At 49.7% G+C, this 115,343-nt stretch carries 98 protein-coding genes, 4 tRNA genes and 1 pseudogene (2 of these 103 running past the window's edge); 36 read left to right on the top strand and 67 right to left on the bottom strand.

From position 1 onward, the window contains the following. The 3 genes from ACLO87_RS04555 to ACLO87_RS04545 all read right to left on the bottom strand — a co-directional run. On the bottom strand, positions 1 to 173 hold the 5' portion of the coding sequence (locus ACLO87_RS04555) for a branched-chain amino acid ABC transporter ATP-binding protein/permease (RefSeq protein ID WP_430222898.1). It extends 1,678 nt beyond the left edge of the window; 173 of the gene's 1,851 nt are visible here — the first part of the coding sequence; its start codon is at positions 171 to 173; its stop codon lies beyond the left edge, outside the window. A gap of 5 nt (positions 174 to 178) precedes the next feature. Continuing rightward, complete coding sequence (locus tag ACLO87_RS04550; protein WP_135864463.1) at positions 179 to 1,216, bottom strand: branched-chain amino acid ABC transporter permease; 1,038 nt, start codon at positions 1,214 to 1,216, stop codon at positions 179 to 181. A 104-nt stretch (positions 1,217 to 1,320) separates the two neighbouring features. Next, the gene (locus ACLO87_RS04545; protein ID WP_135864465.1) at positions 1,321 to 2,487 is read right to left on the bottom strand and encodes an ABC transporter substrate-binding protein; all 1,167 of its coding nucleotides are present in this window, start codon (positions 2,485 to 2,487) and stop codon (positions 1,321 to 1,323) included. Between the two features lie 177 nt (positions 2,488 to 2,664). On the opposite strand from ACLO87_RS04545, the gene msrB reads away from it, so the two are divergent. The 4 genes from msrB to ACLO87_RS04525 are packed head-to-tail and all read left to right on the top strand — an operon-like array spanning position 2,665 to position 4,700. Next, positions 2,665 to 3,069: a peptide-methionine (R)-S-oxide reductase MsrB gene (msrB, locus tag ACLO87_RS04540; protein ID WP_135864467.1), complete on the top strand. Its 405-nt coding sequence runs from the start codon at positions 2,665 to 2,667 to the stop codon at positions 3,067 to 3,069. Further along, positions 3,066 to 3,626 (top strand): septation protein A, encoded by a 561-nt coding sequence (locus ACLO87_RS04535; protein WP_135864469.1) that lies wholly within the window; start codon positions 3,066 to 3,068, stop codon positions 3,624 to 3,626. The genes msrB and ACLO87_RS04535 overlap by 4 nt, the downstream gene beginning before the upstream one ends. Before the next feature lie 18 nt (positions 3,627 to 3,644). Beyond that, complete coding sequence (locus ACLO87_RS04530) at positions 3,645 to 3,911, top strand: BolA family protein (protein ID WP_135864471.1); 267 nt, start codon at positions 3,645 to 3,647, stop codon at positions 3,909 to 3,911. A gap of 12 nt (positions 3,912 to 3,923) precedes the next feature. Further along, positions 3,924 to 4,700: a peptidylprolyl isomerase gene (locus ACLO87_RS04525; RefSeq protein ID WP_430222897.1), complete on the top strand. Its 777-nt coding sequence runs from the start codon at positions 3,924 to 3,926 to the stop codon at positions 4,698 to 4,700. Positions 4,701 to 4,764: 64 nt separating this feature from the next. Here ACLO87_RS04525 and ligA read toward each other — a convergent pair whose 3' ends face one another. The 3 genes from ligA to smc are packed head-to-tail and all read right to left on the bottom strand — an operon-like array spanning position 4,765 to position 11,437. Continuing rightward, complete coding sequence (ligA, locus tag ACLO87_RS04520) at positions 4,765 to 6,855, bottom strand: NAD-dependent DNA ligase LigA (RefSeq protein WP_430222896.1); 2,091 nt, start codon at positions 6,853 to 6,855, stop codon at positions 4,765 to 4,767. After that, on the bottom strand, positions 6,852 to 7,880 hold the full coding sequence (locus ACLO87_RS04515) for a cell division protein ZipA C-terminal FtsZ-binding domain-containing protein (protein ID WP_135864477.1): 1,029 nt from the start codon (positions 7,878 to 7,880) through the stop codon (positions 6,852 to 6,854). The genes ligA and ACLO87_RS04515 overlap by 4 nt, the downstream gene beginning before the upstream one ends. Positions 7,881 to 7,918: 38 nt before the next feature. After that, entirely contained in the window at positions 7,919 to 11,437 is a 3,519-nt protein-coding gene (smc, locus tag ACLO87_RS04510) for a chromosome segregation protein SMC (protein WP_430222895.1), read from the bottom strand. 262 nt (positions 11,438 to 11,699) lie between these two features. Between smc and lplT the strand changes: the two genes are divergently transcribed. After that, positions 11,700 to 13,019 carry a lysophospholipid transporter LplT gene (gene lplT / locus ACLO87_RS04505; RefSeq protein ID WP_430222894.1) on the top strand — a complete coding sequence of 440 codons (1,320 nt, stop codon included), beginning with the start codon at positions 11,700 to 11,702 and terminating at the stop codon, positions 13,017 to 13,019. A 15-nt stretch (positions 13,020 to 13,034) separates the two neighbouring features. Here the strand turns inward: lplT and ACLO87_RS04500 are convergent, their stop codons facing one another. Genes ACLO87_RS04500 through tsaB form a run of 3 tightly spaced genes read right to left on the bottom strand, consistent with a single transcriptional unit; the run spans position 13,035 to position 15,234 of the window. Beyond that, positions 13,035 to 13,973, bottom strand: a complete 939-nt coding sequence (locus ACLO87_RS04500; RefSeq protein ID WP_430222893.1) for a uracil-DNA glycosylase — start codon at positions 13,971 to 13,973, stop codon at positions 13,035 to 13,037. Between the two features lie 2 nt (positions 13,974 to 13,975). Beyond that, positions 13,976 to 14,437 (bottom strand): ribosomal protein S18-alanine N-acetyltransferase, encoded by a 462-nt coding sequence (rimI, locus tag ACLO87_RS04495; protein WP_168246894.1) that lies wholly within the window; start codon positions 14,435 to 14,437, stop codon positions 13,976 to 13,978. A 20-nt stretch (positions 14,438 to 14,457) separates the two neighbouring features. Further along, on the bottom strand, positions 14,458 to 15,234 hold the full coding sequence (gene tsaB, locus ACLO87_RS04490) for a tRNA (adenosine(37)-N6)-threonylcarbamoyltransferase complex dimerization subunit type 1 TsaB (protein ID WP_135866065.1): 777 nt from the start codon (positions 15,232 to 15,234) through the stop codon (positions 14,458 to 14,460). A gap of 222 nt (positions 15,235 to 15,456) precedes the next feature. Between tsaB and ompR the strand changes: the two genes are divergently transcribed. Then, positions 15,457 to 16,194: an osmolarity response regulator transcription factor OmpR gene (gene ompR / locus ACLO87_RS04485; RefSeq protein WP_135861444.1), complete on the top strand. Its 738-nt coding sequence runs from the start codon at positions 15,457 to 15,459 to the stop codon at positions 16,192 to 16,194. Between the two features lie 14 nt (positions 16,195 to 16,208). After that, entirely contained in the window at positions 16,209 to 17,600 is a 1,392-nt protein-coding gene (locus tag ACLO87_RS04480) for a sensor histidine kinase (protein ID WP_430222891.1), read from the top strand. A gap of 3 nt (positions 17,601 to 17,603) precedes the next feature. Here ACLO87_RS04480 and ispF read toward each other — a convergent pair whose 3' ends face one another. Continuing rightward, a complete protein-coding gene (gene ispF, locus ACLO87_RS04475) occupies positions 17,604 to 18,083 on the bottom strand; it encodes a 2-C-methyl-D-erythritol 2,4-cyclodiphosphate synthase (RefSeq protein ID WP_135861445.1) in 480 nt (159 codons plus the stop codon). A 3-nt stretch (positions 18,084 to 18,086) separates the two neighbouring features. Then, positions 18,087 to 18,803: a 2-C-methyl-D-erythritol 4-phosphate cytidylyltransferase gene (gene ispD / locus ACLO87_RS04470; protein ID WP_135861446.1), complete on the bottom strand. Its 717-nt coding sequence runs from the start codon at positions 18,801 to 18,803 to the stop codon at positions 18,087 to 18,089. Positions 18,804 to 18,816: 13 nt separating this feature from the next. On the opposite strand from ispD, the gene mfd reads away from it, so the two are divergent. Together mfd and ACLO87_RS04460 are read left to right on the top strand one after the other, a co-directional pair. Next, positions 18,817 to 22,290 carry a transcription-repair coupling factor gene (mfd, locus tag ACLO87_RS04465; protein ID WP_430222889.1) on the top strand — a complete coding sequence of 1,158 codons (3,474 nt, stop codon included), beginning with the start codon at positions 18,817 to 18,819 and terminating at the stop codon, positions 22,288 to 22,290. 318 nt (positions 22,291 to 22,608) lie between these two features. After that, positions 22,609 to 23,460, top strand: a complete 852-nt coding sequence (locus ACLO87_RS04460) for a DMT family transporter (RefSeq protein WP_430222887.1) — start codon at positions 22,609 to 22,611, stop codon at positions 23,458 to 23,460. Between the two features lie 68 nt (positions 23,461 to 23,528). Here ACLO87_RS04460 and serB read toward each other — a convergent pair whose 3' ends face one another. From serB to rpsO, 26 genes are all read right to left on the bottom strand, one after another. Beyond that, entirely contained in the window at positions 23,529 to 24,380 is an 852-nt protein-coding gene (serB, locus tag ACLO87_RS04455) for a phosphoserine phosphatase SerB (protein ID WP_135861448.1), read from the bottom strand. Positions 24,381 to 24,482: 102 nt separating this feature from the next. Next, positions 24,483 to 25,034 carry a DUF2818 family protein gene (locus ACLO87_RS04450; RefSeq protein WP_135861449.1) on the bottom strand — a complete coding sequence of 184 codons (552 nt, stop codon included), beginning with the start codon at positions 25,032 to 25,034 and terminating at the stop codon, positions 24,483 to 24,485. 10 nt (positions 25,035 to 25,044) lie between these two features. After that, positions 25,045 to 26,535 (bottom strand): NADH-quinone oxidoreductase subunit NuoN, encoded by a 1,491-nt coding sequence (gene nuoN, locus ACLO87_RS04445; RefSeq protein ID WP_430223721.1) that lies wholly within the window; start codon positions 26,533 to 26,535, stop codon positions 25,045 to 25,047. 9 nt (positions 26,536 to 26,544) lie between these two features. After that, complete coding sequence (locus ACLO87_RS04440) at positions 26,545 to 28,032, bottom strand: NADH-quinone oxidoreductase subunit M (RefSeq protein WP_168246776.1); 1,488 nt, start codon at positions 28,030 to 28,032, stop codon at positions 26,545 to 26,547. Between the two features lie 11 nt (positions 28,033 to 28,043). Continuing rightward, positions 28,044 to 30,050, bottom strand: coding sequence for an NADH-quinone oxidoreductase subunit L (nuoL, locus tag ACLO87_RS04435; RefSeq protein WP_135861452.1), 2,007 nt, complete (start codon positions 30,048 to 30,050; stop codon positions 28,044 to 28,046). A 16-nt stretch (positions 30,051 to 30,066) separates the two neighbouring features. Beyond that, positions 30,067 to 30,375 (bottom strand): NADH-quinone oxidoreductase subunit NuoK, encoded by a 309-nt coding sequence (nuoK, locus tag ACLO87_RS04430; protein WP_135861484.1) that lies wholly within the window; start codon positions 30,373 to 30,375, stop codon positions 30,067 to 30,069. Further along, entirely contained in the window at positions 30,375 to 31,010 is a 636-nt protein-coding gene (locus ACLO87_RS04425) for an NADH-quinone oxidoreductase subunit J (RefSeq protein ID WP_135861453.1), read from the bottom strand. Before ACLO87_RS04425 ends, nuoK begins: the two co-directional genes overlap by 1 nt. A gap of 18 nt (positions 31,011 to 31,028) precedes the next feature. Next, positions 31,029 to 31,517, bottom strand: coding sequence for an NADH-quinone oxidoreductase subunit NuoI (gene nuoI / locus ACLO87_RS04420; RefSeq protein ID WP_135861454.1), 489 nt, complete (start codon positions 31,515 to 31,517; stop codon positions 31,029 to 31,031). Between the two features lie 20 nt (positions 31,518 to 31,537). Continuing rightward, positions 31,538 to 32,611 (bottom strand): NADH-quinone oxidoreductase subunit NuoH, encoded by a 1,074-nt coding sequence (nuoH, locus tag ACLO87_RS04415; protein ID WP_135861455.1) that lies wholly within the window; start codon positions 32,609 to 32,611, stop codon positions 31,538 to 31,540. Continuing rightward, positions 32,612 to 34,942, bottom strand: a complete 2,331-nt coding sequence (gene nuoG / locus ACLO87_RS04410) for an NADH-quinone oxidoreductase subunit NuoG (protein WP_430222886.1) — start codon at positions 34,940 to 34,942, stop codon at positions 32,612 to 32,614. Positions 34,943 to 34,957: 15 nt separating this feature from the next. Then, positions 34,958 to 36,322, bottom strand: coding sequence for an NADH-quinone oxidoreductase subunit NuoF (gene nuoF, locus ACLO87_RS04405; protein WP_135861457.1), 1,365 nt, complete (start codon positions 36,320 to 36,322; stop codon positions 34,958 to 34,960). Next, on the bottom strand, positions 36,319 to 36,813 hold the full coding sequence (gene nuoE / locus ACLO87_RS04400; protein ID WP_135861485.1) for an NADH-quinone oxidoreductase subunit NuoE: 495 nt from the start codon (positions 36,811 to 36,813) through the stop codon (positions 36,319 to 36,321). The genes nuoF and nuoE overlap by 4 nt, the downstream gene beginning before the upstream one ends. A gap of 30 nt (positions 36,814 to 36,843) precedes the next feature. Then, positions 36,844 to 38,097, bottom strand: a complete 1,254-nt coding sequence (locus tag ACLO87_RS04395) for an NADH-quinone oxidoreductase subunit D (RefSeq protein ID WP_135861458.1) — start codon at positions 38,095 to 38,097, stop codon at positions 36,844 to 36,846. A 5-nt stretch (positions 38,098 to 38,102) separates the two neighbouring features. Next, positions 38,103 to 38,714 (bottom strand): NADH-quinone oxidoreductase subunit C, encoded by a 612-nt coding sequence (locus tag ACLO87_RS04390; protein ID WP_430222885.1) that lies wholly within the window; start codon positions 38,712 to 38,714, stop codon positions 38,103 to 38,105. 33 nt (positions 38,715 to 38,747) lie between these two features. Beyond that, a complete protein-coding gene (locus ACLO87_RS04385) occupies positions 38,748 to 39,224 on the bottom strand; it encodes a NuoB/complex I 20 kDa subunit family protein (protein ID WP_135861460.1) in 477 nt (158 codons plus the stop codon). 50 nt (positions 39,225 to 39,274) lie between these two features. Continuing rightward, positions 39,275 to 39,634 carry an NADH-quinone oxidoreductase subunit A gene (locus tag ACLO87_RS04380; RefSeq protein ID WP_135861461.1) on the bottom strand — a complete coding sequence of 120 codons (360 nt, stop codon included), beginning with the start codon at positions 39,632 to 39,634 and terminating at the stop codon, positions 39,275 to 39,277. A 356-nt stretch (positions 39,635 to 39,990) separates the two neighbouring features. Further along, entirely contained in the window at positions 39,991 to 40,137 is a 147-nt protein-coding gene (locus tag ACLO87_RS04375; RefSeq protein ID WP_430222884.1) for a hypothetical protein, read from the bottom strand. Between the two features lie 198 nt (positions 40,138 to 40,335). After that, complete coding sequence (locus ACLO87_RS04370; protein ID WP_430222883.1) at positions 40,336 to 41,457, bottom strand: porin; 1,122 nt, start codon at positions 41,455 to 41,457, stop codon at positions 40,336 to 40,338. A gap of 456 nt (positions 41,458 to 41,913) precedes the next feature. Then, a tRNA-Leu gene (locus ACLO87_RS04365) sits at positions 41,914 to 41,998 on the bottom strand. Between the two features lie 132 nt (positions 41,999 to 42,130). Beyond that, on the bottom strand, positions 42,131 to 42,622 hold the full coding sequence (secG, locus tag ACLO87_RS04360) for a preprotein translocase subunit SecG (protein ID WP_430222882.1): 492 nt from the start codon (positions 42,620 to 42,622) through the stop codon (positions 42,131 to 42,133). A gap of 16 nt (positions 42,623 to 42,638) precedes the next feature. After that, positions 42,639 to 43,382: a triose-phosphate isomerase gene (tpiA, locus tag ACLO87_RS04355; RefSeq protein ID WP_430222881.1), complete on the bottom strand. Its 744-nt coding sequence runs from the start codon at positions 43,380 to 43,382 to the stop codon at positions 42,639 to 42,641. Between the two features lie 136 nt (positions 43,383 to 43,518). Further along, positions 43,519 to 44,493, bottom strand: a complete 975-nt coding sequence (locus ACLO87_RS04350) for an NAD(P)H-quinone oxidoreductase (RefSeq protein ID WP_430222880.1) — start codon at positions 44,491 to 44,493, stop codon at positions 43,519 to 43,521. Positions 44,494 to 44,591: 98 nt separating this feature from the next. Continuing rightward, positions 44,592 to 44,678, bottom strand: a tRNA-Leu gene (locus tag ACLO87_RS04345). 14 nt (positions 44,679 to 44,692) lie between these two features. Continuing rightward, a tRNA-Ser gene (locus ACLO87_RS04340) sits at positions 44,693 to 44,782 on the bottom strand. A 215-nt stretch (positions 44,783 to 44,997) separates the two neighbouring features. Then, on the bottom strand, positions 44,998 to 47,157 hold the full coding sequence (pnp, locus tag ACLO87_RS04335; RefSeq protein WP_135861466.1) for a polyribonucleotide nucleotidyltransferase: 2,160 nt from the start codon (positions 47,155 to 47,157) through the stop codon (positions 44,998 to 45,000). A gap of 92 nt (positions 47,158 to 47,249) precedes the next feature. Beyond that, positions 47,250 to 47,516, bottom strand: a complete 267-nt coding sequence (gene rpsO, locus ACLO87_RS04330) for a 30S ribosomal protein S15 (protein ID WP_135861467.1) — start codon at positions 47,514 to 47,516, stop codon at positions 47,250 to 47,252. Between the two features lie 173 nt (positions 47,517 to 47,689). Here rpsO and ACLO87_RS04325 point away from each other — a divergent pair, with 173 nt between their 5' ends. Beyond that, positions 47,690 to 48,199, top strand: a complete 510-nt coding sequence (locus ACLO87_RS04325; protein WP_430222879.1) for a hypothetical protein — start codon at positions 47,690 to 47,692, stop codon at positions 48,197 to 48,199. Here ACLO87_RS04325 and pssA read toward each other — a convergent pair. From pssA to ilvB, 4 genes are all read right to left on the bottom strand, one after another. Next, positions 48,196 to 48,960: a CDP-diacylglycerol--serine O-phosphatidyltransferase gene (gene pssA / locus ACLO87_RS04320; RefSeq protein WP_135861469.1), complete on the bottom strand. Its 765-nt coding sequence runs from the start codon at positions 48,958 to 48,960 to the stop codon at positions 48,196 to 48,198. The genes ACLO87_RS04325 and pssA overlap by 4 nt on opposite strands. A 152-nt stretch (positions 48,961 to 49,112) precedes the next feature. Beyond that, positions 49,113 to 50,129, bottom strand: a complete 1,017-nt coding sequence (gene ilvC / locus ACLO87_RS04315) for a ketol-acid reductoisomerase (RefSeq protein ID WP_135861470.1) — start codon at positions 50,127 to 50,129, stop codon at positions 49,113 to 49,115. 50 nt (positions 50,130 to 50,179) lie between these two features. After that, positions 50,180 to 50,671, bottom strand: a complete 492-nt coding sequence (ilvN, locus tag ACLO87_RS04310) for an acetolactate synthase small subunit (protein ID WP_135861471.1) — start codon at positions 50,669 to 50,671, stop codon at positions 50,180 to 50,182. Then, positions 50,668 to 52,404, bottom strand: a complete 1,737-nt coding sequence (gene ilvB, locus ACLO87_RS04305) for a biosynthetic-type acetolactate synthase large subunit (protein ID WP_135861472.1) — start codon at positions 52,402 to 52,404, stop codon at positions 50,668 to 50,670. The genes ilvN and ilvB overlap by 4 nt, the downstream gene beginning before the upstream one ends. A 421-nt stretch (positions 52,405 to 52,825) precedes the next feature. On the opposite strand from ilvB, the gene ACLO87_RS04300 reads away from it, so the two are divergent. Next, positions 52,826 to 55,090 carry an FUSC family protein gene (locus ACLO87_RS04300; RefSeq protein WP_430222878.1) on the top strand — a complete coding sequence of 755 codons (2,265 nt, stop codon included), beginning with the start codon at positions 52,826 to 52,828 and terminating at the stop codon, positions 55,088 to 55,090. On the opposite strand, the gene ACLO87_RS04295 is transcribed toward ACLO87_RS04300, so the two are convergent. From ACLO87_RS04295 to ACLO87_RS04275, 5 genes are all read right to left on the bottom strand, one after another. Then, positions 55,085 to 55,810: an ABC transporter ATP-binding protein gene (locus ACLO87_RS04295; RefSeq protein WP_135861474.1), complete on the bottom strand. Its 726-nt coding sequence runs from the start codon at positions 55,808 to 55,810 to the stop codon at positions 55,085 to 55,087. The genes ACLO87_RS04300 and ACLO87_RS04295 overlap by 6 nt on opposite strands. Before the next feature lie 2 nt (positions 55,811 to 55,812). After that, positions 55,813 to 56,529 (bottom strand): ABC transporter ATP-binding protein, encoded by a 717-nt coding sequence (locus tag ACLO87_RS04290; RefSeq protein ID WP_430222877.1) that lies wholly within the window; start codon positions 56,527 to 56,529, stop codon positions 55,813 to 55,815. Beyond that, on the bottom strand, positions 56,507 to 57,460 hold the full coding sequence (locus tag ACLO87_RS04285) for a branched-chain amino acid ABC transporter permease (protein ID WP_430222876.1): 954 nt from the start codon (positions 57,458 to 57,460) through the stop codon (positions 56,507 to 56,509). Before ACLO87_RS04285 ends, ACLO87_RS04290 begins: the two co-directional genes overlap by 23 nt. Then, positions 57,457 to 58,341, bottom strand: a complete 885-nt coding sequence (locus tag ACLO87_RS04280; RefSeq protein WP_430222875.1) for a branched-chain amino acid ABC transporter permease — start codon at positions 58,339 to 58,341, stop codon at positions 57,457 to 57,459. Before ACLO87_RS04280 ends, ACLO87_RS04285 begins: the two co-directional genes overlap by 4 nt. A gap of 85 nt (positions 58,342 to 58,426) precedes the next feature. Beyond that, positions 58,427 to 59,629, bottom strand: coding sequence for an ABC transporter substrate-binding protein (locus ACLO87_RS04275; RefSeq protein WP_430222874.1), 1,203 nt, complete (start codon positions 59,627 to 59,629; stop codon positions 58,427 to 58,429). A 177-nt stretch (positions 59,630 to 59,806) separates the two neighbouring features. Between ACLO87_RS04275 and ACLO87_RS04270 the strand changes: the two genes are divergently transcribed. Further along, positions 59,807 to 61,222 (top strand): amidase, encoded by a 1,416-nt coding sequence (locus ACLO87_RS04270; protein ID WP_430222873.1) that lies wholly within the window; start codon positions 59,807 to 59,809, stop codon positions 61,220 to 61,222. 47 nt (positions 61,223 to 61,269) lie between these two features. On the opposite strand, the gene yaaA is transcribed toward ACLO87_RS04270, so the two are convergent. Next, positions 61,270 to 62,049, bottom strand: coding sequence for a peroxide stress protein YaaA (yaaA, locus tag ACLO87_RS04265; RefSeq protein WP_430222872.1), 780 nt, complete (start codon positions 62,047 to 62,049; stop codon positions 61,270 to 61,272). Positions 62,050 to 62,068: 19 nt separating this feature from the next. Continuing rightward, complete coding sequence (locus ACLO87_RS04260) at positions 62,069 to 62,851, bottom strand: 3-hydroxybutyrate dehydrogenase (protein WP_135861481.1); 783 nt, start codon at positions 62,849 to 62,851, stop codon at positions 62,069 to 62,071. 278 nt (positions 62,852 to 63,129) lie between these two features. On the opposite strand from ACLO87_RS04260, the gene ACLO87_RS04255 reads away from it, so the two are divergent. Beyond that, positions 63,130 to 63,219: transfer RNA gene (locus ACLO87_RS04255), tRNA-Ser, on the top strand. A gap of 778 nt (positions 63,220 to 63,997) precedes the next feature. Continuing rightward, positions 63,998 to 65,098 carry a phosphoethanolamine transferase gene (locus ACLO87_RS04250; RefSeq protein ID WP_430222871.1) on the top strand — a complete coding sequence of 367 codons (1,101 nt, stop codon included), beginning with the start codon at positions 63,998 to 64,000 and terminating at the stop codon, positions 65,096 to 65,098. A 20-nt stretch (positions 65,099 to 65,118) separates the two neighbouring features. Here ACLO87_RS04250 and ACLO87_RS04245 read toward each other — a convergent pair whose 3' ends face one another. Then, positions 65,119 to 65,748, bottom strand: a complete 630-nt coding sequence (locus ACLO87_RS04245; RefSeq protein WP_430222870.1) for a LysE family translocator — start codon at positions 65,746 to 65,748, stop codon at positions 65,119 to 65,121. 265 nt (positions 65,749 to 66,013) lie between these two features. Here ACLO87_RS04245 and ACLO87_RS04240 point away from each other — a divergent pair, with 265 nt between their 5' ends. Together ACLO87_RS04240 and ACLO87_RS04235 are read left to right on the top strand one after the other, a co-directional pair. Next, entirely contained in the window at positions 66,014 to 67,261 is a 1,248-nt protein-coding gene (locus ACLO87_RS04240) for an NAD(P)/FAD-dependent oxidoreductase (RefSeq protein ID WP_430222869.1), read from the top strand. Between the two features lie 165 nt (positions 67,262 to 67,426). Beyond that, positions 67,427 to 67,771 carry a hypothetical protein gene (locus tag ACLO87_RS04235; protein WP_135863408.1) on the top strand — a complete coding sequence of 115 codons (345 nt, stop codon included), beginning with the start codon at positions 67,427 to 67,429 and terminating at the stop codon, positions 67,769 to 67,771. A 124-nt stretch (positions 67,772 to 67,895) separates the two neighbouring features. On the opposite strand, the gene serS is transcribed toward ACLO87_RS04235, so the two are convergent. Genes serS through ACLO87_RS04215 form a run of 4 tightly spaced genes read right to left on the bottom strand, consistent with a single transcriptional unit; the run spans position 67,896 to position 73,647 of the window. Beyond that, positions 67,896 to 69,227, bottom strand: a complete 1,332-nt coding sequence (gene serS / locus ACLO87_RS04230; protein ID WP_135863407.1) for a serine--tRNA ligase — start codon at positions 69,225 to 69,227, stop codon at positions 67,896 to 67,898. Positions 69,228 to 69,275: 48 nt separating this feature from the next. Continuing rightward, entirely contained in the window at positions 69,276 to 70,628 is a 1,353-nt protein-coding gene (locus ACLO87_RS04225) for a replication-associated recombination protein A (protein ID WP_135863406.1), read from the bottom strand. Between the two features lie 12 nt (positions 70,629 to 70,640). Then, complete coding sequence (lolA, locus tag ACLO87_RS04220) at positions 70,641 to 71,264, bottom strand: outer membrane lipoprotein chaperone LolA (RefSeq protein WP_430222868.1); 624 nt, start codon at positions 71,262 to 71,264, stop codon at positions 70,641 to 70,643. After that, positions 71,254 to 73,647: a DNA translocase FtsK gene (locus ACLO87_RS04215; protein ID WP_135863402.1), complete on the bottom strand. Its 2,394-nt coding sequence runs from the start codon at positions 73,645 to 73,647 to the stop codon at positions 71,254 to 71,256. The genes lolA and ACLO87_RS04215 overlap by 11 nt, the downstream gene beginning before the upstream one ends. A 46-nt stretch (positions 73,648 to 73,693) precedes the next feature. Between ACLO87_RS04215 and trxB the strand changes: the two genes are divergently transcribed. Continuing rightward, on the top strand, positions 73,694 to 74,653 hold the full coding sequence (trxB, locus tag ACLO87_RS04210; protein ID WP_430220529.1) for a thioredoxin-disulfide reductase: 960 nt from the start codon (positions 73,694 to 73,696) through the stop codon (positions 74,651 to 74,653). Next, on the top strand, positions 74,640 to 75,362 hold the full coding sequence (locus tag ACLO87_RS04205) for a Smr/MutS family protein (RefSeq protein ID WP_430222867.1): 723 nt from the start codon (positions 74,640 to 74,642) through the stop codon (positions 75,360 to 75,362). The genes trxB and ACLO87_RS04205 overlap by 14 nt, the downstream gene beginning before the upstream one ends. A 204-nt stretch (positions 75,363 to 75,566) precedes the next feature. Here the strand turns inward: ACLO87_RS04205 and ACLO87_RS04200 are convergent, their stop codons facing one another. Continuing rightward, a complete protein-coding gene (locus tag ACLO87_RS04200) occupies positions 75,567 to 75,854 on the bottom strand; it encodes a hypothetical protein (RefSeq protein ID WP_135863397.1) in 288 nt (95 codons plus the stop codon). Between the two features lie 232 nt (positions 75,855 to 76,086). On the opposite strand from ACLO87_RS04200, the gene ACLO87_RS04195 reads away from it, so the two are divergent. The 3 genes from ACLO87_RS04195 (at position 76,087) to ACLO87_RS04185 (ending at position 78,841) form a co-directional block, all read left to right on the top strand. After that, positions 76,087 to 76,398: a DUF485 domain-containing protein gene (locus ACLO87_RS04195; RefSeq protein WP_135863395.1), complete on the top strand. Its 312-nt coding sequence runs from the start codon at positions 76,087 to 76,089 to the stop codon at positions 76,396 to 76,398. Further along, complete coding sequence (locus ACLO87_RS04190) at positions 76,395 to 78,059, top strand: cation acetate symporter (protein ID WP_135863393.1); 1,665 nt, start codon at positions 76,395 to 76,397, stop codon at positions 78,057 to 78,059. The genes ACLO87_RS04195 and ACLO87_RS04190 overlap by 4 nt, the downstream gene beginning before the upstream one ends. 122 nt (positions 78,060 to 78,181) lie before the next feature. Next, positions 78,182 to 78,841: a response regulator transcription factor gene (locus ACLO87_RS04185; RefSeq protein ID WP_135863391.1), complete on the top strand. Its 660-nt coding sequence runs from the start codon at positions 78,182 to 78,184 to the stop codon at positions 78,839 to 78,841. Positions 78,842 to 78,879: 38 nt separating this feature from the next. Here the strand turns inward: ACLO87_RS04185 and ACLO87_RS04180 are convergent, their stop codons facing one another. After that, entirely contained in the window at positions 78,880 to 82,311 is a 3,432-nt protein-coding gene (locus ACLO87_RS04180) for a PAS domain-containing hybrid sensor histidine kinase/response regulator (RefSeq protein ID WP_430222866.1), read from the bottom strand. A gap of 87 nt (positions 82,312 to 82,398) precedes the next feature. Here ACLO87_RS04180 and ACLO87_RS04175 point away from each other — a divergent pair, with 87 nt between their 5' ends. From ACLO87_RS04175 to ACLO87_RS04160, 4 genes are all read left to right on the top strand, one after another. After that, the gene (locus ACLO87_RS04175; protein WP_430222865.1) at positions 82,399 to 84,318 is read left to right on the top strand and encodes a DUF294 nucleotidyltransferase-like domain-containing protein; all 1,920 of its coding nucleotides are present in this window, start codon (positions 82,399 to 82,401) and stop codon (positions 84,316 to 84,318) included. 170 nt (positions 84,319 to 84,488) lie between these two features. Continuing rightward, on the top strand, positions 84,489 to 86,195 hold the full coding sequence (locus tag ACLO87_RS04170) for a sulfate adenylyltransferase (RefSeq protein WP_135863385.1): 1,707 nt from the start codon (positions 84,489 to 84,491) through the stop codon (positions 86,193 to 86,195). Between the two features lie 196 nt (positions 86,196 to 86,391). Further along, positions 86,392 to 86,751, top strand: coding sequence for a DUF805 domain-containing protein (locus ACLO87_RS04165; RefSeq protein WP_135864019.1), 360 nt, complete (start codon positions 86,392 to 86,394; stop codon positions 86,749 to 86,751). Between the two features lie 44 nt (positions 86,752 to 86,795). Next, positions 86,796 to 88,328 (top strand): NAD(P)/FAD-dependent oxidoreductase, encoded by a 1,533-nt coding sequence (locus ACLO87_RS04160; RefSeq protein ID WP_430222864.1) that lies wholly within the window; start codon positions 86,796 to 86,798, stop codon positions 88,326 to 88,328. Between the two features lie 88 nt (positions 88,329 to 88,416). On the opposite strand, the gene icd is transcribed toward ACLO87_RS04160, so the two are convergent. From icd to ACLO87_RS04130, 6 genes are all read right to left on the bottom strand, one after another. Beyond that, a complete protein-coding gene (gene icd, locus ACLO87_RS04155) occupies positions 88,417 to 89,673 on the bottom strand; it encodes an NADP-dependent isocitrate dehydrogenase (protein ID WP_135864022.1) in 1,257 nt (418 codons plus the stop codon). Between the two features lie 149 nt (positions 89,674 to 89,822). Then, positions 89,823 to 90,467 carry a dethiobiotin synthase gene (gene bioD / locus ACLO87_RS04150; protein WP_135864023.1) on the bottom strand — a complete coding sequence of 215 codons (645 nt, stop codon included), beginning with the start codon at positions 90,465 to 90,467 and terminating at the stop codon, positions 89,823 to 89,825. Further along, positions 90,460 to 91,221: a malonyl-ACP O-methyltransferase BioC gene (gene bioC, locus ACLO87_RS04145; protein WP_430222863.1), complete on the bottom strand. Its 762-nt coding sequence runs from the start codon at positions 91,219 to 91,221 to the stop codon at positions 90,460 to 90,462. The genes bioD and bioC overlap by 8 nt, the downstream gene beginning before the upstream one ends. Then, complete coding sequence (locus ACLO87_RS04140; RefSeq protein ID WP_430222862.1) at positions 91,221 to 92,372, bottom strand: 8-amino-7-oxononanoate synthase; 1,152 nt, start codon at positions 92,370 to 92,372, stop codon at positions 91,221 to 91,223. Before ACLO87_RS04140 ends, bioC begins: the two co-directional genes overlap by 1 nt. Beyond that, positions 92,369 to 93,652, bottom strand: coding sequence for an adenosylmethionine--8-amino-7-oxononanoate transaminase (gene bioA / locus ACLO87_RS04135; protein WP_430222861.1), 1,284 nt, complete (start codon positions 93,650 to 93,652; stop codon positions 92,369 to 92,371). Before bioA ends, ACLO87_RS04140 begins: the two co-directional genes overlap by 4 nt. An 18-nt stretch (positions 93,653 to 93,670) precedes the next feature. After that, positions 93,671 to 94,366 (bottom strand): alpha/beta fold hydrolase, encoded by a 696-nt coding sequence (locus ACLO87_RS04130; protein WP_430222859.1) that lies wholly within the window; start codon positions 94,364 to 94,366, stop codon positions 93,671 to 93,673. 46 nt (positions 94,367 to 94,412) lie between these two features. Between ACLO87_RS04130 and ACLO87_RS04125 the strand changes: the two genes are divergently transcribed. The 4 genes and pseudogenes from ACLO87_RS04125 to ACLO87_RS04110 form a co-directional block, all read left to right on the top strand. After that, positions 94,413 to 94,838: a DUF1841 family protein gene (locus ACLO87_RS04125; RefSeq protein ID WP_135864031.1), complete on the top strand. Its 426-nt coding sequence runs from the start codon at positions 94,413 to 94,415 to the stop codon at positions 94,836 to 94,838. Positions 94,839 to 94,856: 18 nt separating this feature from the next. Further along, entirely contained in the window at positions 94,857 to 95,720 is an 864-nt protein-coding gene (locus ACLO87_RS04120) for an AAA family ATPase (protein WP_430222858.1), read from the top strand. Between the two features lie 28 nt (positions 95,721 to 95,748). Beyond that, positions 95,749 to 96,930 carry a vWA domain-containing protein gene (locus ACLO87_RS04115; protein WP_430222857.1) on the top strand — a complete coding sequence of 394 codons (1,182 nt, stop codon included), beginning with the start codon at positions 95,749 to 95,751 and terminating at the stop codon, positions 96,928 to 96,930. A 181-nt stretch (positions 96,931 to 97,111) separates the two neighbouring features. Then, positions 97,112 to 99,865 (top strand): annotated as a pseudogene (locus tag ACLO87_RS04110) (M16 family metallopeptidase); the annotation flags it as partial. 640 nt (positions 99,866 to 100,505) lie between these two features. Here ACLO87_RS04110 and ACLO87_RS04105 read toward each other — a convergent pair. Then, positions 100,506 to 101,708: an MFS transporter gene (locus ACLO87_RS04105; RefSeq protein ID WP_430222856.1), complete on the bottom strand. Its 1,203-nt coding sequence runs from the start codon at positions 101,706 to 101,708 to the stop codon at positions 100,506 to 100,508. Between the two features lie 387 nt (positions 101,709 to 102,095). On the opposite strand from ACLO87_RS04105, the gene mgtA reads away from it, so the two are divergent. The 5 genes from mgtA (at position 102,096) to ACLO87_RS04080 (ending at position 107,644) form a co-directional block, all read left to right on the top strand. After that, positions 102,096 to 104,786: a magnesium-translocating P-type ATPase gene (mgtA, locus tag ACLO87_RS04100; RefSeq protein ID WP_430222855.1), complete on the top strand. Its 2,691-nt coding sequence runs from the start codon at positions 102,096 to 102,098 to the stop codon at positions 104,784 to 104,786. 146 nt (positions 104,787 to 104,932) lie between these two features. Further along, positions 104,933 to 105,166 carry a hypothetical protein gene (locus ACLO87_RS04095; RefSeq protein WP_135865145.1) on the top strand — a complete coding sequence of 78 codons (234 nt, stop codon included), beginning with the start codon at positions 104,933 to 104,935 and terminating at the stop codon, positions 105,164 to 105,166. Positions 105,167 to 105,212: 46 nt separating this feature from the next. Then, positions 105,213 to 105,917 (top strand): MgtC/SapB family protein, encoded by a 705-nt coding sequence (locus tag ACLO87_RS04090; protein WP_135865143.1) that lies wholly within the window; start codon positions 105,213 to 105,215, stop codon positions 105,915 to 105,917. A 30-nt stretch (positions 105,918 to 105,947) separates the two neighbouring features. Further along, the gene (locus tag ACLO87_RS04085; RefSeq protein ID WP_135865141.1) at positions 105,948 to 107,012 is read left to right on the top strand and encodes a sensor histidine kinase; all 1,065 of its coding nucleotides are present in this window, start codon (positions 105,948 to 105,950) and stop codon (positions 107,010 to 107,012) included. Then, positions 107,009 to 107,644, top strand: a complete 636-nt coding sequence (locus tag ACLO87_RS04080; protein WP_430222854.1) for a response regulator transcription factor — start codon at positions 107,009 to 107,011, stop codon at positions 107,642 to 107,644. Before ACLO87_RS04085 ends, ACLO87_RS04080 begins: the two co-directional genes overlap by 4 nt. Positions 107,645 to 107,790: 146 nt before the next feature. Here ACLO87_RS04080 and dnaJ read toward each other — a convergent pair whose 3' ends face one another. The 5 genes from dnaJ to hrcA all read right to left on the bottom strand — a co-directional run bounded on the left by dnaJ (position 107,791) and on the right by hrcA (position 113,841). Next, positions 107,791 to 108,924, bottom strand: coding sequence for a molecular chaperone DnaJ (gene dnaJ, locus ACLO87_RS04075; RefSeq protein ID WP_135865139.1), 1,134 nt, complete (start codon positions 108,922 to 108,924; stop codon positions 107,791 to 107,793). Positions 108,925 to 109,024: 100 nt separating this feature from the next. Continuing rightward, positions 109,025 to 110,947, bottom strand: coding sequence for a molecular chaperone DnaK (gene dnaK, locus ACLO87_RS04070; protein WP_135865138.1), 1,923 nt, complete (start codon positions 110,945 to 110,947; stop codon positions 109,025 to 109,027). A 117-nt stretch (positions 110,948 to 111,064) separates the two neighbouring features. After that, positions 111,065 to 111,628 carry a nucleotide exchange factor GrpE gene (gene grpE, locus ACLO87_RS04065; RefSeq protein WP_135865137.1) on the bottom strand — a complete coding sequence of 188 codons (564 nt, stop codon included), beginning with the start codon at positions 111,626 to 111,628 and terminating at the stop codon, positions 111,065 to 111,067. A 93-nt stretch (positions 111,629 to 111,721) separates the two neighbouring features. Further along, the gene (hemH, locus tag ACLO87_RS04060; RefSeq protein WP_430222853.1) at positions 111,722 to 112,777 is read right to left on the bottom strand and encodes a ferrochelatase; all 1,056 of its coding nucleotides are present in this window, start codon (positions 112,775 to 112,777) and stop codon (positions 111,722 to 111,724) included. 50 nt (positions 112,778 to 112,827) lie between these two features. Continuing rightward, complete coding sequence (gene hrcA, locus ACLO87_RS04055) at positions 112,828 to 113,841, bottom strand: heat-inducible transcriptional repressor HrcA (protein WP_430223720.1); 1,014 nt, start codon at positions 113,839 to 113,841, stop codon at positions 112,828 to 112,830. A gap of 135 nt (positions 113,842 to 113,976) precedes the next feature. Here hrcA and ACLO87_RS04050 point away from each other — a divergent pair, with 135 nt between their 5' ends. Together ACLO87_RS04050 and recN are read left to right on the top strand one after the other, a co-directional pair. Then, positions 113,977 to 114,876 (top strand): NAD kinase, encoded by a 900-nt coding sequence (locus ACLO87_RS04050; protein ID WP_135865637.1) that lies wholly within the window; start codon positions 113,977 to 113,979, stop codon positions 114,874 to 114,876. A 9-nt stretch (positions 114,877 to 114,885) separates the two neighbouring features. Then, positions 114,886 to 115,343, top strand: the start of a protein-coding gene (gene recN / locus ACLO87_RS04045) for a DNA repair protein RecN (protein ID WP_430222852.1). 1,192 nt of this gene lie beyond the right edge of the window; only the first 458 of its 1,650 coding nucleotides appear in the window; the start codon lies at positions 114,886 to 114,888; its stop codon lies beyond the right edge, outside the window.

Below are 115,343 nucleotides of genomic sequence, written 5' to 3'. Positions count from 1 at the left end.
GCTTGCCCAAATGAGGTCAACCCGCCCACACCAGTCAACAACAACAGACCCAATACAACCAAACTGCTTAGGCCTATGTAATTCATTTGCGTGACCCAGAATGGTGGCACAGCCCCTATCAACGGGAACACGGCCAACAACAGCACCACGACAGCTAATAACACTCTATTCATGATGCTTAATCCTCATCCTCTACACCACGCGAACTAAAGGAACGCCACAACAGCACAGGGATAATCAGGGTGAACACGATCACTTCCTTATAGGCACTGGCCCAGAAAGAGGCGAACGCTTCCAGCACACCAACGAAAATCGCACCTATGGCTGTCAGAGGATAGCTTCCCAAGCCCCCAACAATAGCGGCCACAAAGCCTTTTAGACCGATCAAGAAACCAGTGTCGTAATAAATGGTGGTCACTGGTGCAATCAACATGCCCGAGAACGCACCAATGGCTGCAGCCAAACCAAAACTCAAGCGGCCAGCCATGATGGTACTAATACCCACCAAGCGAGCACCACGACGGTTTACTGCGGTTGCACGCAGTGCACGGCCATACAGAGTACGACCGAAGAAAATCCATAGCCCAGTAATCAGTACTGCGCATGACAACAATACGAAGATGGTTTGTGCTGACCAGCTCATATCACCCAGCATCACTTGGCCTTCCAAAAACGCCGGAGTACGCCACCCTTCTGCACCAAAGAACACCAGACCCAGCCCGGTTAACGCAAAGTGCACGGCTACCGATGTAATCAGCAGCACCAATACGCTGGACTCGGACAAACGCTGATACACCAAACGGTGCAGCATAGGCCCTAAAGGCACCACAATGGCCAAGGAATACAACACAGACAACCACAACGGAATAGTGCCACCCACTATATAAGGGCTCACCAAATACAGCGCAACAGGTAGTACCAATGTCCACGCTATAGTGCGCCAAAAACCTTCAAAGGTTTTATTGCGTATTGCACTAAACAGTTCTAGCAAAAACACCAGCACGCCGGCTATCAATAGCAGCTTCAGTGTGCCAGGCTCCCGCCCATTAATAATGAAGGCCAACGTTAAGGCCCCATAGGTGACGAACTCGCCCTGTGGGATAAAAATAACGCGGGTTACGGTAAAGACCAGAACCAACGCCAACCCCAACAATGCGTAAATCGCACCGTTAAGCAGCCCGTCCTGCAATAAAATCAGAACTATCGTGCTGTCCATAGCCTTACACCATTAGTACAGGAATTTTCAATCATAACTACACCAAAACGGCAGGAGCATACGCCCCTGCCGTTAGTTCAGAAGCCTACAAATCTGTATTGTTATTACAGATCAGGCTGGTAAGTCCATTTGCCATCAACCACTTTCACCATGACGCGAGCACGCTCATCCAAACCTGAGTGGTCTGTTTCTGTCATGTTGAAAACACCTTGAGAGGCGGACAAGTCTGTAACCGCTTCGATTGCATCACGCAACGCTTGGCGGAACTCTACTGTACCGGGCTTAGCACCGCTTTCCAGCGCAACAGGAATAGCAGCTACTACCAATTGCCCTGCATCCCACATGTGACCACCAAAGGTGTTTGTGGTGCCTGCACCATATTTACCTTCGTAAACGGTCTGGTAGGCTTTAGCAGAAACTTTTGCTGGGTGATCATCAGGCAACTGGTCCACTACTAATAGCGGGCCACTTGGCAAAATGATGCCTTCACAGTCACGGCCACATACGCGCAATACGTCGTTGTTAGCAGAACCGTGGGTGTGATAAATCTGGCCAGCAAAGCCACGGTTTTTCAACTCACGCTGAGGCAACGCTACGGGAGTACCAGCAGCACCAATCAGCACAGCATCAGGTTTGCTTGCCAGCAGTTTCAGGATTTGACCTGTCACACTGGTGTCATTGCGGTTGTAACGCTCAGCCGATACTACTGAAATGCCTTTGGCCTCAGCTGCTTTACGCATTACATCTAACCAACCATCACCGTACGCATCGTTAAAGCCAATAAAGCCCAAGGTTTTAACACCTTGTTTTTCCATGGTGGCAGCCAAACCTTCGGCCATCAACAAGTCGTTTTGCGGGGTTTTAAATACCCATTTACGAGCACCTTCCATGGGTTCAATGATGCTGGCGTTAGCGGCCACACTGATCATCGGCACTTGGTTTTCTGCTACCACGTCAATCATGGCCAACGAACCTGGTGTGGCTGAGGTACCCAGCACCACATCCACGTTGTCTTCCGTTACCAATTTACGGGTATTACGTACTGCCTGCGTAGTGTCAGTGGCATCATCCAGCACCACGTACACAACTTTTTCACCTGCTACTTCAGTAGGCAACAAGCTCACGGTATCGCGCTCAGGAATACCCAGCGATGCTGCTGGACCTGTAGAAGATACAGTAACGCCTACCTTAACTTGAGCCGAAGCAGCCAAAGGAAATGCTAGGGCAATCGCCCCTGCCACCATTGCACGACGCAATACTCTATACGACATCTCAGCCCCCTTTGCGTGACTAAATTAGACGGAATTGTTATATAAAAAACGGTTGATTATATCGTGATCATTACAATTTATCCCCTAGTAAATACCATGCAAGCTTATACGACACTACAATTACGCATACACTATGCGCTATAGTTTTGGCCGCTAGTCTCCCACAAGGTATTCGATGTGAACAAAATACGTAAAACGCCAGAGCAATGGCGTGCTCAACTTTCTCCAGAAGCTTATTATGTGACGCGCGAACACGGCACAGAGCGCCCTTATAGTGGTCAGTACTGGAGTACTACCACGCCGGGAATTTATCGCTGCGTTGGTTGTCATACTCCTTTGTTTGCTTCCGACACAAAATTTGATGCTGGCTGCGGTTGGCCTAGTTACTTTGACGCCATTAATCCCGAGAACGTACGTGAAGAAGCCGATTATTCACACGGCATGGTACGTACCGAGATTCTTTGCAATGTTTGCGATGCGCATTTGGGACACGTATTCCCAGATGGCCCTCCCCCCACTGGTCTACGCTACTGCATCAATTCGGTTGCTTTGACTTTTGAGCCCGAGTCCGACTTATCATGAAAAAACTCCTGTTTGACCTGTTTCCCCTGATTCTGTTTTTCATCGCATTTCGAATGTTCGATTTGTATGTGGCAACAGGTGTAACCATGGCCGCCGTCGCGGTGCAAATTATTTGGCTGAAAATTCGTCAACGCACGATTGAAGCCATGCACTGGATTAATCTGGCGATCATCATGGTTTTTGGCGGCGCAACTTTATTGTTTCAAAATGATGCCTTCATCAAATGGAAACCTACTGTACTGTATTGGATTTTCGCTGGCGTACTATTGGGTAGCCGTTTGATCTTACAGCGCAACCTGATGCAAAAACTGATGGGCGCACAAGTCTCACTCCCTACCGCGATCTGGGACAAACTCAATTACAGTTGGGTGCTCTTTTTTATTGCATCCGGTGCATTGAATCTTTACATTGCTTTTTCAGGCCAATTTACTGAAGAGCAGTGGGTAAGTTTTAAAGCCTTTGGGCTATTAGGTTTGTTGGTGGTTTTTGCTATTGGCCAATCCATTTGGTTGTCCAAACATATCAAAACGCCAGCAGCCAACGATGACCACGTTTAACAGGGCCATTTGATCGTTATGAACGTTACTGAACGCATAGAAGAACTTACCCGCCGTCTGGCTGATCTTGAAGCCACGCATCTGGAAGTCATTGACGAGTCTCACCTGCACGCCGGGCATGCAGGCGCTAAGGGCGGTGCTTCGCACTTTAGACTGATCATAAGTTCACCAAAATTTACGGGGCTAACTACACTCGCGCGCCACCGCCTTGTGTATGATCGAGTTACTGATTTAATGCCTCATCCTATTCATGCGCTATCCATACAGGCTAGCACTAACTCTTAACAAAGGATTCACATGAAACGATTTGCCGCAATTATGTTGACCTGCGCAATGGCTGTACCTGTATATGCGCAAAACGCAGCAACCGTTAATGGCAAGCCCATTCCACAAAAATCCGTGGACGACTTCATTGCCCTGTTAATTGAGCAAGGTGCCCAAGACAGTCCAGAGCTGCGTGAGCAAGTGAAGCAGGAAATTATTGGTCGCACCATTATGGCTCAAGCAGCTGAAGCGGCTGGCATCGCTAATCAACCTGCTGTTGTGCAAGAAATGGAATTGGCTAAACAAGGCATCATGATTCGTGCCTTGATGTCTGACTACCTGAAGAAAAACCCTGTCACTGACGCTCAGGTTGCAGCAGAATACGAAGTTTTGAAAAAACAAGAAGCTGGCAAACAAGAGTATCGTGTACGCCATATCTTGTTAGAAAGCGAAGATCAAGCAAAAACAGTATTGGCCGACTTGAAAGCCAAAAAAACCAACTTTGCTGATGCCGCTAAACAGTACTCCAAAGACCCAGGCTCTGCTAGCCGTGGTGGCGATTTGGGTTGGGCTGCATCGTCCAGCTACGTAGCTCCATTTGCTAACGCTGTAGATAGCCAGAAAAAAGGCGAATTGAGCGCCGCACCAGTGCAATCCGATTTCGGTTGGCACATTCTGGTGGTGGAAGACAGCCGCCCTATCACATTCCCTGAGCTGAACGACGTGAAAGATCAGATCGCGGAAATGATGCGCCAAACCAAACTGGAAGAGTTCCAACAGTCTTTGCTGAAAGACGCCAAAGTTGAGTAATGCTTTCACGTTATGGATATAAAAAAAGCTGGCCTAGGCCAGCTTTTTTTATGGGCTAACTCTTTTACTGCATACCCAGTAAGGCTTTAAGGCCGTCCTCATCCAATACCGCTACGCCTAGTTCTTCTGCTTTACGCAATTTGCTACCAGCCTCTTCACCAGCAACCACATACGCCGTCTTGGAGGAAACGGACCCACTCACTTTGCCACCCGCACCTAAGATATGGCGAGTCGCCTCGTCTCGTGTCCACGTAGGCATCGTGCCTGTCAGCACAAAGGTTTGACCACTTAAACTTTGTGAACGCTGCCTACCTTCTGTAGGAGCCTCTGGCAACCGCACACTAACCCCCGCATCCAACAAGCTTTGTACAGCTTCTCGGTTGTGTGGTTCAGAGAAGAAGTGAGCAATGGATGCAGCCACCACCGGCCCTACCGCTGACACCTCTAATAGCTCTTCTTCCGAGGCTGCCATAATGCGATCCAAGGACCCAAAATGCTTAGCCAAGTCACGGGCCGTTGTCTCACCCACATGTCGAATCCCCAAGGCATACAGCAAACGCTCTAGCTCAGGATTTCTAGCCGCATCCACAGCCTTAATAACGTTCGCTGCTGACTTCTGCCCCATGCGCGGCAACAGCAGTAACTCTTCTAGCTTTAAGGTGTACAGATCCGCTAGGGTTTTCACACGCTCGCTGTCTACTAACTGTTCGATGAGCTTCTCACCAATGCCATCCATGTCTAGCGCTTTACGCGATACCGCATGGGCAATGGTTTGCTTACGTTGAGCCGCACACACCAAACCGCCAGTACAACGGGCAATGGCTTCGTCTTCTACACGCTCAATGGCCGAGCCACACACGGGGCACTCATTGGGCATCACAAAAGCTGTAGTGCCTATAGGACGCAATTCAATCAGTGAGCGCACAATTTCAGGAATCACATCACCCGCACGTCGGATGACCACATGATCGCCCACTCGTACATCTTTACGACGGATTTCATCTTCGTTATGCAGTGTGGCATTCGTCACCGTCACACCGCCCACAAAGATAGGCTTCAGACGCGCTACAGGCGTAATCGCCCCCGTACGCCCTACTTGCACATCAATACCCAAAACTTCGGTTTGAGCCTCTTCAGCAGGGAATTTATGCGCGATAGCAAAACGCGGAGCTCTGGCCACAAAACCAAGCACGCGCTGCTGATCCAAGTAGTTAACCTTGTACACCACCCCATCGATATCAAAGGGTAAGTGCGCACGTTGCTCGCCAGTTTGCTGGTAATAGGCCAACAAACCTTTTACCCCTTTTACCACTTCGTGATTACGGTTAACGGGCAAGCCCAATTGGCGCAACCACTGCAGCATTTCTGCTTGTGTGGCATAAGGTTCCGCAAACTCGTGCTGTAGCTGTGACAACAAATCTTGTTGTGGACTAGGAGTTTGCACACTGATTTCGCCCCAACCATACGCATAAAAACGCAAACGTCGTTGAGCTGTAATACGAGGGTCTAACTGACGCAAACTACCTGCAGCCGCGTTTCTAGGGTTCACAAAAACCTTATCGCGCTTACGCAGTTGCTCTTGATTCAGGACCTCAAAATCTTCCTTGTTCATCAGTACTTCACCGCGCACTTCCAGCACAGCAGGCCAACTGCCTTCTTTGCCCAATAAGCGTAATGGTACGGACTGTATAGTACGTATATTGCTGCTGATGTCTTCACCTGTGGCTCCGTCACCGCGTGTAGAGGCTTGTACCAATACACCGTCTTCGTAACGTAGGCTCACCGCCAAACCATCAAATTTATATTCGGCGTTATATTCCACCTGCTCACCAGGGCGCAGCAACCCAGCCGATTGCAAGGTGTCGCTGACACGCTTATCAAAAGCGGTCAGCTCGTCTTCATCAAACGCATTCGCCAGGGACAGCATGGGCACAGCATGTCTAACGGTAGCAAAACCATTAGCAGGTGCCGCTCCTACGCGCTGTGAGGGAGAGTCTGGTGAAATCCATTCTGGGTGTGCTGCTTCAATCGCCTGCAACTCACGCATTAATACGTCGTAGTCTGCATCGGTCACACTTGGCGCATCCAGCACGTAATATCTATAGTTGTGCTGGTTAATTTCCTGCCTTAACTTCTCAAGACGCTGCTTAGTCACGCAAAAACCCTCGCTGTACGCGACTCACCCGCCACAAACCCTGCTTCTTCCAATTGCTGATACATGGTGTAAAGCTGTTCATCAATCTGTTGATCACTCTGTTCTGAAAAAACTCTACCTTGCTCATCCAGCAATTGGCCACCCAAACGGGCTGCCAAATCACGCCCAACGCTTGCCATACGGCTAAAGGCTTGGGTGTCCATGGGGCTATTTGGCACATCCAGTACCAAATCCAGCCGCTCCACGCTTGCAGACTGCACATCTTCTACGGCTTGACCATCAAACAAAACGGTAAAACGGGGAATGCCCGAATCCGCCAGCCACGCCATTTGTCGGCCATAGCTCAAAAACCCAGCCTCACCTAAGGTATTCAATACTCGCTGTACATTGACAGGGCCTTCTAAGCGCACCACCAAGCTCACCACCGCATCTAACCCTGCACACAACTCATCTAATTGCTGTGCTTGCTGTACCACTAGATGTTGTTCAGGCCCTTCCAAACTGGCATCAAAGTGCTGTGCTACGTTTTGTGCTGCAGACCACAAGTTAGACCATTCAATATCACTCAACGGCCCGGTACGGTTCGCCAACAAAATCGCCAACTGCATGGAAACATACTGCTCGGACTCAGCCAAACGGGTGTGATGATTACCCTCTTCGGTGATAGCAAAAAAACGAATGGGCTTACTAAGGTTACGCAAACAGCTTTGCAAGACTTGCGATAATTCGCCGCCTTGCACAGGATGATTAAAGCTAATGTCGATGACAGCTTCGCAGGTAGGATCCACTTCATCTATTTGCACATCGTCTTGAGAACTTTTCAGACTATCTGCAATGCGCACAGTAGGTTCTTTACGCACTGGAGCCGTGCCACCCAATTGCCCCATCAGCGGATCACTTTCAGCTTCTGGCAACTTGGATTGCATCTGGCGACGGACGCGCTGGTCTTGCCACCAGTTAAACACCAGTACAAGAAGAATAATGAGAACACCAGCCGAAATCAGTCCAATTTGTAAATCACTCATCACGCTATCCGTATCCGAAAAATTCGTTAACCTGCCCGTTACGCTTCAGCCATCTGAATCGCAGACTCCACGTCTACGGCCACGATACGTGAAACACCCTGCTCTTGCATGGTAACCCCAACCAACTGCTTTGCCATATGCATGGCTATTTTATTGTGAGAAATAAATAAAAACTGCGTTTGGTCACTCATGCTGCTCACCAAACGCGCATAACGTTCAGTATTCGCATCATCCAATGGCGCATCCACCTCGTCTAGTAAGCAGAACGGTGCCGGATTCAACTTAAATAACGCAAACACCAACGCTGTTGCCGTTAACGCTTTCTCACCACCAGACAATAAGTGAATCGTGCTATTACGTTTACCTGGCGGTTGAGCCATCACCATCACACCAGCGTCCAGCACTTCATCGCCCGTCATGATGAGCTTGGCTTCCCCACCACCAAACAATCTAGGGAATAGCTCACCAAAGTGTCCGTTCACTACATTAAAGGTGCCAAGTAGCAGCTCTCGAATTTCTTTATCAATTTTACGGATGGCATTTTCCAGCGTCTCAATCGCTTGTGTCAAATCCTCATGCTGTCCATCCAGATAGGTTTTACGTTCCTTTGCAGTTGCTAGTTCTTCTAGGGCCGCCAAGTTCACCGCACCTAACGCATCTATCTGTCTAGAAACTCGCTGCACCTCAGACTGTAACCAGCCCAAACGATGCCATTGCTCAGGCTTTTCTTGCAGCAATTCACGCAGTGCCTGCCTATCTACCTTCCGCTCGTCCAGCATTTCGGTGAACTGCTCCACCGATAATCTAGCTGCTTGCTCTTGCAACTGCAGCTCAGTCACTTTTTGACGTAATGGCTCTACCACCTGCTCTAATCTGGCACGCTCGGACTCTGCCGTTTTCAAGCTACTTGCCACATGCTCTAAACGGGTACGAGCCACCAATAAATGCTCTTCTCTTTCGGCACGCAACATCAATGCCTCTTGCAGGCTTTCTTGTGCGGCGTCCACATCCATCACGGTTAGTTCGCCCTGCAAGCCAGAGAGCTCTGCCGCCGCACGTTCCAATTGCTCCTTAGCCAAACGCTGGGTACGAGACAACTCTTCATAGCGTGCTTGTAGTAGGCGCTCTTGGTGACGAATCTCTTGGCTTTGATGTTCTCTATCACGCCACTGCTGACGAATCTCCTGCAGCTCAGTGCTGACTCGTTCCAACAGTTCTTCTTGATCTTCTAACTGCTCTTGCAACACTTCACGTTGTGCTTGCAGCTCTTCGGCCTGTAGTTCGGAATCCTCCAAACTCGCCATTAACTCTTCTTCAGACTGCCCTAGCTCTAGCAGCTCTTGCGACAAGCGTTGTAGCCTATCGCTACTTTGCTCAGCCTCTTGGCGCAATCTGGCATGCTCTAACTGTACGGTGTGCAAACGTTCGGTAAGTTCACCCACGCGTAAACGCAAACTAGGTAGCTGTTGCGAAACCTGCTGCCAGCCCTGATGGGCTTTCTGCTCGCTTTCTTTGTATTGCTCTAAATCTAACTGGCTTGCTCGCAGTTGCTTTTGCAGATTCACAATCTCTTGCTGACGCGCCAAAATCCCGGCTTGCGCATCGTCTGGTGCATAAAAGCGCACAGAGTATTGATCTAGCAAATGCCCTTCTGGGCATACCAACACCTGACCTTGCGCTAGATTCGCAACCTTATCCCACGCTTGCTCTAAGCTATCGCACACCACTATATGGCCCAGCCATGCCTGCAATAACTGCTGCAATGCGGGGTTAGGCAAACGTAGTTTCGCCAATAGACTGTTGGTGGGTGCTGCTCCTGTTGGTGCTAGGGCTGGCAAGCTGTAAAACTCTACTCTGGCAGGTGGTTCTGAGCTCAGTACCGATTTCAGTGCTTTCAGATCAGCCACTGAAACAGCACCTACGCGATCGCGCAGCACAGCCTCTACTGCCGTTTCCCAACCCGGCTCTATACCTAGTTGCTGCCATAGGCGACTGCCACTAGCCAAACCATGCTTTTCTAACCACGGCTCTAATTTATCTTGGCGTTGCACATCTTCTTGCAGTTGCACCAAAGCATTTAGTCTCGCCTCTAGGCGTGCATGTTCTGCTTGATGTTGCTGCAGTGTTTGCTGTGCCTGAGTACGTGCGGCTTCATGGCGAGGCAATACACTTTCTTGCTCTTGCAACGCTTGCTGCGCACTGGCCAACTGCTGGGATTGCAACTGCTTTTCACCGTCCAAGCGCTGCAATGCATGATCGTCAGGCCCTTGATGGTCTGAACGTTCTTTTTCCAAACGTTCTTTGCGCAGCAAGAGCTGTTGGCGTTGACGTTGCATATCCTGCGCAGCTTGCGCTCGCACCGCCTGACTTTGCTCTATACGCGCTAGCTGCTGGCGCAAGCCATCACGCTTTGCCGATAACTCTTGTAGTTGCGCTTCGCGTTCAGGCAATAACCCCTGTGCATGCTCAGTAGCGGCCTCGGCTTCTGCCACACGTATAGCGGCCTCTTCCTGCTGGGCAGCAAGTTCTTCCAACTCAGCAGCGCAGTATTCTTGCTGTTCTTGCCACTCTTGTTGTTGCGCCCCCAACTGCGAGCGTCGGCTTTGCATACGGTTACGCGTGTCTTGCACGTGACGTATTTCGGCCTCTAGACTGCTAACCCGTGTGCCTGCTTCATACACAGCCGCTTGCGCTTTGTGTACCGCGTCGCCCTCATCAAAATGCGACTGACGCAAAGTCTCCAGTTGCGCCTCTAAAGAGCGCAATCCACCTATGGCTGCCTCTACTTCGGTTTGGGCTTGCTCTATCGCTACGCTTTTCTTTTGCTGATCATCTTTGGCACTGCTTTCACGCTGCAACCATAATAAGTGCTGCTTAAGCTCACCTTCCTCTTGTAGCGACTTATAGTGCATCGCCACTTCAGCCTGTTTGTGTAAGCGCTCTAGCTGATCCTCTAACTCGCCCATGATGTCATCAAGACGAGTCAAGTTCTCACGCGTGTCAGACAAGCGGCTTTCGGTTTCTTTGCGTCGCTCTTTATAGCGTGACACACCGGCCGCCTCTTCTAGATACACCCGTAGCTCTTCCGGTTTGGCCTCAATCAGCCTATTGATCATGCCTTGACCAATAATGGCGTAGCCTCTGGCGCCCAGACCTGTGCCTAGAAAAATATCGTGAATATCCCGGCGGCGTACTTGCTGGTTATTGATGAAATAACTACTAGTACCATCACGTGTTAGCACACGACCTACCGAAATTTCGGTGTAGGTATTCCATTGCCCACCAACGCGGCCTTCACTGTTATCGAAGACCAGCTCTACTGAGGCTCGTGCAGACGGCTTTCTATTGCCACTACCGTTAAAAATAACGTCTTGCATAGACTCGCCCCTCAATTCTGAGGCTCGAGTTTCACCCAACACCCAACGTACGGCGTCGATAATATTGGATTTCCCACAGCCATTTGGCCCTACCACCCCTACTAACTGGCTAGGAGTAGGAATAACGGTAGGGTCAACAAACGACTTGAATCCGGCAAGTTTTATTTGAGTTAAACGCACAAGTTCAGCAAACAAGCGTTAGCGAAAAGCTACTAACACCACCGAATTGACACAAATTCACCAATTATCGCGTGATGCTAAAAGCCAAAAACGTAATGATACCGCACACAGCGCCCACGCCAAATTCTACTCATCAAAATATTGATACTGATATATGATTTGGCTCTTTGGCTTCAATTTTGCATCATACCGCGCCTAGTATGACCTACAGGGCTAAGCGCATGCCTTACAATGCAAGTAAGGCTACCAATAAGGAAAAATTTTGAAACGAGGTTTTTATCTAGTCATGGGCGCACAAGCCTTGTCGTCCATTGCCGACAACGCCTTGCTGATTGCAGCATTTGCCCTGATTGCTGACTTGCAAGGTCCGAGTTGGATGCTTCCTATGATGAAGTGGTGGTTTGCGCTTGCCTACGTAGTGCTAGCAGCTTTTGTGGGAGCATTTGCGGACGCCTACCCCAAAGGTCGCGTCATGTTCATCACTAACTCGGTAAAAATCTTAGGCTGTGCCCTGATGTTCGCCTATCAGTTCATCTCTAACGATACGGCCACACAGCTTTTCACCATTTTCTTTGCCTACACCTTAGTGGGTATTGGCGCTGCCGCTTACTCCCCTGCCAAGTACGGCATTGTGACTGAAATGCTGCCACCACACGATCTAGTTAAGGGTAATAGCTGGATTGAAGGGCTCACCGTCTTGTCTATTATTGTGGGTACAGTGTTAGGCGGTGTGCTGATCACGCCTGAGGTATATCACTACCTTCAGAAACTACCAGGCATCACTGCAATTGCCCAGAACCGTGCTGAAATTGCGATCCTTGTCATTGGCTGTATTTATATTGCCGCAGCACTGTGCAATTTACTGATCCCTAATACCAACATTCAATACCCCAAACAAAAAACCAATCCTATCGCTTTGCTGCGTGATTTCCGTTTTTATGTATTAGTGTTGTGGCGTGATAAATTGGGCCAGATATCTCTTGCCGTCACCACCTTGTTCTGGGGGGCAGGTGCAACGCTGCAATTAATCGTTATTGAATGGGGTGCGCAGCATTTGGGCTACACCCTTGACGAAGCCACTATCTTGATGGGTGTTGCGGCACTAGGCACCGTCATTGGTGCGGTCTGTGCAGGTCAAATCCCACTACGTCACTCGTTAAAAGTGCTGCCTATGGGCGTGGTCATGGGCTTGGTAGTATTGTTAATGCCTGTGGTCTATTCACCGTGGGCTGTTTATACATTGCTACTAATGATTGGTGCCCTGTCTGGCTTCTTTGTGGTGCCAATGAACGCCTTGCTACAGCATCGCGGCCACGTCTTGCTATCAGCAGGTCACTCCATTGCTGTACAAAACTTCAATGAGCAATTAAACATCTTGTTGATGCTGGCTATCTACAGCTTGATGCTGTGGCTGAACCTGCCTATCAACGTGATTATTGTAATCTTTGGTTTGCTAGTGGCCAGTCTGATGCTGCTGTTCATTCGCTGGAGCCGTTATAACCATAACAAGTTCCCACAACTACGCCGACAAATTGGCCAGAAAGGCCACGGTCGCGCACTCAGTCGCCACCGTTGCCAATAAGAATAGCGTTAGGTTTTAGCCCTGTTGATTCAGGGCTTTAACTAGCGCTAGGTCGCGCCACGCATTCGCTTTATGCTGTGGACGCAGCAATAACGCAGCAGGGTGATACGTCACAATCAGCGGAATGGCCTTGCCCTGCGGCGATTGCCAGTGATGCACCTTCTCGCGCAGCTCTTCTATATCGCTGTTATTGTTTAACAGCTGATTCGCTGCCATTTGCCCTAGCACCAACATAAACGCTGGCTGCACTAACTCTATTTGTTTCAACGTATAGGGGCTACACGCAGTAATCTCGTCAGCCTCGGGCATACGGTTATTTAAGGGCCGGCATTTCACCAAATGGGTGATGAAACTGTGTTCTGCCTCACCTAGACCCACGCTAGCTAGCATGGCTTGCAACAACTCGCCAGCCTGACCATCAAAGGCAACACCGTGCCTATCGTCTACATCACCTGGAGCATCAGCAATCACCAACCACCGAGCCTGAGGATCCCCTTTGCCAAATACAGCTTGTGAGCGCATTTGGTGAAGGCCACACGCCTGACACTGCTGCACAGCTTCTTGCAAAGCAGAAAAAGTATTAGGAATTTCAGCAGGCGCACTCGTCACAACGGCTGCGGAATCATCCTCAGCACGTGTATTTTGACGTATGCCTGCTGCTTGGCGCAAAGCCTGTATAGCGGCTTTCAAACCACTTTCAGTTTGAGGTGTTGGTGCTAGCGCAGGGGCCGAAGGAGTACTTGTTTCTGACCGAACCGCTGCTTGCTCTGCAGCAGGTGTAGCTATCGTAGATGCAGATGCAACTACCGCTGTTGTCGCTGTCGCGGGTGCCGCTTGGGTGGTCTCCATACTCGCGCCTAAACGGTGCAAGTGGGTACGTTCCATCCCTAGCTCTTGTAGCCAAGCAAGTTGCACTGAGTTCAATACCACACGCGGTGAAACCGAAACGTCCATAACTACTCTACGCCCAAATCTTTTTGCAGCAACAATGCATCTTCGCGCTGCTGCTCATCTAATGGATAGTAATTCTTACGCATACCTATCTGACAATAACCTCGGGCTGCATAAAATACTTGTGCTTGTTGGTTAGAACGCCTGACTTCCAACAATAGCGCCTCACGACCTTTGTGACGCACCAACTGTTCTCCAGCCTCAAGCAAGGCAGAGCCTACTCCTTGGGACTGCCATGCTGGATCTACACCTATTAGCAGTAGCTCACCCACATCAGGCCCCATCATAATGACCATGAAACCCACAACGGTAGTATCCACCTCAGCCACGAACATGACATGACAGGCTAGATAACTATCGCGGAAATTTGCTTCACTCCAAGGGAACTGTTGCACCTGCGCTTCAATGCCTGCTACCGCCGCCACATCTGCCAGTTTCATTTCTCGAATGGTTACTGCATGGGTCATGTTCAGCATCCTTGTCATGATCACGCTGGGCGCCATACTGCGGCTGGGTTACCACCCAAGCCCTGCTCTCGTTCAGCGGTAGTAAAAGCAACCTTATCGCGCACATAACTCGGCGCCGCTAATTCGGCGGCAATACCTTCGCCAGCCAGAAATGCTCGTAGCCCTAAATGCGCTACCGCTTCAACATCCGGTTTAGCAGTGTCTCCTAGCTGTATACTAGGCATGTCTTTCAGATTGGCAGCGAGTTCAGGAAATGCCACTAATGCATCTCCGCTCACTCGAATGGTACCGATTTCATTTTCTTGGGTACGTATGTGCATCAACCAATCTGGTAAAACCTGAGCGTCAATTAGTAACGAATTGTAACAGCACAGCCAGGTTTTAGTATTTCCCTCATACCTATACGCTGCCACATAGAGCTCTTGCATTCGTGCATCTAAGGCAACTACCTCTAGTTGGCCAGGTACTTTTTCTAGTGCTTCTGCCACAGCCAAGAGCGATGGAACGGGTACCACAGGGCAACCCAAAGCAAAGGCCAGCCCTTGCGTTACACCACAGGCAACGCGCAATCCGGTAAAGCCCCCAGGCCCTTGTCCAAAGGCGATTGCTGAGATTTCATGCCGTTTTACGCCTGCTTCGGCCAGCACTTCCTCTACCATGGGCAGCAGAAATTCTGCGTGCTCACTGCTACCTTCGTGACGACGTACGTAGAGCTGCGTTGTTTCACCTTGCTGGCTTAACAAAGCGACGCCACAGACTGATGTTGATGTTTCTAAAGCCAAAATATGTACTTGCATAGCGCTATTTTACGTCTTTTCTGTCATTAACAAAGAACTACAAAACAATTACGAGAGGGGCTTTACAAGCACTGTTACATCTATAAAATTGCACTCTAGCGGCCTTAGAAAACACGGCGTTTCGCGATGGTCTTCCCCTAACATTTCGTACCCACCAGTCTGAGTCGGTTAACTCCCTGAAACAGTCTCGATGCGAACAACACGGAGCCAGTCACCTTCATTATGAATACACAAGCACAACAACCTTTATCTCGCAAAATTCTTGTCGTTGACGATGATCCTCGACTGCGCGATCTACTACGCCGTTATCTTTCGGAACAAGGTTTCAATGTTTTTGTTGCTGAGGATGGCAAAGAAATGTCCAAACTCTGGCAGCGCGAGCACTTTGATCTGCTAGTACTAGACCTAATGCTTCCTGGTGAGGATGGCCTGTCAATTTGTCGCCGCTTACGTGGTGGGCATGATAACACGCCCATCATCATGCTTACGGCCAAAGCCGAGGAAATTGACCGTATTGTAGGCTTGGAAATGGGCGCTGATGACTACCTCATCAAACCCTTTAATCCACGCGAATTACTAGCTCGTGTTAACGCTATTTTACGTAGACGTGGCACTGAAGAACACCCAGGTGCTCCTAGCCAAGAAAATGAGTCCATCGAGTTCGGCCCTTACACTCTGAACCTCTCTACTCGCACACTCACTAAAGGCGAAGAAGTAGTACCTATCACTACAGGTGAGTTCTCTGTACTTAAGGTGTTTGCTCGTCATCCCAAAATTCCTCTGTCACGCGACAAGCTAATGGAGTTGGCACGCGGTCGTGAATACGAAGCTTTCGACCGTAGCCTGGATGTACAAATTTCCCGTTTGCGTAAATTGATAGAACCCAACCCATCTAAACCCATCTTTATCCAGACCGTTTGGGGGCTAGGCTATGTATTTATACCGGATGGTGGAAACTGATCTAGACTTGAGGTATGTACACTTCACCACCGCCATCGTCCCCACAAGCCAGATCGCAACAGCGATCTGGTTTTTCTCTTGGCCTATTCAGTCGTTCCTTCCTACTACTTGCTGCACTGATGCTCATCAGTCTAGGCGCGTGGCTGCAAGTGTTTTTCAGCATGGAAGAAGGCCCAAGGGCCAGACAGATGGCTCAGCGAGTTACTACTGCCGTTAGCATCACCCGCTCTGCATTGATGTATGCACCACCGCATGTACGCCCTGCGCTGCTGTTGGATCTAGCAACCAAAGAAGGCTTACGAGTACAGCCGCGCGACAGCAATGACACCTTAGAACCCCTGCAACGTTCGAATTACTGGCAAGAGGTATACCGGGAGATTCGTGCAGGCCTAGGTAGCCAAACACTAGTGATGTGGTCAGTAAACCAAATGCCCGGCATTTGGGTATCTTTTGATATCAATGACGATAAATACTGGTTAGTCTTTGACCGCGAACAATTAAGCCTTACCGCTGGCCCAGAGTGGCTGGGTTGGGCCATTACCGCATTATTGCTAGCTTTGATTGGCGCTGCTGTCAGTGTGCGCTTTGTGAACCATCCTTTGGCACGACTAGCTAAAGTAGCTCAACAATTAGCACGCGGGGAAACCCCTTCCCCATTACCTGAGCGTGGCCCCAATGAAATTCGTGAGCTAAATGTCGCCTTTAACCGTATGGCTCGCGATATACGTCAAGCTGAAGCAGACCGAGAAATCATGTTGGCCGGTATCTCTCATGACTTACGTACTCCCTTGGCCCGTATGCGCCTAGAGATTGAACTTAGTAATGTCAGCGATGAAACACGTCATGCCATTGACGAAGACTTGGCCCAAATCGATCACAGTATTGGTCAGTTGATGGAATACGCTAGACCGGCTGGCGCTGTGCCTGAAGAGGGCATTGATGTGTCTCACGCTTTGCAAGAGCTGATTGATAGAGAACGCTCACATACTGAAAGTTTGGGCGGCACACTCACAGCAGAAATTGAAACGGCACTGTTAGCCCGCATTCAAGCCAACGACTTGAAACGCATTGTCAGCAACTTGATTGAAAATGCTAGACGCTATGGTCGTAGCCCCTTAACCAATCAAGCCAACATACACCTGACAGCCTCAACGCGCGGCAACAGTATAGAAATTACGGTAGAAGACCAAGGGGTAGGGATTGAGCCACATGAGGTACAACGCTTATTGCGTCCTTTCTCTCGTGGCGACACCGCCAGAACTGGCGTCAGCGGTGCCGGTTTGGGGTTATCTATTGTAGAACGCTTGCTTGGTCACGTTAACGGCACCTTGGAGCTGATATCACATCCGCCCCAAGGTTTATTAGTGCGCATCACTATTCCACGCTTAAAACGCAGTCCGTCTTAAACGTTAATCACGCCACAGTAGCACTGCCACTGTGGCGGCTATACCTTCTTTACGACCTAAGTAACCCAACTCTTCATTGGTTTTTGCTTTGATATTGACGCGGTCTGTTTCCAATGACAGATCAGCAGCAATATTGGCCACCATGGCCGCAGCGTGCGGGCCAATCTTAGGCGCTTGGGCATGTACGGTGGCATCCACGTTGACGACTTTCCACCCTAAGCCTGCTACCAACGCCATCGCATCACGCAACAACACTCGGCTGTCTGCCCCTTTATAGCGCGGGTCAGTATCAGGGAAGTGCCTACCTATATCCCCCAACGCTGCAGCCCCTAGCAGAGCATCTGTTACGGCATGCAGCAATACATCGGCATCTGAGTGGCCCGCTAAACCGTGTGTGTGGGGAATGGTGACACCACCAATAATCAAATCACGCCCCTCTACCAAAGCGTGTACGTCAAAACCTTGTCCTACACGAATATCCATGACTTATAACCACCTATCCATCAATTCAAAATCTTCTGGCCACGTGACTTTTAGATTACGTTTAGAGCCAGCAATCAACAAAGGTTCCACACCCTGCAGTTCCACTGCAGAGGCCTCATCCGTAATGGTCGCGCCTTGTTGATGTGCTTTTTGCAGACACTCTAACAAGAAATTAGCTTTGAACATTTGCGGAGTTTGCGCAAGCCATAGGCCTTCGCGATCTACGGTTTGCTCACTACGAGCCAGCCGGTCGTCTTGCAACGGCGCTTGACGCTTCACCGTATCAGTCACAGGCCACGCAAGCAACCCACCTTGATCCTGCTCTAAACACGTAGAAATCAGGCGCTCTAAATCTTCTACTGGCACACCGGGACGTGCAGCATCGTGTACCAATGCCCAGGTATCATCGTCGGCTTTTAAATCTTCTAGCGCTTGGCGTACAGTTTGATCACGGGTATCACCGCCACAGTGACGCCACACAGTGCGCTCCATACCTTGTAAACAAGATTCCACCCAAGTGTCTTCCCTGCTTACAATAACCCTTATCTGACTAATGCGTGGTTCACGCAATAGCGCTTGCACAGTACGGCGCAACATGGGTTCACCACCTATCAAGGCGTATTGTTTAGGCACTGTGGCTGACAACAACACCGAACCACCACGGCGAGCCCGCGTACCTACGCCCGCTGCCGGTACAATTGCAATAATTTTTTTACTCATATCATCCCTTACCATGAGCTCCCTGACTTCATCCAACACCTCTGCCGCTCTGTCTTTACCCAGCACTGGCGAGTTGCTGAAATCCCTGAAGCCAGGGCAACGCTATACCCAGTCTTTACCACCTGGTTCTGGCGATGCTTGTCTGCTGGCTGATCTAGCCCAGCGTAGTGCACGCCCCCTAGTCATTCTATGTGCCAACCCATTGGATGCATCACGACTGGCCGACGAATTACCCTTATTCATTCCCAGTTTAAACATACGTCAGTTTCCTGACTGGGAAACTCTGCCCTATGATGGTTTTTCACCGCATGAAGCCTTAGTGTCTTCGCGCTTGCAAACCATGCATGCTCTGCAGCAAAAAACCGTCGATGTACTGACTGTACCGGTTAGCACGGCATTGTACCGTTTAGCACCACCTTCCTTTTTAGCCGCTTATACCTTTTCGTTTAAGCAAGGCAGCAAATTGGATGAGAGCCAACTGCGCGAACAAATGGTGCTGGCTAATTATAATCACGTCACCCAAGTTACCGCACCCGGTGAATTCTGCGTACGTGGTGGATTGATTGATATCTTCCCTATGGGTTCAGCTCTGCCCTACCGGTTGGATTTATTTGACGACGAAATAGAATCCATACGTGCCTTTGATGCTGACACTCAGCGTAGCCTGTATCCAGTGCCTGAAGTGCAGTTGCTGCCTGGCCGAGAATTCCCTATGGATGAGGCAGCCCGCACACTGTTTCGTAGTCGCTTTAGAGAGGTGTTCGAGGGAGACCCTTCTAGAGCCCTCCCCTATAAAGACATAGGTAATGGCATTGCTTTTGCCGGTGTGGAATATTACTTACCGCTATTCTTCGAAGAAACAGCCACATTATTTGATTACCTCAGTGATCAGGCTCTGGTGGTAACACATGGTGATCTGGCGCAAGCTATTGAGCACTTTCACACCGACACCCATAGCCGCTACACCTTCTTAAACGCCGATAGAGAACGCCCGGTACTAACACCTCATACGTTATTCCTGAATGAAACCGAGTTGTACTCACGACTCAAAGAGTACCCAAGACTGAGCCTGCAAGCCGGCGCCCCTCACCCTGATTTCGAGGCTTTGCCCGAAGTCGCTGTGAACCGCCGCTCTGAAGACCCTGTTGCTGCACTACGTAGAGAGATCACCGACCCCAAACGTCGCACCGTACTGTGCGCAGACTCTGCTGGTAGACGCGAAACCTTGGGGCAAATGCTGCAAGAGTTTGGCGTACACGTGCCATCTATTCCGGCAGACCTGCAAGACTTCCTACAATCAGATGCCCATTTTGCGCTGGTAGTAGCGCCGCTTTCCCAAGGCTTTGCCTTGCACGAAGCAGCCATAAGCATACTCACTGAAAACGATTTATACCCTACCCAAGCGCGCTCCCAGCGTCGCCGTGACAAACAAGAAAAAACCACTGATGTGGAAGCCATGGTGCGCGATTTGTCCGAACTACGTGAAGGCGACCCAGTCGTGCACAGTGAGCATGGCATTGGACGCTATTGCGGCTTAATAGAGATGGATCTGGGCGAAGGCCCAATGGAACTGCTGCACCTTGAGTACGCAAAAGAAGCCACTCTGTACGTACCTGTCTCGCAACTGCATCTAATTTCGCGCTATAGCGGCACCGACCCAGACGCTGCCCCCCTGCACCAATTAGGTTCAGGACAGTGGGAAAAAGCACGTCGCCGAGCCGCCAAACAAGCGCGAGACACTGCCGCCGAACTACTGGACCTCTACGCCAAACGCGCTCTGCGCACGGGTAATGAGTACAAACTGCCCTTTAGCGACTATGAAGAATTTTCTGCAGGCTTCGGTTTTGAAGCCACACCTGACCAGCAAGGCGCTATTGATGCGGTGTTGGATGACATGCGCTCTAGTCGCCCTATGGATAGGCTGATTTGTGGTGATGTAGGCTTTGGCAAAACCGAAGTGGCTTTACGTGCAGCCTTTCTTGCCGTAGCAAATGGTATGCAGGTCGCCTTGCTATGCCCCACCACGCTATTAGCAGAACAGCACGCACAAACCTTTACTGACCGTTTTGCCGACTGGCCTGTACGTGTGGCAGAACTATCGCGTTTCCGCTCAGGCAAAGAAAGCAAACAAGCCATTGATGGCTTAGCATCAGGGCAAGTGGATATCGTCATTGGCACACACAAGATTTTGTCATCCAGTGTGCAATTCAAAAACCTAGGCTTGGTCATTATTGATGAAGAACACCGCTTCGGTGTGCGCCAAAAAGAAGCGCTTAAAGCGTTACGTGCCGAAGTGGATATACTCACGCTAACGGCTACACCTATCCCCCGTACTCTGGGTATGTCACTGGAAGGTATACGTGACTTTTCTGTCATCGCCACAGCTCCACAAAAACGTTTGGCCATTAAAACCTTCGTGCGCCGTGAAGACGGTAGCACCATACGCGAAGCGTTACTGCGTGAACTGAAACGTGGCGGTCAGGTGTACTTCCTGCATAACGAAGTAGAGACCATTCAGAATCGTAGAGCCCGCCTAGAAGAGTTAGTACCTGAAGCACGTATAGGTGTCGCGCATGGCCAAATGCCAGAGCGCGAACTAGAAAGCGTGATGAAAGACTTCTATCAAAAACGCTTCAATGTCTTGTTGTGTACCACCATTATCGAAACCGGTATTGACGTGCCAAGTGCGAACACTATCGTCATCCACAGAGCCGACAGACTGGGCTTGGCACAATTACACCAGCTACGTGGTCGCGTAGGGCGCTCTCACCATCAAGCCTATGCCTACCTACTCACCCCCGGCGAGGATGCCATTACCAGCAATGCTAAGAAACGTCTGGAGGCCATTCAAGCCATGGAAGAACTAGGCTCCGGCTTCTTCTTGGCCATGAACGATTTGGAAATTCGTGGTGCAGGTGAGGTGCTGGGTGAGCATCAGTCTGGCAATATCCAAGAAATTGGTTTTTCCATGTACACCGATATGCTGAACACCGCTGTCAAAGCCTTGAAGGCTGGCGAAGAACCCGATTTAGACAGCCCATTCACCAGCGGCTGCGAAGTGAACTTACGCGCCTCTGCTCTACTACCTGCCGATTATTGCCCTGATGTACATGCCCGCTTAGGTTTATACAAAAAACTGTCACATGCAGCTGATAACGATGCGTTGAACAATCTGCAAGAAGAACTAATTGACCGTTATGGCCCGCTGCCTGAAGCAGCACAGACCTTGATGGCCGTACACCGCATACGTTTAGTTGCCGAAGCCTTAGGTATTACTAAAGTGGATGTGACCGCTGATTACGCCAATATTCAGTTTTCTAGCAAACCTAATGTTGATCCTATTACCTTGATTGAACTGGTACAGAAAAACAAACACATACGTTTTTCTGGCCCAGACAAATTGAAGGTGGAAATGCCCGCGGATGCAGATTGGAAGCAACGATCACAACAGGTTCTCACCCTACTACAACGTATAGGTAGAGCTTAAAAACAACGTGAAACTACTTGCCCACGTAAAAAACACTCGTTATAGTGGGCAGGTACAGTTCACTTTACAGAACCCATTCATGCCATTAACCACACACCACTCTACTCGCGCTTGCCCTACTTGGGCGGCAGGTGTGCGCGTGAATGCGGCTAATCCTCCCCCTCCCTCATCTATAGCACCTCCAGTGATGTCTAGCGTAGTTGTAGCTCGCGTCGTAGCAGTAGTCTAACGACCACCATCACGTCTTCTCGACTTTCACATATCGCCTACAAGGCGACTGATTGTTGACGCATATAGTTTCTATTAGATGAGAACATCATGTCATTTTTGAATCCAGCATGGTCAGCACACGCTGCCATGGGTTTATTTGTCTTGTTATGGGGCAGTGCCGCCCTTTTCACCCGCTGGGGTCTAGATTACGCCTCACCTACGGTCTTATTGCTGTTGCGTTTTTCGTTAGCCATGGGCGCCTTATTGCTTTTAGGCTTACGTAGACCCATCTGGCCCGCTAAAGGGACTAGGCTACAAGTTGCTAGTACCGGATTGCTGTTAGTAGGCGGCTACTCTATCTGCTATTTCCAATCCATGGCACATGGTATTACCCCCGGCCTCTTAGCGACACTATTAGGCACGCAACCAGTCCTTACATTGCTACTGACTGAGCGCAGATTCTCGGTGTGGCGATTAAGTGGTTTACTGCTCTCTATGGCCGGTTTAGCGCTGGTGGTATGGCAAGGTGCCTCCGTAGTGAATATCTCCACGCTAGGCTTGATTTACGGCTTAGGCGCACTAGCCTGCATCACCTTTGGTTCGCTCAAACAAAAACGTATTCAACAAGCCCCCGATGCCGTGCTACCACTACAGTATGTGATGACCCTGCTTTTGTGTGTCGTAGTACTACCGTTTGAGACCCAAACGCTTCATCTGGACTGGGGCTTACTCATTCCATTGCTCTGGCTAGGCTTAGTCATTTCTGTAGCCGCACAATTGCTGCTGTATCGCATGATACGTTCTGGCAACCTCGTCAACATCACTAGCTTGTTTTACCTAGTACCTGTTGTCACGGTGATTATGGACTACGTGTTTCTTGGCAATGCCCTACCCGCTTTAGCCCTGGTGGGAATGGTGGCTATTCTTGCTGGTTTGGCGCTGGTATTTAGAAAAGCCTAAACGTTGTTCTACACAAAAAAGCCTGCATGTGATGAGCATGCAGGCTTTTTCATGACTAGAAAAGCTATTTAGAAACTCAGTCTAAACCAGTTAATAATGCCGTCTAGTGGCGCATGATTCAATGCATAGCGCGCTTGCTCCTGCACTACTGGTTTGGCCCTATAAGCCACCGAGTAATGCGCCTTGGCCATCATTTTCAAATCGTTAGCACCATCACCAACGGCAATGATCTGCTCAGGCGTAGCGTTTAGCTCTGCAGCCAAACGTGCTACGTGATCTGCTTTGGCTTGTGCATCCAAAATATCACCCAACACACGGCCAGTCAGCTTGCCATCACGTACTTCCAGCGTGTTGGCATAGGCCTCATCAATACCCAAACGAGCTTTCAGCTTTTCAGTAAAGAAAGTGAAACCACCTGATACTAACAAAGTACGTACACCGTGTTTTTTCGCTTCGCCTACTAAACGCTCAGCGCCCGCATTCAGGTTCAAACGCTGCTCGTACACTTGCTGCAATGCCGACTCAGGTACACCTTCCAACAACGCCACACGTCGAATCAGGCTTTCAGAGAAATCTTTAATCTCGCCACGCATGGCAGCTTCAGTGATCGCGGACACCTGCTCTTTACGACCTACTGCAGCAGCAATTTCATCAATACACTCGATATTAATGAGCGTGGAGTCCATATCCATCGCCAAGATACGGCACTCGCGCAGCAGCTGGATGTTATCCAAGAACGCGAAGTCTATACCTTTACGTTCGCACTCAGCTTGCACTACCTCTTTGCAACTCGCATCCGCTTGCAACAGACGCACTACGGTAGGACCAAGCTCCTGCACGCCATTTGCGCTAACCAAAGCGGCGATTTTCTCTATAGCAACAGGATTAAGACATGGAGACTGAAGAATCAGATGTGACATGATACGTACGCACAAAAAGAAAACCCTTTGCTCATACTACCAAACCGAATCAAGAGGCATAGTAGTAGTTCAAAGGGTTACAACACGGAAAGAAATAACGTATTAGTACAGGCCGTCTGCAGCCATGGATGCTACACCACGGCGTCGTTTCACCAAATAGCGGAACACAAAGCCTGGATAACCTAACACCACGTACAAACAAAGAGCGATGGCATAGAACTCCCAGCGCTGTGGAAACACGTTACCTTGACTGGCTTCAAAGGCAAAGCCTAGAACACCCATCAATACAAACAGTATGACAAACTCTATAAGACGTGTAATCACACCTTTTTCAATAGCAGGCTGACTGCGTAACCAGAAACCTGGCAACCACATCAACACCGCAAACACTACAACCACTGCGGCTACTGTTAACAGAAGCACAGTGCTGCTATTGAAAAAAGCACGGGAAATATAGTAGTGCGAGGCATAGGCAGCGGCAGCAACCAGTGCTGCCATCACCACACAGCGCAACAGCCTGATGGCTGTTGAACCTTCTGCCTCGCCTACTTGACGCCAAGGCATACAGAACAGGGGACGTTGAACAATAAAGGGAAGATTAGCCGTCACAAACGATAGTGCAATCAAAACCCAAACTGCCGTACCCTGTCCCATACATTACCTCTTAGTAGAAAACCAACGAATCACGGATAACTTGCACACACAGTGCCAGCAAGCCGCTGGGCAGTATACCGTAAACCAGTACCAGCAAACCGTTCAAAGACAGAATGCCACCAGTTACCCAGCCCAAAGACAATGGTTCTGCGTTTTTCTCTTCTGGTTCGTCAAAGTAAGCCACTTTAACAACGCGCAGGTAGTAGAACGCACCAATCAAGGACATCAATACCGCTACGATCGCTACGCTGATGTAACCAGCACCAATCACTGCTTGCAAGATAGCCAGTTTGGCGTAGAAACCTGCCAAAGGTGGAATACCTGCCAACGAGAACATGGACAGCAACAGTACAAATGCCAAGATTGGGTGACGACGGTTCAAGCCTTTGAAGTCATCAATGTTTTCACATTCAAAACCTTGACGGCTCAGTACCAGCATCAGACCAAACGTGCTCAGTGTAGTCAGCACATAGATCACTGCGTAGAACAAGGAAGCACCGTAAGCGTCTTCGTTCACCAGACCATCTGCACCTACACCGGCCATGAAGCCCAAGAAGATGAAACCCATGTGCGACACAGTGGAGAACGCCAACATACGCTTGAAGTTGGTCTGCATGATCGCTGTCAGGTTACCGATAACCAGCGAAGCAATCGCCAACAACATCAGCATTGGCTGCCAATCAATAGCAATACCGTGCAGCGCTTCGATCAACAGACGCAGAGCCATGGCTACTGCTGCCAGTTTTGGCGCAGCAGCAATCACCAGCGCTACTGTTGTAGGAGCGCCTTGGTACACGTCAGGAGTCCACATGTGGAATGGCGCTGCAGTCAGTTTGAAACCCAAACCAGCCACGATAAACACCACACCAAACACCAGTGTCAGATGGTTCGCTTCGCCTGTGGAAATCGCAGCAGCGATTTGACCCAGATTCAACGTGCCAGTTGCACCGTAGATCATGGACATACCGTACAAGAAGATCCCGGAAGCCAATGCGCCCAGCACAAAGTACTTCATGGCCGCTTCGACGGAAGCCTGATGTTCACGACGCAATGCTACCAAGGCGTACAGCGCAAAGGACATCAGCTCTAGGCCCAAGTAGGCCATCAGCAAGCTGCCAGCAGAGATCATCAGCATCTGACCCAACAACGCCATCAAAGTCAGCGTGTAGAGCTCACCACCGTTTTGCAGCAGACCACGATCTTCAGCGTAACCACGCCCGTAGATCAACGTAACCGCTACAGCAATGTAAGACACAAACTTCAGGAAGTGAGACAGTGGATCAACTACATACAAACCACTGAAAGAAGTGCCGTACATGTCGGCATTCCACTGCCACAACGTGACACAAGCCACGATCACCAGTGAAACCAGCGACAGCACAAACGTGCTGTGGCGGTTTTCACCTTTATTAAAAGCATCGAACAGCAGTACCAGCGCTGCTGAGATCAGCAACACAATTTCAGGTAGCGCTAACGCGAAATCAAATGAATTTTCCATAATCTTCCAGGCCTACAGTTTCGATACAGACACATGCTGCAACAGTGCATCAACCGAAACGTGCATGACTTCTGTGAACGGTTTTGGATACACACCCATGTACAACACAGCAATTGCCATCACAGCCATGATGAAGAACTCACGACCACTTAGGTCTGGCATGCTGCGCACGTTGTCATTGGTGATGGGGCCGTACGCTACGCGTTTCAGCAACCACAGCGAATAGGAAGCACCGGTAATCAGAGCCGTAGCAGTCAACAGACCAATCCAGAAGTTGTACTGCACAGCACCCATGATCACGGTGAACTCACCGATAAAACCACTGGTACCTGGCAAGCCGGCGTTAGCCATGGAGAACAGTACGAAGAAAGTCACAAAACGTGGCATTACACTCACTACGCCACCGTAGTCAGAGATTTCACGTGAGTGCAAACGGTCGTACAGCACACCAATACACAGGAACATCGCGCCAGATACGAAACCGTGGGAAATCATCTGCATGATCGCGCCTTCCATACCGGTGGCGTTGAAGATGAAGAAACCCAGAGTTACAAAACCCATGTGCGCAACGGAAGAATACGCCACCAGTTTTTTCATGTCTTTCTGAACAATCGCTACCAGACCAATATAGATCACAGCAACCAGAGACAGAGTAATCATGAAACCGGACAGAGTGTGCGATGCATCTGGAGCGATAGGCAACGAGAAACGCAAGAAGCCGTATGCACCCAATTTCAACATGATCGCTGCCAACACAACGGAACCTCCTGTAGGCGCTTCCACGTGAGCATCAGGCAACCATGTGTGTACAGGCCACATTGGAACTTTCACAGCAAATGCCATGAACAATGCTAAGAAGATCAAGATTTGCGGTTTGATAGGCAAGGCCACATCGTGCCACGTTTTGATATCAAAGCTGCCACCGGATACGTTCCACAGGTAGATGAACGCTACTAGGGTCAACAAAGAGCCCAGCAAGGTGTACAGGAAGAACTTGAACGATGCGTACACTCGACGTGGACCACCCCATACCCCGATGATGATGTACATAGGGATCAAGGTAGCTTCGAAGAAGATGTAGAACAGCATGCCGTCAGCCGCTGCAAACACACCAATCATCAAACCGGACAAGATCAGGAAAGCACCCATGTATTGGGCGACGCGATCCTTAATGACTTCCCAGCCAGCCAACACCACAATAATAGTGATGAAGGCTGTCAGCAAAACGAACCACAACGAAATACCATCCACACCTAAGTGGTAGTTGACGGAAAACGTCTGGATCCAGGGAGTCAGCTCTACAAACTGCAGATCAGCTGTACTAGGGTCGAACCCCGTGTACAGCGGAATTGTTACCAGAAAACTCGCAATCGCACCAATCAGCGCCAAAGTACGCGTGAAGTTGGCACGGTCATCGCGCCCCAGTGCCAGCACCAGAAGGCCGGCAACGATGGGCACAAAGATTGAGAGCGATAACCAGGGAAATGTTGAAGACACCATATCGCTTGCCATTATTTAACCGTCAGCACAAAGAATGTCAGGAGCACCACAATACCGATGATCATGGCAAAAGCGTAGTGGTAGATGAAACCGGATTGGATACGGCGAGACACCGCAGCCACCCAACCTACAACACGAGCGCTACCGTTGACGATCAGACCGTCAATCAGACCTGCATCAGCCCCTTTCCAGAGACCAGTACCCAAACAACGAGCACCGCGAGCAATGACCTGTTCGTTGAACCAGTCCACGTAGTATTTGTTTTCCATGACCTTGTTGATAAACGCAGTGTTGCGTTTAATCGCGGCCGGCACAGCTGGGTTAATTAGGTAGCAATACCATGCTACGACCATACCCGCTACCACTAGGAAGAATGGCAATGTCACAAAGCCGTGCAATGCGTATTCCATCCAACCTTTCCAACCAGAAGCCAACTCAACAATTGCTGGGTGCTCTTCTGGGTGAACGGTGATGATATTGTCAAAGAAACTACCGTACAGCAATGGATCCACAAACCAGATACCTGTGATGATGGATGGCACAGCCAACAACAGCAAAGGTACAGTCACCACCCATGGAGACTCGTGTGGGTTGCCTTCCAGCGCATGGTGATCGCCCAACGCTTCTTTAGAAGGATTGCGGAAGTTTTCTTTACCGTGGAATACCAAGAAGTACAGACGGAAAGAGTACAGCGATGTCACAAACACGCCGATCAGCACACTGTAGTACGCGAAGTTAGCACCCCACAAACCAGCTTCAGCGGCAGCATGAGCGGCCTCAATGATGCTTTCTTTGGAGTAGAAACCCGAGAAGAATGGTGTACCAACCAATGCCAACGTACCGATCAAGAATGTAATCCATGTGATAGGCATGTATTTACGCAGCCCACCCATTGCACGGATATCTTGATTGTGGTGCATACCGATAATCACAGAACCTGCACCCAAGAACAGCAACGCTTTAAAGAAGGCGTGTGTCATCAAGTGGAAGATCGCGACGGAGTATGTCGATGCACCCAGTGCCACAGTCATGTAACCCAACTGGGACAATGTGGAGTACGCCACAACACGTTTAATATCGTTTTGGATAATGCCCAGAGCACCCAAGAACAATGCACCAATTGCACCGATCACAATGATCATGGACAACGCTGTGGTGGAGTGTTCATACACAGGAGAGAAACGAGCCACCATGAAGATACCTGCTGTCACCATCGTCGCCGCGTGAATCAAAGCGGAGATAGGTGTAGGACCTTCCATGGAGTCAGGCAACCAAGAATGCAGAGGCACCTGAGCAGATTTGCCCATAGCACCTACGAACAGCGCAATACATGCCACTGTTAGCAATTGCCAGTCAGTACCTGGGAATTTCATGGTGCTCAGTTGTGCTACATGCGCGAACACATCGTCGTAACGCATGCTGCCTGTGTAGGCATACAGCAAACCAATACCCAGCACAAAACCGAAGTCACCAACACGGTTCACCAAGAAGGCTTTCATGTTTGCGAAAATCGCCGTTTTACGCTCGTACCAGAAACCAATCAACAGGTAAGAAACCAGACCCACTGCTTCCCAACCGAAGAACAGCTGCAGCATGTTGTTAGACATGACCAGCATCAGCATCGAGAAAGTAAACAGCGAAATGTAAGAGAAGAAACGTTGGTAGCCAGGGTCTTCAGCCATATAGCCGATGGTGTAAATGTGCACCATCAGAGATACGGAAGTAACCACAACCATCATCAGTGCAGTCAAGCGGTCAATCAGGAAACCGATTTCCCAGCTTACGTTACCGATAGTGGCCCATGTGTACACAGCACCGTTGTAGGTTTGACCATCAATGGTCTGCATCAACACCATCACCGAACCGATGAAGGAAATCAATACACCCAAAATAGTGATGCTGTGTGCCGCTTTCTTGCCGATAAAACGGCCCAGAAAACCGGTACCAAAAAGGCCAGCCACCATGGCCCCGACCAGGGGAGCCAATGCAATAAGTAAATAAAGACTTGGTGAGTTCATAGTATGTGCGATCCCATCAACCCTTGAGCTGGTCAAGTTTGTTTACGCTAATCGATTGCAAGTTACGGAACAGCAATACCAGAATTGCCAGACCTATAGCTGCTTCAGCAGCTGCAACGGTTAACACAAAGAAAACAAAAACCTGCCCTGCAACATCACCTGACCAGGTAGAAAATGCAACGAAGTTCATGTTCGCGGAAAGCAGGATCAACTCGACGGACATCAAGAGGATCAGCAGATTGCGGCGATTGAAGAAGAAACCCAGCAAACCGATAGTAAACAGGACGGCACTTAAAACCAGATAGTGCGTCAACCCTAGTGTCATCATTGTTTATCTCCAGCGCTGTTAGTTTCTGAAGCAGCAGAGGGTTGTTCCACTTGTGCAGTCATACTTACCAGACGCAGACGGTCTTCAGCACGTACTTTGACTTGTTTGGAAGAAACTGTGCGCTTCACATCGGAACGGCGACGCAGTGTCAACGCAATAGCGGCTACCATACCTACCAGCAGGATTACCCCACCTACCTGTACAGCCATCACATAGTCGGTGTACATCAGCACACCCAGCACTTTAGTGTTGTTGTAGTTTTCAGGCATTACAGCAGCCTCAGGTGCTTCCACCCAAGCGCGCAACAATACAATCGCCATTTCGGCAATCATGATCAGACCCACGATGGAGCCCACTGGCATGTAAGCCTTGAAGTGCTCTGTCGCAGATGGCATACGCACATCCAGCAACATGATCACAAACAAGAACATCACCATTACAGCACCAACGTAAACCACGATGAGCAATAGGCCCAAGAACTCGGCCCCCATCGAGATCCACAGCATTGCTGCCGTAAAAAATGTCAAAATCAAATGCAGCACGGCTGTCACCGGACTGCGCGCCGTGACTACACGGAACGCAGCGATGACAATAACCAGCGCCAGCACATAAAACAGAATCGTTGAAAACATGAGTGTTCTGCTCCTGTCTTAGCGGTAAGGCGCATCAGCGGCACGTCGTTCAGCAATTTCGGACTCATAACGGTCACCTACTGCCAACAACATTTCTTTTGTGAAGTACAAATCGCCACGTTTCTCACCATGGTATTCGTGGATATGTGTTTCCACGATGGAGTCAACTGGGCAACTTTCTTCACAAAAACCGCAGAAAATGCATTTAGTTAAATCGATGTCGTAACGTGTAGTACGACGTGTGCCATCGGCACGCTCATCTGATTCGATAGAGATGGCCAAGGCTGGGCAAACTGCTTCGCATAATTTACAGGCAATGCAGCGCTCCTCACCATTGGGGTAGCGGCGCAATGCGTGCAAGCCACGGAAACGCGCCGAAGTAGGCGTTTTTTCCTGTGGGTAATGCAGCGTAATTTTGCGGCGGAAAAAGTAACGCCCAGTTAGACGCATCCCTTTCAGCATCTCGGACAGCATCAGGCTGCCAAAAAAATCTTTAATCGCTTCCATAATTATTTAGCCCCCGAGCCTTATTGCCAGATGTTCCAGGGTGTCTGCATCCAGATCGCGACTACCAGCAGCCAGATACCTGTCAGCGGAATAAACACTTTCCAGCCCAAACGCATGATTTGGTCATAGCGGTAACGTGGGAATGTCGCACGGAACCAAATGAACATTGACACTACAACAAAGGTTTTCAGACCCAGCCACAACCAGCCTGGAATCCAGGTAAAGGGTGCAAAGTCAACGATTGGCAACCAGCCGCCCAAGAACATGATGGATGCCAGTGCCGACAACAAGATCATGTTGGCGTACTCACCCAAGAAGAATAGAGCAAAACCCATACCGGAGTACTCTACCATCGGGCCCGCCACAATCTCGGACTCACCTTCCACCACGTCAAATGGGTGACGGTTGGTTTCTGCCACAGCAGAAATCACGTAAACCACAAACAATGGCAACAGCGGCAACCAGTTCCAAGACAGGAAGTTCAAGCCACTATCAGCAAACATACCGCGATCTTGACCTTGTACGATTTCGCTCAGGTTCAATGTACCGGATACCAACAAAACAGTAATCAGCACAAAACCAATCGCCAACTCGTAAGACAACACCTGAGCAGCTGCACGCAGACCACCCAACAACGCGTATTTGGAGTTAGAAGCCCAACCGGCCACGATCACACCGTATACACCCAGCGAGGTAATCGCCAAGATGTACAGTAGACCAGCGTTAATGTTAGCCAATACCACTTCTGGACCAAAAGGAATCACTGCCCATGCTGCCAGCGCAGGCATCAGTGTTACCACTGGGCCCAAGAAGAACAGCACTTTGTTAGCCTTGCTAGGCACAATCACTTCTTTGGTCAGCAACTTGAACACGTCAGCAAAAGGCTGCAGCAAACCACGTGGACCCACGCGGTTTGGACCTTTACGAACGTGCATGAAACCAATCATCTTACGTTCCCAGTATGTCAGGTAGGCAACGCAGATAATGATCGGCAAAGCGATACATACGATTTTGATCAGTGTCCACACCACATACCATGCGGTAGGACCGATCAAACCTTCGCCGAAGTTTTGAATAGTAGTCAGCAGTTCCATTTAGACACGCTCCACTGTCAGTTGACCGAAGCTGCTTCCCAACGATGCAGTTTCTGCAAACGCGGTCGCAATACGTACGCAACCCGATGCCACCGTGTCATCCAATTGAACTGGCAAGACGGTTTCACCTTGAGCAGAACGTACACGTACACTTTCACCGTCAGCCAGCGACATTTTTTCCAGTGTGACAGCATTCATGCGTGCTGTAGGCAACGCACTTGCTGGTGTTTGCTGCAATGGTTCTGCACGACGTACCAACGCATCTGTACGGTAAATAGGTACATCAGTGACACGCTCTAGACCTTCAGCAGCCACAACCAATGCTGGTTTAGCATTGATAGCGTTGTTCAGGCGGGACTCAATACCAGCGGCCAATACGGTGTCGCGAACGGACTCGGAAGTCTCGTCATCAAAACCATCCAACTGGAACAAGTTACCCAATACGCGCAGTACCTTCCAACCTGGGCGAGTTTCACCCAAAGGAGCTGCAGCACCCTTGAAGCTCTGTACACGACCTTCAGCGTTCACGAAAGAACCTGAAGTTTCTGTAAATGGAGCAATTGGCAGCATCACATCAGCCCACTCTTCTGCCGCACTGCGGAAAGGAGTCAAGGCTACGGACAATGCTGCTGCTTTCAGTGTTTCCACTGCACGTGCACCGTAATCGCTATCAAAAGCTGGTTCTGTATGCAGTACGAAGTAAGCACGCAGGCTTTGCGCCAACATTTGCTCAGCAGTCAATGCACCATTTGCAGGCACAGCGTTAGCCAAGTAACCGCCAACCGTGTTACCACCAGCAGTCAACCAGCCCAGTGTTGCTTTTGCTGCTGTAGCCACTGCTGCTGCATTGGCTGCAATGACGCTAGCTTGATCGCTGGACACTACAACGTTACCCAAGAACACAGCCACTTTCTCACCGGAACTCAAGCTCTCAGCGATGCGTCGTGCTTCTGCGCTAACTTGCACACCAGCCAACTCAGTAGGAACGGCTGCACCCGCAGCTTCAGCCAAGGCTACAGCTACTTCAGCTACTGCATTCGCGATTTGGCTAGGAGCCACTGTCATGCGCTGATGGATATGCGCAAAATGCGGATCATCAGCAGCAGAGTCGATGAAGGACACTTGTGCACCAGCTTTCACAGCTTGACGCAGACGCTGTGCCATCAATGGGTGATCTTTACGCAGGAACGAACCTACGACCAGAACACGATCCAACTCGTTCAACTGAGTAACTGGCATACCCAACCATGGAGTACCTGCCAATGCTTGATCCAAACGTGCATCAATCTGACGCAGACGGAAGTCAACGTTTTCTGAACCCAGAGCACGCATCAAACGTGCCAACAAGGCCAACTCTTCCGTTGTAGCAGTCGGGCTACCCAAACCACCAATTTGATCTGCACCGAATTTTTCACGTATTGCATTCATCGCGGCCACTACGTGTTGTAGGGCATCGCTCCATGATGCTTCGCGCCATGTACCGTCGCTACCACGAATCATCGGGTGTGTCAGACGGTCTTCGGTGTACAAACCTGTGTAAGAGAAACGGTCACGATCGCTGATCCAGCATTCGTTTACCGCTTCATTCTCAAAAGGTACTACGCGCAGCACACGGTCCATTTTGGACTGAACAACCAGGTTTGCACCCATGCTGTCGTGCGGGCTGATGGAATGGCGACGAGCCAATTCCCAGGTACGTGCTTTGAAGTGGAACGGTTTAGACAACAGCGCGCCAACTGGACACACGTCAATCATGTTACCGGACAACTCGGACTCTACAGCACGACCCACGAACGTGGTGATTTCAGCGTGTTCGCCACGATTCAACATACCCACTTCTTGCAGACCAGCGATTTCTTCGCCAGTACGCACACAGCGTGTACAGTGAATGCAACGTTGCATAGCCTCTGTGGAGATCAGTGGACCCATTTCTTTGGCCACGACCACACGTTTTTCTTCCTGATAACGGGATTCAGAGCCGCCATAACCTACGGCCAAATCCTGCAACTGACACTCACCGCCCTGGTCACAAACCGGGCAATCCAATGGGTGATTAATCAGCAGGAATTCCATCACGCTTTTCTGTGCAGCGATGGCTTTTTCCGAACGTGTACGTACCACCATACCGTTTGTCACTGGTGTCGCACACGCAGGCAAAGGTTTAGGGGCTTTTTCAACATCAACCAAACACATACGGCAGTTAGCCGCAATGCTTAGTTTTTTGTGATAACAGAAGTGCGGCACATACACCCCAGCGTCCTGTGCAGCTTGGATAACCATGCTGCCTTCAGGAGCTTCCAGTTTGATGCCGTCGATGGTGAGTTCTACCATTAGTTCGTCCTGAGCCTACAAATATTTGGGCACCACACAGTCACTGTGCTCGATGTGGTGTGCGAACTCGTCGCGGAAATGTTTGATGAAGCTGCGTACTGGCATAGCCGCCGCATCCCCCAGCGCACAAATCGTACGACCCATGATGTTTTGGGCGATTTCGTCCAACATATCCAGATCTTCAGGTCTACCCTTGCCGTTCTCGATACGATGAACCATGCGCCACAACCAACCTGTACCTTCACGGCACGGTGTACATTGACCACAGCTTTCGTGCTGATAGAAGTACGACAAACGCAGCAGGCTCTTCACCATGCAACGCGTGTCATCCATGACGATTACCGCACCAGAACCCAGCATGGAGCCTGCTTTGGCAATGGAGTCATAGTCCATGTTTGTGGCCATCATGATGTCTGCTGGCAATACCGGTGCAGACGATCCACCAGGAATCACCGCTTTTAGCTTGCGACCTTCGCGCATGCCACCAGCCAATTCCAACAGTGTTGAGAATGGTGTGCCCAATGGGATTTCATAATTACCAGGACGTTGTACGTCACCAGAAATTGAGAAAATCTTTGTACCACCAGCGTTAGGCAAGCCAATTTCTTGGTATGCCTGACCACTGTTACGGATAATCCAAGGCACTGATGCAAAGGTTTCCGTATTGTTAATGGTTGTTGGTTTGCCATACAAACCGAAGCTTGCAGGGAATGGCGGTTTAAAGCGTGGCTGGCCTTTTTTACCTTCTAAGGATTCCAGCAAGGCTGTTTCTTCACCGCAAATGTATGCGCCATAACCGTGGAACGCATGCAATTGGAAGTTGAAGTCGGTGCCAAACAGTTTGTCACCCAAGAAACCAGCTTTACGCGCTTGCTCCAACGCTTCTTCAAAGCGTTGGTAAACTTCAAAAATCTCACCGTGGATGTAGTTGTAGCCAACGCTGATGCCCATGGCATACGCAGCAATAGCCATACCTTCAATCACAATATGTGGATTGAAGCGTAACAAGTCACGGTCTTTAAAGGTACCTGGCTCACCCTCGTCAGAGTTACACACCAAGTATTTTTGACCTGGCAATGTACGAGGCATGAAGCTCCACTTCAGGCCTGTGGGGAAACCTGCACCACCACGACCACGCAACGCAGATGCTTTTACTTCAGCAATGACTTCATCAGGTGTCATGCTGGTTACGACTTTACGCAGAGCCTCATAGCCACCACGCTTAACGTAATCTTCCAACCCCCAGTTTGTACCGTCTAGGTCTGCCAACATTTGAGGCTGGATATGACGGCCATGAAAAATCATGCTGCGTGATAAATCATTGGCTGGATCAGGTGTCAGGCCTTGCGACAACTGCTTCAAGATATCAGGTGCGCTCATGCTGACTCTCCCTGTTTTCTAAGCCCATCCAACATGGCGTCAATACGCTCAGCTTCCATACGCACACACATATGCTGGTTGTTCACCAACATGACGGGCGAGTCACCACAGGAGCCCATGCATTCGCCAGAAATCACTGTGAACATGCCGTCAGCAGTTGTCTCACCGTACTCCACACCCAATTTTTCTTTTAGGTACTCACCAGACTTCACGCCGTCACGCAACGCGCAAGGCAAGTTAGTGCATACAGAAATGGTGTAACGGCCAGCTGGACGAGTCTGGAACATGTTGTAGAAGGTGGCTACTTCCTGTACCGCAATCGCTGGTACACCTAAGTAGTTCGCCACGTCTTCAATTACCTCGGTAGACACCCAACCCAATTCCTGCTGGGCAATCGCCAAGGAGGCCATAATGGCTGAGCGTTTTTGGTCATCGGGGAACTTCAACAGTTCCTTGTCGATGCTTTGATAAGCTTTTTCGGAAAGCAGCATAGTTTGATTCCGTTCTTCCATGGTGATGCCTTAGCGGTCGATCTCGCCGAACACGATATCCTGTGTACCAATGATCGTGACAGCGTCAGCAATCATGTGGCCACGGGACATTTCGTCCAGCGACTGCAAGTGCACAAAACCAGGTGCACGAATCTTCATACGGTAAGGCTTGTTACCACCATCTGACACCAAATAAATCCCGAACTCACCTTTAGGATGCTCAACACCAGCGTAAACCTCGCCTGATGGGACGTGCATACCTTCAGAGAACAATTTAAAGTGGTGGATCAAATCTTCCATACCTGTCTTCATGCGTTCGCGTGAAGGAGGTGCCACTTTATGGTTGTCGGTAATCACTGGACCTGGGTTGTTACGCAACCACTGGATACACTGGCGAATGATGCGGTTACTTTCACGCATTTCAGCCATACGTACCAAGTAACGGTCGTAACAGTCACCGTTAGTACCCACAGGAATATCGAATTCCATGCGGTCGTATACTTCGTAAGGCTGTGTCTTACGTGTATCCCATTCCACACCGGAGCCACGCAGCATAGGGCCAGTAAAGCCCAGCGCTTTAGCACGCTCAGGAGTCACGATACCCACGTCTACCAAACGCTGTTTCCAAATACGGTTATCCGTCAGCAAGGTGTCATATTCATCGACACATGCTGGGAAGCGATCAGTAAAGTCTTCCAAGAAATCCAACAACGAGCCTGAACGAGCTTCGTTCATCGCTTTCAATTCTTTTTCGCTGCGGTATTTATTACCTTGGTACAAAGCCATGGTATCTGGCAGGTCGCGATACACACCACCTGGACGGTAGTATGCAGCGTGCAAACGTGCACCGGATACAGCTTCGTATGCATCCATCAAGTCTTCGCGCTCACGGAACGCGTACAAGAACACCGCCATAGCACCCACGTCTAGAGCGTGAGAACCTACGGACATCAGGTGATTCAGGATACGGGTAATTTCGTCGAACATCACGCGGATGTACTGAGCACGTAGAGGAACTTCAACCCCTACCAAACGCTCTACTGCCAAGCAGTAAGCGTGCTCATTCACCATCATAGACACGTAGTCCAAGCGATCCATATAGGGCAATGCTTGCAAGAACGTGCGGTGTTCGGCCAGTTTTTCTGTCGCGCGGTGCAACAGACCAATATGTGGGTCAGCGCGTTGAATAACTTCGCCGTCCAATTCAAGTACCAGACGCAGCACACCGTGTGCGGCCGGGTGTTGAGGACCAAAGTTTAGCGTGTAATTCTGAATTTCTGCCATGGTACTTAGCGCCCCACTCCGTAATCGTCTTCACGAACCACACGTGGAATAATTTCACGCGGCTCAATAGTGACAGGCTGATAGATAACCCGTTTCTGTTCTGCGTCGTAACGCATTTCCACATAGCCGGAGATAGGGAAATCTTTGCGGAAGGGATGACCGATAAAGCCGTAATCGGTAAGAATGCGGCGCAGATCAGGGTGACCTTCAAACACAATGCCGTACAAGTCGAAGGCTTCACGCTCGAACCAGTTCACTGTGGGCCATACATGGAACAGTGTAGGTAAAACGGGGAAGTCATCACCAGGCACAAAGCAGCGTACTCGCATGCGGCAGTTATGTTTAACTGACAGCAAGTGAATCACTACTGCAAAGCGATGTGGGAACAAGGAGGGATCAAAGTCGTAAGTGGGAGCACGCCATGCTGAGTAATCCATACCACACAGATCCATACAGATTTCAAACGACAAATCTTTATGGTCACGCAGAGTGGTACAGGTTTGCACCCAATCGCTTACTGGCACTTCCAGTGTCAGTTCGTTGCGATCCAGTGTCAGCGCAGCTTCTTCACCAAATACGGCGAGAATGTTTTTTTGTAGCGTTTCTAGTCGTGTCATGATGTACGTACCTAGCTAAAACAGACCCGACGCTTAACGCGCGATGGTGTTGGTTAAACGGATTTTGTTCTGCACCTGCAGCAGGCCATAGACCAGCGCTTCAGCAGTTGGCGGACAGCCCGGCACATACACATCCACCGGAACAATACGATCACAACCACGAACAACTGAGTACGAGTAGTGATAGTAGCCACCGCCGTTGGCACAGGACCCCATGGAAACCACCCAACGTGGCTCAGCCATCTGGTCGTACACCTTGCGCAAGGCAGGCGCCATTTTGTTGCACAAAGTACCAGCTACGATCATCAAGTCAGACTGACGCGGGCTGGGACGGAAAATGATACCAAATTGATCTAAGTCATAACGGGCAGCACCCGCATGCATCATCTCTACCGCACAACAGGCCAGCCCGAATGTCATCGGCCACATGGAACCTGTTTTCGCCCAGTTCAGCAACTTGTCTGCACTGGTAGTAATAAAACCTTCTTTCAAAATGCCGTCTATAGCCATAGTTTTTTGCCTTTAGCAGACGCCTACCCTAGTGGGTATGCTCAGTATGCTTATTCCCAATCCAGGGCGCCTTTTTTCCATTCGTACAAAAAGCCCACTGTCAAAATGCCTAGGAAAACTAGAACAGACCAGAAACCCACCATTCCAATTACCCCGTTGGCAACAGCCCAAGGGAACAAGAAGGCAATTTCCAAATCAAACATAATGAACAAAATGGCGATCAGGTAATAGCGAATATCCACCTTCATGCGGGAGTCGCCGAAGGCTTCAAAACCACACTCGTATGGTGATAGCTTTTCATCGTAAGGACGATGTGGCCCCAAAATGCGACCAGCCGCTAACAATGCCCCACCAATACCCGTCGCAACTAGGACAAATAGCAAGATGGGGAAATAATTCTGCAGATTCATGCAACACACCCATTCACAGTAAGTAAACCCTTGGATTGTAGCATTTTCATATAGTCTTTGAGGCTATAACCCTTAGCCCGACTCAAATTAGACCGACCAGACGCTTTTTTAGAAAAAAAAAGCTTACCAGCACTACCTTTTAGCCCGCTGTACCAATATTACAACTACATTGCCACAGCTAGCATTAATTCATTACAAAAGGTGTCAGCTGACTTTTAGCTTAAAGAAATAAGGGTTTAGAGGTATTTTTTGGGAATAAAAATAGAAAATTCACGCATAAACCAGCAGCATGAGCACACCAATAAACCATGAATAGAAAAACACACCCCCCTAATTAGCGTTATAAAAAAACATCCTCAACCGATATAGATCACAAACAACAACAACAACAACAACAACAACAACAACAACAACAACAACAACAGCAACCCCCTCACCACACCACCCACAATCCGTAGCAAGCAACCCCACACGCTGAGATAGCCACAAGCACTAGAACCCAACCAACAAGCCAGGCACTCCCATACCACCCGCAAACAAACTCACACCCAAGCCTCCGACCCCAATCAGAAGCTCAAGCACAAAAAAACCCCAGACATAAAAAAAAGCCACTCCGAAGAGTGGCTTTTCCATGCCTAAGCATTTCGCATCGACCTGCCGAAGCAGGCCATCATGATACATGGCTAAGCCATGCGACATGATTAGAAGCGGTGACGCAGACCTACGATAGCCTGTGTAGCACGTACGTTCTGGAATGCGTAGCCAGTACCGTATGTACCAACTGCGTAAACGTTTGTACGTTTGGACAGGTTGTATGTGTAGCCCAAGCTGAACAAGTTTTGGGATTTTTTCTCGCCGTTAGCATCGAACCAGTCGTTGTCGCTAACGCGGGACATTGCCCAACCAGCCATTACTTTACCAGCAGCGCCAACAGGTGCGCTTACACCAACTGCGAAGTTGTTGGTTTTGTAATCAACTTGAGAACCAGCACCAAAGCCCATGCTCAGGTCGCCGTCAATGCTGCTGCTGTAACCACGGCCTGTCAAAGTACCGTTACGCTCTTGACCCCAGGCCAAGTGCAGTTTTACAACTTCAAAGTCGTAGCTACCAGCCAAGTTCCAAGCTTGTGCGGATTTATCCCATGCAGAAGCTTTCAGGTTGTCGTAAGAAACAGCAACCGCTACTGGACCATTTGCGTAACGCAGACCGGTTGTTACCAGTTTAGCGTTTTGGTCTTTAGGGTTGTTAGCTGCGTCTTTGATATCCCAGTTTTGTGCGCCGTTTACGTTGAAGGAGTAACCAACAGCGAAGTCAAAACCATTGAAGTTAGGTGTTGCGTATACAACTGTGTTGTCTGCGCGAACAGTTGCTGCGGAGGTAAATGTTTTACCGATTGCAGCCAATTCCATGGAATCGCCAAATGGGCTAGCGATGTCACCAATGTAGCGGGAAGCTACGTTTTGTTGACGACCGAACACCAAGGAACCCCAGCTGTCGCCAGCCAGACCCAGAGTTGCTTCACGACCGAACAAACGGTTGTCTTGAGCGGATTTACCGTTTTGCAGTGTGAAACCGCTTTCCAATGTAAAAACAGCACGCAGACCATCGCCCAGATCTTCGCTACCGCGCAGACCCCAACGGTTACCGGACTGAACGCCGTCGTAGAAACCTGTGCGAGTTGCTTTAACGTCTGTGTCTTTGTTTTTGAACTGTGTGTAACCCAAGCCTGTATCAACGATACCGTACAGAGTTACGGAAGTTTCTGCCTGAGCAACGCCAGCGAAACCGGCCATCAAAGCAGCAGCGAGCAGAGTCTTTTTCATGTATGAAATCTCCGTGGATTTTTTGAGTAAATCAGAGCAGCCACTCACAACATGTAGGTGCTACTGCTCTTTCTAACTCCGCAATGGGAAGTTAGAGCTATTGCATCAAAATTCCGCCGCGTTGACTATTGTTTGATGTGATTACCCTGCATAAAGTCACTTTTCTGTAGTCTATACACGACAAAAACGTCACTTCCATACAACAAAACAGGGTTTACACCCGCCCAACCCCAATGCCCTTTAAGCTCAAATAAATTTAAAGCAAAAATCGAACATACCGCTGTAAGTAGTTGATTTATCTACAAGTGAAGAATCTCGAAACGCATCAACACTTTCACCCAAACATGCACCGAGCAGCCCCAACACAACCCCTGAAGCCACCCAAACAACCTCTCGCACCCCATCCCACAAAAGACGGGCGCAAAAAAGCCGGGCTAACCCGGCTTCAATGTTTTTTGGTGTCGATGGCGAGACTCGAACTCGCACAGCTTGCGCCACTACCCCCTCAAGATAGCGTGTCTACCAATTCCACCACATCGACATCTAGAAAGATCGTTATTCTAGCATGATCCCCCACGGGCACAAGTACTTTTGCAGCATAAGTGCATCTATTGCCCCACAAACAAAAAGGCCGATCATTGATCGGCCTTTTATAGAGAGCAAACAGAGAGGGTTACTCTGCTGTAGTTGGCTCTTTTACTTCTTCTGTAGATTCAGCAGATTCAACCGCAGGAGCCTCTTCTACTTTGCTTTCAGCCTCAGGCTCAACCGCTTGCGGCACACTTGCTGCCGGAGCTGGTACAGCCGGAACCACTGGCACACTCACATCTGGCGCAGCAGGTGTAGTAGGCGCTGGAGCCGACATACCTGGAATGATGGACTCAAAGCCCTGCATCACACCCGATTCGATTTCAGCTTTAGCGGAAGGCTTGTAAACCACCCACGCCAAACCCGCGGTAGAAACAAAAAACACAATAGCGGCATACTTAGTCGTGCGCGACAAGAAGTTGGCAGCACCAGCAGCACCAAACACACTACCTGCTGAACCACTACCAAAAGACGACCCCATGTCCGCCCCTTTACCTTGTTGCAACAACACCAAACCAATAATAGTCAGTGAAGACAATACCTGCACTGCCTGCAAGACTGGTTGAATCCATTCCATGTGATCACTCCGTGGCTTATATCGCCGCTATCGCTAAAAATTCTTCGGCCTTAAGTGCCGCACCACCCACCAATGCACCATCTATATCAGGCATGGCGAACAAACTCTTTGCATTTGCCGCATTGACGCTACCGCCATACAACACACGCACTTCTTCAGCACCGCTGTTACGCAAGCACTCGCGTATAAACGCATGCACAGCCTGAGCCTGCTCTGGCGTTGCACTTTTCCCTGTACCTATGGCCCAGACTGGCTCATAGGCTACAACCACTCGTCTCACAACATCCGCACCCAAATCCAGCAAAGGCTGCAATTGTCGCAAGACTACAGTATGCGCTTCACCAGCTTCGTGTTCAGCATCGCTTTCACCCACACAAAAAACTGGCGTAACACCACAAGACAGTGCCTGCACTGCTTTATCAGCCACCAATTGATCTGACTCAGCATGACGTTGTCGGCGTTCAGAGTGCCCCACCAACGCCCACTTACAAGAAAAATCCTGCAGCATAGCCGCTGATACTTCACCTGTGTACGCACCTTGCTGCTGATCACTAACGTCTTGCGCACCCCATGAGACCAAGGAGCCCGCAAGAATCTCTTGCGCTTGAGCCAAATAAGGGAACGGCACACAGACTGCCAGCTCACAGGCCTGGCTTGGTCGGTAATGCGCTAACGCCTGCAACAGCACCGTGCTGCCGCCCAGCGACGCATTCATTTTCCAGTTACCAATAATAAGAGGAGAGCGAGTTGTAGTTGTCATTGACCTCTAGTACCTGAAGGCCAAAGGCCATCACAAATAAAACAACCGATAATTGTAGCGTGTTGCCCAGATTTACGCTTAGAAATTGTGCACTTTTCGCATCGCCATATTGACTAGCGCCTAATGGCACCACTCTTTATGCGCGTAGGATGATTTTCCCAACCTGCTCACCGGCATCCATCATGGCATGCGCTTGCACTGCATCGGCCATATCAAACACCGCATGCACTTTAACGCTAACAGCACCGCGCTCCAGCAATGGCCATACCTGCTCACGCACCTGCTTAGCCAGATCAGCCTTAAAGCGCTGATCCCTAGCACGTAGAGTTGAACCCGTTAGCGTCAATCTACGCAACATCATTTGCGCAAAATTAACCTCACCTTTAGGAGCGCCCTGCAAAGCGATGACCACAATACGGCCATCATCTGCCAGACAACGTATATCTCTATTAATATAGTCGCCCGCCACCATATCCAGAATCACATCCACGCCACGATTGTTTGTAGACTCACGCACAACCTCTTCAAATACCTGCGTTTTGTAATTAATGCCGGTGGCACCTAGCGCATTAATAATGGCTACACGCTCATCACTACCAGCCGTAGCAAAGACACGATGCCCTTTAGCGACTGCCAACTGTATGGCCATGACCCCAATACCGCTTGCTCCACCATGCACAAGCAAAGACTCGCCATCCGCCAAAGCACCACGATTAAAGATATTGCTCCATACCGTAAACGCCGTTTCGGGTATACCAGCAGCGTGGACAGGATCTATACCTTTAGGGATAGGTAAGCAATGCATCGCATCCACTACGCAGTATTGTGCGTAGCCACCACCTGGCAGTAACGCGCACACGCAATCACCCAGCGCATACCCACTACCCTCTACATCGCCACCCACGATCTCCCCAGAAACCTCTAAGCCTGGTATATCAGAAGCCCCAGCAGGCGCAGGGTACATACCTTTGCGCTGCATCACATCCGGCCTATTCACGCCGGCTGCTATCACACGCAACAATAACTGCCCTGCCGCTGGCTCTGGCATAGGCCTATCAACCCAGCGCAATACCTCAGGACCACCTGGTTGGGAGATTTCTATGGCTTTCATGATATTCACTACCCTTATACATAGATCTACAGAGAGGTCTATTATGACTCGAACAGAATCAAAAGGATAATAGATGAGCCCGAAGGCATAAGAGATGTTGGTGCATCCACCCGGAATCGAACCGGGACGATCGTTTGATCGAGAGATTTTAAGTCTCTTGCGTCTACCTATTCCGCCATGGATGCCACACAAACTTGTTTGGCGGAAGCGGTGAGATTCGAACTCACGGATGAGTTACCCCATCGCTGGTTTTCAAGACCAGTCCATTCAACCACTCTGGCACGCTTCCAAGTTTGATTTACTGATATTGCACCAATAAGATTGGCTCAAAACAGCAAAGAAGAAAACTATACCGTAAATTTAACCGTTTGTATACGCAGAAAGCCGCAAAATACCCTCTTGTTACCCAGCCATGCTGTCCACATAAAAAAATCCCGGTGAGCACGAATGCCCAATCCGGGATTTTTTGCTTTATATAACTAGCTTACGCTAGCACACAAAGACTTATTCAGCAGCTGTGTCAGCCTCTGGTGCCGCAGGAGCAGCTTCACCCCCTTGAGCTTCAATGCCACCCAAAGCTTTGATAGACAGACGCAGACGGCCTTTATCATCAGCTTCTATAACTTTGAATTTCACAACCTGACCAACTTTCAATACATCATTCACGTTGGCAATACGGTAGTTAGCAATCTCAGAGATGTGCAGCAAGCCATCTTTACCTGGCAACACTTGCACAATCGCACCGAAATCCAGAATACGCAGCACTGGGCCTTCGTACTCTTGACCCACTTCTACTTCTGCTGTGATTTCTTTGATACGACGCTCAGCTTCTTGTGCTTTCTCTAGGTCAGCACTAGAAATTGTGATTGTGCCATCATCACCGATATCGATCTGCGTACCAGTTTCTTCGGTCAGCGTACGAATAGTCGCGCCACCTTTACCAATCACATCACGGATTTTTTCTGGGTTGATTTTTACTGTCAACATACGTGGAGCAAATGCGGACAATTCTGTACGCGCACCTTCCAAGGATGTTTTCATCAAACCCAAGATGTGCATGCGGCCTTCGCGAGCCTGAGCCAATGCAACACTCATGATTTCAGTAGTGATACCTTGAATCTTGATATCCATCTGCAATGCAGTAATACCGTGCTCTGTACCCGCTACTTTGAAGTCCATATCGCCCAGGTGATCTTCATCACCCAAGATATCGGTCAACACAGCAAACTTACCACCATCTTTGATCAGACCCATTGCCACACCAGCAACGTGATCAGTCATAGGCACGCCCGCATCCATCATTGCCAATGAGCCACCACACACAGTCGCCATAGAGGACGAACCGTTGGACTCAGTCACCTCAGACACAATACGCAACGAGTATTGGAAGTCTTCCGCTGGAGGCAGCATGTGAGCCAAAGCGCGTTTAGCCAAACGACCATGACCGATCTCACGACGCTTAGGCGCACCAAAACGGCCTGTTTCGCCTGTAGCAAACGGAGGGAAGTTGTAGTGCAGCATGAAACGATCACGGTACTCACCCATGACGGAATCAATGATCTGCTCGTCTTGGCGTGTACCCAGTGTGGCTACAACCAAGGCTTGCGTTTCACCACGAGTGAACAACACACTACCGTGAGCACGTGGCAATACGCCAGTACGGATAGAAATAGGACGGACCGTACGTGTATCGCGACCATCAATACGCGGCTCGCCACTCAGAATTTGACTACGAACAATCTGGCTCTCGAAATCAAACAGAATGTTTTCAACACCCACTGAATCAGGAGCAGCTTCGCCTTTTTCTTCCGCGGAAGCAGCCAAGGAGTCTTTCACAGACTGGCTGATCTCTTTCAAACGCAATGTACGCGCTTGTTTTTCACGGATTTGGTAGGCTTCTTTCAACTGATCAAAAGCAACAGCGCGCACAGCACTGATCAATGCTTCGTTAGCTGGCTCTGGCTGCCAATCCCATTCAGGTTTGCCGGCATCTTCAACCAACTCATGAATCGCATTGATCACGTTTTGCATTTGCTCGTGACCAAAGGCAATCGCACCCAACATCACGTCTTCAGACAATTGCTGAGCATCAGACTCAACCATCAACACAGCAGCCTCTGTACCAGCCACAACCAAGTCCAACTTGGATTGCTCTGTTTGAGCTGTAGTTGGGTTCAGTACGTACTGACCATCCACATAACCCACACGCGCTGCACCAGCAGGGCCATTGAATGGAATACCAGAAATAGCCAATGCAGCTGACGCACCAATCAACGCTGGGATAACTGGGTCAATCTCAGGATTAACGGACAGCGCGTGAATGATGATTTGAACTTCGTTGTAGAACCCTTCTGGGAACAACGGACGCAGCGGACGGTCGATCAGACGTGAAGTCAATGTCTCACGCTCTGATGGCTTACCTTCACGCTTAAAGAAACCACCGGGAATGCGCCCAGCAGCGTAGGTTTTCTCTACGTAATCTACGGTCAAAGGAAAGAAATCCTGACCGGCTTTAGCTTTTTTAGCACCTACAACGGTTGCCAAAATAACGGTATCTTCAACAGAAACAAGCACGGCACCTGATGCCTGCCGTGCAATTTCACCCGTTTCCAACACAACTTCATGTGCGCCGTACTGGAATTTTTTTGTGACTTTATTGAACATTCACTACGTTCCTTACAATAAAAAACCGTGCGTACCGCAAGAGGTTTCTTGCAGCAAGCACGGTTATTTCGTGCGGGGCATGCCCCGGCATATTACTTACGCAGACCGAGTCTTTCGATCAACGCGCGGTAAGCGTCAGGCTTACGATCTTTCAAGTAATCCAACAGTTTACGGCGACGGCTAACCATGCGCAGCAGACCACGACGTGAGTGGTGATCTTTAACGTGGGTTTTGAAGTGCTCTGTCAAATGAGCAATACGTGCCGAAAGCAGCGCTACTTGAACTTCTGGAGAACCAGTATCGCCGGCTTTACGTTGGTATTCCGAAACGATTTCGGTTTTTTTAACTACTACTGTCATAACATTATCCTCAAATAACTTGCGATAGAACCGAGGAGCCCTATCGTGTCATCAGCAAAAACACTTTGCTTACGCAAAACAATCTGGAATTATATAGCAAAACGCCCAAGCACGTAAGATTCTTCAATTACGCAACCCCGTAATTAGGCGCTGCCACCACAGGAAGTACGAAAATGCCACGCTTTACCGCCCTACCCTGCATTACTTTTGTCAGCCTATTGATGGCGGGCTGCACCAGTCTAAGCAACGTATCACCCGGCACCGCCTTAGACACAGCCATTAACGAATACGGCACACCCACCCAGCGCTGCAATAACGTCAAACCCGAACTGGTGAACTGGTCCACCCAACCTATGGGTTACTACGCGTGGACGGCCGAGGTGGATGAACAAAACATCATTCTCTCCATACAGCAAATGCTTTCTGATGAGGGTTTTAGGCAATTAGACCAACATGACTGGAATGCCTCCATGATTGCCTGTTGGTACGGCCCACCCGCTGTTGATGAATTTGCCCGATGGAAAGGCGTCACCTATCGCACCTGGTCATACCGTTATAAGCAAGGCGGTGCGTTCAATTCGCTGATGTATATGTACTTCAATGAAAAGGGCCAGTTGGTTCACCACCATCCTGGCCCTGATCCGCGTGATATTAACGACGGTATATTTCGCGGTATGGATTAAGCATCCTCTCGGCGCTGCTCAATCAGCCTACGCGCACGATGCCAGCGCCATGCCATCACCACCCAACCCGACAAGCCATACAGCACAAACAAGCCAAACAGCACTACCGGCGGATCGGAAGAGACAAACACGAACAGCAACACCAGCAGCAACATGCCCCAGAACGGCACACTTTTGCTCAATGCAAATGTTTTGCCACTGTAGAAAGGCGCATTGGAGACCATGGCGACGCCAGCATAAATCGTGAGAACAAAGGCGCTCCACTGCAATACGTGCGTAGAAATCGGCAATTTATTATCCACCGACAACCACACAAAGCCAGCAATGAGCGCAGCCGCCGCAGGACTAGGTAAGCCCTGAAAGAAGCGTTTATCCACAACAGCGATATTGGTGTTGAAACGCGCCAAGCGCAATGCCGCACCCGCAACAAACACGAATGCTGCCAACCACCCCCATCGACCTAGATCTTGGAGTGCCCACACATACATCACCAATGCAGGCGCCACACCAAAAGAAGTTAAGTCAGCCATGGAGTCATACTGCTCACCGAAGGCGGACTGCGTATTAGTCAGGCGCGCTACTCGCCCATCCATACCATCAAATACCATCGCCAAGAATATGGCTATAGCAGCCACTTCAAACCGCCCATTCATGGCCTGCACGACGGCATAAAAACCAGCGAATAAGTTCGCGGTAGTAAACGCGTTAGGTAAAAGGTAAATACTGCGACGACGTAATTCGTCTGTATTGCGACCGGGCATAATTCAAGCTGAAGGTAAGAAACCAAAGAAACCGCTTAAAAGCAGCTGGGTAAGAATGAGATATTAGCAGCTTATGGGCAATTACAAAAAACAAAAAGGCTGGCACAGGGAGATCCCTAGGCCAGCCTTATGGCGTTAATCACGCCACATGCTTAGTTTTTGGATTTATCAACCAATTTGTTGGCTGCAATCCAAGGCATCATTGCACGCAGTTGTTCGCCCACACGCTCAATCTGAGATTCAGCGTTGATACGACGACGCGATGTCAATGTTGGGGCTCCAGCAGTGTGCTCCAAGATGAAGTTTTTAGCGTAAACACCGTTTTGGATGTCAGCCAGAACTTCACGCATTGCTTTACGTGTGTCATCAGTAATGATCTTAGGACCTGTTTCGTACTCACCGTACTCCGCGTTGTTGGAGATGGAGTAGTTCATGTTGGCGATACCGCCTTCGTAGATCAGATCAACGATCAACTTCAGTTCGTGCAAGCACTCGAAGTAAGCCATTTCTGGCGCGTAACCAGCTTCAACCAATGTATCGAAACCAGCTTTGATCAGCTCAACAGCACCACCACACAGAACAGCTTGTTCACCGAACAAGTCGGTTTCTGTTTCTTCGCGGAAGTTTGTTTCAATGATACCGGCACGACCACCACCGTTTGCGCTAGCGTAGGACAGAGCTACGTCACGTGCTGCACCAGTTTTGTCTTGGTATACAGCGATCAGGTGAGGAACACCACCACCTTGACGGTATGTACCACGTACAGTGTGGCCTGGAGCTTTAGGAGCAACCATGATCACGTCGATATCATCACGTGGCACAACTTGGCCGTAGTGAACGTTAAAGCCGTGAGCAAATGCCAGCGCTGCGCCTGGACGAATGTTTTCAGCAACTTGTGTACGGTACACTTCAGCGATGTTCTCGTCAGGCAACAAGATCATTACTACGTCAGCGATTTTAACGGCTTCAGCCACTTCCATCACTTTCAGGCCAGCGCCTTCAGCTTTGCTCCAAGAAGCACCGCCTTTACGCAAACCAACAACCACATTCACGCCGGACTCATGCAGGTTCAATGCGTGAGCGTGGCCTTGTGAACCGTAACCGATAATTGTAACTGTACGACCCTTGATCAAGGAAAGGTCACAATCTTTGTCGTAAAAAACTTTCATGGAATCTGCTCCAAATTTTTGTCGCCTTGTGGCGTTTTAATTTAATAAAGTTAAACCTTCAAAACCCGTTCACCACGGCTGATACCTGACACACCGGTTCGTACTGTTTCCAAAATGGAACTGCGATCCAATGCATTGATGAAGGCAGAGATTTTCTCCTGCACTCCAGTCAGTTCAATCGTGTAGGTTTTGTCAGTCACATCAATGATGCTGCCACGGAAAATGTCAGCCATACGTTTGATTTCTTCGCGCTCTTTACCTACTGCACGCACTTTGATGAGCATGAGTTCACGCTCAACGTGCGGGCCTTCAGAAAGATCCACCACCTTCACCACATCAACGAGGCGATTCAGGTGTTTGGTAATTTGCTCGATCACCTCATCGGGACCTATGGTCACAATCGTCATCCTAGACAACGTTGCATCTTCCGTAGGTGCCACAGTCAAGGTTTCAATGTTGTAGCCGCGCGCAGAAAACAGACCAACCACACGCGACAATGCGCCGGGTTCGTTCTCAAGCAGGATGGAAATCACGTGTTTCATAATTCCTCTCCTTTCAGATCTTCTGCACACAACAACATTTCCGTTAAACCTTTACCCGCCTTAACCATTGGCCAGACGTTTTCTGTTTTATCGGTGATGAAGTCCATGAATACCAAGCGGTTTTTATGTTTAGTGAACGCCTCTTGAATGGCCGGTTTCACATCCGCAGGTTTATCAATACGCATACCAACGTGGCCGTAGCTTTCAACCAGTTTCACGAAGTCAGGTAACGCATCCATGTAGGATTCCGAGTAACGGGAACCGTAATCGATTTCCTGCCACTGACGCACCATACCCAGACTGCGGTTGTTCAAGCACAGCAGCTTAGGTGTCATACGATATTGCAGACATGTGGACAATTCTTGGATGTTCATCTGAATAGATGCTTCACCAGTAATCACCGCTACATCTGCATCAGGGTTAGCCATCTGTACGCCCATAGCGTAAGGCAGGCCCACACCCATCGTACCCAAGCCACCCGAGTTCAACCAACGACGTGGTTTATTGAAACGGTAGTATTGTGCCGCCCACATTTGGTGCTGACCCACATCAGAAGTCACGAAAGCGTCACCGCCCGTTACTTCCCATAGAGCTTCCACCACTGACTGAGGTTTAATCACTTCGTCAGAAGGTTTGTAGACTAGGCATTTCTTCTCGCGCCAAACGTTGATCTGCTTCCACCATTGTTCCAGAGCTGTTTTGCTCTTAGCGGATGAGGAACGAACTTGTGCGTACTGTTCGTTGAACTCTTGCAGAACTTCCTTAACGCTGCCCACGATAGGCACATCCACTTTCACACGTTTGGAAATGGAGGAAGGATCAATATCAATGTGAACAATTTTTCGAGGGACTTGCATGAAGTGACGAGGATTCGCGATTACGCGGTCATCGAAACGTGCGCCCACAGCAATCAACACATCACTGTGTTGCATAGCCATGTTTGCCTCATACGTACCGTGCATACCTGGCATACCCACATACTGATCGCTATTACCTGGGTAAGCACCCAGAGCCATCAGCGTGGTAGTACAAGGTGCACCACAAAGCTCGACTAATTGTTTAACTTCTTCGGATGCATTATCCAAGATAGCGCCGCCGCCCACGTAGATCATGGGACGCTCAGCTGCTGCCAGCATTTGCACCGCTTTTTTAATCTGCCCCTGATGCCCTTTGGATACAGGCATGTAGGAACGCATTTTGACCTCGCCACGCTTAGGCGTGTAGCGAGCCATTGCTGCAGTAATATCTTTGGGGATATCGACCAACACAGGACCTGGACGGCCTGTAGTCGCGATATAGAAAGCTTTGCGAATAGTATCTGCTAGCTCTTTTACGTCACGCACCAAAAAGTTGTGCTTAACGCAAGGGCGCGTAATACCAATAGCATCACATTCTTGAAAAGCATCTTCGCCTATAGACTGAGAACCAACTTGGCCACTAATCACCACCATAGGGATGGAGTCCATGTAGGCCGTTGCAATACCTGTTACAGCATTAGTCAGACCTGGGCCACTGGTAACCAGCGCCACACCAACTTTGTTGGAGGAGCGTGAATAGGCATCCGCCGCGTGCACAGCTGCTTGCTCGTGACGCACCAAAATGTGGCGGAATTTGTCCTGCTTGAAAATTGCATCGTAGATGTATAGTACGGCACCACCTGGATAGCCGAAAACGTGTTCTACGCCCTCGTCAGCCAGCGTGCGCACGACTATATCTGCGCCATTGAGTTCCATTATGAAATTCCTTTCAGTCTTGCACTAACTCCCCGACTGGCACTTAAGCCGGAGTCTCAGCCAAATACAGCAACATGATCTGGCGCTTTATGACCCACGGGACCACGCCACCCAGACACACTACTGCTTGACCTGCACTCTTTCGGAAAGTAGCACTTGCGTACAAACGCGATAGCATGAAATGGAAGTCCTGGCATCTCACGCTTGTGGCGCGGCCAGCAACAAATAAAAAGGCGCAAAAAAACGGGTTGATGACCCGTGCAAAGAGCCCTACTGCCCCAGCGGATGAGCTAAGGCATCAGACACTTTACCCTGTTGCCAAATGTCAATCAACTGCAATTGTTGGTAAACCGCAAATTATCTTCACCCACAGTATGGGTTGGGCATCTTATACTGGTGAATCTGTATGTAGAACCACAACATGAGCACCACTTTCTTTCCTCAGTTACAGCGCTTTCTTTACAGCCACTACCTGCTAGGCGGGCTACGGCAGGCTGCGGGTATTTTGTTGCCCGTTATAGTGCTGGGGGGTGGTTTTCAGTTGTATGGCATGGGGATTATTGCCTCCATGGGCGCGCTATGTGTGGCCGTCATTGACCAGCCCGGCGGCCCAAAACGCTACCGCACCAACGAAATGCTGGGTGGTATAGCACTGGGCACTGTTACTGTTGCCTTAACCACCTTTGCTGCTGGATCGCTATGGGGCACATGGATACTGGTTCCCATACTGTGCTTCTTCTTTTCCATGCTCAACGTGTATGGGCCACGCGGTGGTTTGATTGGCTTTGCTTGCTTGCTGTTGATGACGCTTAGCCTGCGCGAACCCACCTCTGGCGATACCGTACTGCTGCACACCCTATTCTCTTTTACTGGTGGCCTGTTTTACTTTGCCTTTAGTTTGCTCTTTAGGTATTTGTTGTGGCTGGGTGAGGAACGCCGCACGCTGTCTATGGCCTTGCACGCTACAGCTAAATACATGTTGGCTAGATCCAAGTTCTATGATGTGAACTCAGATTTGGATGCGACGTATAGGGACCTCATCAAAGCACAGTCCAGCATGGCCGAGCTTCAACAGTCAGCTCGTGACATGGTGTTGCGTGAACTGCCTAAAGGCATCAAAAGTCGTGGCGACCAATACCGCACCACATTGCTGGTGTTGTACACCAACATGGTGTCGTTGCTGGATACCCTGGTTGCCACCCATACCGACTACCACACCCTGCGACGCAAACTAGGTGAAAGTGATTTCATGGAGTTTGCTCATGATGCACTACAAAAGCAATCAGCAGAGGTAGTACGTATTGCGCTGAACGTATCTCGCCGCAAAAAAACCGTGCAACGCATTAGCGTGAAAGCGGAAATACGTGCGATGGAATATGAACTAGAGCGCTACAAACAAAAAGGCATGCAACAACAAGACCCCGAGCTGTATGGTTTGTTGCTGCAAGTACTGCGTCGCTTACGTGTAGCCAAACAAACCATTGACCATATGGCGGCCAACACCAAACGTACGGGTACAGATATTCCTCTGGATCAGTATTTGGACAAATCCTTAAGCCGTTTCTTGTCGCGCGAAGAAATACATCTGGGTTTGTTCCGTAGCAACCTACGCCTGAGCTCATCTAGCTTCCGCTATGCCATTCGTGTGACAGTAGCCTCTATTTTGGCTCTGGCTGTGCCGGCATTAGCAGCACAATTCACGAGCACCACCGAGTCACTGAATTCCTTAGCCAACCAAAGTAACTGGATCATCCTAACCATTCTGGTGATTCTGAAACCTGGCTTTGCACAGACCAAACAGCGTAATACGTGGCGTCTAGGTGGTACGGCTTTAGGGTGCTTGCTGACCTTTATTTTGTTTAGCGTCACCGACAATAAAGAGTTCTACTTTATTGCTCTGTTACTCGCTTATGTCATGGGTAAGAGTTTGGTGCAGTTGCACTATTTGTTATCAGCAGCCTTTTTGACTATCTCGGCACTGATCTCATTTCAGTTCTTATACGCCAGCAGCACCTTTGTCATCAGTGAGCGCTTTATAGACACGCTGATTGGGTGTGCTATTGCCTTACTATGTAGTTACGTACTGCCTAAGTGGGAAGCCAGCTCTATGAGCAGCTTCGCCCGCGAATCTCTGCAAGCTAACCGACATTATTTAACTACTGGATTGCAATACGCCGAACTGAATCGTCAGTATCAGCAAGCCGTACAACTACAGGCAAGCAACCCTGATAGCGAACCTGTAGATGCCGCCTTGGCCGCACAACTAGCCGAGGCTGATACTCAATGGCAACTGGCTAAACGTCAGGTCTATATTTCGTTTGATAACTTTGCATCTGGCTTTTATCGCATGATGGATGAACCCGCCAGTCGTCAATGGAATGTCGCGCTATTCAATAATTTGCTGATTCAGAACCATGTACTGGCATCACAAATCAGTGCCAGTATTCCGCTGCTAGCCACGCTGGAAAGCATTCCACCCGGCATAGACGAAGCCATTACCGCCATTCAAGGCATTTTGCATGATCAGACAGTAGAAAACACCAGCCCTACACTGGAAACTGAGGGTGAGTTAGCAATGCTGGCGTACCCCTTACGCCAAATGATCAAAGCTTCACAGCTAATACAACAAGACATGAAAGGGTTGGATATGGCAGAACATACCCAACCCTTACTCACCGCATCATAGTCCCAAGTACGCCTTGCGAATGACGGGGTGTCCTTCTAATTCAGCAGCGGTGCCTTCCAGCACCAGCCTGCCGTTTTCCAGCACATAGGTACGATCGCTGACCTGCAATACCTGTTTGATATTCTGCTCTACCAGCAGCACAGGTAAGCCCGTGTCAGCCACCTTGCGTATGGCTTTCATCACCTCTTTCACATACAGCGGTGACAAACCAATGCTAGGTTCATCCATGATCAGCATAATGGGATCCAGCATTAATGCACGACCAATAGCCACCATTTGCTGTTGCCCACCTGATAACGCTCCAGCCAAGCTGGATTCGTATTTTTTCAAGTCAGGAAATAAGGTAGTGACCTCGTCTAGGCGTTGATCCCGTGTGGCGCGTAAGTGCGGCAAATACGCCCCCATGAGCAGGTTTTCTTTCACACTCAAATTGGGAAATAATTGCCTACCCATAGGCACGTGAGCCAAACCTAATCGTGCGGTTTGATGCGGTTTCAACCCTGCTATGGATTGCCCATTAAACAGAATCTCACCCGCCATAGGTTTGATCATGCCTGACACAGCACGCAGCATCGTAGACTTGCCACTGCCGTTTCCGCCCACCAAACCAATTAACTCGCCACGTTTAACCTCTAGGCTGACATCAAACACCACTTGCAGGGTACCGTAGCCCAAATCGGCATTGCGTACGCTTAGGACTATTTCTGGTTGTGTTTGCATGATTAGTCCGTCCCCAAATACGCATCAATCACTCGTGGATCAGCCACCACATCGCGTGGCTTACCTTCAGCAATTAAGTTGCCACTTGCCAGCACCAACACATGATCTGATAGCTCTATGATGGCCTCCATAATGTGTTCCACCATCAAGATAGATACCCCAGTGTCAGTCAGTGATCGTAAAAACGTGATCATCTCGTGCAAGGCCGGAGGATTTAACCCTGCCATGATTTCATCCAGAAACAGCACCTTAGGCTGCGTGGCCAAAGCTTTGGCCAACTCCAGCCTACGTAATCTGGCGAGATTAAGATCAGAAGCAGGTTGATAAGCCCTGTCTGCCAGCCCTACTTTTTGCAGGGCCTCCATCGCGATATCTTCTGCCTCACTACGTTTGGAAGCTCGTAAAAAAGCTGCTACCAATACGTTTTCTAAAACAGTCAGCTCCTCGAAGGGACGCTCAGTTTGAAAGGTACGCCCCATACCTAAAGCAGTACGCTTATAGGGTGGCAAATGCGTGACTTCGGTTTGGTAATAGTGCACCTTTCCCTCTGCCACCGGAACAAACCCCGTGATGGCATTGAACAAGGTAGTTTTGCCTGCACCATTAGGGCCTATTAGCCCTAGTACTCCGCCTTCGGGCAAATGCAGACTGACATTATTGACAGCAACCACACCGCCAAAACGCACCGTAATATTTTCAGCTTTGAGTGCGGCGTGCATAACCCCTCCGAACCATGTTACGTACCAACTCACCCAACAAACCGCGTGGGAAAAACAGAATTACTAAGAGAATTAATAAGCCATACACCAACATATTGGCGTGAGCAAAGGTTGTACGGAAAATTTCACCCGAGACTATCAACAGCACAGCACCTACTGCCGGCCCCCAAATCGTGCCACGCCCACCAATAATGGCGGTTAGCGCAATCTGTATGGACATCAGCAAGCCGAACATCACATGCGGTTCCATAAAGGACAAGAAAATGCCGTAAATGCAACCACCCAATGCCGTCAACATGGCCGACACCATGAATGCTCTCAGCTTCACTTTGGTTGGATTAATACCTGCAGCCATAGCAGATTGTTCATCCTCACGTATCGCCCGTAGTTCATAGCCAAATTTCCTACGAGAAATCACCATCACAGTGAGGATACACAGCCCGGCAAACAGCAATGCCATGTAGTACTGGTTCCATTTATCAAACAAGTCCAACCCAAAAGGTTCTGGTAACTCGCTAATAAACACACCGGTTGCACCGCCTGTCAGCCACGTTTCATTGATAGCAATGAGACGTAAGGTTTCAGCAATCGCAATGGTAGACAACGTGAAATATGGGCCACTTAAACGAAACGTCAAACGCCCCCAGGCATAGGCCAACACAGCAGAAAACGCCATCGCCAGCAGCACGCACAACCACAATGGCAAGTGATAGTGTTCAATACCTACGGCCACCACATAAGCGCCTATACCGACGAAACTCACGTGCCCCAAACTAACCTGCCCTGCCCAACCTCCTAACAAATCCCACGCTGTTGCCCAGCCTATGAAAAGAAAAATACTGATGGCTACCGTTAAGTACACGGGAGACACCACGGGATAGAGCGCAGCCAGAATCATGAGGCCGGCTAAAATTAAGTAGTGCTTTTTCATACTCGCTTCACCGACTTTCCAAAGAGCCCTTCGGGTTTAAACAGCAATACCGCCAGGAACACAATCAACCCGTATACATCTCTGTATTCAGAAGACAGGTACGAAGCACCTAAAATTTCTACAATACCTAGCACCAAACCACCAGCGATGGCAGCACCTATATTGCCCAGGCCACCTAACACCGTGACCACAAAAGCCTTAAGCGTAAACAGCGGGCCTGTGACAGTAGGCGTGGCATACAACATAGGAATCAGAGCAACACCAGCCGTTAAGGCCAGAGCCACACCCAAACCAAACACCACCGATTGCACCTTGCGGGTATCCACACCAACCAGCTCTGCTCCCAAGCGATTTTCAGCCGTGGCACGTATAGCCCTACCTAATTCGGTGTGATTCAACAATGCATACAAGCCTGCTGTCACCACTACCGTTGCTACACCTGCCAGCAACAACACCATAGACAAATTCACTGGACCAATGGGTAAGGTACTAGAGGCATAGCTCACATGAACAGATTGTGGGTCGCCTCCAAAAACCAGCAACAACAAGTTCGCAATCACCAACGACACACCCAGAGTTGCCAGCATGCTGGTCTCTGGTGGTGCATCAATAATGCGAGCCAGAATCACTTTTTGCACCAAGCTACCCAGCACAAAACCCAAAGGCAGCGCCACTACCAATGAGAAATACGGATCCCAACCTAGCAATCCACTCATCAACACGGCTACATACATACCCAATACAACAAAATCACCGTGGGCAAAGTTAATAACCCGCATCACACCAAAAATTAGCGTGAGCCCTATACCTATCAAGGCATACACCGAACCAATCAACACACCGTTGGAAAGGTTCTGCACCAAGGAAACCCAATCAAACATCTACAACTCCTCCGTCTGTACTACAGACAGAAATGGGAAACACTGTCTAGCAACAAGCCCCATGCGGGGCTTGTGTGTCATGACCTTAACGTTGGTCCCAAGCAGGAGTTGGGTATTGCGGAGCTTTAGCTGCCAAGTCCTCTGGGAACACGGTAACGTGTTTGCCGTCTTGGATCTGCAGGATCAAACTACGTATTGGGTTTTGGCCTTTGAATGGGCCCCAATCCTCAAATGTCACGCTTGTGACGGGAGTTTCCAGATTCGTTTCAGCTAACGCTTGGCGAATGTCTTCAGGGTCTTTGCTCTTCGCACGTTGCAGCGCATCTGCCGCTACACGCACAGCCAAATACCCTTCTGCTTCGTAAAAAGATGGCTCGCCATTTGCCTTAGCACGTAAGCGCTCTTCCAACTCGGCTGCGCCATCGTATTTCACGTCTTTACTCCAGCTGACAGTAGACACGACATAGTCTGCTAAATCACCCACTTGCTCGATGTAACTAGGCAAGGACGATGAAGTATCCAGCGAAATAATTTTGGCGTTTAGCCCCACCTCTTTCATCTGACGTGTAATGGCTACGCCATCTTCCGCATAAGAAACGATGTACAGAATGTCGGGGTTCGCTGATCTGAAGCGGTTCAAAATTGGTCTGAAATCAGTGGTACCTTGGTCGTAAGCTTGGGAAGCACTCAGGCTATAACCACGCTTTTCAATCTGACGCTTACCTTCCTCTGCCAGCGAGGTAGGCCATGCACCGTTACCGTGCAATATGGCGACATTCTTCAATCCTTCAGGGTCTTTGTCACGCAGGCTATCAAAAAAATCAAAGTAGGTATTCGCCACAATGGTGGAGTTATGCTTAGCGCGGAACACCCACGGTGAACCTGGGTTAGTAATGCTGTCATCCGCACTACCCAGCACAATCAATGGCATTTTTTGGCGTGTCATTAACCGTGCCATAGGGCCTGTAATGGAAGACGCATAAGAACCTATCACCAAAGGAATACCTTGGTTTTTCATGGACTCTACCGCGGCCAAAGCACTTTGTGCCTCAGAACGGTCATCCTGCACAACCAGCTCTAGCATCTCGCCGTTAATACCACCCGCCGCATTGATTTCTTCCAATGCCACATCCATACCGGTTTGATAGCGTTGCCCAAACGCTGAGAAAGCGCCAGAGGTACTGTTAATCACCCCCACTTTCACTTGAGCAAACACTGGCGTGGAAAAGCCCACTGCCGCCAACGATAGTGCTAACGCACCTATGCTTATCTTTTTTACTACTCGCATGCTGTCTCTCCACACTTTATTTTTTAATGTCATCCGCCATGACCATAAATGCAATGGCGTAAAAAATAATACAGAGTCGAGAACTGACACAGTAATCAGGGGCAATACCAATAGGTAATACTTTAGTCTTACGCTACAAAGAGCCTTCCGCCCCTACTCTGACTACGCAGGTTTCACATGACGGCATTAGCTCCCAACCCTCTTGAAAATATGTCACTAGAGCAATTTGCTCACGCCTTGCGTGCAGGCTCTATTCGATCTGAAGATGTTACGGCTCGCTATTTGGAGCGCATCAAAAAGCTAGACCCTAGCCTGCAGGCTTTTGAGTTTATTGATGCTGAAGGTGCGCTAGCCAGCGCTCGTGCGATGGATAGCCTATTGGCGGCAGGCACCGATCTAGGCCCGCTGATGGGGCTGCCTATTGCCATCAAAGATGTATTCACCATCAACGGATTCCCTGCCCCTAAAGCAGGTAGCAATGTGGACATCAGTCGCATGCGCTCTGAGGTTGAGGGCCCCTTTGTACAAGCGTTAAGAAAATCCGGCTGCGTGCTGCTAGGAAAAACCAAAACAGTGGAATTCTGCTTGGGTATTACAGGCGTATCCGAATCGCGTGGCACGCCACATAACCCATGGGATCTAGAACATCATCGCATTCCAGGTGGCTCCAGTTCAGGTTCTGCCGTAGCCGTAGCCTCTGGCATGTGTGCGTTCGCTATAGGTTCAGACTCGGGTGGTTCTGTACGTGTGCCTGCTGCCTTTAACGGTATCTTCGGCCTCAAAACCTCTTTTGGACTATGGCCTACCGAAGGCGTCGTAGCACTAGACCCACGCGTAGACACCATTGGCTTACTAGCCCGTAGCGCGGCAGATGCACAACTGGCTTTCCATACTATCTCGGCCCAATTGTTTGGCTATCGCTATAGCGCCAACACTACTGAGCCTTGCTTAGACCGCTTACGACTGGGTCAACCAGATCATCACTTCTTTGATGGTTTATCGGATGATGTAGCCAAAAGCTATCAGACTGCCGCCCACAAACTCAGCCAAGCAGGCTGCCGCATTGACGCCATCCAGATACCAGAGGCATCTGAACGTCAACACTATTTCCCGCTCACCATGCCTGCGTCGTTAATTGCCGCATTAGGAGCCGATTTCTTTGAGGCAAATAAGCAGCAGATTGACCCCGTTATCCGCACACGTATGGAAACAGGGCTACACAGCAAGGCTGCTGATTTCCTCGCTTTGGAAGCAAAACGCCAAGCTAGCATTGAACGCGTGAAAGAACGTTTTCACGGATTTGATGCATGGATCAGTCCAGTCACTACAGTGGCTGCACCGTTGATCAGTGAGTTTGATAATCCACAACAAGCACTAACGTTGGCATTGGGTATGACTCAAAACACCCAGCCATCGAACTACTTGGAGCAATGTGCAGTATCCATACCGCTTAAAGATCGTAGCGGTGCGCTACCTGTGGGATTGCAGTTGATGGCATCTGCTGGCAACGATGCGGAGATATTGGCGATTTCGTGCGCCATAGAAAAAAAATTGGGACTAGCTGATAGTCCCAATCTGCAAGCGCTAGCCTAAAACTACGTTACCCCGTCAGCCCATTTTAGGCATTGACGGGGTAATTGTTAGGCTTGTTCAGGTCGTCTAAACACCAACTTAGTGTCTGATGACAGCTCTGGCTGATACTCATAGCCTGCCGTATCAAAGCCTTTAAGGCCTTCTACCGTATTCACACTGTTATCAATGGCATAACGCATCATCAAACCACGTGCTTTTTTCGCATAAAAACTGATGATTTTCCACGCACCATTTTTTTGGTCTTGGAATACACACTGCACCACAGGCAAACCAGCGGCTTTAAGATCTACCGCTTTAAAGTACTCTTCCGAAGCCAAGTTCACCAATACCTTATCGCCAGAACCTTCTGCGGCTTGCTTAGCCAAATAACGACCAATGGTGTCGCCCCAGAATGCATACAAATTGGCGCCTTGTGGGTTCTGTAAACGCGTACCCATTTCCAATCGGTAAGGCTGCATTAGGTCTAGTGGGCGCAACGCACCATACAACCCACTTAATAACAACAGATGCTGTTGTGCCCATTCTAACTGCTTGTCAGAAAGCTCATCAGCACGCAAGCCTTCATACACATCGCCATTGAACGCCAAGATCGCTTGTCTGGCATTTTGCAACGTAAATGTAGGCTCCCACTGGGCATAGCGCTCGGCATTTAAGTGGGCCAAATCTTTGCTAATGCTCATCAAGTTCGCGATATCTTCCTCGCTTTTGCCACGCATGATCTCAATCAGTTCTTTAGCTTGTGGCACAAACATAGGTTGTGTGTGCAACGTGGTACGAACAGGTGAGTCATAGTCCAGCTTTTTTGCTGGAGAAAGTACAAACAACATAAATATCTCTCACAAAAACTTAACGGGCTGTCCAACCACCGTCCAACGTCAGTGTAGTACCTGTCATTTGGTCTGCTGCATCCGTACACAAAAATACGGCGGCACCTGCCAATTGCTCCGGCGTCACAAACTGCAAGGATGGCTGTTTCTCGGCTAACAATGCTTTAGCTGCCGTTTCAATATCGGTTTGATTCGCTTTAGCCAAGGCTTCAATTTGCTTTTCCACCAATGGGGTACGTACCCAGCCTGGGCAAATGGCATTACACGTAATCCCTTTACCTGCGTTTTCTAACGCGATGACTTTGCTTAAACCAACCACACCATGCTTAGCTGCTACATAAGCGGATTTGTGCACAGAGGCCACTAAGCCGTGCGCAGAAGCGATATTAATGATGCGCCCCCAGCCTTTTGCTTGCATTGCAGGCAACGCCGCTGCACTGGTATGGAACACCGCAGACAAGTTCAATCCGATAATGGCATCCCAACGCTCTACAGGAAACTCTTCTACCGCATCGGTATGTTGGATACCTGCGTTATTCACCAGAATATCTACACTACCCATTTGCGCTTGCGCCTCGTTGATCAACTCACGCGCGCCTTCAGCTGTGCTCAAATCGGCTGGCAAGTAAATGGCTTTCACATCGCTTTGCAGTTCTATGTTGATGCGTAGCTTTTCAATGGCTGCTTTATCACCAAAGCCATTCAGCACTATGTTGGCCCCTTGTGCCGCCAGCCCTTGCGCTATAGCCAACCCAATGCCACTGGTTGACCCTGTCACCACAGCCGTTTTTCCACTTAACATACGTGCTCCTTTACGCGTTCAAAATCCTATACATATCTCAGAATTCTACACATAAATCCCAACTCTCTGTTTTGCGCCTCCAAGAATACGTCCACATTAAGTGGCCTATCGCGACGTTCGCTATCAAATCGCTCTAAAGATAGGCTTCTACCTACTGCTTACACCCTATTTCCATGCTGAGATGCTGCAGCCTCTACCATCTCAATAAGTCAGCTTCACACAAGTAGCCAAATGCGTAAAAGCCTGCTAGAATTCTTTTCTTGTCTTAGGATACCAGCGGGCAGGTGGCAGAGTGGTCGAATGCGCCGGACTCGAAATTCGGTATACGTGCAAACGTATCGTGAGTTCGAATCTCACCCTGCCCGCCAAGACATAGCAGTACTAAAAAACACCCCAAAATTGATGAATGTCAGTTTTGGGGTGTTTTTTATTGTGCTTGTCTCTTGAGCGATGCCGTCCCCCACCTACAGCCCTCAATAACTATGCCTAGCGCTCATCCATAGAAGCGGTGGGGCTAGACTATCCGCACACCTCCTACTCTCTTGTGTACTACTGCAAAAAAACAGCAGTATTCATCTCGCCTTCTCGCGAATACTGCACGTTTTATGACTCTACCATTACAATTCTTAATCAGAGAAATCAGAGTGGGCCATATAAAACCATAGGCCTGGCAAATACTATATGTAGTCAATAACAATAATGCCCCTATTACCTAAAATATCTTATACAAAACTATTCTTTTCAGTTATTGCATTAGTTTTATTGTTCTTCACCTCTAAACTGATGCTTTCAGGTGCTGGGCTAGACACCAAGGGAAGAAGCGTCTTTCTATTGATGTCCTTGATTGTTATCTTAAACTCATCCAAGAAATCTTTCTGGTTTCTGGTATTCCCTGCAGCATTGATACATGCTCTTTATGCGCCAATAGGCTTAATTTTTGGCCCCGTTTCATATCAATACGCTGCATCCATATTTTCTACCGATCTGATAGAAACATCCGAGTTTTTTAGTCAGATTCCTCTGAAGAACTTTCTGTATCCTCCACTTATTATTGGAGGAATCTTACTCTTTAGATTTTTAACTACTAAATTTTGCATAGATTTCTATAAGAACAAAACACTGCTGTGCATTATTATTATCTTTGCCATGCTGAGGCAAACTCCGTTGCAATTCATTAGTTCTATAGTGGAGTCGTCAGCAAAAGTAAAAAGTGAGTTATCAGAGTTAAGTAACTTCAGTTTAGAAAATGCATGGCCAGAGTCTGTACTAAAAGACTCCGCGTTTGATAACTACATTCTGGTCATAGGCGAAAGCGCCAGACGCGACTACCTTCACGCCTACGGCTACCCCATTAGCAACACCCCATTCATGAGCAATGCTAATGGCACGCTTGTTAGTGGTTTAACTGCTGGCGGCCCAAATACCGTCAGCTCGCTACGCCTTATGCTCACACACCCAGACACTGATCACTGGGAACCTAACTATGGGCTTAATATTATTGATCTGGCTAAGTCGGCTGGCATAAAAACCTATTGGATTTCTAACCAGCCCTACATTGGTGAGTTCGATACACCTATTTCAGCCATTGCTAAACGCAGCGATTCTACCTTCTTCACTAAGTACTCTGGCATGGTGCAAAAACCCACCAGTGACTTTGACTTACTCGCTGAGGTAGCCAAGGTTGTCACGCAAAACCCAAACGAGAAAAAACTGATTGTGGTGCACCTTTATGGCTCACACCCTAAAGCATGCGAGCGCATTAGCGATTACAGGAAGATTACCACCACAGAAAGTAATAGGTATGAGCACATCAATTGCTATATCTCATCCATGCACAAAACCGATGACATTTTGCAATCCATCAACAACCTAATGGAAACCGAGTACTCCATTCACCATGCTACGTACTCCATGCTCTACTTCTCTGACCACGGCTTATCTCATGAGGAACGCAAAAAAGACAGCGGGATTCTATTGGTCAGCAGCATAGGTAATAGAGAAGACTATGACATTCCATTATTTGTGACCTCATCCAATGATCTAGAAAGACGCGAATGCAGCGCCTTTAAATCAGGCTTGAATTTCGTGAATGGATTAGCCAATTGGATGGGAATAGAAAATAGTCGCTTATCGTCTAGCTATAGTTTGTTTGATTGTGTAGATGACCCGGATAACTATGGTTTACAAAACAGGCTGACCACGCCATCTCGCTCGCCTGACCCTGCTATAGATATACGGGATAAATAAACTCACCCTAGATAGGCTGGCTAGGGTTTTGCAATCAACAAGCGCAACCCCAACGCTACAAACACACCACCAGCCAGCCTATCCAACCATACTCCTGCACGTGGGCGTCGATTTAACCATTGCCCCACGCTACCAGCAAAAAAACCTAGCGCGACAAATAGCACAACGGATTGCATCGTAAAGATAATCCCTAGCACAGCCATTTGTAGACTGACGCTACCTTGCTGTGACTGCACAAACTGCGGCAAGAACGCCAGAAAAAACATAATCACCTTGGGGTTGATCGCATTTGCCACCAAGCCTTTAATAAATAACCCCTGCATCGATGGTTGCACATCAGCCGCTACAGCACGCACCTGCCCACTGCTACGCAACGCCTGTATACCTAGCCACAGCAAGTACAAGCCCCCAGCAATTTTTAAAATCGTAAATGCTGTAGGTGAGGCCATGATCAGCGCACTCACCCCTAGTACCGCTAACACAGTATGGCTAATGCACCCCAGCGCACAGCCTAAGCCGAATATCATTCCATAGCGTCGCCCTTTAGACATACCCACGCCCAGTACCATTAAATTATCAGGGCCAGGGGATGCCGTCACCGCTACAGCAGTTAGCAGAAATGCCCAGAACTGGTCTACGGAAAGTGGCATGAAACCATCCTTGAAAAATCAACCCTGAAACAGGATAAGAAAGCATAGGCATCACTGTAAGACCTGTTCCTCCTAGCTGTCCATAAGCAACTACGCAATGACCTAGGGGCATCATTAAGTGGGATAAAAACTCCTTACTCTATCGCTACAGCCAGATTCAATGCGTGTAAAATGACACATAAGCTCAATATTGCAGCGTTTGGAAACGATGATGACTTTCCTTTCGGCTGCTCTCTTTTTTAGTGGCTAATGGACTAATTACTTCATGAAAAAAGAAACCATCGTAATCGGTGCTGGCATGGTGGGTACATCCATCGCGTGGCACTTGAACCAACGTGGCCATGCCGTAACTCTGGTAGACCGTAAAGCACCTGGCGAAGAAACCTCTTATGGCAATGCTGGGCTAATTCAGCGTGAAGCTATTTATCCCCATAGCTTTCCTCGCGAGCTTTCCGAAATTCTGCGTATCCTGCCTAACCAAAGCACCGACATACGTTATAGACCCGGCGCGATGCTGCACTACGCCAGCCCGCTAATGCAATATTGGAAGAACTCTGCCCCAGAGCGCTTTGAGAAAATCGTTAAAGAGTGGGCAACATTGATTGAGCATTGCACCACCGAGCACGAACGCATGTTCACTGCTGCGGGTGCAGAAAACTTAGTACGTAAAGTAGGTTGGATTCAAACTCACCGTAGCCATAAAAGCTGGCAAGAAGGTTTGCATGCTGCTGAAAAAGCCAAACACCACGGTGTTGAATTCAAATCTTTAGATCGTGAAGCACTGCAAGCTGAAGAACCTAGCCTGAACGCCTCGGTGTATGCCGGTGCTATTCATTGGCTGAACTCATGGCAAGTAATTAACCCCAGCGCACTGGTCAAAGCCTACGCTAAAAACTTTACGGACAATGGCGGCACGCTGCAACAAAGCGAAATCCAAGCCATTCGCCGTGAAGGCGATGAATGGGTAGTGTCTACCTCTGACGGTACGCTGCGCGCTGCAAACTTAGTTGTGGCTGCTGGCCCGTGGTCTGCTCAACTGTTGCAACCTTTGGGCTATAACTTCCCATTGTTCCCGTTGCGCGGCCATCACCGTCACTACAAACTGGCGGAAGGTGCAGTGTTGAATCACAGCGTTATCGACAATGACAAAGGCTTTGTGCTGGGTCCTATGCAAGCCGGTGTACGTCTGACTACAGGCGCTGAGTTTGCACTCATGACTGACCCCGTGCGCACAGACCAAATCACTGAAGACGAAAAACTGGCACGTGAGATTATGCCTGCACTGCGCGAAGGCATTGAGCCACAACCATGGTTTGGCTCTAGACCTTGCATGCCAGACATGAAACCAGTAATTGGCTCTGCTCATGCGCACCAACAATTGTGGTTGGCATTCGGCCATGCACACCAAGGCTTCACCTTGGGACCAGCAACTGGCAGGTTAGTCGCTGAAATGATGGAAGGCGACACACCTTACATTGATCCTCAGCCTTTCCGCTCTGATCGATTTGCGTAATATCAACGATTGTGCACACAAAAAAGACCCGCCTCCAGCGGGTCTTTTTTTATTAAGGGAAAACCTGAATATTCAGCATACATATCAGGTATATAGTAGTTTTAACGGTCCTGTATAAATACTGATCAGTCCATGCCTATACCTTACTTCTTATAGGAGGTTGTCATGTATATCCGCACTCTACAATGGTCAATGGATATCAACGGTGATGGGAAATTCAGCATGTGGGAGATTTGGGAAACCTTACGTTGGGCTTTCCAACTTCCCGGCAATTTGATCTTGGAGGCCATAGGCCAGTTTCCTGCGCTAGCCACACTACTACATGTGCAAGCATCAGCGAGCACAGGTTACGCCAGCCTAAATACCGTACCTACCAAGGTTCTCACCTTACTGTTTTGGATCTGTCTGTTTTTATGGCTAGTATCGCGCGGCAACAAGCCTGCAGCCCAAGCCAAACCTCGTACGCTGCTACTTCCTTTACCTAAAGACTATCCAGTCACCATGAAGTAAGCACGTAAAAAAACCAGGCTAAGCCTGGTTTTTTTATTGCTGCCTTACCTACCACCCACTAACCTACAAAATCATTGTGAGCGAGATAAGCCAAAGGCTGCTATGACAAAGCAGCCTATTTTACTTAGGCTGATGCCAAGACCTCTGCACCACCCATGTATGGGCGCAGCGCTTCTGGTACACGCAATGAGCCGTCTTCTTGCTGGTAATTTTCCAAAATAGCCACCAATGCACGACCAACCGCCAAACCGGAGCCGTTCAGTGTATGCACGTACTCTGGTCTGCCTTTGTCTTGACGGAAACGGGCTTGCAAACGACGGGCTTGGAAAGCTTCACAGTTAGACACTGAGGAAATTTCACGCCATGTATTTTGTGCTGGCAACCAAACTTCTAAGTCGTAGGTCTTAGCAGCGGAAAAGCCCATATCACCGGTACACAACGCTACAACACGGTATGCCAAACCCAGACGTTGCAGAATAGTTTCTGCATGGCCACGCATGGCTTCCAGCGCTTCGTACGAATGCTCAGGATGCACCACTTGCACCATTTCCACTTTATCAAACTGGTGTTGGCGAATAATGCCGCGCATATCTCTACCGCCACTACCTGCTTCAGAACGGAAGCATGGTGTGTGAGCTGTCAACTTCACTGGCAAATCTTGTTCGTTCAGAATTTCATCACGTACCGAACCGGTCAGTGTAATTTCAGACGTAGAGATCAAGTACAAATCTTCTGCCGAGTTTTCTTCGTCATCGCTCTCTTGGCCACCTTTAGTAACCCAGAACATGTCGTCTTTGAACTTAGGCAATTGGCCTGTACCGTACAACGTGGAACCGTTCACGATGTATGGTGTATAGCACTCGGTGTAGCCATGCTCTTGTGTTTGCACATCCAGCATGAATTGCGCCAAGGCACGGTGCAAGCGGGCAATATTACCGCGCAGCATCATGAAGCGTGCACCAGACAACTTACGGGCAGACTCAAAGTCCAGACCGATGCGCTCACCGATTTCTACGTGATCTTTAGCAGGAAAAGCGAAAGGCGCAGGAATAGCATCTGGTGCGGAATTACCGGGCACCCAACGGCTAACCTCTACGTTTTGCTCTTCGGACTCACCCACAGGTGTGCTGCTATGTGGCAAGTTAGGAATGCTTTCCAACCAACCAGTTAGCTCAGACTGCACAGCAGCCAATTGTTGCTCTAACTCTTGCAGCTTTTGTGGAATCTGTTTGGATTCTTCCATCACGGCGGAAGCATCTTCACCCTTAGCTTTCAACTGGCCTATTTGTTTAGCCAATGCATTGCGACGTGCTTGCAAAGACTCTGTTTCCACCTGTACGGATTTACGTTTGGCTTCTAAGCCATTAAAACGGTCTGTATCAAAGGCTACACCACGCGTTGCCAAAGCAGCGACAACAGCGGGTAGGTCTTTACGCAATAAGGTGATATCTAACATGGGTGAAGAAGTACCATTAAAAAATTCGTTGGCTACATTGTAGCGAATTTATTTGTTTTTTTTCTGACGCGCTTCGGCGTCCCACGCTTTTAGCTGTGCCAGTTTTTGACCAATTTTGATTTCCAAACCTCGGTCTGTTGGCTGATAAAAGCGTGGCTGCATACCATCTGGGAAATAACGCTCGCCCGCAGCATAACCATTAGGCTCATCGTGTGCATACCTGTACTCGCTACCATGCCCTAACTCTTTCATGAGCTTCGTAGGGGCATTACGCAAATGCATAGGTACTGGTGCACTGCCTTTATCCATCACAAAGCGACGGGCTTGGTTATAGGCCATATAGCCCGCATTGCTCTTTGGTGCAATCGCCAGATACAACAGCGCTTGTGCTAACGCTAACTCACCCTCTGGTGAGCCTAAACGTTCATAGGTAGCCGCCGCATCATTCGCTATCTGCATGGCTCGTGGGTCAGCCAAGCCTATGTCTTCCCACGCAATACGCACAATACGACGCGACAAGTATTTAGGGTCTACGCCACCATCCAGCATGCGACAGAACCAATACAACGACGCATCGGGGTCCGAGCCACGTACAGACTTATGCAACGCGCTAATCTGGTCGTAAAAAGCATCGCCACCTTTATCGAAACGTCGCAGGTTTTGCGACATAGCAGTTTCTAGCCATTCTTCATCGACGGCTAAACGCCCTGCTCCATTGGCAGACTCTGCCACTACTTCCATGGTGTTCAATAAGCGTCTGGCATCGCCATCCGCCCATGTGCACAGTTGCTCTCGGGCAGCTTCAGTAAAACTCAGTTGCCCGCCATAGCGCTCCTCTTCGTTCAACACGATGAGTGCTCTATCGAACAACGACTGCAAGTCTTCCAGCGCTAAGGACTGCAGCACATACACGCGAGCACGCGACAATAAGGCCGAGTTCACTTCAAACGATGGATTTTCGGTGGTAGCACCAATAAAGGTAAACAGCCCGCTTTCTACATACGGTAAGAAAGCATCTTGCTGAGACTTGTTAAAGCGATGCACCTCGTCCACAAACAGAATGGTACGGCGACCTTGGGCTTGTGCAACCTGTGCTTTGGTGACGGCCTCACGTATGTCTTTGACACCACCCAGGACGGCTGAAATCGCTAAGAACTGCGCATCAAAACCTTGCGCCATCATGCGTGCCAACGTGGTTTTTCCTACACCAGGAGGCCCCCAAAAAATCATGGAGTGTGGTCGGCCAGACTCAAAGGCCACGCGCAATGGCTTACCTGGCCCAACGAGGTCTTGCTGCCCTGCCACCTGATCTAAGGTGTTGGGACGCATACGTTCGGCTAACGGCGCATACACACTAGGTGCTGCGCCGCCGGATTCGGAAGAAAATAGATCTGTACTCATGTGCCTATTGCATCACGGCATACGTACCAGATCCACCCCTGCCGGTACCTCGAAATGAAAACGCTCTGCGGCAATGTTTTCTTGCGGCTGCAGAGTTTTCAAACTAATACGTGTGGTTTGACCAAAGGTGTCACGCAGTTCTAACTTGGCAGGCAAGTTATCTTTGAAACCTATATCCACATACTCAAAACCGGCATCTGATGTACGAGGCTGCGCACGCAACCATTGCATACCATCACGGTCGGCTAGATCAGTCAGGTTAAAGGCATCATCAATACGACGTGAACCAAACAGAATGGCAGCGGGTGATGTACCTATAGCATCATCTACCCCACGCTGCGTAACTTGCATTAGGTCTGGATCGTATTGGTACACAAACTGGCCATCAGACAACACCAACTGCTCGTAGGGGCGTAAAACCTCCCAACGGAATTGACCTTGCCTATGGAACGCAAATTCACCATCTTGAGTGGCTTGCGGCTCACCCTGTGCACCAAATACCTGCTGGCTAAATTCACCGGTAGCGGCTTGTACGTTTTTCACGAAAGAACGCAGTTGTATGCTGGCGGTCTCTGCCCACGCCATCGCACTTGCACTGCTTAATACTACCGCTACCATCAAAGATTTAATTGTCATCGTCATCCGCTGCGCCTCCTGTTGGCGCCAATATTTCACGATTACCGTTGGGTTGCATGGCAGACACCACACCCGCCATTTCCATCTGTTCTAACAAACGTGCGGCGCGGTTGTACCCAATGCGCAAATGACGTTGTACAGAAGAAATAGAGGCGCGGCGGTTTTTCAACACAATCGCCACGGCTTGATCATACAGGGGATCAGACTCGGCATCGACCATGCCAGTAATGGCATTTACACCATCGCCTGTTTCGCCTGGCTGTATGCCATCTAAGATGCCATCTTCGTAATTTGGTTCACCACCATGCTCTTTCAAATGATCCACCACACGGTGCACTTCATCATCATGCACAAAGGCACCGTGCACACGTACGGGCAAACCTGTACCCGGCGGCATGTACAACATATCGCCTTGGCCTAATAACGTTTCTGCACCCATTTGATCCAGAATAGTGCGCGAGTCTACACGCGACGATACTTGGAACGAAATACGGGTAGGAATATTGGCTTTAATCAAGCCAGTGATCACATCCACGCTAGGACGTTGAGTAGCCAAAATCAAGTGAATACCAGCTGCGCGTGCTTTTTGTGCCAAGCGGGCAATCAGTTCTTCGATTTTCTTACCGGCTACCATCATCAAGTCGGCTAACTCATCAATCACCACTACGATGAATGGCAAGGTGCTAAGTGGCTCTGGTGCGTCAGGTGTCAGCGAGAAAGGATTAGGAATAACCTCGTCTTTCTTTTGCGCTTCACGTATCTTGGCGTTAAAACCAGCCAAGTTACGTACACCCAATTTACTCATCAGACGGTAACGGCGCTCCATCTCGTTCACACACCAGTTCAGCGCATTAGCAGCCTGACGCATGTCTGTAACCACAGGTGCTAACAGGTGCGGGATACCTTCGTAAACGCTCATTTCCAGCATTTTGGGGTCAATCAGGATCAGTTTGACCTCATCTGCCGTTGCTTTATATAGCAAAGACAAAATCATGGCGTTAATCCCAACGGACTTACCTGAGCCTGTAGTACCTGCCACCAGCAAGTGCGGCATTCTCGCCAGATCAGCCACGACTGGATTACCGGCAATATCTTTACCCAACACCATCGTCAGCAACGATGCGCTGTTGTGGTAAGTTTGCGAACCAATGATTTCTTCTAAACGCACCATTTGGCGTTTAGGATTAGGCAGCTCCAGCCCCATCAGGTTCTTGCCAGGGATGGTTTCCACCACACGGATATTCACAAGGCTGAGTGAACGGGCCAAGTCTTTGCCCAGATTCACGATCTGACTGCCTTTCACACCGGTGGCTGGCTCAATTTCATAGCGCGTAATCACAGGGCCTGACTGTGCACTGACCACTGTAACGGTCACACCAAAATCAGAAAGTTTTTTCTCGATTAAGCGCGAGGTGTATTCCAAGGTTTCGGCAGAAACTGTTTCTTGGTTTTCATCAGCAGGGTCTAGCAAACTAACTTCAGGCAAGACACCATCACCGCTGCTAGTACCCGTTGCTTTAGGCACAGGCGCTACAAACAGTTTTTGCTGTTTTTCTTGCTGTACACGCTCAGATTTAGGCACTGAAGTAATAGCGGGTTCAATACGTACAGGCGTATCGTGCACCAGTTTTTCTTGCTTGGTCGCTACGGACTCTTTACGCTCAGCGCTTTTCACTTCGCCCATACGACGGTCTTCGCGAGCCGCTTTGAACTCTAACAAACGGGTAAAAACTTTCTCTACTACCCAACCTACTTTCTCGGCCACATGTAGCCATGAGAAGCCTAGGAACAAGCTAGAGCCTACTAAAATAGCGCCCAATAATAATAGCGTGGTGCCCGGGCTTCCTAGTGTCACCACTAAGAAATTCGCCAGCATCTGACCTATAGGTCCGCCAGCATTCGCAGGTAATTGTGCTATTTCACCCCATGCTTGGAAGTGCATGGCCTCAAATGCCATGCTGCCCAGTAGCAATAAAGTAAAACCCACACCTACTTCCCAACGCACTCGTGGTAGGGATTCTGGCGCTTTCACTTGTTGCGGCATCATCATGTGTGTCAATCGGTAAAATGCCACACCGATGCGTTGTACTAACAACACCACCCATAACCAAGCGCTAAAACCAAACAGGTAGTACAAGCCATCAGCCACATTCGCGCCAAAGGTACCACCTTTATTCTGTATCACGCCTGCGTGCACAGATTGCGACCAGCCGGGGTCCAGCGGACTCCACGTAGCTAGCACTAAGCCTAGCCAAGCGGCCAATAAGACAAAAACAATCCAACGCGCTTCACGCGCTAACGAAGTCAACCTCAGCTGTAATGGAGAGGGACCATTTCGTACGTTTTTGGATGAACGAGTAGAGGATGCGGGTAATCTTGCCATGGACTCATTATAATTGGCTGGTTATTGATTTTCTGGAATTTCTGTCATGTCGACTGTCAAACATGCAAAAGTGCTCATTTTAGGCTCTGGCCCTGCTGGTTACACTGCTGCAATTTACGCAGCCCGTGCCAACCTGAACCCCGTATTGATCACAGGTATGGAACAAGGCGGCCAACTGATGACCACCACTGATGTGGAAAACTGGCCTGCTGATGCCGCTGGCGTTCAAGGCCCCGATTTGATGGCCCGATTCCAGCAGCATGCCGAGCGCTTCGAAACCGAAATGGTATTCGACCAAATCACTTCTGTTGATTTGAGCAAACGCCCTTTCACTCTGAATGGCGACAGCGGCGCGGTATACACATGCGACTCCCTGATCATCAGTACGGGTGCTTCGGCCATGTACTTGGGTCTGGAATCCGAACAAGCTTTCATGGGCCGCGGTGTATCTGGCTGCGCCACATGTGACGGTTTCTTCTACAAAAACCAAGACGTTATCGTCGTGGGTGGCGGTAATACTGCTGTAGAAGAAGCCCTGTACCTGTCGAATATCTGCAAAACCGTAACTGTTGTACACCGTCGTGACACATTCCGTGCAGAACCTATCCTAACGGATAGACTGATGGAGCGTGTGAAAAATGGCAACATCCGTCTGAAACTGTTCAGCACATTGGAAGAAGTACTGGGTGATAACAGCGGCGTCACCGGTGTTCGTTTGCGCAACACACAAACTGGCGATACCGAAACACTGGATGTGATGGGTGCATTTATTGCGATTGGTCACCACCCCAACACTGAAATTTTCAAAGGCCAAGTAGACATGGAAAACGGTTATATCCGCACTCGTATGGGTCACGGCGGTATGGCTACCATGACATCTGTACCTGGCGTGTTTGCCGCAGGCGACGTACAAGACGACGTTTACCGTCAAGCCATTACTAGCGCAGGTGCTGGTTGTATGGCAGCTTTGGATGCTCAGCGCTGGTTGGAGAATGAAGGCCAATAAAAAGCCGGCAGGTGGGCTGGCAGCATTACGCGTATTGCGTCAACAACACAAAGCAGACTCGCGCGCCAAGGCGCAAGAGCCTGCTTGCCCACCTGATGCTGCCCCCGGTTCATTTTCTACTCTGCTGCACACCACTCAGCCTACGGCATCTGGCTTAACGGCTGCCGATAAGGCTCTGTTTAAACACGAAACCCGTAATGACACACCGCTGGTAGCCGCAGAACGCCACCACACTACGGTGAAATCAGTTGTCGATAAGGCTCAACAGCAACAACGTCTGTTGCATGCCACCGGCCCCGATCTGCAAACATCCTTACCCCTCATGTCATCAGACCACTATATACCGGCATGGTTAGAGTCTGATCCCTGTGAGTACTCTAGCCCTGCCTGTGGTACCGATGTATTGCGCTATTTAAAGCAAGACAGATGGATGATTATGGCCAACCTAGACTTGCACGGTGCTCGTCTGGATGAGGCTAGGCTAATGGTGACAGAGTTCATACAAGAATGTTTAGAGCACAGACTAAAGTGCATACGCATAGTGCATGGCGTAGGTTATGGCTCTAATCGTGAGGCTGGCCCTATTTTGCTGCCGGTAGTACGACGCTGGCTAAGCCAAATGCAAGACGTGCTTGCCTATGTAGAATGCAGCCCCCGCGAAGGCGGCAAAGGCGCTGTAAAAGTTTTATTACGTACCAGACGTCATTAAGCAAAAAGGCCAGCGGGATAATCCACTGGCCTTTTTGCGTTTTCTAGTTTTTATAGATACTGCTTTATTAAAATACCACCTAAGTGGTTGCCCTTTTTTTGGGCTGCTTTGGTCTCCTCACCTGCATGAAATGTATTGTGCATGAGTTTATGACCTAAAGCACTTAGGGAATGCACTGATAGGAAGCCGAAAAAAGTCGTTTTCTTATCCGGAAGCCGCTCTTTGTAGTGTTGCCGATGCAAAATTTTGATTCACATACGACACCGCAAACAATAAAGGATCAGCCACTACACCTCGTTGCTGAGCCCACCCACTGTATTTTTCCCACACCTTCAATACATCGGCTTGCTGCACCATAGACCAGGTGTTTTTCTGCTGTACGTCATAGAGCACGGGCAGCCCTACCGTTTGCCCGCTAGCCTGCACAATAATGTGATGCACATGCTGCTCTAAATAACAAATGAGCCGTGCGTTTTCTGATGATGTATTCACTACAGCCCTCCTTATATGGCACACCATAACCATGCGGTTAGTCTCTAGCATTCTATGCAGTTAATAAGACGCTTTCTTTACAGACATGTATGGTTTGCCACATACAACCAAAGTCGCCTATTACCAAATAAAGTCTCGTTCTATATTGGACGGCATAGAACGCAATAAAGCGTCAAACCTGGCCACCTGGTCAGGATAGATGTACAAACATCCATCCATTAGGAGACAAAGCATGGCATCACCCAACGATGTTGTATCGGCGGTGTTGCAGCATCCTGCTTATAAGGAATTGCTGCAGCGGAGGACCCGCTTAAGCTTTATATTTTTCTTCATCACTTTGGTGATTTACGCCGGGTTCATTCTGACTTTGGCTTTTGATCCCACACTATTCGGATCGCCTGTAGGTTCCCTCACTATCTCTATCGGCATTATGACCGCCATTTTTGTGGCCATCAGTGCGGTAGTGCTTATTGCTATCTACGTCTACATTTCCAACAAGATCTTTGATCCTCTGCTGGCAAAAATCGTGAGGGATGTCACATGAAGAAAAGCCTAATTCCCCTCACCCTATTACTCAGTGCGCTGAGTACACCCGCTATGGCGGCTCAAGGGTCCACCAGTACGTCCGCGATTGTCATGTTCCTGATCTTTATTGCAGGGACAATGGTCATTACGTGGTGGGCAGCTAAACGCACACGCACCACATCCGACTTCTATACCGCAGGTGGTGGCCTAACAGGTTTCCAAAACGGGTTGGCGATTGCCGGTGATTACCTCTCCGCAGCCTCCTTCTTGGGTATTGCCGGTATGGTGTACGTGTCCGGTTTTGACGGCATCATTTACGCCATCGGCTTCTTGTTCGGTTGGCCTGTAGTGATGTTCTTGGTAGCAGAACGTTTACGTAACTTAGGGCGCTATAACTTTGCAGACGTAACCTCGTTTCGTTTGTCCCAAACCCCTATGCGTATTCTGGCAGCCAGCGCATCCTTGCTGATTATTGCCTTGTACCTGATTGCTCAGATGGTAGGTGCTGGTAAATTGATCGTGCTGCTGTTCGGTCTAGACTACAACGTTGCCGTGGTTATCGTGGGCGCACTGATGATGATTTACGTAGCCTTTGGCGGCATGACAGCCACCACATGGGTACAGATCATTAAAGCCGTACTGATGCTATTTGGTGCCACACTGATGACTATTCTGGTTCTGGCTGCATTTAGCTGGGATATTGACTCCATCTTGGCACGAGCCGTAGAAGTTCACCCAGACGGCGCAAAAATCTTGGCCCCAGGCTCTCAGGTAAGTAGTAACCCATTGAACGCCTTGTCGTTGGGTATTGGTCTGGCCTTCGGTACTGCTGGTTTGCCACACATCTTGATGCGCTTCTTTACCGTGGCTGATGCCAAAGAAGCTCGTAAATCTGTGATCTACGCCAGTAGCTTCATCGGTTACTTCTACCTGCTGACGTTCATCATTGGTTTTGGCGCTATTGCTCTGTTGTGGCAACACCCTGAGTACTTCCACACAGGCCCTGATGGCAGCTTCAACATGTTGACCAACCTGATTGGCGGCACCAACATGGTAGCGGTGCACTTAGCGAATGCAGTGGGCGGTAACCTTCTGCTGGGCTTCTTGGCTGCTGTAACTTTCGCGACAATTGTGGCGGTGGTAGCAGGCTTGGCGCTGGCTGGTGCTGCAGCGATTTCCCATGACTTGTACGCCAACGTGATTGCCAAAGGCCGTGCTACAGAGCGTGACCAGATGCGTATCTCCCGTATATCCACCATCGTATTGGGTGTGCTGGCGATCTTACTGGGCATTATTTTCGAGAACCAAAACGTGGCATTTATGGTGGGCTTGGCCTTCGCGATTGCAGCGAGTGCTAACTTCCCCGTACTGGTGCTGTCCATTTCTTGGCGTGGTTGTACTACTCGTGGTGCCACCATCGGCGGCTTCTTGGGCCTGATCGTTGCCACAGGTTGGGTAGTACTGAGCTCTACCGTATGGGTGGATGTATTTGGCTTCGCTACACCTATTACACCGTTCCCTAACCCCGGTATTCTGTCTATCCCATTGGCATTCATTGCTATCTGGTTCTTCTCAGTAACCGATACCAGCGAACGTGCTAAGAAAGAAAAGGCCGCTTTTGATGCGCTGACTGTACGTAGTCAAACCGGTATAGGTGCTTCAGCAGCTTCCCAGCACTAATACGCCCTAAAGCAGGCATTGTGCACTGTCAAGCAGGGTACTTCGGTACCCTGCTTTTTTCTGTAAATCTGTTATCTTTAGTTATGCACAATACCTCAACTTCCTTATGGCAGCACACTGGTATGAACGAACTACTCATTGCTGATGATCATCCCTTATTTCGTGAAGCCTTACGTGGTGTAGTTGCCAATCTGTTTCCTGGCACTACCATTCACGAGGCTGATCGTATTTCTGCGCTCTATGAGCTGGTAGAACAAACACCTGATGCCGACCTGTTGCTACTGGATTTAAACATCCCCGGTGCCATTGGTTTTAGTGCGTTAGTACACTTGCGCGCCAACTTCCCCTCCTTACCTATAGTGGTCGTGTCCGCGCACGAAGACCCACACCTGATTCGCCGCGCGTTAGATCACGGTGCCATGGGCTATATTCCTAAGTCCGTAGACACCAGTACGCTTAGTGAAGCGTTGCAAGAAATTCTGAATGGTGGCTCATGGGCACCAGAATTAGGCCATGCTATTCCCGGTATTGATGCCGATGAAAAGCACGCTGCAGCCCAACTACAAGAATTAACCCCTCAACAATTTAGAGTGTTGCAGATGGTAGGTACAGGCCAACTCAACAAACAAATTGCACATGAGCTGGGGGTATCAGAGGCCACCATCAAAGCGCACATGACAGCTATCTTGCGTAAGCTAGGTGCATCGAATAGAACACAAGCCGTATTGATTGCCAATAAATTGGGCTTACAAGAGAAAGAACAATCTCTGATGAGCGAGTAAAGCAACGTACCTGATAAACAGGTACGCTGCTTCATCGTTTACGAGGCTGTCACCCGCCACATTTGAGCCGACAAGAAAGCCCGTAGCGATGCGGGTTTCACTGGCTTGGTCAGTACAGGATAGCCTTTTTGTTTAGCAGCGCTTTTAAGCTCATCGCTGCCATCAGCTGTAAGCAACACACCGGGAATACCAGGCGCTTTGTTGCTGAGCACTTCCAGTGCCTCTAGGCCATTTAACCTATCGTGCAAGTGGTAGTCAGCCAATAGCACATGCGGTTCTTGAGCCATACATTCCAGCGCTTGATCAACCGTAGTCGCCATAATGCCTTGCACACCCCAGCGACTCAGCAGTTCTTCCATGCCCGAAATAATATCTGGGTCATTATCCAAACAGAGCACACGTAACCCTTTCAGGGGTTGGTTGACACTGCCCTCAGACACTACCGTTTGCGCTTGCGGTGCTGGTGCTTCGGCTCGTGGCACTGAAATGGCAAATACACTACCTTTACCCACTTCAGAAGCCGCATCCAAACCATGGCCCAACAGCAACGAGATACGCTGACAAATAGATAAACCTAACCCTAAACCCCTGCCATCCCAATCAAAAGGCTGCTCATAACGATGGAACTCAGCATAGATTTGCTTCACGTGTTGTGGGGGAATACCTTGCCCGGAGTCCCACACCTGGAACACCACCGCATCACCACGACATCTGGCTCCCACTAAAATGCGGCCTTCTTTGGTATAGCGTAAGGCATTAGCCAAGAAGTTTTGTAATACTCGGCGCAATAAACGTGGATCACTACGTACATACACATTAGGGGCATGCACACGTAGTTTTAGCCCTCTGCGTAACGCCATAGGTGCGTATTGATCTGCCAAGTGATTCAGCAGCTTGGCGACATTAATCACTTCTATCTCGGGTTTCAGCACACCGGCATCTAGCCTAGAAATATCCAATAACCCTTCAAGCAAATCTTCTGCCGTACGCAACGCTGTATCAATACGTTCAGCCAGTCGCGGCATCTCGTCTACCTCGTCGGTTTCGCGCAAGGCAGAGGCAAAGAGGCGTGCGGCATTAATAGGCTGCAATACGTCATGGCTAACCGCTGTCAGGAATCGGGTACGTGATTCTTGTGCTGTTTCGGCCTCACGTGTGCGCTCTGCCACACGTTGCTCCAAGGTTTCATTAATGTCGCGCAGCTCACGCTCTACTTTCACGTAATGCGAGATATCACTGTAGCTGGTCACATAGCCACCGCCCGGCAACGGACGCCCACGCAACTCTATGACCTTATCGTTCAGCGTGCGTTGGCTAACGTAAGACGAACCATTGCGCATAAAAGTGATACGCCGCTGTATGGCTTCGTCCATATCATGCGTGCTACCACTAATCTTGCCCCGTTCGGCATTAAAGCGCAGCAGATCTTCTACCGGTCTACCCACATACAACATGCCTACCGGAAAGCGAAATAACTGCTGATAGTTTTGATTCCACGCCACTAAACGCATTTGCGCATCGACCACGCTCACACCTTGGTCAATGTTTTCTAGAGTGCTCATCAAAATATCACGATTAAAGCGTAAAGCTTGGCCTGCTTCGTCCAGCACGGCGACGACTGTCGCAAGCTCCATCCCTGATCCACGCAAGGCACTGGTAATGGCCAGCCTAGCAGAGGCAGCCCCCACCACCGCAGCCAAGAGTAGTTCGGTGAAATGCACCCACTCACTGTCAGCGCGTAAGTCGGTCGACAAGGTCTGGTTGCGTTGCAAAGCGCGGTCTCTAAAGGCACGATTTGCCATTTTTTCGCCCGTGATACGTTCTGCCAACAGCAGCAAATCGTTCACCAACAAGTTACCGTATTGCTGGGCCGCCAGTTTTTGGCGTTGTGCATAGGGGTCTAAAAAAGGCTCAGCACGCAAGCGTTCACCCAAGCCAGGTCTACGACGTAAAGACACCCACAGAAAAGCACTCACATTACAGAACAGCGACCAGAAGGTGCCATGGGTAAGTGGATCCCAATCACCAAAACCAAACAACTGAGTAGGACGTAACCAGCTTAAGCCCCACGGCCCTTCATACAGCCATCTATCGCTAAACCATCCTGCTTCGGTCAATACCGGCAGGAACAAGGTGTATGTCCAGAATGCGAAGCCCAGAATTAACCCAGCTTCAACACCCTGCCTACTCGCTCCACGCCAATACAAACCACCAATCAGACTCGGCGCAAACTGTGCTACCGCAGCAAAGGCCAACAAGCCATAAGCAGCCAAGGCTGTGTCCGTATTGCTAAGCATGTAATAACCATAGGCTGCTCCGGCCAACGCCATAATCGCCAGCCTACGAATCCACAAGACGGTAGAAGCCACGTTACCTTGTTCGTATTGCACCCATCCACGGCGCAGCATCAGCGGCATCACTAAGTCGTTACTGATCATGGTGGCCAACGCCACACTGGTCACGATCACCATCCCTGTGGCGGCAGAGAACCCTCCTATGTACACCATCAATGCCAAACCCAACTGGTTTTCAGACAGGGGCAACAACAGCATAAAACTATCAGGAGCCATGCCATCCGCCCCCAGCATACTCGCCCCCACAGCAGCTATAGGCAGAACCATCAGGCTAATAATGACGAGATACGCACCGAACAACCACCGGGCACGGCGGATGTCTGATACGTCGCCACATTCCACAATGGCAACGTGAAACTGACGCGGCAAACAGAGAATAGCGGCAAAAGCCAACAAGGTTTGACCTACAAATCCCACTGGTGGCGCATTCACCAATAACTCGTGGATGGCATCATTCATATTCAGTTCATTGCCGCCGAACCAACTGACTGCAAACAAACCCACGGCTAACAACGCGACCAGCTTTACCAGTGACTCAAATGCCACCGCCAGCATTAAACCTGGACGGTGTTCAGTCGCATCCACCTGACGGGTACCAAACAAAATAGAAAATAGCGCCATCAAAATGGCCACATACAATGCCGGATCACCCAACATGCTGGTGTACATGTCGGTGCCTGTCAGTACGCGTAAACTCAGCGCTACTGCTTTGTATTGCAACGCCAAGTACGGCACGGCCGCTACCGTCGCAATAAAGGCAACCAGTGCTGCCAAACGTTGAGAACGCCCGAAGCGGCTAGCGATAAAGTCAGCAATGGAAACTGTGTTTTGTGACTGTGCCACCAAAGCTAAACGCTCAACAATGCGCCAACCGAAAATCAGCATGAGCAAGGGGCCTAAATAGATAGGCAAGAAACCTACGCCATAACGCATCGCTGAGCCTACTGCGCCGTAGAAGGTCCACGACGAACAGTACACGGCTAAAGCAAGACTGTAGACCACAGGCCGTAGCCAGGGTCGCTGTGGGTACAGTGGACGGCGATCCCCAATCCACGCAATGGCAAATAACAACGCCGCATACACCAGCGACGCCAAGACCACCCATGCAGGTTCCATCAAACTTGTCTCCTACTTTGGTATTAGTTGTTCTCAGGATCCAAAGTCAACGGCAATAATAGTGCTATACAGCTAGGGGGTTATATCATGCACCACCACGCGCCGGACTCCATCCCCTCCTCGTTATCCGAGGAGCAACAATTTATTATTCAGGCTCTACGGCCTCATGCGCCTTTTAACCAGATGCAGCTGCCTCATCTGCATTACTTGGTTGCGCACTGTACTCAACACTACTTTACACCCGGTAGTATTGTACTTTCCCCTAAAATGGGTCAAGTTCAGCACTGGTTTTTGCTTATAGAGGGTACCATTTGCGCCCAGCGTTCCGCCACCCCTGATGACCAGACCTTCTATTTAGGCAGCGGTGATAGTTTCCCATTGGTAGCGTTACAAGAAGAGCGTGCCACGCGTACCCACTATATTGCACAAAGCGCCTGCACCTGTGTATTACTTCCTCGTGATGCCTTTAATCACTTGCTGCAACAGTCAGAGCCTTTTAGATTATTTATGCGCGAAGGCAGCGCCGTGCTACTGGATAAACTACGTAAGCAAGCACGTTTATACCACTGGCAAGAGCAACATCCGGACACCAGCTTAAACACCCCTCTGGCACATTTTGTACAACGAAGCCCCATCACCTGCACAACAGAACAAAGCTTGGCAGATGTGGTGGGGTTAATGCATGAGCACAATGTCAGTAGTGTTGCCATTACCAATGCAGCACAACACCTACTGGGGATTTTTACTCTTAGAGATTTACGGCGTGTATTCAGCCAAAACCTAGCTGAACGTGATCAACCCATAGGGCAATTAATGACTCTGGACCCTTATCACCTCAGCCCTAGGCATACTGCTTACGATGCCGCCATGCTGATGATCCAGCACAATATCGGTCACTTGTGTGTCTGCAATAACCAGAGGCTAGTGGGCGTGCTATCTGAGCGCGATTTATTTGATTTGCAGCGCATTAACTTGGTGCAACTATCTCGTGCATTGCGTCACGCTGAAAACCTGCAAGATCTGCGCCAATTACGTCAACGTATCCCCCGTCTGGTACAGGCCATGCTGGCTAACGAAGCCAGTGCACCGCAAGTAACGCACTTAATTACGCAACTCAATGACCACAGCACCCTGCGCATCATCAAGCTGATACTCGCCGACTCACCTTCTACCCTGCCTCCTTTTTGTTGGCTGTCATTTGGTAGTGAAGGACGACACGAGCAAACGCTACTGACTGACCAAGACAACGGCTTGATGTTCTATACGCCTGAAGGGATGACTGAAGATGCCTGCAGAGAATTGCTCTTGCCGGTTGCCAGACGCATCAATGAAGCCCTAGACAGTTGTGGGCTAACGCTATGCACCGGCAACATTATGGCCAGTAATCCTGAGCTGTGCTTATCGGCGGAAGAATGGCTACATAAGTTTCGCCACATCATTTTGCAGCCTGATCCTGAACACCTTTTGCAAGGCAGCATCTTCTTTGATTTACGTGCGCTATGGGGAGATCAAACTGGCTTTGATGCCCTACTGCCCGAACTATTAGCACTGATTGCTGACAGCCCCCAGTTTCAGCGCATGATGGCCAGCAATGCCCTGCGCTATCGTTTACCACTGCAAAGTCCGCTGCAACGGCTAGGTAGTTTTCTGCAGACGCATGAACCTAGTGTAGATTTGAAAGCAGGTGCACTAAGCCCCTTTGTGGATAGCGTACGTATTTTTGCATTAAGTAACGGCATCAGTGAAGCCTCTACCCTAGAACGCCTGCACCAACTAGGTGAACACGGCATCTTCACCACAGATGATGCAAATGCTTTTCATGATGCCTACAGCTATCTACAATTGTTACGCTTACAGCTGCATCTGCGCCAAACGCAGCAGAATCAGCCTCTCAACAATCAGCTCCCCACAGCCGAGCTGAATCCTCTTGAGCGCCGCATGTTGCGGGAGTCCCTGCGTCAAGCCAAACATTTGCAGGATTTACTCCGCCATCGCTATCAGCTATAAAAAAAACAGGCACTCTAACTAAAGGTGTATTTACGAAAGCGCAAATTCGCTTTAAAACAGAATTTGCTTTTGATTATTTTCAAACCACATTGTGACCACGGCCTAACCGCCACACATTACAAAAGAACCGCTTTGCTGGTGTAAGCCAGACGAAGCAGTCAGGAGGAAACATGGAGAAGACACTGAATTTCGATCGCTATCCACAACAGCCACACGGTGGAAAGCTAGTTAATCAGGTAGTGCCTGCAGACAAAGTACAAGCCGAAATTGAACGCGCCCGCAAGCTGCCTTCTATTCGCGTAGATTTGGAAGCCGTGATCACCATCGAAATGATCACCACTGGTGTGCTGTCACCCAACAAAGGCTTCATGAACGAAGACGACTATAAGTCCGTTCTAACTTCTGGTCGTTTAGCCAACGGCGTAATTTGGCCTGTACCACTGAGCTTTGCGCCTACGGGTGATCGCAACAAAGAAATCATCAAAAGCCTGTCCGTGGGTGGTGAAGTTGCGCTGACCGATAGCCGTAACGAGCCTGTTGCGATTCTGAGCATCGAAGATATTTTCGACTACGACAAAGAAGAACGTGCTCGCCAACTATTTGGCACCACAGACCGTAACCACCCAGGCGTAGACTCCATCTACCGTCGTATGGGTGATATCTCTCTGGGCGGTACATTGCACCTGTTGCAACGTGTAGATTGGGGTCCGTTTGAGAAACTGCGCCGTGAACCTAAAGACACCTGGCACCTGTTCTACGAAGAGAAGAAATTCAATTCGGTTGCAGGTTTCATCACTGGCGCTAACCCATTGCACCGTGGTCACGAATACATTCACCGCAACGCACTAGAAGGCGTTGACGGCTTGTTCTTGCAACCACTAGTAGAAATGGCAAAACGTGAATACGTGCGCCACGAATACCGCATGTTGGCCTACCGTAACGTGCTGGATACTTACTATCCCAAAGACCGTGCTATTTTGTCACCACTGCGCGTGACTTATATTTTCGCAGGCCCACGCGAAACCATTTTGCACGCCCTGATTATGAAAAACTACGGGTGTACCCACGCCCTCATTGGTCGTGACCACGCCGGTATTGGTAGCTACTACGACAAGTACGCCAGCCACAGTATTTTTGATCAGTTCAGCCCCAAAGAAATGGGCATTGATGTGCGCCTATTCCATGAGGTGTTCTACTGCACACGCTGTGCTAGCCACGCCACCAGCGAAACCTGCCCACACGATGATCGTTTCAAACTGACCATCTCGGGTACGGGTATTCGTGAGATGCTGCGTTACGGCATCATGCCACCTAAAGAAATTTGCCGCCCTGAATCTGTACTGTCTGCTATGCAAGGTGTACAGCCTAAAGGCTTGGGTGAGGATGGCGAAGCTATCCAGCCTGTAGGCAAAGTCATTCAAGGTATGTTCCCGTACTACACCAAGTACACCCGTTTGGGCGGAATGCTGCGTAAAGAACCATTGGATCCAGCAAAACTGACTGTACGTGATCTGGAAATTGCTAGCCACGATGCCCGTCACCACGCTGGTGATGTCTATGCGGGTGTGTACAGCGAGTACAGTGCTGTTGTTGACCACAACCGCAGTATGCAGCCGTCATGGATTGAAGATGCTCGCCAAGCACTGCGTTTCCAACAAGAGCGCATTATCAGCGACTTGGAAGAGAAACTGGAACAAGCGCCAGACGAGGCATCCGACGAGTTCATGTACCAAGACAAGGTGGAAGTCGAGCGCGAGCTGGAATCCGCACGCAATCTGTTGGGCGATATCCCATCAGTGATTTGCCGAGAGCGTCTGGAAACTCGTACGTGGAACGTGCTGCCATATAAACGCTATCGCGGCGCAGACAAAGAGTAATGCTGTAGTTCTACGACTTGCACACCCTACCGCCATGCAAAAGCATGGCGGTTTTTTTGTCTCTAGGGTTTATACCTAAAACATTAATACATATAAAACCATATGATATATTTATTTGGCAATAAGAATGAAAATCAGCACCACATAAGATGCACTACCCGTCGGTTTACCCATCCCTCAAAGGAGCTCAACCATCATGCATGCCTACTTACAAGCCTTGCTGCACTACGCCACATTCCAAGGCCGTACCTCTAGAAAAGGATATTGGCTATTCCTACTCATACATCTACTTATTCTGCTAGTGCTTTCTTTCGGAGAACGTCACTTTGCCCTCGCTAACCCTGAGATAGGTTTTGGCTGGATTACGACGCTCTACGCACTGGCCACCCTACTGCCGGTACTCGCCCTGCAAGTGCGCCGATTACATGATGCCAACCACGCTGGCTGGTGGGCCTGGCTTAATCTGTTGCCCGTCATCGGTCAGTTAGCTCTGCTGGCATTTGCCTTACTTAAAGGCTCTGCTGATCAAAACCGCTATGGCCCAGCAACGCTGTAAGGCATATCGCCACACGCTTCCTACTACCTTTCTGTGAGACCAACATGACTGTCAATCGACGAGACTTTATACGTAAGAGCGCTACCCTGTCCGGCATAGGCCTATTTAGTGCGCTCTCCCCTACTCTGCATGCTCAATCCACTGCGGCAGCAACCCCATCAACCACTACAACGCTACCTAAGCCGGCCCTATTACCCGATGCCAAAGCCGTTCCTAGCAAGCTAGGTTTAGACTCCCGCATTTGGACTTGGCACCGAGATGCCACCACCAATGACTCAATGCCTGCCAACTACTACGAAGCCACCCTACCTGCATGGGACAGCTTCCCAGCGCTACAAGGTGATCAGGTATGTGATGTAGTGGTTATTGGCGGTGGACTACTCGGTGCCTCTACAGCCTTGCATCTTTCACAAGCAGGTTTAGACGTAGTACTACTGGAAAAGCACAATGTGGGTTCGGGTGCTTCAGGGCGTAATGGTGGTCAGCTCACGCCAGGTCTAGCGCGTTGGGAAGCCGAAACCATGATGGAAAACCTACCGCCAGAAGAAGCCCAGCGCTTGTGGCGTTTCGCCTCCATAGAAGCCATGAACTTGATTGATGAACTGTCTGATCGTTATGGCTTTGAATGCGACCGCAAACGTGAACACCTCACCGCAGCCGTGCACCCCGGCCATATGGGAGCCTTAGTTTCTAGCGCAGATGCTAGACGTGCACTTGGTGATAGAGCCGTCAAAATCATGGGGCCACAAGAACTTAAAGAGTATGTGCAATCCGACATTTACCATGGTGCAGCACTAGACACTATTGGAGGTCAAGTACAACCCCTAGCCCTGCTACGTGGCATGGTATATGGCCTAGTACAAAACGGTGGCAAGATCCACGAAAACAGCGCTGTGACTGAAATCATCGAAGAGGCTGATGGCACACGTGTCGTCACAGAGCACGGCGCTGTCAAAGCGCGTAAAGCTGTCGTGTTAGGGGTGCATTATGCTGCTCCGCAATTTTTAGAAAACGGCGGCACCACCATTCCTTTCTATACCTACGTAGCAGTGACTCCTAGCCTACCTATGGACATCAGTCAGTTGCTACCGGGGGATTTACCGGTATACGACACCCAGCTACAAATTGACTACTACCGTGCCGTACGTAATAACCGCCTGCTATTTGGTGGCCAAGGCACGGGCAACTCATGGTCGCCCCGCGATGTGAACAACTACTTGCTGGAACGTATTCAAACGGTATTCCCGCAATGGGAAAAGCCTGAACTGGAATACTCCTGGGGTGGCATTAGCGATATCACCTTAAATGGTGCCGTAGACAGTCGCAAAAGCAATGCTAAGGCTCCCGTCTATGCCGTACATGGTTGGAGCGGCCACGGCGTTGCACAAACCGTTCGCATTGGTAAATCCATTAGCGATGACATCACAGGACGTAATGATGACTTCGCTATGCTGACACGCATCCCCCACGATGAAATCCCTTTTAACGATTACATAGGGCCTGTCGCGATTCCTTTAGTCAAAGGCGCCTTAACGGTGCAAAGCCTGATTAATCCAGCGGATATGGTGTCGTTCTAAGTTACTTGCCTACACGCATAAAAAAACCGGCACGCTAAGCGTGCCGGTTTTTCTTCTGAGGAATCCCTATAAAGGGAATCAACCAGAATTACATGTTCGAGATCATGACTTCGCCGAAGCCAGAGCAAGAAACTTGTGTTGCGCCTTCCATCAAACGAGCAAAGTCGTAAGTTACTTTTTTGGAGTTGATGGATTTTTCCATGCTGGAAATGATCAGGTCAGCAGCTTCTGTCCAGCCCATGTGACGCAGCATCATTTCTGCAGACAGGATTACAGAACCTGGGTTCACGTAGTCTTTGCCAGCGTACTTAGGTGCTGTACCGTGTGTAGCTTCGAACATCGCAACGGAGTCAGACAAGTTAGCGCCTGGAGCAATACCAATACCACCCACTTGAGCAGCCAAAGCGTCGGAAACGTAGTCACCGTTCAAGTTCAATGTAGCAATAACATCGTACTCGGCAGGACGCAGCAAGATTTGCTGCAAGAATGCGTCAGCGATGGAATCCTTAACAATGATTTCTTTACCTGTTTTAGGATTCTTGAATTTGCACCATGGACCACCGTCGATCAACTCAGCGCCGAACTCTGTACGTGCCAGTTCGTAAGCCCAATCACGGAAGCCACCTTCGGTGAACTTCATGATGTTGCCTTTGTGAACAATAGTCACAGAGGAGCGATCGTTGTCGATAGCGTACTGAATAGCTTTGCGAACCAAACGCTGTGTACCTTCTTTGGACACAGGTTTCACGCCAATACCAGAAGTATTAGGGAAACGGATTTTGTTCACGCCCAATTCGTTTTGCAAGAATGCAATCAGTTTCTTGGCGTTAGCGGATTCAGCTTCGAATTCGATACCAGCGTAGATATCTTCGGAGTTCTCACGGAAGATAACCATGTTGGTTTTTTCGGGTTCACGCACAGGTGAAGGCACGCCAGTGAAGTAGCGTACTGGGCGCAAACAAACGTACAGATCCAATTGCTGACGCAGTGCAACGTTCAACGAACGAATACCACCGCCAACAGGTGTAGTCAGAGGACCTTTGATGGAAACAACGTAGTCTTTAACGGCTTCCATTGTTTCTTCTGGCAGCCAAACATCAGGGCCGTATACACGTGTGGATTTTTCACCAGCGTACACTTCCATCCAATGAATTTTGCGTTTGCCACCGTATGCTTTAGCAACAGCCGCATCAACGACCTTGATCATTACGGGCGAAATATCTACACCAGTACCATCACCTTCGATAAAAGGGATAATTGGCTGATCTGGTACGTTGAGAGAAAAGTCGGCATTAACCGTGATTTTCTGTCCCTCTGAGGGGACCTTGATGTGCTGATAGGACATGAGTGCTCCAAAGTAGAAAACAGGCGAATGTGAAAAACCCGATGGTCGTCTCGCCCCAGTCTTATATAAGAGTTTAGCCCAAATCTGATCCAAACATGAAAAAGACATGCGTTTGGATCAAATTCTCTCTGCCATTGTAGTGGACAGCACTACAACTCCACCACTGGAACCTCAAGAAATCGAGCTTCAGGATGGTGCTGCTGTACGTAGTTTCGTAGGTACTGCAATGTATCTTGGGCAATACGTTCGTCTTCGTGGTCATGGATATGGTTGTAGGCAACGGCCTCTACCTGTAGCTTGCGCTGCGCTATAGCCTGCAAGCTTAATAGCGTATGGCTAATGCTACCTAAACGCCCTGTGGTCACCAGAATAATGGGCCACTGTTTTTGCTGTACGTAGTCTAGCGTGAGCAAATCATCCGTAAGCGGTACTAACAATCCACCAGCCCCCTCCACCAGCACACGGTCGTAACGCTGCTCCAAATAATGGGTAGCCTTAGCAATGGCATCCACATCCACCACCTTGCCATCCAACCGTGCTGCCAAATGCGGTGATGCTGGATACGAAAACACCTGCGGCATAGTCCAGCCTTGGTAATCGTCTTCAATCAGACCCATACCCATCAAACTGCGGTGCTGCACAATATCTTCGGAAATATGCGGGTTACCCGTTTGCACCAGTTTTTGGGTAATGACGTTATGCCCTTCGCGCAGCCATTGCCCCGCGATATAGCCGGTGGTGACGGTTTTACCAATGTTGGTATCTATGCCGCCTACAAAATAGGTCTTAGCCATGTTTTTTCCTGGCAATCAAATAAATAGGGTGATAGGTAAGCGACACAGCATCATCGCCTTCGCCACGCCCATACTGTTGTACATACTGCGCCATAAATGTTCGCAAACGCGTCTTGTTCCACTGCCACTGCCCTGCTCCGGTCACGCCGGTCTGCTGCAAATGCTTAAGCACATCCCACGGCGAATCGAACCACAAGCACTGTTGCTCTTGCTGCACCAGCAGCACATCAAACTCAACTGACAATAAATGTTGCCATGCCTGCGCGCTGTAATACTGCAAGCCTTGTCCGGTAAGTTGCCGTATTTCGTGATACTGTTTTGGCCCAAAAGTAGACAACACTACATGGCCACCTGCGTTCAAACTCGCATGCAAACGCTGCAACAGGCGAGGCACATCCATCAACCATTGCATAGAGGCCGCAGACACTACCGCATCTATACCTGAGGGCAACGCTAAGGTTTCTATATCGCCCTCCACGTATTGCACCTCTACTTCATCAGGGAACAAGGCCTGCAATGCCTCGCGAGGCAGATACAAATCATTCAGCACTATTTTCTGCAACGGCGACCAGCCACGCAAATACTGCGTGAACCCACCTTGCCCACAGCCAATTTCCAGTACACGCTGAGGCGCTGGTACGAACTGTTCAGCGTACTGCCACAGTTGTTTAGCCATCTGCTGCTGTACCTGTGCTTGCTGCGTGTACTGCGCCCCCGCTTTTCTAAAGCGCTGCCGTACTAGGGCTTTATCCATTACAGGCATGCTAGCAGCCGATCAAAGTCTGCATCGGGCACATCGGCAGTCAGTGAAATGCGTAAACGTGCTTGATTCACTGGCACAGTAGGTGGGCGTACCGCCATCACCCACAAACCTTGCTCTTGCAACTGGCGCGCTTTGTCCAAAGCCGCCTCATTACTGCCTAGCACCACCGGCACGATATGTGAGGCAGATAAATGCTGATCGTACTGCTGCGCCACGCGCTCACGCAGGCGTAAAGTAAGATGATTCAATCTGTCGCGCCTGTCTTGCAGTGATGCCATGCGCTGCAAGACAAAGTGCGTCCACGCCATATTCAGGGGTGGCAACGCCGTGCTGAAAATAAAGGGACGCATGTGGTTGATGAGAAAATCACGCACTACCTGCGAACACAATACATAACCACCAACCGAGTGCAGCGCTTTGCCAAACGTGCCCACCAGAAAATCAATTTCTTGCACGCACTGCTGTTCTTCAGCACACCCTAATCCAGTTTCACCACGTACCCCTACGGCATGCGCTTCATCCACATACAAGGCCACGTGTGGATAACGCTGCTTGAGCTGTACCAGCGCGGGCAAATCAGCCAGATCACCATCCATGCTAAAAATGCTTTCTGTCACGATCAGCACACGTGCGTAGTCGTTGTGATGGGCCTCTAGCAACTGCTCTAGATGCTGCAAATCGTTATGTTTATAGCGCAGCAACTTAGCAGGGCTTAAGCGCAAACCATCAATCATGCTGGCGTGCACTAACTTGTCGGCCAACACCAGGGTTTGCTTGTCAGTGATAGCCGACAATATGCCCAAATTCATGTGGTAGCCGCTACCAAACACCAATGCTGCCTCACGCCCAAACACCGTGGCTAAGATCTGCTCTAATGCTGCATGGGTAGAGAATGACCCCGTTAGCAATCGTGACGACGATGCCGACAAGGCCGAGTCCACCTCATTAAGTTGCGCATAGAACTGCTGCTTTAAGCTGTGATCGGACGCTAATCCCAAATAGTCGTTAGACGCTAAGTTGCACCACTGCTGCCCGTGTCTACGCAGTTGAGTATCGTGATGCTCAAAGCTATTTAACTGACGTAGCGTGCCTTGTTCACGCTGTTTTTCTTGTGCAGCGACAAAGTGCTGCTGCCAACTCATTGCCCACCCCCTAGTTGCTGTACTACGGCCAACAGTTCGGTAGTGAGCGTGCGCAACTCATCGTCGCTGATCACATAGGGCGGCATGATGTACACCAAGCGCCCAAAGGGTCGTACCCAAATGCCACGTTTTACAAATTCTTTTTGCAAGGCGCCCATGTCTACAGGCTCTTGCATTTCGATCACGCCTATTGTTCCCAGCACACGTACATCACGTACCCACGACCACGATTTAGCGGGTGCTAGCTGTTGGTTCAGTTGAGCTTCAATATGCTGCACAGTACCTTGCCAATCTTGTGATAACAGCAACTGCGTAGAACTACGCGCCACCGCACAGGCCAACGGATTCCCCATAAAGGTGGGGCCATGCATAAACACGCCTGGCGAACCACTGGACAACACTTCGGCAACCTTGGCGGTGGCCAGTACTGCTGATAAGGTCATGTACCCGCCTGTTAAGCCTTTACCAATGCACATGATGTCTGGCTGCACATTAGCGTGTTCCCACGCAAACATTTTCCCGGTGCGGCCAAAGCCCGTAGCGATCTCATCAAAAATCAGCAATACACCGTACTGTTCACACAGGCGTTTCAGCTCCACCAAATACTGGGGATGATAAAAACGCATGCCGCCCGCGCCTTGCACAATAGGCTCTATGATGAAGGCCGCCATCTCATGATGATTGGTCGCAAATAGCTGTTCCAACTCGTGTATATCCGCGTCATCCCATTCGTCATAGAAACCACTCTCAGGAGCCGACACAAACAAACGTGTGGGTAGGCTAGTCCCGAAAATCTGGTGCATACCCGTTACGGGGTCGCACACCGACATCGCATTCCACGTATCGCCGTGGTAACCCTGCCGTATGGTGGCAATATTTTGCTTTTGTGTTCTACCCTGTACTGCCCAATACTGCACCGCCATTTTCAAAGCAACCTCTACTGCTACAGAACCTGAATCAGCGTAAAAAATGCGGTCCATTGTAGGTGGTGCGATCTGCAGCAAAAGCTTACCTAACTCAATTGCTGGATCATGGGTAAAACCGCCAAACATCACATGCGACATTTTCTGCAATTGATCGCTGGCCGCTTGATTCAACACGGGATGGTTATAACCATGAATGGCACACCACCACGAAGACATACCATCAATTAAGGCTGTGCCATCCTCTAACACAATGGTTGAACCCTGCGCATGACTAACCTTATAGACCGGCAACGGATTCACGGCTGAAGTATAGGGGTGCCACAGATGCTCTCTATCAAAAGCATCTGTGTTCATAGTGTGGTGACTCACTGTCTACTCTCCGGGGAATAGCTCACACAGCGCTTCAACCAGTTGTGGCGCATGCGTGTAAGGCAAAAAGTGACTGGCATCCGCCCATTGGAATACCTGTGATGACGCAGACGGTAACGCTAAGTGCTGCGCAACGTCAGCAGGAACTAATGCATCCTGCCCTGCAAAAAAATGATACTGAGGAACCGACAACGACGCCAGTACTGAACGCGTGTCCAGTTCAGCCAACAGACGCAACTGCTGGGCACTTGCTGATACATCTACGCTATGTTCAAAGCTGCTACGTAGTTGCCCCACATAATCTTTAGCCTGAGCCTCTCCCTGACACACTAAGGCAGCAAAGCGCAGGCGTGATTTATCAGGCTGCGCAATATAACGCTGCTCAAAGGCACGAAAGTCGTCTACTGGCATGGCACATGGCCAATCGTCAGTTGCACAAAAACGCGGATTGGATGCCAGCGTTACCAAGGCACAGCCCCACTCTTGGGCTAACAACGTCGCCACTTGGCCGCCAAGCGACCAGCCCACTAATACACTGGGCGTTTGCGGAGGTGTTAATGTAGAAAGATAGGACTGCCACGACGGGTCTTGTGGGAGGTCTACAAGAGAGACACCGTGCCCCTTTGTCTGCAAACCATCCATCAAACGTTGTAGTGGAAAAGCCCCCAAACCGAAGCCGGGCAATAATACAAAATTCATGGCGTAAAATAATACCAGATACGATACTGCACGAGATTAGATACGCATGTTCAACCCCAGCCGCGAACAGGTACGACAGTTTTTTGTCGAGGCCTGGCAAAAAGACCAACAGAAGGGTGTACTCACCCCCATCGAAACCATTGCGGTGGACTGGGTACGAGAGCACCCTGAATACCACGACCTGCTACGTAACCCTGATGCTGTGCAAGCAGACTTTACCGTAGAGGAAGGGCAAACCAACCCTTTCCTACACCTGTCTATGCACTTAGCCATACACGAGCAGCTATCCATTGATCAGCCCCCCGGCATCAAGGCCGCTTACAATCGTCTATTACAGCAGCGTAGCCCGCATGAGGCGGTGCACTGCATTATGGATGCCCTAGGTGAAATCATCTGGGAAGCCCAGCGCTTGAATAAGCCGCTTGATAACGAGCGCTATATTGAATTGATTAACCGTTATAGCACCCGCTAACCCTTTCTTTTGTTTGCCATGTCTGCTTCTGATACTTCTGCCCGCTTTTCCAGTACCGATCAGTATATTGCTACCGATGACCTCAGCATGGCGGTGAATGCCGCCTTAGCGCTGCAACGCCCTTTGCTGATTAAAGGTGAGCCAGGCACTGGCAAAACACACTTGGCAGAAGAAGTAGCCAAATCTCTGGGCCGCCCCCTGCTGCAATGGCACATTAAGTCGTCCACCAAAGCGCAACAAGGCTTGTACGAATACGATGCGGTATCGCGTTTACGTGATTCGCAGTTGGGCGACCCTCGTGTGCATGACATTGCGCACTACATTGTGAAGGGTGTGTTGTGGCAAGCCTTTGAAAGCGATGTACCGACGGTGGTGCTGATTGATGAAATAGACAAAGCAGACATCGAGTTCCCCAACGACTTGTTGCGTGAACTGGATCAGATGAGCTTTCATGTGTACGAAACACAGCAAACCGTCACAGCGCGCCATCGCCCCCTGATTATCATCACCTCGAATAACGAGACAGAGCTGCCAGATGCGTTCTTGCGCCGCTGTTTCTTCCACTACATTCGCTTCCCTGATCGCGACACTTTGCAGCAAATTGTGCAGTTGCACTTTCCACTGCTAAAAAGCGAACTGCTGAATCAAGCCATGGATGTGTTCTTTGCCTTGCGCGACACCCCCGGCTTGAAAAAGAAACCCTCTACTTCTGAGTTTCTAGATTGGATCAATCTGCTGCTGCACGAAGGTATCACCCCTGAACAACTGCAAGCCGCTGCCCAGCAGCCAGGCCAACATGCAGTGATGATGGCGGGTGCTTTGCTGAAAAACGAACAAGACCTCACCCTGCTGAATCGCTTAGGACGACTGCTGCGATCCTAAGATCACAGCGTGGGCTTTAGCTGCTGCCATGTTCATCGACTTCTTTTATCATCTGCGCGCTCATCAACTGCCGGTATCCTTAAGTGAATACTTAACGCTGTTGGATGCGTTGCGCCAACCGGTAATGCCCACTCGTGTGGAAGATTTTTACCGCTTGGCACGGCTGATTCTGATTAAAGACGAAAGCCTCTACGACAAATACGACAGAGCGTTCGCGCAGTTTTACGAACAGCATCAGATGAAGTTAGAGGCTGACCCAGATGCCAGCCAAATCCCTCTTGATTGGCTGATTAAAAACTTTGAGCGGCATCTGAGCGCAGAAGATCGTGCGGCGATACAGAAGCACGGCTGGGACAAGCTGATGGAGCTGTTCAAAGAGCGCTTAGCTGAACAAACCGAGCGACATGCCGGCGGCAACAAATGGATTGGCACAGGAGGCAGCTCGCCCTTTGGTCATGGTGGCTACCACCCTGAAGGCATACGCGTAGGTGGCCCATCGGCAGGTCATAGAACCGCCGTTAAAGTCTGGGAACAACGTGAGTTTAAAGACTACGATGACCAGCAAGAATTAGGTACGCGTAACTTTAAAATGGCACTACGCCGCTTGCGTAGGTTTGCCCGTGACGGCCAACAAAACGAGCTGGATCTGGAAAACACCATACGCCAGACAGCTCACAATGCTGGCCTGCTTGATATTCAAATGCGAGCCGAGCGTCATAATGCCGTCAAAGTGCTGATGCTATTAGACGTGGGCGGCAGCATGGATGACCACATTGCTCTTGTGCAGGAATTGTTTTCTGCAGCTCGCAGCGAGTTCAAACACCTGCATGCTTACTACTTCCATAACTGCCCCTATGAAGGGCTGTGGACACAGAACCACCGTCGCCACCAAGAGCGTATTCCTACTATGGATATACTGCATCGCTACGGCGACGACTGGACACTGATTTTCGTAGGGGATGCCACCATGAGCCCGTATGAAATCATGATGCCGGGTGGTAGCGTAGAGCATTACAACGACGAAAGTGGCGCAGTCTGGATTCAGCGTTTACTGGATCAATGGCCTCATGCCGCGTGGCTAAACCCAGAACCACAGCGTTACTGGTCGTACCACCAATCCATACTGACTATTCAGAAACTTATGGGTGGACGCATGTACGACCTTAGCTTGCAAGGTTTAGAAAGCGCCATGCAGAACCTCGCTCGGTAAGATTAACTTTCGCTAACATCTTAGAATGCCGCCCAACATCACTGCTCTACACGGTGCAGGGATTTTGGTTGCGTTTTCTCACGATTACGACTGTTTCGTATTCTAGTATCTCCCTGTACAGTAGAGGCCTTAGCTTAACGAGCATTCTGTTGCCATTCATGTTCAACAAGGGAATCCACACATGCTGTCCATCCGAGTTTCACGCATAACTGCCGGACTTGGGCTAGCGCTGTTTAGCCTGATGCCAGTCAGCGTTTATGCCCTACCAGAAGGTGTAGTCCAAGGAGCCAGTGTAGAAGGCGTTACCGAATACCGATTAGAAAATGGTCTACGCGTACTATTGGCTGCCGACACCTCCAGACCAAATATCACGGTCAACATGACCTATTTGGTAGGCTCTCGCCAGGAAAACTATGGTCAAACGGGGATGGCCCACTTGTTGGAACACATGCTATTTCGCGGCACCCCTACCTTGCCTAATGCTTTAGCAGAATTCTCCAAACGCGGTTTGGCAGCAAACGGTACCACTTCGGGTGATAGAACCAACTATTACGCGAGCTTCGCCGCTAACGACGATACCTTGAAATGGTATTTGGAATGGCAAGCAGATGTGATGGTGAATGCCACCATTTCCAGAAGCGATCTAGATGCCGAAATGACGGTGGTGCGCAATGAAATGGAACGCGGTGAAAACAGCCCATTCCGTATTCTGATGCAGCAAATGCAAGCCGCTGCCTTCCAATGGCATAACTACGGTAAGTCGACCATTGGCGCACGCTCTGATGTGGAAAACGTGGACGTGGTCCAACTTAAGGCTTTCTACAAAGAATACTATCAACCCGATAACGCCATTTTGATCGTAAGCGGTAAATTCGATACCGATCAAACGCTGGCGCAAATTGCCGAAAGCTTTGGGGCTATTCCCAAACCTACTCGCCAACTACCACCGGAATACACCGTAGAGCCTGTGCAAGATGGCACACGCTCGGTTTCCTTGCGTCGTCAAGGTGGCTCGCCCATTGTAGCGGCTCTGTACCACATTCCAGCAGAAGCTGATCCAGAGTACATCCCTGTCAGTATAGGCGTAGGCATCTTGGGTGATACGCCATCAGGCCGCTTGTACAAAGCGATGGTAGATCAGAATTTAGCCACTAGTGTGTTTGGTTTTACAGCTGGTATGCATGACCCTGGTTACGCCTTGTTTGCGGCTGAACTGCAAGGCGAAATGAACCAAGAGCAAGCTCTGCAAGTCTTGAATCAAACCGTCACCAACGTGCATGAGCAGCCATTCACCGATGAAGAAGTAAACCGTATCCGTAACCAATGGCTGAACGGTTGGTCTAGCGTCTATGCAGACCCTGCACAATTGGCTTCTGCCTTGTCAGAAAATGCCGCCATTGGCGACTGGAGACTGTTCTTCATTAGCCGTGATCGCGTAGAGCAACTGAAAACAGCAGATGTACAAACTGCTATTGAGCGTTGGCTTGTGGCGGATAACCGTACTAACGGCCAATACATTCCTACCGAAGCACCCAAACGCGCCCCCAAAGCCGAGGTCGTAGATATTGAGTCTTTGGTGAGCGATTACAAAGGCAAAGAGCTGGTACAAGAAACGGCCAGCTTTGACATATCACCAGCCAATATCGACGCACAAACTCAACGCCCTGTGCTCACGCTGAACGAAGGCTTAGGCACCGTTGAGCTAGCCTTGCTGCCCAAAGCAACTCGTGGTGATCGCGTTGAGGCTGTATTAAGCCTGCAGTTTGGTGATGCCGAAAGCCTAAAAGGTAAGCGTGCAATAGGCTCTACCGTAGCCAGCTTGCTTCGCTTTGGTACACAGCAACGCGGCCGCCAAGAAATAGCAGACCGTTTTACTGAGCTGCAAGCCGATGTAAGCTTTAGCGGCCACAGCACAGGCATTAACGTTAGCATCTCCACGCTAGGTGAAAACCTGCCTGCTGTCATCAACCTAGTGCTAGAGATTTTGCGTAGTGCCAGTCTACCGGCAGACGAGCTGGAAAAATACAAAACCCAGCTTATCACTGCCTACCAAAATGCGATGACAGAGCCTACAGAGCTAGCCGCTCAGGCACTGACTCAGCATGAAAATGCATGGCCCAAAGACGATATTCGCTATGTGCCTACGCTGCAAGAAAGTCTTGATGAAACCAAAGCACTCTCTCATAAAGACCTGTTGGAGTTTTATGACCAATTCTACGGCACTGGTAATGTACGCTTCAGTGCAGCGGGTAGTTTTAACCCCGAAATAGTTCAACAAGCACTGATAGAGGGACTGAATCAGTGGAAAGCCTCACCAGCCTATGTACGCCCTGAGAACCCCTACCACGAAGTGGAAGCCGAAGAGTTTTTGATTAACACCCCGGACAAAGCCAACGCATTCTACATGGCCAAACAAAACATGCCATTGCAAGACACAGATGCAGATTTCCCTGCCCTGTACCTTGCCAATTACATGTTGGGGCAGTCTGAGACTTCCAGATTGTGGAACCGAGTACGTGTGCAAGATGGCTTGTCTTACGATGTGCGTAGCATGTTGAATACCTCATCCTACGAGCCTAATGCTAATTGGATTTTCTACGCCATACATGCACCTGAGAACTCTGGCAAAGTCGCCGCCGCCATTCAGGAAGAAATCCAAAAAGTTCTGCAAGATGGCTTTACCGAGGAAGAAGTAACGCAAGCGGTAGATGCTATGCTGAAATACCGTGAGCTATCACGCAGCCGCGATGCTATCTTGGCCAACACATGGTCTAGATACTTGGATCAAAACCGCAGCTTTGCATGGTCTGCTGAAATTGATGAAGCGCTGAAAAAACTGGATGCTAAACAGGTGAATGACACGCTGAGAAAGTATCTAGATCCTAAAAAACTCAGCATTGCTATTGCGGCGGATCAAAGTAAGCAACAAGCTACGAGCGATACAGCACCTACTGCTATTGCTCCAACTGAAGCGCCAGAGGATCTACCTCAATCAGTAGAAAGCACCGCACCACAAAGTGATGCCAAAGCAGCCAGTGATCCGCAGCCAGCCATTGATGCAGCCCCCGCTGCCAGCGAGTCACACACCTCCAGTGCTGCCGAGCCAGCGACTGTAAGCACAGAACCACCTGTAGCGAGCAGTGCTCAAGCTACAGTAGCCAATGACTTGCAAACAGCCAGTACTACTGAACCTACAACAGCAGGAGAAGCCCACATAGCGAACAGCGTCGAACCTGCCACGGCCAGTAGGGAGCCTGTAGCAGCTAGTGATGACCTTGTAGCAAGTCGCACCGAGCCTGCTACTGCTACTGCTACTGCTACTGCTACTGCTACCACTGCCACTGCCACTGCCACTGCCACTGCCACTGCCACTGAAAAGCAGTCTACAACCAACGCTGTAGAGCCAGCAGCCAGCAAACCCGTGGTAGCAGATCATGCTGTTGCTCCTAGCTCCGCCCCCACAGTGGATGCGACGCAGACTAATGATCAAGAAGAAGCTCAGGTCGCTAGCAACCCATAATGACCTGACATATCCATACCCCCAGTCTGCCACGCCGTAGACTGGGGGTATTTTTTTAACATGCCACACTAGATTGTTTACGCAGTTGTACTGTTCCCGTCACAGCCATTATCAGCACTGCTGCCCCTGCCCACCACAACACAGCAATACCAGCACTGGCACCGGCCTCATCAACTAAACGCCCCGACCAGCTTGCCCCTAGTGCTACACCACTGTTAAGCCCAGCCAATAGCCATGTCATGCCTTCGGTAATTTGCGAGGCAGTTAAGCTACGCTCCACTAACGACATTGCCACAATCATAGTGGGAGCAAAACACAGCCCTGCCACCATGACTGTCGCGCTTAACCCCAACACGCTGTCTACCCATAAAAAGGGCAAAGTACTCGCTGCAATGGCTATGCCACCCCACGCCAACTGCGTAGACAAAGGTGTAGCAAAGGACCGTGCCCCAAACACCAAACCCGCCACACACGAACCCACTGCATAGGCAGACAACACCACGCTGGCTGCGGCAGGTTGACCTTGTTGTTCGGCAAAGGCCACACTCAAAATATCTACTGTCCCCACCATTACCCCCATCGCTACCATCAGCAGCGTTAATAGCGGCACAACAGGTGTGGATAACAACAGAGATCGTCTTGCGATGTTATTCAACGCCACTACCTTAGGCTCTGTAGCCTGCTGCCGTATCAGCGCTGTTGCACCCAATATCAGCATCAGCAACGCCAACAACACCCCCGCTTGTGCAAACAGCAAAACACTCAGCCCCACCGACAGCGGTGGCCCCACAATAAAGCTCAACTCATCCAACACTGTTTCCAATGAGTAAGCCGTTTGCAAGGAGGATTGCCCTGCTAAGCGTGCCGTCCACCTGGCACGTATTAAGGCAGATACGCTAGGCATGAATCCCAGTAGCACTGCCCCTACAAACAACACGCTATCGTGCAAGGGCCACCATGTACCTGCTACCAGCACCACGCCACCGCTCACACATAAAGCCGTAATACGTGGCAATACATAACCCTGCCCTTTGCTATCTACCCAACGCGAAGTCTGTGGCGATAACATCGCATAAGCCAGTACAAAGGTCGCAGAGACAGCGCCCGCCAACGCATAACTATCTCGCCACTGCACTAGCAAGGTGATGATGCCTATACCCATCATGGGCAAGGCTAATCGGGCCACTAACCCGGCCCATACAAACGCCCTCACTTCGGGGCTATTGAGTAGTGTTTTGTACTGTGCGTACACCGACATTCTCCTGATTCTCCAGTTCCTACTAGCATTAACATACACATCGTATGTATAAATCTTATATACATACGTAATGCATGTAAATAAAAAAGAGAATGCCATAGAGCACATCATGGCTCGCTCACCACAGTATGGCTATACCAAGGTATAGCCACACCACCTCTTAGTTTGATCAGTACATACACACGTAGTCTGGTTTACGCGCGCTAGGCATCGCATAATACTTTCTGTCTATTTCTTAGCTGAATCAGGCATGAAGCCACCTACAACGCATTCATCCTATTGTCTTAATAACCATGGCAGAAACAACGCCATGCGGTTCCCCCTGCCGAACTAAACACACGGCGCTGATGAGCCGCTGCCTGTTGTGTCATGGCAGAGGTCTCATCCATGACTTTCTTTGCTTTTGCTCTCTCACGTGTAGCGCCCAAACCGGCTGCTCAAACACGTACATTGCGCGCGCAAAGTGAAGCCCCACAGACCTTACACACCACCTTGAAAAATGTAGGCGCACACCCACACGGTTTATTGCTTGCTGACGTAACAGAGCGTCAGCAACGGGACGGTTTAAATGTCATTGCGCACGAGCAAACACCCTCGGCACTGCGACAGTTTTTGAGCACCTTTAAAAACCCATTTATTGTGGTGCTGTTGGTATTAGCGAGTATTAGTGCCATCACAGATATTTGGTTGCCCTGGCAAGCCGGCCATGCCGCTGCGCCTGCCAGCATGATCATTATTTTGACCATGGTATTAGCCAGTGCGGTAATGCGCTTTATTCAGGAATACCGCTCTACCCGTGCTGCGGCAGCATTAAAAGCCATGGTACGTACCACCGCCACGGTGACACGCCGCAGTGTTGTGCAAGCCAGGCCACACACACAGGAATTACCTATAGAGCAATTGGTAGAAGGCGACTTAATTAGCTTACGGGCTGGCGACATGATTCCTGCCGATGTACGGCTAATAGAGTCACGTGATTTGTTTGTTAGCCAAGCCATGCTAACGGGTGAATCTATACCTGTAGAAAAGCAGCATACGCCGCAGCCTTTTGCGACCGATGCGAACACCCTATTGGATACCCCAAACATTGGTTTTATGGGCACTAACGTCGTCAGCGGCACCGCCACAGCCGTAGTGCTCGCCACAGGCAAACGCAGTTATTTTGGATCGCTTGCGCATTCCATTGTAGGCACCCGCTCACAAACTGCTTTTGACCGTGGCGTGAACAGCGTGAGCTGGTTGTTGATACGTTTTATGCTGGTCATGGTGCCTTTGGTCTTTGTCATCAATGGCGTGAGCAAAGGGGATTGGGTAGAGGCCTTTGTGTTTGCCTTGGCGGTAGCGGTGGGGCTTACCCCTGAAATGCTGCCCATGATTGTGAGCGCCAATTTGGCCAAAGGCGCACTAGCCATGGCCAAACGTAAGGTAGTAGTTAAACGCTTAAATGCTATCCAGAACTTTGGTGCCATGGATGTATTGTGTACGGATAAAACCGGCACACTCACCCAAGACAAAGTGATCTTGGCTAAACACGTCAGTACCACCGGTGTTAATGATGCCACCGTGCTGCAACTGGCCTGGTTAAACAGCCACAACCAAAGTGGTGTACCTAACCTCATCGATCAAGCCGTACTACGTTTTGCAGAAGCTTCCCCTAAACATCTAGACGCACTACAACAATGGCAAAAGGTAGATGAGATGCCTTTTGACTTTGTACGTAGACGATTATCGGTAGTCGTTGCCAACGCTTCGGGCGCACACCAATTGATTTGCAAAGGTGCAGTAGAAGAGATGCTGGCGGTATCTACCCATATCGTGCATGAGCAACAAACCATTGCACTTACCGATGCTCGCCGCATTAGCTTACTGACAATGGCCCGCGCCTACCACCAAGACGGTTTTAGGGTGGTGGTCATTGCCACTCGAGACATTACGGATGAGCAACGCGGTGAGCAATACAGCACTAACGATGAACACAGTTTAGTCATACGCGGTCTGTTGATTTTTCTAGACCCACCCAAGGACAGTGCCAACGCAGCCATGCAAGCGTTACACGCTCATGGGGTAAGCATCAAAGTGCTAACAGGCGATAACGACATCATCACAGGTCGTATTTGTAAAGAAGTAGGCTTGTCCCCTGGTGTGGCCTTGATGGGCAGTGAAATTGATTTGTTAGACGATGTAGCACTGCGCCAAAAAGTAGAAGAGCGCACCGTGTTTGCCAAACTTACACCGTTGCAAAAGTCGCGCATACTCAAAGCCCTACAAGCCAATGGTCATACCGTAGGCTTTTTAGGAGACGGAATTAACGATGCCCCAGCCCTACGCGAGGCCGATGTAGGCATTTCGGTAGACAGTGCCGCTGATATTGCCAAAGAGTCAGCCGACATTATTTTGCTGGAAAAAAGTTTATTGGTATTAGAGGAAGGCGTTATCAAAGGTAGAGAGACCTTTGGCAACATACTCAAGTACCTAAACATGACAGCCAGCTCTAACTTTGGCAACGTATTGTCGGTATTGATCGCCAGTGCTTTCATCCCGTTTTTACCCATGCTGGCCATACAACTGCTGATACAAAACCTGTTGTACGACCTGTCGCAGCTCTCGCTGCCATGGGACAAAATGGATAAAGAGTTTTTAGCCAAACCGCGTAAATGGGATGCTCGCAATACCGGCCGGTTTATGTTGTTCATGGGGCCTACATCATCCATTTTCGACTTACTTACCTACGCCGTATTGTGGTTTATCTTTGCGGCGAACAGCCCTTCGGCACAAGCGCTGTTTCAGTCGGGCTGGTTTATTGAAGGCTTACTGTCGCAAACACTGGTAGTACATATGTTGCGCACCCAAAAAGTGCCGTTCCTGCAAAGTACGGCCACCTTACCAGTGTTGCTCATGACAGGCAGCATTATGGCTTTAGGCCTGTATCTGCCCTTCTCCCCATTGGGGCCTATGTTGGGGCTAGAAGCATTGCCATGGGAATACTTCCCGTGGTTAGTGGGCATTTTGTTCAGTTATTGCCTGACAGCCCAACTGATGAAAACGCTTTACATACGCCGCTTTGGCCGTTGGTTCTAACCTTACTCTAGGAGATTTCTATGGACGATGACCCGGGATCGATGTGTTGTCTATGCGTTGAGACACACCCTCTTCACCCTTTTTCTACACACTGGTTCCCACACTAAGCAACGCATAGTGGGAACCTCAACACATTGGAGGCTCCCATGTTCCGTATCGCTTTTTCTGGTGTCCACCACTCCCTGACTCGCCGCTTTACTGCACTGCATACACACCGCCTGTACTTTTCTGTTGTGGCGCTGTATCTGGTGTCGCTCTTTGGATTGCTGGCCTTGTCATGGGCAACCCAAGCCGCTACCGTGGACACAGCCAACAACGCAGCACAACACTCTGACACAACTCAGACATCCAAACGTGCTAGCGTCACACAGGCTTCATAAACATATTAATGACCTCGTTGGTTCTTAGTCTTGGAGGATTCGCATTATGGATTTTCACGATCTGTCTTCTGTTGCCATCAACCTGTTCGGTGCTTTAGTACTGGGCGGGCTAGTAGGGTTTGAGCGGCAATGGCACCAGCGTCAGGCCGGACTACGAACCAACACCTTGGTGGCATTAGGTGCTGCCACCTTTGTAATTTTTGCAGGGCTATTTCCTGGTGAAGCTAGCCCTACCCGTATTGCCGCACAAGTGGTGTCTGGCATAGGCTTTTTAGGTGCCGGGATTATTTTTAAAGAAGGCATGAACGTACGCGGTCTGAATACCGCTGCCACCTTATGGTGCTCGGCTGCCATTGGTGTATTGTGTGGTGCAGGCTATATATTCCACGCCACCATTGCCGCTTTTTTCATTATCGGAGTGAACGGCTTGCTGCGCCCTCTGGTGCGTTTAATTGAGCGCCAAGCCATCAGCAACACTGACATCACCAACAGCTACAGCATCACCTTGGTGTGCTACAGCGAAGCCGAGGCGCATGTGCGTGCCCTACTGCTGCGAGATCTAGGGCAAAACATTCACATCCAAGAGTTGGAAAGCACCGACATCGAGGACACCAACCGCGTAGAAGTAAATGCGTTGGTACGTGCTGAAGACAAACAAGATAGATTGGTAGAGCAAGTCATTGGTAGGCTGAGTTTGGAGCCAATGGTAACATCGGTACGCTGGCGTACAGTTTCTGATCACGAAGATTAACGACGCCATTTTGCTCACCAAGGACACACCATGACGGGTAGCCTGAACTTTCGCCGTATTCTAGGCGGCCTTACTATTGCGGTAGTAATGGCCGCAATTTTCATTGCTGATACCGTCACGGATTATGCGATTGCATTCGCTGTTTTCTACTGTGCGGTACTACTCGCCGCCACGAACTTATACAGTGTACGTACTGTCAGTTGGTTATCGGCAGCCTGCATCACCCTAACCATTGTGAGCTTTTATCTCACCAACGACGGCGAGTATGAAATAGGCCTGTTAAATACCGCCATCAGTTTGGTGGCGATTGGCATCACCTCGTTACTGGGCATCAAAATCATGGCAGCCCGCACGGCAGCAGAGGTCTCGCAAGCACGGCTACAACAGCTCTCTCGCATCACCAGCTTAGGTGAGATGGCCGCTTCTATTGCTCACGAGGTGAACCAACCGCTAGGGGCGATTATCGCCAGCAGTAATGCTTGCCAACGTTGGCTTAACTTTGAACCGCCGAATATGGAAAAAGCACGCTTGGCCATTGAACGCATTATCGCCGATGCCAACCGTGCCAGTGCTGTCATCACTCGCATACGCGCCCTTACCCGAGGCGAAGCTCCACAAGCCAGCCTATTCGATATGAATCAGGCCATTGTAGAAGTGGTGCAGTTTTCGCGTAACGAATTAGACCGCCATAATATTTCGCTGAAACTTAGCTTGGCGGAAAACCTGCCTAAGGTATTCGCCGACCGCATACAATTACAGCAAGTTCTAGGTAACCTGCTGAATAACGCCATTGAAAGCATACGTCAGAATTCGCGCAACCCACACCGTGAAATAGAATTCACCACTCAAGTGGATGAACAAGGCGCGTTGTTGGTGGGGATTACCGACTCCGGCAAAGGCTTCAGTAACGATGCGCTAGAACATATGTTTGATGCATTCTGGACTGAAAAGGAAACTGGTGTGGGCTTGGGGCTAGCCATTAGCCGCACCATCATGGAGGCCAATCAAGGGCGTATTTGGGCCTCCCACCGTCCTGAAGGCGGTGCCCGTTTTCAATTTATTCTTCCCCTGAATCACTCTGTTGCCAGCTCATGACGTCTACTCAAACCACCGATACCTCCAACACCTTGGTCTACATTATTGATGATGACCCATCCATGCGCGCCGCACTGGACGACCTGCTGGCATCGGTAGGCTTGAACACTCGTACCTATAGTTCGGTGCAAGAGTTTCTGGATCAAGGCGTGGAAGACTCCCCTGGCTGTTTAATTCTGGATATACGTATGCCAGGCCAAAGCGGCATGGACTTCCATAGACACATGGCCCAATACGGTATTCAACTGCCTACTATTTTTATCACTGGTCACGGCGATATCGCGCTGGGTGTAGAGGCCATGAAAAATGGAGCAATAGAATTCCTCACCAAGCCTTTCCGCGACCAAGACCTACTGGATGCCATCCAATTAGGGCTGCAAAAAGACACGCAACGTCGACAAGAAGAAGCACAAATCACCGTGCTGCGTGATCGCTGGAATAAGCTCACCACGGGTGAACAATCCGTCATGCGCTTAGTGGTACAAGGCTTGCTGAACAAGCAAATTGCCAGCCAATTGCATGTGAGTGAAATCACCGTCAAAGTACGTCGCGGGCAAGTAATGCGCACCATGGAGGCTGGCTCACTGGCTGAACTGGTACGCATGGCAGATAGGCTGCAATTGCAGCCCTAAGTCTTGTTGATGGGTTGGCGCTGATGGCATAGGGGCTTAGTTACAATGCCTACATCGCCTAACGCGTATAGACGCCATACCTATCAGTAGTCGTAAAAAAACCGGTGTACGCCTAAACGTCACCGGTTTTTTTGTGTGAGACACACTTAGGAGAAGAAGTTCTTCACCTTGTCTGTCCACGACTCGCTTTTGGGAGAGTGTTTGTCACCACCTGATTTCAGCGCTTCTTCGAATTGACGCAGAATTTTCTTCTGCTCTTCACTCAAGCGCACAGGTGTTTCTACCTGAATGTGGCAGTACAAATCGCCGGGATAGCTAGAACGCACTCCCTTAATCCCTTTGCCACGCAAACGGAAAGTTTTTCCAGTTTGAGTGCCTTCAGGAATAGAGATCTCGCCTCGGCCTGTTAGGGTAGGCACTTCCACTTCACCACCCAGTGCTGCTGTCGTGAATGGAATGGTCAAGCTGCAGTGCAGGTCATCGCCGTCACGCTGGAAAATACCATGCGGTTTAAGCTGAATTTCCACATACAAGTCACCGGCTGGGCCACCGTTCACACCAGGCTCACCGTTACCCATAGAGCGAATGCTCATGCCGTCATCAATACCGGCAGGAATCTTCACTTGCAGTGTTTTCTCTACACGTTTGCGGCCTTCACCATGACATGCGGTACAAGGATCTTTGATCTCTTTACCTGAACCATGACATGTAGGGCAGGTTTGCTGCACGCTAAAGAAGCCTTGCTGCATGCGTACGGCACCCGAGCCACCACATGTACCACATGTAGTAGGTGAGCTGCCTGGCTTCGCACCAGAACCGTCACAAACCGAACAATTTTCCCAGCTAGGTACTCGGATTTCCGTGTCAAAACCTTTGGCTGCCTGCTCTAGGCTGATTTCCAACGAGTACCGTAAATCTGCACCACGGTAGACTTGTGGTCCACCTTGGCCACGGCGTCCCGCGCCACCAAAGATTTCACCAAAGATATCGCCCAGGTCACCAAACCCACCAAAACCTCCGCCACCACCCATGCCGCCCATACCGGCAGCACTAGGATCCACACCAGCATGGCCATAGCGGTCGTAAGCTTCACGTTTCTGCTCATCGCTCAGAATTTCGTAAGCCTCTTTTGCTTCCTTGAACTTCTCTTCGGCCTCTTTGCTGTCAGGATTACGATCCGGGTGGTACTTCATTGCCATCTTGCGATAGGCTTTGCGGATCTCATCCTGGCTCGCATTTTTGGCGAGACCCAGTATTTCGTATAAATCGCGTTTTGCCATTTTGACTGTCAGGCTAGTAAAAGCCTTTTCATGGAAAAAAGGATGCCCGGAGCCCACACATAAGGTTGGCTACCGGGCCTGTCAGTGCACAGTCACTGGATTACTGATCGCGCTTCACTTCTTTGAAGTCAGCGTCAACCACGTTTTCATCCGCGGGTTTAGCACCGTCTTCGCCTGCTTGCTGTGCAGCGGCCTGAGCCTGCATATCAGCATACATTTTCTCGCCCAGTTTCTGCGATGCAGTGCTCAATGCTTCGACTTTGGCATCGATGGCTTCTTTGTCGCCATCTTTCAATGCACCTTCTAGCTCGGCGATAGCAGCCTCAATGGCTTCTTTCTCGCTAGCTTCCAGTTTGTCACCGTACTCTTCCAACGATTTACGTGTAGAGTGCACCAGTGCTTCACCGTTGTTGCGTGTTGTAGCCAGTTCAGCCAAACGACGATCTTCCTCGGCGTGAGCCTCGGCGTCTTGCATCATGCGCTGTACTTCTTCATCGCTCAAACCAGAGTTGGCTTTGATGGTAACTTTGTTCTCTTTACCTGTGCCTTTGTCTTTGGCGGAAACGTGCAAAATACCGTTTGCGTCAATGTCGAAAGTCACTTCGATCTGTGGCATACCACGTTGTGCTGGTGGGATACCTTCCAGATTGAACTCACCCAACGCTTTGTTACCCGCAGCGATTTCACGCTCACCTTGGAAAACCTTAATGGTTACCGCAGGCTGGTTGTCATCGGCTGTGGAGAACACTTGCGAGTGACGAGTAGGAATCGTGGTGTTCTTCTGAATCATTTTGGTCATCACACCACCCAGGGTTTCAATACCCAAGGACAGCGGTGTAACGTCCAACAACAATACGTCAGAACGATCGCCAGACAATACAGAACCTTGAATTGCTGCACCAGCGGCAACAGCTTCGTCAGGGTTCACGTCACGACGTGGATCACGACCAAAGAACTCTTTCACACGTTCTTGCACTTTAGGCATACGTGTCATACCACCAACCAAGATCACATCGTCGATCTCGGACACTTTCACGCCTGCATCTTTGATAGCAATGCGGCAAGGTTCGATAGAACGCTCGATCAGATCTTCAACCAACGCTTCCAATTTGGCGCGTGTGATTTTCAGGTTCAAGTGTTTAGGACCGGAAGCATCTGCTGTGATGTACGGCAGGTTGATTTCAGTCTGTTGTGTAGACGACAGTTCGATCTTGGCTTTTTCTGCGGACTCTTTCAGACGTTGCAGTGCCAATACATCTTTGGACAGGTCTACGCCACTTTCTTTCTTGAACTCTTCGATGATGTAGTCAATGATACGTTGGTCAAAGTCTTCACCACCCAAGAAGGTGTCACCGTTGGTGGACAGCACTTCAAACTGTTTCTCACCGTCGATGTCAGCAATTTCGATGATAGATACGTCAAACGTACCACCACCCAAGTCATACACAGCGATTTTACGGTCGCCGTCGGAAGCCTTATCCAAACCAAACGCCAATGCCGCAGCAGTAGGTTCGTTGATGATACGTTTTACTTCCAGACCAGCGATACGGCCGGCATCTTTAGTTGCTTGACGCTGGCTGTCGTTGAAGTACGCAGGCACAGTGATCACAGCTTCGGTCACTTCATGACCCAAGTAGTCTTCAGCTGTTTTCTTCATTTTGCGCAGGGTGTCAGCAGAAACTTGCTGAGGAGCCAACGCTTTGCCTTGGGCTTCAACCCATGCATCACCGTTATCCGCCTTAACGATTTTGTAAGGCATCAACGAGATATCTTTCTGTACCGCTTTTTCGTCGAATTTACGACCAATCAAACGCTTCACAGCAAACAATGTGTTCTGTGGGTTTGTTACTGCTTGACGCTTAGCAGGTGCACCTACCAGTACTTCACCATCAGGCATGTAAGCAACGATGGAAGGGGTGGTACGAGTACCTTCTGCGTTTTCAATAATTTTGACCTGGTCACCGTCCATTACGGCAACACAACTGTTGGTTGTACCAAGGTCAATACCAATAATCTTGCTCATATTTTTGATTTACCTTGCAAAAATCAGCGTACCCAACTTAGGGATACGACTCAGTTATTACTATGATTTACAGATGGGGACTCGCTAAACATTTTCAAGCCCCCATAACAAAATAATTTAGGCTGGCGCTTGTCCGGAGGACACCATCACCAATGCAGGGCGCAATACGCGATCGGCCAACACATACCCTTTTTGCAATGCCATTGCGACAGTACCTTCGGCTTGATCGGAGGGAACTGTAGAAATTGCTTGATGCAGATGTGGGTCGAATTTATCGCCTGCTTGTGGCGCTACTTCTTTAAGCTGGTTGCGTGTGAACGCGTTATCCAACTGACGCAGCGTGGTTTCTACACCTTCACGGAAGGCTTCAATCGTTTGTTCTTCTTGTGCTAGCGCAGCTTCCAAACTATCACGTACTGGCAGCAGGCTTTCAGCAAAAGACTCTGTACCAAACTTACGGGCTTTAGATACTTCTTCATCCGCACGACGGCGAATGTTTTCCATTTCGGCTTTAGCGCGCAGCAACTGGTCGTAGTACTGAGCTACTTTAGCCTGAGCTTCTTCCAACTGCTGATCCAGTCCAGACTCGACAAGCGATTCTGCTGCCACATCAATGGACTCGTTTTCAGGTTGGTTGTCTTCAGGAATCTGGTTTTCGTTCTGGTCTGTTGATGCAGACATAATGGATCTCCACGGCAAAAAAACATCACTGTTTTTCATATGGGGATCACACACCCCATATTCAAGAGATCCATGGTTATTTTTACATTTAGCTTATGCGAGCCAGCCTGCAGCGTGTTCGCGAACCAATTGCGCTAAACCATCTACCCACTCTGCATCATCGTTCAAGCAAGGAATATAGGCGAAATCTTGCCCGCCCTCTTCTAGGAACGCATCACGGCACATGAGTTTGATTTCTTCCAGTGTTTCCAAACAATCCGCTAAAAACCCAGGGCACACCACATGCACGTTTTTCACCCCTTCCTTAGCCCACTGACGCAACAGCGGTTCGGTGTAGGGTTCTAACCAACGTTCGGCCCCAAAACGACTTTGGAAGGCAGCCTGCACTGGCACTCCAGTGGTTTCCAACTCACGGCGTAATGCTGCCGTGGTCAACATGCACTCGCGGTGGTACGGATCGCCCTTTTCTGCACAACGACGTGGCAAACCATGAAAGCTCAGCAGCAAACGCTCTGGTTTGCCCTGCGCTTCCCAGTAGGTAGTAATGGATTTTGCTAACGGCTTTATGTACGCAGGATGATCACAATAACTACGTATAAAACGTAGCTCAGGCTGATTACGCATTTTCGCGGCATAACGCGTTACAGCATCTACCGCCGTGGCTGTGGTACTTGCCGCATACTGTGGATACAACGGCACCACCAAGATGCGCTCACAACCCTGTGCACGCAGTTTATCTACAGCTCTTTCTACGGACGGGTTGCCATAACGCATCGCCAGTTCTACTTTGACGTGTTGGCCAGTTGGGTCCAGACGTTGCTGCAACCCATCTGCTTGGCGCTGGCTATACACCAACAGCGGAGCCCCTTCAGGCATCCAGATCATTTGGTATTTTTCCACCAACTTACGTGGTCTGAATGGCAAGATTGCCCCACGTAAAATCAATTGCCACACGGGCTTTGGAATCTCAATCACACGCGGATCCGACAAAAACTCTTTGAGGTAACGTCGTATGGATCCGGCATCGGGTTGATCCGGAGTACCCAGATTCATCACAACTATGCCTACTGGCGTAGCTGGACGACTGGCAATGTGGGCATCCAACAAAGATGGATCCGATGGTTCAGGCAAATAGGTAGTTAACAGCATATGTACGCCCTATGCGCCGCACTGAACCCTCTAGTGCAGCGCCATTCTGGTCAATTGTTCTGGTTACAGCTCAAGGCATTGGACAATAACTTGGCGGTGATGTCCACGATAGGAATCACCTTGTCGTAAGCCATACGTGAGGGACCAATCACCCCCAAGGTGCCTACCACCTCGCCATCCACACCATAAGGCGCTGTCACCATGGAAACGTCGTCTAAAGGCAACAACGTGGAGTCACCACCAATATAAATTTGTACGCCATGCGCATGACTGGATGCATCCAATAAATGCAGCAATTCAGTTTTCTTTTCAAACAGCTGGAACAGGCGGCGTAAACGGCTTAAGTCGTCCGTCATTTCGCTCACGTCCAAGAGCTTACTTTCGCCGAAAATCACCACATCCTCTTCAATGTCGGACTCAGCCGTACTAGCTGCTACCGCTGCCTGCATCAACTTGGAAATGTCTACTTGCAAGCTGGACAGCTCGTCTGCTAGCGACTCACGCACTACAGAAAACGATTTGCCTGAAAAGTGCTGATTAAAGAAATTGCTAGCTTCGGTAAGCTCTTCTTCGCGATACTCTCGTGACATGAACAAAATACGGTTTTGCACATCACCGTCGGGCGATACCATGATTAGTAGCACCCGTTTTCCCGAAAGACGAATGAACTCAATATGTTTGAAAGTTTGAGCACGACGCGGCACCATCACCACACCAGCAAACTGCGACAAATTAGACAACAACGCTGCGGCTGATGACACCGCACGCGCCGGCTCTTCCATAGGTAAACGTAGTTGTAAGGGCTCGATGTGAGGCACCTCGAACTGCGGTACTGCCAAGAGCCTATCCACAAACATACGGTACCCTTGAGGCGTTGGTATACGCCCCGCCGATGTATGCGGACTATGAATGAGCCCTAAGTCTTCCAGATCAGCCATCACGTTGCGTATGGTGGCTGGTGACAAGTCAAAAAGCCTAGATAGGGTACGTGACCCAACCGGCTGACCGTCAGCTATGTAACGCTCAATTAATAGCGTCAATAATGCACTTGATCTATCGTCCAGATATTTTGCCATGCTTATTTCATACACTCACATCAGGATCAAACTGCAGCATCAATGCCCTAAACCCTTACACAATTCTATAATCCAGTAATTCAGATTATCCTATTCCTATTCCATCATAAGGCAATTTACCTCATGCATTTCAAAACGGTCGCCCTCGTGGGTCGCTATCATGACTCGGGACTTGATGCCCCGCTGCGAGCCGTTGCCCACACGCTGAAGCAAGCGGGTTGCTCGGTCATTATAGAAAGCGACACAGCGCGCTACACCGGTATACAGGATATCCCCTGTGTCAGTTTTGACGAAATTGGCCAACAAGCTGATCTCGCTATCATCGTGGGCGGTGACGGCACGATGCTGGGTGCCGCACGTCAATTGGCACACAGTGGCGTCCCCTTGATTGGGATTAACCACGGGCGACTAGGTTTCATCACCGACATACCCTTGCCACACGCTCACGAAGCGCTCACCAGTGTCATCAACGGTCAGTACGAAACTGAACACCGCAGCCTGCTGGAAGGCCGCATCATACGCGATGGTGAAACATTGGTTTCTGGCATCGCGCTCAATGATATCGTAATTAACCGTGCTGGTCGTGGTGGCATGATTGAGCTGCGTGTAGAGCTGGATGGTGTGTTTATGCACCGCCAACGTGCTGACGGTATTGTCGTAGCCACACCAACCGGTTCCACTGCCTACGCACTGGCCGCCAATGGCCCTATTCTGTACCCCACACTCAATGCCTTCTTGCTGGTACCTGTAGCGCCACAAACACTGTCTAATCGCCCTGTAGTAGTGCCTGACAGCAGCACATTGAGTTTAACGATTACCGCATTGGGCAGAGTCGAATCGGGTGCCAGCGTTCACTTTGACATGCAAGCGTGGTCTGACTGCCAACCTGGCGACTGTGTAGAGATTCGCCGCGCTCAGAAAACAGTTTGTTTTATTCACCCCACCGGCTACAGTTTCTTTTCTACTTTGCGTCAGAAATTGGACTGGAACCGTATCCCACAACCCAACGACGCCAACGAATAATCCCTGCTTATGCTGCGATCCCTGCATATACGTGATTTTGTCATTGTGGATGAAGCCCTCATCGATTTCGAAGGCGGCTTCACCGTTTTTTCTGGTGAAACAGGTGCCGGGAAATCCATACTTATAGATGCGTTATCGCTGCTGCTTGGTGCGCGCGGTGACACTCGCGTCATACGCGAAGGATGTGAGAAAACCGATCTCAGTGCGCACTTTGATCTGGATGACGACATTCGGGAATGGCTGAAAAATAACGATTTGGAAGACGGCGAAGATTTACTGCTACGCCGTGTCATCGACGCCCAAGGACGCAGCCGCGCCTACATCAACGGTACTGCTGCCACGTTGGGACAACTGCGTGAAGTGGGTGAGCACCTAGTCGACATTCATGGCCAACATGCTCATCAAAGTCTGCTCAAAAGTGCGAATCAATATGCTTTATTAGATTCCCAAGGCGGGCACCTAGAACT

Origin of the sequence: Paenalcaligenes sp. Me52, from assembly GCF_050487965.1 — a bacterium.
Classification (GTDB): Bacteria; Pseudomonadota; Gammaproteobacteria; order Burkholderiales; family Burkholderiaceae_B; genus Paenalcaligenes.
This window is presented reverse-complemented; position numbering and strand designations above follow the sequence as displayed.

Excerpts from the sequence above, each read along its gene's own strand:
- nuoH (WP_135861455.1), bottom strand. The coding sequence starts at position 32,611 with ATGGAACTGCTGACTACTATTCAAAACTTCGGCGAAGGTTTGATCGGT.
- ACLO87_RS04080 (WP_430222854.1), top strand. The coding sequence starts at position 107,009 with ATGACGTCTACTCAAACCACCGATACCTCCAACACCTTGGTCTACATT.
- grpE (WP_135865137.1), bottom strand. The coding sequence starts at position 111,628 with ATGTCTGCATCAACAGACCAGAACGAAAACCAGATTCCTGAAGACAAC.
- ACLO87_RS04250 (WP_430222871.1), top strand. The coding sequence starts at position 63,998 with ATGCTGAGGCAAACTCCGTTGCAATTCATTAGTTCTATAGTGGAGTCG.
- bioD (WP_135864023.1), bottom strand. The coding sequence starts at position 90,467 with ATGGCTAAGACCTATTTTGTAGGCGGCATAGATACCAACATTGGTAAA.
- ACLO87_RS04165 (WP_135864019.1), top strand. The coding sequence starts at position 86,392 with ATGCATGCCTACTTACAAGCCTTGCTGCACTACGCCACATTCCAAGGC.
- hemH (WP_430222853.1), bottom strand. The coding sequence starts at position 112,777 with ATGCTGTTAACTACCTATTTGCCTGAACCATCGGATCCATCTTTGTTG.
- ACLO87_RS04245 (WP_430222870.1), bottom strand. The coding sequence starts at position 65,748 with ATGCCACTTTCCGTAGACCAGTTCTGGGCATTTCTGCTAACTGCTGTA.
- ACLO87_RS04450 (WP_135861449.1), bottom strand. The coding sequence starts at position 25,034 with ATGGGACAGGGTACGGCAGTTTGGGTTTTGATTGCACTATCGTTTGTG.
- ACLO87_RS04550 (WP_135864463.1), bottom strand. The coding sequence starts at position 1,216 with ATGGACAGCACGATAGTTCTGATTTTATTGCAGGACGGGCTGCTTAAC.
- ACLO87_RS04215 (WP_135863402.1), bottom strand. The coding sequence starts at position 73,647 with ATGGCAAGATTACCCGCATCCTCTACTCGTTCATCCAAAAACGTACGA.
- ACLO87_RS04515 (WP_135864477.1), bottom strand. The coding sequence starts at position 7,880 with ATGAGTGATTTACAAATTGGACTGATTTCGGCTGGTGTTCTCATTATT.
- ispD (WP_135861446.1), bottom strand. The coding sequence starts at position 18,803 with ATGAGTAAAAAAATTATTGCAATTGTACCGGCAGCGGGCGTAGGTACG.
- nuoG (WP_430222886.1), bottom strand. The coding sequence starts at position 34,942 with ATGGTAGAACTCACCATCGACGGCATCAAACTGGAAGCTCCTGAAGGC.
- trxB (WP_430220529.1), top strand. The coding sequence starts at position 73,694 with ATGTCGACTGTCAAACATGCAAAAGTGCTCATTTTAGGCTCTGGCCCT.
- ACLO87_RS04160 (WP_430222864.1), top strand. The coding sequence starts at position 86,796 with ATGACTGTCAATCGACGAGACTTTATACGTAAGAGCGCTACCCTGTCC.
- ACLO87_RS04290 (WP_430222877.1), bottom strand. The coding sequence starts at position 56,529 with ATGCACGCCGCACTCAAAGCTGAAAATATTACGGTGCGTTTTGGCGGT.
- nuoL (WP_135861452.1), bottom strand. The coding sequence starts at position 30,050 with ATGAACTCACCAAGTCTTTATTTACTTATTGCATTGGCTCCCCTGGTC.
- serS (WP_135863407.1), bottom strand. The coding sequence starts at position 69,227 with ATGTTAGATATCACCTTATTGCGTAAAGACCTACCCGCTGTTGTCGCT.
- ACLO87_RS04535 (WP_135864469.1), top strand. The coding sequence starts at position 3,066 with ATGAAAAAACTCCTGTTTGACCTGTTTCCCCTGATTCTGTTTTTCATC.
- secG (WP_430222882.1), bottom strand. The coding sequence starts at position 42,622 with ATGGAATGGATTCAACCAGTCTTGCAGGCAGTGCAGGTATTGTCTTCA.
- dnaJ (WP_135865139.1), bottom strand. The coding sequence starts at position 108,924 with ATGGCAAAACGCGATTTATACGAAATACTGGGTCTCGCCAAAAATGCG.
- ACLO87_RS04185 (WP_135863391.1), top strand. The coding sequence starts at position 78,182 with ATGAACGAACTACTCATTGCTGATGATCATCCCTTATTTCGTGAAGCC.
- ACLO87_RS04050 (WP_135865637.1), top strand. The coding sequence starts at position 113,977 with ATGCATTTCAAAACGGTCGCCCTCGTGGGTCGCTATCATGACTCGGGA.
- ACLO87_RS04140 (WP_430222862.1), bottom strand. The coding sequence starts at position 92,372 with ATGAGTTGGCAGCAGCACTTTGTCGCTGCACAAGAAAAACAGCGTGAA.
- ACLO87_RS04115 (WP_430222857.1), top strand. The coding sequence starts at position 95,749 with ATGTTCATCGACTTCTTTTATCATCTGCGCGCTCATCAACTGCCGGTA.
- ACLO87_RS04385 (WP_135861460.1), bottom strand. The coding sequence starts at position 39,224 with ATGGCTATAGACGGCATTTTGAAAGAAGGTTTTATTACTACCAGTGCA.
- ACLO87_RS04095 (WP_135865145.1), top strand. The coding sequence starts at position 104,933 with ATGTTCCGTATCGCTTTTTCTGGTGTCCACCACTCCCTGACTCGCCGC.
- ACLO87_RS04395 (WP_135861458.1), bottom strand. The coding sequence starts at position 38,097 with ATGGCAGAAATTCAGAATTACACGCTAAACTTTGGTCCTCAACACCCG.
- ACLO87_RS04500 (WP_430222893.1), bottom strand. The coding sequence starts at position 13,973 with ATGGACGTTTCGGTTTCACCGCGTGTGGTATTGAACTCAGTGCAACTT.
- ACLO87_RS04175 (WP_430222865.1), top strand. The coding sequence starts at position 82,399 with ATGCACCACCACGCGCCGGACTCCATCCCCTCCTCGTTATCCGAGGAG.
- ilvB (WP_135861472.1), bottom strand. The coding sequence starts at position 52,404 with ATGGAACTCAATGGCGCAGATATAGTCGTGCGCACGCTGGCTGACGAG.
- tpiA (WP_430222881.1), bottom strand. The coding sequence starts at position 43,382 with ATGACAACTACAACTCGCTCTCCTCTTATTATTGGTAACTGGAAAATG.
- rimI (WP_168246894.1), bottom strand. The coding sequence starts at position 14,437 with ATGACCCATGCAGTAACCATTCGAGAAATGAAACTGGCAGATGTGGCG.
- ACLO87_RS04460 (WP_430222887.1), top strand. The coding sequence starts at position 22,609 with ATGTCATTTTTGAATCCAGCATGGTCAGCACACGCTGCCATGGGTTTA.
- nuoE (WP_135861485.1), bottom strand. The coding sequence starts at position 36,813 with ATGCTGCTTTCCGAAAAAGCTTATCAAAGCATCGACAAGGAACTGTTG.
- ACLO87_RS04240 (WP_430222869.1), top strand. The coding sequence starts at position 66,014 with ATGAAAAAAGAAACCATCGTAATCGGTGCTGGCATGGTGGGTACATCC.
- ACLO87_RS04545 (WP_135864465.1), bottom strand. The coding sequence starts at position 2,487 with ATGTCGTATAGAGTATTGCGTCGTGCAATGGTGGCAGGGGCGATTGCC.
- ACLO87_RS04480 (WP_430222891.1), top strand. The coding sequence starts at position 16,209 with ATGTACACTTCACCACCGCCATCGTCCCCACAAGCCAGATCGCAACAG.
- ACLO87_RS04205 (WP_430222867.1), top strand. The coding sequence starts at position 74,640 with ATGAAGGCCAATAAAAAGCCGGCAGGTGGGCTGGCAGCATTACGCGTA.
- ACLO87_RS04370 (WP_430222883.1), bottom strand. The coding sequence starts at position 41,457 with ATGAAAAAGACTCTGCTCGCTGCTGCTTTGATGGCCGGTTTCGCTGGC.
- ompR (WP_135861444.1), top strand. The coding sequence starts at position 15,457 with ATGAATACACAAGCACAACAACCTTTATCTCGCAAAATTCTTGTCGTT.
- ACLO87_RS04525 (WP_430222897.1), top strand. The coding sequence starts at position 3,924 with ATGAAACGATTTGCCGCAATTATGTTGACCTGCGCAATGGCTGTACCT.
- ACLO87_RS04425 (WP_135861453.1), bottom strand. The coding sequence starts at position 31,010 with ATGTTTTCAACGATTCTGTTTTATGTGCTGGCGCTGGTTATTGTCATC.
- bioC (WP_430222863.1), bottom strand. The coding sequence starts at position 91,221 with ATGGATAAAGCCCTAGTACGGCAGCGCTTTAGAAAAGCGGGGGCGCAG.
- ACLO87_RS04125 (WP_135864031.1), top strand. The coding sequence starts at position 94,413 with ATGTTCAACCCCAGCCGCGAACAGGTACGACAGTTTTTTGTCGAGGCC.
- ACLO87_RS04235 (WP_135863408.1), top strand. The coding sequence starts at position 67,427 with ATGTATATCCGCACTCTACAATGGTCAATGGATATCAACGGTGATGGG.
- ACLO87_RS04275 (WP_430222874.1), bottom strand. The coding sequence starts at position 59,629 with ATGCGAGTAGTAAAAAAGATAAGCATAGGTGCGTTAGCACTATCGTTG.
- ACLO87_RS04270 (WP_430222873.1), top strand. The coding sequence starts at position 59,807 with ATGACGGCATTAGCTCCCAACCCTCTTGAAAATATGTCACTAGAGCAA.
- pssA (WP_135861469.1), bottom strand. The coding sequence starts at position 48,960 with ATGCCCGGTCGCAATACAGACGAATTACGTCGTCGCAGTATTTACCTT.
- ACLO87_RS04085 (WP_135865141.1), top strand. The coding sequence starts at position 105,948 with ATGACGGGTAGCCTGAACTTTCGCCGTATTCTAGGCGGCCTTACTATT.
- ACLO87_RS04440 (WP_168246776.1), bottom strand. The coding sequence starts at position 28,032 with ATGGTGTCTTCAACATTTCCCTGGTTATCGCTCTCAATCTTTGTGCCC.
- mfd (WP_430222889.1), top strand. The coding sequence starts at position 18,817 with ATGAGCTCCCTGACTTCATCCAACACCTCTGCCGCTCTGTCTTTACCC.
- mgtA (WP_430222855.1), top strand. The coding sequence starts at position 102,096 with ATGACTTTCTTTGCTTTTGCTCTCTCACGTGTAGCGCCCAAACCGGCT.
- nuoI (WP_135861454.1), bottom strand. The coding sequence starts at position 31,517 with ATGGAAGCGATTAAAGATTTTTTTGGCAGCCTGATGCTGTCCGAGATG.
- ACLO87_RS04105 (WP_430222856.1), bottom strand. The coding sequence starts at position 101,708 with ATGTCGGTGTACGCACAGTACAAAACACTACTCAATAGCCCCGAAGTG.
- ACLO87_RS04295 (WP_135861474.1), bottom strand. The coding sequence starts at position 55,810 with ATGCAAACACAACCAGAAATAGTCCTAAGCGTACGCAATGCCGATTTG.
- ACLO87_RS04195 (WP_135863395.1), top strand. The coding sequence starts at position 76,087 with ATGGCATCACCCAACGATGTTGTATCGGCGGTGTTGCAGCATCCTGCT.
- serB (WP_135861448.1), bottom strand. The coding sequence starts at position 24,380 with ATGTCACATCTGATTCTTCAGTCTCCATGTCTTAATCCTGTTGCTATA.
- ACLO87_RS04280 (WP_430222875.1), bottom strand. The coding sequence starts at position 58,341 with ATGTTTGATTGGGTTTCCTTGGTGCAGAACCTTTCCAACGGTGTGTTG.
- ACLO87_RS04260 (WP_135861481.1), bottom strand. The coding sequence starts at position 62,851 with ATGTTAAGTGGAAAAACGGCTGTGGTGACAGGGTCAACCAGTGGCATT.
- nuoK (WP_135861484.1), bottom strand. The coding sequence starts at position 30,375 with ATGACACTAGGGTTGACGCACTATCTGGTTTTAAGTGCCGTCCTGTTT.
- ACLO87_RS04170 (WP_135863385.1), top strand. The coding sequence starts at position 84,489 with ATGGAGAAGACACTGAATTTCGATCGCTATCCACAACAGCCACACGGT.
- ACLO87_RS04285 (WP_430222876.1), bottom strand. The coding sequence starts at position 57,460 with ATGAAAAAGCACTACTTAATTTTAGCCGGCCTCATGATTCTGGCTGCG.
- ACLO87_RS04325 (WP_430222879.1), top strand. The coding sequence starts at position 47,690 with ATGCCACGCTTTACCGCCCTACCCTGCATTACTTTTGTCAGCCTATTG.
- ACLO87_RS04180 (WP_430222866.1), bottom strand. The coding sequence starts at position 82,311 with ATGGAACCTGCATGGGTGGTCTTGGCGTCGCTGGTGTATGCGGCGTTG.
- ACLO87_RS04225 (WP_135863406.1), bottom strand. The coding sequence starts at position 70,628 with ATGAGTACAGATCTATTTTCTTCCGAATCCGGCGGCGCAGCACCTAGT.
- pnp (WP_135861466.1), bottom strand. The coding sequence starts at position 47,157 with ATGTTCAATAAAGTCACAAAAAAATTCCAGTACGGCGCACATGAAGTT.
- ispF (WP_135861445.1), bottom strand. The coding sequence starts at position 18,083 with ATGGATATTCGTGTAGGACAAGGTTTTGACGTACACGCTTTGGTAGAG.
- tsaB (WP_135866065.1), bottom strand. The coding sequence starts at position 15,234 with ATGCAAGTACATATTTTGGCTTTAGAAACATCAACATCAGTCTGTGGC.
- lolA (WP_430222868.1), bottom strand. The coding sequence starts at position 71,264 with ATGACAATTAAATCTTTGATGGTAGCGGTAGTATTAAGCAGTGCAAGT.
- ACLO87_RS04120 (WP_430222858.1), top strand. The coding sequence starts at position 94,857 with ATGTCTGCTTCTGATACTTCTGCCCGCTTTTCCAGTACCGATCAGTAT.
- ilvC (WP_135861470.1), bottom strand. The coding sequence starts at position 50,129 with ATGAAAGTTTTTTACGACAAAGATTGTGACCTTTCCTTGATCAAGGGT.
- ACLO87_RS04190 (WP_135863393.1), top strand. The coding sequence starts at position 76,395 with ATGAAGAAAAGCCTAATTCCCCTCACCCTATTACTCAGTGCGCTGAGT.
- icd (WP_135864022.1), bottom strand. The coding sequence starts at position 89,673 with ATGTCCTATCAGCACATCAAGGTCCCCTCAGAGGGACAGAAAATCACG.
- nuoF (WP_135861457.1), bottom strand. The coding sequence starts at position 36,322 with ATGAGCGCACCTGATATCTTGAAGCAGTTGTCGCAAGGCCTGACACCT.
- ACLO87_RS04350 (WP_430222880.1), bottom strand. The coding sequence starts at position 44,493 with ATGAAAGCCATAGAAATCTCCCAACCAGGTGGTCCTGAGGTATTGCGC.
- ilvN (WP_135861471.1), bottom strand. The coding sequence starts at position 50,671 with ATGAAACACGTGATTTCCATCCTGCTTGAGAACGAACCCGGCGCATTG.
- ACLO87_RS04390 (WP_430222885.1), bottom strand. The coding sequence starts at position 38,714 with ATGACACGACTAGAAACGCTACAAAAAAACATTCTCGCCGTATTTGGT.
- ACLO87_RS04380 (WP_135861461.1), bottom strand. The coding sequence starts at position 39,634 with ATGAATCTGCAGAATTATTTCCCCATCTTGCTATTTGTCCTAGTTGCG.
- yaaA (WP_430222872.1), bottom strand. The coding sequence starts at position 62,049 with ATGTTGTTTGTACTTTCTCCAGCAAAAAAGCTGGACTATGACTCACCT.
- dnaK (WP_135865138.1), bottom strand. The coding sequence starts at position 110,947 with ATGAGCAAGATTATTGGTATTGACCTTGGTACAACCAACAGTTGTGTT.
- ACLO87_RS04530 (WP_135864471.1), top strand. The coding sequence starts at position 3,645 with ATGAACGTTACTGAACGCATAGAAGAACTTACCCGCCGTCTGGCTGAT.
- rpsO (WP_135861467.1), bottom strand. The coding sequence starts at position 47,516 with ATGACAGTAGTAGTTAAAAAAACCGAAATCGTTTCGGAATACCAACGT.
- ACLO87_RS04300 (WP_430222878.1), top strand. The coding sequence starts at position 52,826 with ATGAGCACCACTTTCTTTCCTCAGTTACAGCGCTTTCTTTACAGCCAC.
- bioA (WP_430222861.1), bottom strand. The coding sequence starts at position 93,652 with ATGAACACAGATGCTTTTGATAGAGAGCATCTGTGGCACCCCTATACT.
- ACLO87_RS04130 (WP_430222859.1), bottom strand. The coding sequence starts at position 94,366 with ATGAATTTTGTATTATTGCCCGGCTTCGGTTTGGGGGCTTTTCCACTA.
- ACLO87_RS04090 (WP_135865143.1), top strand. The coding sequence starts at position 105,213 with ATGGATTTTCACGATCTGTCTTCTGTTGCCATCAACCTGTTCGGTGCT.